Consider the following 115,343-nt stretch of genomic DNA (forward strand, 5'->3'; position numbering starts at 1 on the left):
GATCTACGGGATCCTGCCTGACGACATCAAGAAGCAGTTCGACATGCGCGAGATCATAGCGCGCATCGTCGACGGCAGCCGATTCCACGAATATCAGCCCAACTACGGCACCACGCTGGTCTGCGGCTTCGCCAATATCTGGGGCTTCAAGGTGGGCATACTCGCCAACAACGGCGTGCTGTTCAACGACTCCTCGCTCAAGGGCGCCCATTTCATCGAGCTGTGCAACCAGAACTCCACGCCGCTTGTGTTCCTGCAAAACATCACCGGCTACATGATCGGCCGCGAATATGAGCGGCGCGGCATCACCAAGGACGGCGCCAAGATGATCATGGCGCAAAGCTGCAGCCGCGTTCCGAAATTCACCGTGATGTGCAACGGCTCCTTCGGCGCCGGCAATTACGGCATGTGCGGGCGCGCCTTCGACGGCCGCCTGCTGTTCACCTGGCCCAACCACCAGATCGGGGTCATGGGCGGCGACCAGGCCGCCAATACGCTGGCCGAGGTCAAGGTCAACCAGATGAAGCGCAACGGCGGAGCGGTCGACCAGGTCGAGGTCGACCGGCTCTGGGAAGAAACCCGGAAGGCCTATCAGGAACAGTTGTCGGCCTACTACTCGACCTCGGAACTCTGGGACGACGGCATCATCGACCCGGTCGGTACACGCAACGCGCTCGGCGTCGCCATCTCGGCATCGCTCAACGCGCCGCTCGGCGAACAGGGTTACGGCGTGTTCAGGTTCTGACGATGGAGCCGATCCGCATCTATTTCGATTTCGCCTCGCCCTACGCCTACTTCGCGCTCCCGAGCCTGGAGAAGCTCGCCGGAGAACACGGCCGGGAGTTCGAATGGCGGCCCATCATCCTGTGGGCGGTCATGAAGGCCCATGGCATCGCTCCGCCCATGGACGTGCGGGTCAAGCGTGACTATTTCGTCACCGATATGAAACGGTCCGCCGCTTTCCACGGCCTCCCCTATCGCCATCCCGATCGCTTGCCGGTCTCATCGCATCTACCTGCACGCGTCTATTGGTGCCTTGCCGACACCGATCCTTCGGCGGCTAAGGAATTTGGCCGTAGCGTTTTCCGGGCGTTCTTCACCCAAGGCGAGGACATCACGAGCGAGGCTGCGATTACTCGTCTCGCGATCCGATCTGGCCTGGACGAAGCCGGAGCGCGCGATGCAGTAAGCGGGCCTGTCGGCCGCGCGAAGCTGGCGGCTGCCGTCGATCTGGCCATCGCCGATGGCGTTTGCGGCTCGCCCTTCGTGATCATCGATGGAGAGCCGTTCTTCGGCGCCGACAGGGTACCGCAGATCGCCTGGCGTCTCGGTCAGTCCACCATCGGCAGGTGACGGCGTGATGGAAAGCATGGCACTATCGGCAACGCTCAGAAAGGCCGGAGGAAGAATCATGAGCAGCTACAACGACATCTCGTTCCGGCACGAGGGCGGCATCGCCCATATCACCATCGAGCGCCCTGCCCGGCTCAATGCCTATCGCAACCAGACCGCGGACGAACTTCTGGACGCATTCCGCCGCGCCGAGGACGATACGACGATCCGCGCGGTGATCTTCACGGGCGCCGGCCGGGCCTTCGGCGCCGGCTACGACCTCTCGACGGTGAAGCCGGGCGAAGTGCCCGAACTGGATCAGGTGCTCGAGCAGCATTTCAATCCCCTTGTGCGGCACATGCGTCGTTCACGCCTGCCGATCGTGTCGCAGGTGAACGGTCCGTGCGCGGGAGCGGCGGTGGGCGTCGCGCTCGCTGGCGATATCGTGATCGCCGCGCGTTCGGCCTATTTCTACGAGCCCTTTGTCGGCATCGCGCTTGTTCCCGACGCCGGCAATACGCTGTTCCTGCCGCGCGCCGCCGGCCGCATCCGTGCCATGCCGGCCATGCTGCTCGGCGATCGCATCAGCGCCGAGGAAGCCCTCTCCTGGGGCTTGGTCTGGCGTGTCTTCGACGATGCCGAGCTCGTCGCCGAGGCAGCACGGATCGCCGACGCGCTCGCTGCCCGCACGCCGTCGGCGATCGCCGCGACCAAGCGGCTGGTCACGTCGGCGACCGATTTTGCCATGGACGAGCAGCTCGACCTCGAGCGCGACCTGCAAGGACTTGCGGGCCGCACGCCCGAGATGAAGGACGCCATCGCCGCCTTTTTCGCGAAGCGGCAGGCAAGCTAATCCCCGTCAGGCTGCCGTTTCGCCGGTCGAGCGATAGTCCAGCCCGATGTCGAGGATCGGCGCGCTGTGCGTCAGCCAGCCGATCGAGATGAGGTCGACGCCCGATGCGGCGACGTCAGGGGCCGTGGCCGGCGTGACACGACCCGAGGCTTCCGTGATCGCGCGGCCGTCGACCATTTCGACCGCCTGGCGCAATTCTTCCGGCGTCATGTTGTCGAGCAGAACCGCATCGACACCGACGGCCATCGCTTGATCGAGCTGCGCGAGCGTGTCGACTTCGACCTCGATCTTGACCAAATGGCCGACCGATGCCTTCGCCCTTTCGATCGCGGTCCGGACGCCACCGGCAACCGCGATGTGGTTATCCTTGATCAGAACCGCGTCGTCCAGCCCGAAGCGATGATTGGAGCCGCCGCCGGCACGCACGGCATATTTCTCTACGGCCCTGAGGCCCGGCGTGGTCTTGCGCGTGCAGACGATCTTCGCCTTGTATGCCCGGACGGCCGCAACGACCGAGGCTGTCGCGGAGGCGATGCCGCTGAGACGGCACAGGAAGTTCAGTGCCGTACGCTCGGCGGCCAGCAGCCCGAGCGCCGGGCCAGCCGCTGTCGCGATCGTCTCGCCCTGCGCGACGGCGGCGCCGTCCGGCCGCATTATCCGCAGTGATATCCCGGGGTCGACAAGACGGAAGGCGAGTATCGCCAGGTCCAGCCCAGCGACGACACCGGGTTGCCGCGCGACGATCGCCATGGTCGCGTTCAGGCCTTCGGGCACGATCGCCGCACTTGTTATGTCTCCCATACGGCCGAGGTCCTCCAGCAACGCCGCGCGCACCAGCGGTTCGAGAATGATTTCGGGAAGCGGCGTCATGCTTCATGCGCTCCTTGCAAGTATTGCCGTTTTGTCGTGCGACAGCGCGCGTGCCGCCTTGACGGCCGTGTCGAAGTCGAGACGGGTTCGGCGCGGCACCTCGTCGGTCTGCGGGAAGTCGTCACGCCAATGCGCGCCACGGCTTTCCTCGCGCCTCAGCGCGGCGACGGCGATCATCAGCCCGACCGCCGCCGGATCGCCCGCCGTGCCTCCGGCCTGGACGAGCCGAAACAAGGCGGCCACTGCATTTTCCAGCCCGCGGCCGTCACGCATCACCCCGAGCGCACTGGACAGGATGGGCCGCACCGCCCCCGGATCGGGTGACGGCGAGACCGCGGGGACAGCGGCTGGGCGGCCGACGCGATCGGCTGTCCCCGCCACGTCTTCCGCAACGCGCCGCGCCATGACTGCCGCCTCGGACAGCGAGTTGCTGGCAAGCCGGTTGGCCCCGTGAAGGCCGGTGCAGGCGACCTCGCCGCAGGCCCACAAGCCAGGGACCGAGCTTCGGCCCGAGAGGTCGGTGGCGACGCCCCCCATGTGATAGTGAACGGCCGGGCGGACTGGAACGGGCTGACGAGCCGGATCGAGCCCGGCGTCCTTGCAGAATGCATCGATGGCGGGGAAGCGGAGGGCAAACTCGCCGCCCGATAGCCGACGAGCATCGAGGAAGACGCTGTGCCCTGCAGCGAGATGCCCCCAGACGCTGCGCGCCACGCGGTCGCGGGGCGCCAGCTCGGCCCCGGGCAGATGTTCGAGAAAACGCCGGCCCAGTTCGTCGATCAGCACGGCGCCCTCACCGCGCACCGCTTCGCTGACCAGCCGCATTGGGCGCGCCGCTCCCGCCAGGGCCGTGGGATGGAACTGGATGAATTCGAGGTCGACGAACTCGGCGCCGGCGCGCGCCGCCAGAGCGAGGCCCTGCCCCCAGTTGCCGAGCGGATTGGTGGTGTCGAGAAAAAGGCCGCCGGTACCACCCGTCGCCAGCACGACGCGACGGGTCGCGAACGCCGAGAGGCCATCTCGACGGGCGACGAGCAGGCCCGCGACGGTACCTTCGTCGACGATCAGACGGCGCGCCTCGACAGCCTCCAGCACCGTGATCGACGGCGTTTGGCGCACGGCGGCGCAGAGAGCGCGCATCACTTCGCGGCCGGTCCCGTCGCCTCCAGCATGGACGATCCGGCGGCGGCCATGCGCTGCCTCGAGCCCCAGTTGCAGCGCTCCTTCCCCGGCGCGGTCGAAACGCACGCCGAAGCGTGTCAGCGACGCGATCGCGGCCGGGGCTTCATCGACGATCCCGCGGGCGGCTTCCACGTCGCAGAGCCCGTCGCCTGCGGCCAGCGTGTCGGCCAGATGCTGCGCGGGATCGTCGTCCTCGCCGAGGCTGGCGGCAAGGCCGCCCTGCGCCAGCGTACTGGAAGTTCCGTCGCCGAGCGGCAACCTCGACAGGAGCACGACCGGCTCCGGAGCAAGATGCAGCGCCGTCATCAGCCCGGCGATACCGCCGCCGACGATGATCGGGCGCCCGTCGAAATCGTGCCGGACGGCGCTCATACCGCCAGCATCCGTTCGACGGCGAGGCGCGCGCGGGCGGCGACATCGGGATCGATGGTCACGACATGCCGATTGTGCTCCAGCGCCGAACGGATGTTGGAGAGCGTGATGCGCTTCATGTGGGGGCAGAGATTGCACGGCCGGACGAAGTCGACATCAGGGTGGGCAACAGCGACGTTGTCGCTCATCGAGCATTCCGTCATCAGCACCACGCGGCCCGGCCGGTGCCGCCCGACATAGTCGGACATGGCGGCTGTGGAGCCCGCGAAGTCGGCCTCGGCGACCACTTCGGGCGGGCATTCCGGATGGGCCAGGACGACGACGCCGGGATGCGCTTCGCGCAACTCCCTGATATCGGCCGGGGTGAAGCGCTCATGCACCTCGCAGTGACCTTTCCAGGCGACAATCTCGACCGCGGTCTGGGCAGCAACGTTCCTGGCCAGATACTCGTCGGGGATCATGATGACACGCGGCACGCCGAGTGATTCCACCACCGCCAGCGCATTGCCCGACGTGCAGCAGATGTCCGACTCGGCTTTTACCGCGGCCGAGGTGTTGACATAGGTGATCACAGGCAAGCCCGGATAGCGGTTGCGCATGAGGCGCACGTCCTCGGCCGTGATCGAATCGGCGAGCGAACAGCCCGCTCCCAGATCCGGGATCAGCACGATCTTGTCCGGGTTGAGCAGCTTTGCGGTCTCGGCCATGAAGTGCACCCCCGCCAGGACGATGACATCGGCGTCGACCGTCATGGCCTTGCGGGCCAGCGCGAGGCTGTCGCCGACGATGTCGGCCACACAGTGGAAAATCTCCGGCGTCTGGTAATTGTGCGCCAGGATCACGGCGTTGCGCTCACGCTTCAGCGCAAGGATGGCCTCGATGTCGTCCTCGAAGACCGGCCATTCGACCGGCGGAATGACACGGCGCACGCGTTCATACAGCGCGGCGGCGCTGGAATGTGAGACGGACATGGCAACTCCCTATTATGCTCGGCACGAGTATAATAGGGGCATATGCTTACTATGAGCATAAGGCTTGTCAAGAAGCATTTGTCAGGAACGTCACTTTGTCAGGGGCGCGACTGGGGCAGCTTGGTCCCGGCCATGGAGCGTTCAGCCAGCACAGCATGGCGAAAACGGAACAGTTTCGCGGGTCGTCCGCCGGTGTCGGTCGCGGTCTCGCCGGTCTCCTCGACGAGTTCCTGCTGTTCGATCAGGCGGCGGAAGTTCTGCTTGTGCACCAGCCGTCCGGCCAGCGCTTCGACGGCGCGCTGCAACTGAAGCAGCGTGAAGACGGGGGGCATCAGCTCGAACACCACCGGACGGTATTTGATCTTGGTGCGCAGACGCGCGATCCCGGTCGCAAGGATGCGGCGATGGTCGGCGACCATTGCCCGGCCGGGCAGGTTTTCTTCGGTCTCTCGGCCGCGCGTGCCCTCCTCCACCAGGCCGGCCTCATAGAGCAGTTCGTAACGTTGCAGCGTCAGTTCCTCGTTCCAGCCGCGCTCGTCGAAGCCGAAGGCGATCGCAGCCCGCTGCCAGCGGTCGTGGCGCATCTCGGCATCGCCGCCCTGCTCGGCCCAGGCGCGCAATCGGGGCGCCAGAATGTCGGCGAGCACCGCCGGCACGCCACCGCGGTGATCTTCCCATGGAAAATATTCGTACCAGCTCCGCCACCTCCGCCGCGCCGAGCCCTCGGTGCCTTCCTCACGCGTCAGACCGAGATAGCTGATCGAGATCACGCGCTGCGCATCGCCGGCTCGGTCACGGTCGGCGAATGTATAGAGCTGCTCGATGTAGCCCAGCGGATGGCCCGTCTGGCGCTCGACCCACGCCCGCAAGCCCGATTGCAGGGAGCGATGGCCGAGTTCAAAGGGACCGGACGGCAAGGCATGCGCCTTGTCGATGGTGAGGGCGCACGGCTCGCCGTCGGTGACGGCGACAAGCACGGCGATCAGGTCCACCTTCACGTCGTGAGACTGGTCGGAACCGCGGTTCCGCTCGGTCGGGCTGGAGGTGTCGTGCTGCATTGCGTTGCGAAGTCTCATCAGTGGTTGCGCCGAACCGTGGACTTCCGCCGGGCTATCGTCAACGCCTCGGGGCCACCCCGAACAATTTGCTCTTCGCAACTGCACAAAATTGTGCCAAACGCCCCGCGGGGGATGACGCATGGGAAGGAGGCGCCATGAGCGCGAGCAATGAAGCGAGAGCTGTCACCCCACCCGAAGTCTTGGCCCGCAAAGGCAAACAGCCGCTGGTCTGCCTGACCGCCTATACGACGCCGATGGCGCGTCTTGTGGACCCTCATTGCGACATCGTGCTCGTCGGCGACAGTGTCGGCATGGTGTTGCACGGTCTGCCCTCCACGCTCGGCGTCACGCTCGACATGATGATCCTGCACGGCAAGGCTGTGCGCCGCGGCGTCGATCAGGCATTGATGGTCGTCGACATGCCTTTCGGCGCCTATGAGGAGAGTCCTGAACAGGCCTTTCGCAACGCAGCACGATTGATGGCCGAGACCGACTGCGCCGCGGTCAAGATCGAAGGCGGCGAGACCATGGCCGGGACGATTCGGTTCCTCACGCGGCGGGGCATCCCGGTCATGGCCCATATCGGACTGACGCCGCAGGCGGTCAATGCTTTCGGCGGCTACAAGGTGCAGGGGCGTGGCGGCGACGCCGACCGGATCACGCGCGATGCCATGGCCGTCGCCGATGCGGGCGCATTCTCGGTCGTTCTGGAGAAGGTGCCCGAGGCTCTCGCCCGCGCGCTCACCGCGAGAATTGCTATTCCCACCATAGGGATCGGCGCCTCTCCGGCCTGCGATGGCCAGATCCTCGTCATCGATGACATGCTTGGCATGTTCACCGCTTTCCGTCCGAAATTCGTCAGGCGCTATGCCGAACTCGGCCGGCAAGCCGAGACCGCGATCGCCACCTATGCCGACGATGTGCGCCAGCGCCGCTTTCCGGCGGCCGAGCACGTCTTCGGCGATACGCCTGAGAGCCGCAAGCAGGGAGAAAGCGCATGAGCGTAGCCATCGTCAGGACCGTCGCCGAACTGCGTGAAAGGGTCGCCGAATGGCGACGCGGCGGCGCCCGTGTCGCGGTGGTGCCCACCATGGGGGCCTTGCATGAAGGGCATCTGAGCCTGGTCCGCGCTGCTCTCGCCCGCGCCGAGCGGGTGGTGGTCACGCTGTTCGTGAACCCGAAGCAGTTCAACAGCGCCGCCGACCTCGCCGCCTATCCGCGCACGGAAAATGAAGATGCGGCCAAGCTCGCGGCGGTCGGCGCTCACCTGCTCTATGCTCCCGACGGCAGCGAGATGTATCCTGAGGGGTTCGCCACGACCGTTTCGGTGACCGGCGTCAGCCAAGGGCTGTGCGGTGCGTTCCGGCCCGGCCATTTCGACGGCGTGGCGACCGTGGTGGCCAAGCTCTTTCTGCAGAGCGGCGCCGACATCGCACTGTTCGGAGAGAAGGATTTTCAGCAGCTTCACGTTGTCCGCCGTATGGCGCGCGACCTGGATATCCCCATCTCGATCATCGGCTGTCCGACCGTTCGCGAAGCCGACGGGCTCGCTCTCTCTTCGCGCAATGTCCGGCTCTCGCCGGCAGAGCGGCGGGTGGCGCCGCGGCTGGCGGCGATCCTGTTCGAGGCGGCCGAGCGCATGGCCGCCGGCGCGCCCGTCGACAGTGTGCTGTCCGAGGCGCAGGACGCGATCATGACAGCCGGTTACGAGAAGGTCGAATATCTCGAACTGCGCGGGGAAGAGGATCTGAAGCCCATGCGACGCCTCGACCGGCCCGCGCGGCTGATCGTGGCGGCCTGGCTCGGCCAGACGCGGCTGATCGACAATGTCGTGGTCACGCCCGCGCGCATTGGGCGAGGATTGAGCGTTCAGGCGGCGATGGGCGCGGACGCCACGGCCTCGGCCACGTCATAGTCGGCAGCGAACCGCATTTCGCGCAAGGGACGCACACGCCTGATGGATTCGGCGTAGACCTCGTGAGCCTTGTAGGCGGCCAGCGCCTCGGGGCTTTCGAACTCGCCATAGACCACGACGTCGATCTCCTTGCTGATGGGATCGCTCTTGCGGTTGAATGACACTTCCAGCCGAAGCGCATGCGGGATGGTGGTCAGGATTGCGAGCCCGTCCCTGATGCTCGCGGCGTCGCATTCGTCCTTGGCGCTGAACAGCACGATATGGCGGATCATGGGATACCCCGATGTGAAGCCGATGCCGGGACGCATATCAGGTCGGCAGACTCATGCAATGCGGCAAGCTGGCTTATCGTGATGGCCTCAATCGCCAGCGCGGTCGCGCGCTCCGATGTCGTTCTCGGTAGTCGCCTTCACGCCGGCATGAACAATGCGCGATTGCGCTCGACCTGCTCGCCGATGAAGGTCGCGGCGGCGCGGATGCGCGCCGTGTCCTTGAGATCGGCATGCATGATCAGCCAGAAAGTCCGGGTGATCGTGATGCGGTCGGCGAGCACCGGCGCCAGTTCCGGCTCGGTGGCGGCCATGAAATCGGGAATGACGCAGACGCCGGTTCCCGCGAGCGCCGCCCGCATCTGGGCGATCAGGTTCGAGCTGGTCAGCCGCACCTTCAGGTCGGCCGGAACCTGCGGCAGATAGTCGAGCTCGGGCGTGAAGATGAGATCGGGTATGTAGCCGATCATCAGATGGTCGGCGAGATCGTCCGGCGTTTCGATCGGACTGTGCTCGGCCAGATAGGCGCGCGATGCATAAAGATGCAGGTGATAATCGGTGAGCTTGCGCGCCACCAGCCGGCCCTCCGTCGGCCGGGTCAGGCCGATGGCGATGTCGGCCTCACGCTTCGAGAGGCTGAAGATCCGCGGCATGGCGATGAGCTGCACGTCGAGTTCCGGATAACGCCGGCAAAGCTCGCCGATCCTCGGCGCGAGGAAAAACGAGCCGAAACCATCAGGTGCACCGATGCGGACCGCGCCGCTCAGCGCCAGGTCGGAGCCGGCGATGTCGTTCTGGATCCTGGCAGCGACATTCTCCATCTGCTCGACATGGGCGAGCAGGCTTTCGCCTGCCGGCGTCAGCACGGAGCCCCTCGGCGAGCGCTCGAAAAGCCTGGCCGACAGCGCCTGCTCTAGCGCGGCGATGCGGCGGCTGACCGTCGCGTGGTCGGTCGCGAGTTGGGCGGCAGCCGCGGTCAGCCGCCCCGTTCGGGCGACCGCCAGGAAGAAACGAAGGTGGGACCAGTCGAAACTCATGAAGCCCGCGTTTTCCTGCACGATGGAGCGGCCAGATGGCCCCTCAATTGTGCAGGAATACGCGCCGCCGCGCGCCGACGCAACTGCGCGCCGCCAGTCGGCTGCGAGCGGCTTCGGGCGCCCGGAGGCTACAGGAGAAAGTCGGTGGCCGTCAGGGTCGAAACCGAGTGAACCTGGATCTGGAAATCGGCCACGCGATCTCCGTCGACGTCACCGGAAACGACTCCCCCGGCAAAGCGCAGTTGGCCGGCGGCGCCCGTAAAGCCGTGCCTGCCGATGAAGGCAAAGGCCTGATCGCCGGCGAGATTGACATTGGCATCGATGTCCAGGAGGTCGATCCGATCGCCCTGCCATCTGCTGAAACCGTAGATGGCATCGCGGCCCGCTCCGACCGCGCTGTCCGCCACCAAGTCGAAGTCGAAACGGTCTGCGCCCGCCCCTCCATTCAACAGGTCGCGGCCTGCCCCGCCCCGCAGCAGGTCGTTGCCGGCCCCGCCGAACAGAACGTCGTTTCCGCCCAGGCCGAGAAGAACGTTCGCGCCGCAATTTCCGACAATGGTGTTGTTGGCCGCATTGCCGCTGCCATTGAAGTTACCGGATCGGGTGAGCAGGAGGTTCTCGAAATTGTCGGCGAGGGTGAGGCTCGCGCCGGCTATCACGGTGTCGTTTCCCTCGCCGGCTGCTTCGATGAGGGTATCGCCGAGATCGTAGTAGTAGACATCGTTGCCCGCGCCACCGGAAATCGTGTCCGCGCCGGCCCCGCCGGAGAGCCAGTCGTTGCGGGCGCCACCGAAAAGGCTCTCGGCACCGCTGCTGCCGATCAGCACGTCGGCCTTCGCCGAGCCGATCACGGTGTCGAAGCCGGCGACGCCTCCCGTGCCGGTCGCGGTACCGGCTGCGAGGTTCACCTTCACACTGCGGCCAAAAGCCGAATAGTCGAGGGTATCGTTGCCGGCCCCGCCGTCGGTCAGACCGGTGATGACCGACCCTTGCCTGAGCTTCAGGGTGTTGTTGCCGCTGCCGAACTGGATTGCCGTTCCGCCGCCCCCCGAGATCGTGCCGCCATTGTCGATCGTGTCGTCGAGATCGCTGACGATGCGGATACCGAAGCTGCCGGCACCGGAGATGGTGCCGTCGTTGACAATGGTCGTCACGAACGGCGCGTTGCCCTGCGAGCTGTCGTCGACGAGGATACCGATCCCGACACCGCTGATCGTAGCCTTTGCGTGATTGGTGATGGTGCCGCCGCCGGCCGCGATGCCTTCGCTGGTGTTGGCCAGCCCGTCCGAGCCATGGCCGCCCGCGCCGGTGCCCTGAATGATACCGTAATTGACGATGGTCGCCTCGAAGTCGATGTCGACCCCGTCGCCGTCGCCGTCGTTGACGCCATCGGGAACGCCGCCCCTTCCGGGGCCGTTGATGTCGGAGCCGATGCTGTCGCTGAAGGCGCCGGTGATGACGCCGTAGTTGATGACGGTCGCGGTACCGTCCGAACCGACGCCTGATCCGTTCCTTCCGGTGATGCTGGCGCCGGGGCCGTTGATGACGGTGATATCAGTGGATTCGCCGACATTGATGCCGTGACGGTCGCCCGAAATCGCGCCGGTGCCCTTGTTCTCCACAGTCCCAGTCGCGTCGTCCTCGAACTGGATACCGTCGAGACTGCCGCCATATGCGGCAGCCGTGCCAGCATTTATGGTGCCGGAATTGACGATGTGACCGATCGCGCCGATACGGACCGCGTCGTTGTTGACGGAGCTGATGGTACCGGAATTATCGAGTTCGGTGACGAACGTCCCGGTCGCGCCCGCGAAATCGACCGCCTGGCCGTCGATGGAAGTGATCTCGCCGGAATTGATGATGTGCACCGTACCGCCGGTCACGGCACCCGACTGTATCTGGATCGCGTCATTGGCAGAGCGGATAGTTCCGGTGGCGTTGTTGATGATCGTGGCGTTGAGCATCGCGCCGACCGTGCTCTCGAAGCGGATCGCCCGCGGCTCGGCCTGCGCTCCCACAGCCTCGATTATGCCGTCATTGACGATGGTGGCTCCGCTGGTCGGCGCATTGAAGCGTACGGCCTGGGCGTTTGCAGAAACCGAAAGCGCGCCGGCGATCTCGACCGTCAGCGTGTCGGCCCCTCCCTTCGAAACGCGGTCCGTGCGGATGGTACCGGCGAGAACGACAGTGTCGTCCCTGGAACAGACTCCCTCTTGCGCGACCACGGTTGACGGCGGGCTGCGGCGTCACCATCCGGTCGATCCCCGTCCGTGCTTCTAGCGCTTGGCTTGTGACCGACGTGTGACGTTGATGGCGGTGCCGTCGTGCGGCACCGCTCCTCGGCGCGACCGTTTCATATGACGCATTGTTCCGGCTCGAGCTGCGCATGGCCTGACAGCCGCCCGACCCGTCTCGCCGTGCCAAAGCATGTCTCCCGAAAGTGGACACCGGTTTGGGGAAAGACATGCGCCAAATCAAGAACCTACAGCGTGTCGCGTGAATTCTCTTTCACACGACACGCTGTAGGAGCCGCTTGGGGTTTCGTCCCAGCGGCCCCCTGCGGGAGCCGGTCCGCTGCTGGCCTACAGCACGAAATCCCCTGCGGTGAGGGCAATGTGGCCCTTGAACTCGACGTGGAAGTCGGCACTCAGGCCGGCATCGACATTGCCCCACAGGATGGTCTTGGCGGTGGCGCCGCTGCCCTCCTGCACGTAGCGCAACTGGCCCGCCCCGGTGAAGGCCGCCGTGCCGAGGAAGGCGAAGGCCTGGTTGCCGGAAAACAGGCTGTTGGCGTCGATCGTCGACAGGTCGACCCTGTCCTGCCCCCTGGTGAAGTCGCCGATCACGTCGCGATTGCCCGCCCCGACCCGGCTGTCGGCGATGGCGTTGAAGTCGAACACGTCGTTACCCGCTCCGCCGAACAGCGTATCGGCGCCGAGCCCGCCGGCCAGCACGTCGTTGCCGGCGAAGCCATAGAGCCGGTTGGCGCCGCTGTTGCCGGTGAGCAAATTGTTGAGCCCGTTGCCGGCGCCGTTGAGATTGCCCGCTCCCGTCAGCACCAGCCGCTCGACATTGGCGGCGAGCGTGTGGCCGACCGAGGCGTAGACCAGATCGATGCCGCCGCCGGCGGCCTCCACCACCGTGTCGCCCGCATTGACCGCATAGGTGTCGTTGCCGCCGAGCCCGCGCAGGACGTTGCCGCTGCCCTTGCTGACCAGCATGTCGGCACCGGCCGTGCCGGTCCCGGTCAGGCCGGTGCCGACGAGTTCCAGCCGCTCGACATTGGCCGCGTTGGCCAGCGAATAGGAAACGCCGTTGGCCCGCACCATGTCGGTGCCGCCCCCCGCCGTCTCCACGATGCGCGTGCTGGCGGCGTTGACCACATAGCTGTCGTTGCCGCCGAGCCCGATCAGCGTGTTGGCCGCGCCGTTGGCGTAGAAAACGTCGTTGCCGGCACTGCCGCGCCCGGTCAGTCCGGAGCCGACGAGCGCCAGCGACTCGACATTGGCCGGCAGCGCATAGCTGACGCCGGTTGCGATGATGCGGTCGAAGCCCTGGCCGGCAAGCTCGATCACCCGGTCGCCGGTATGGTCGACATAATAGAGGTCGTCGCCGGTGCCCCCGGTCATGGTGTCGGCGCCGACGCCGCCGAACAGCGTGTCGTTGCCCGCCCCGCCGATCAGCGTGTCGTTGCCGCCGTAGCCGACCAGCTTGTCGTTGCCGCTGCCGCCCGTGAGCCTGTCCGCTCCCGGACTGCCCAGCGCCGTCTCGGGATTCACGTCGGTAAGGTTGATGGTGAACGTCTCCTGGCGCAGCCCGCCGAGGCCGTCGCGGACCTGGACCGTGACCTGATGGCTCCGCGCCTGCTCGTAGTCGAGCAAAAGGCCATTGGCGACGGTCACCTGCCCCGTCGTCGAATTGATCGAGAAACGGCCGCCCGCATTGTCGAGCAGGGTGAAGGCGTTGGGCGACGGCCCGTCGGCATCCACGACACCGATCGTACCGACCACCGTGCCGTTGGCCGCCAGTTCCGCGACCGACAGCGGACCGCCGGTCAGGTCGGAAGGCGCGTCGTTCTGGGCGGTCACCCCGACGGTGATCGTCGCCGGCGCGCTGTCCTCGATGCCGTCATTCAGCACCAGGCTCAACACCCGGCTCGCCGTCGGCGTGTCGGAACCGTTGGCATAGGTGAGGTTGGCGATCAGCGCCTCCAGCGCGGCCTGCGAAACGGCCGTGTCGAAGCCGATGACGAAGCTGCCGGAAGCCATAGCCGCCGTGCCGAAACGCACCCCGCCGTAACTCACCGCGCCGGTCGCCGCATTGTAACCGATCTGGCCGGCACCGCTGCCCTGGTTGCGGATCGAAAGGACGTCCTCGGCCAGCATGCCCGATATTGCCAGCCTGCCGCCCGCGTCAAAACCCTCCGCATCGCTGACGGCGACGCCTGACGGCACCAGCAGCTGCGGCGTGGCATTGACCGTGTTCTCCAGGAAGGTCGCGTTTGCCGGCAGCGTCAGCACCGGCGCGTCGTTCTGAGCAGCCACAGTGATGGTGACGGTGTCAGTATCCGTCTGGTTGCCGCCGCTGCCGGAAAGGCCGAGATCGTCGGTGACGATCTGCAGCGAGGCCGGCCCGGAATAACCCGGCGTCGGGCTGAAGACGAGGCCGTCCAGCGCGGCGTTGATGGCCGCGATCGTGCCATCGAAGGTCATGGTGCCGTCGCCGATGCCGTCGCCGACACTGAAGACAAGCCCCGTGTCGTCGCCGAGGCTCAATAGCCCGTTCGATGCCGTCAGCGTGACCCGCACCGTGCCGCCGCCGGCATCGACGTCCGAAATCGAGATGCGGTTCGAATTGCCCGCCGAGAACACAAGCGCGGTGTCCTCGTCCGTCGTCTGAGCGGCCGGCACGCCGTTGACCGGCGCGTCGTTCACGGCGGTGAGGTCGAGCGTTACCGTGGTGGTGTCGGTCAGGGCGCCGCCGACGCCGGTGTTGCCGCCGTCATTGATCCCGACCGTCAGGGTCACGTCGGCCGTGGCGTCGAGCGATGGCGTGAAGGAGACGCCCGAAGCGGCGACGAAGGCGTTGATGTCGGCAATCGAGCCGGTCAGGGTCAGCGTGCCGCTGCCCGAGCCGGCCACCAGGACGCCGCCGCCCGCCGTGGCAGCAAGCGTTCCCGACGGCACCGAGAACTCGACCGATACGGAGCCTGCGCCGGCATCGATGTCGGCGAAGGAGATGCCGGTCAACGCCGCCGCCACATCCTCGGTGACCGCGATCGAAGCCGGCGCGGTGATCACAGGCGCGTCGTTGACCGCCGTGACATCAATCGTCACCGTGCCACTGTCAGTCTCGGCAGGGCCGCCGCTGTTGCCGCCGTCGTTGATCCCAACCGTCAGCATCACGTCGCCGGTCGCATTTGCGGCCGTGGTGAAAGTCACATTCGAGCCGGCGATGAAGGTGTTGATGTTGGCGATCGAGCCGGTCAGCGTCAATGCGCTCGCGGTACCGCCCACCGTCACGCCGCCGCCGCTCGATGCCGCCAGCGTGCCGGAAGGAACCGACAACGTCACCGTCACGCTGCCGCTGCCTGCATCGGCGTCGGAGAAGCTGATCCCCGTCAGGGCGGTGGCGATGTCCTCGCTGGCCACGATGGTCGGCGGCAATGTCGCGACAGGCGCGTCGTTCACCGCCGTGACGCTTACCGTCCTGGTGCCGGCAAGGCTGTCGGACGTGCCGTCGTTGACGACGAAGCTGATCGTGCGGTCGCCCGTGTTCGGAGTGTCTGAGCTGTTGACGTAGGTGACGGCGCGGAGCGCCGCTTGCCACTGCGCCACGGTGGCGTTGCCACCGGGCGAGTCCAACGTCAGCACGCCGGTTGCGTCATCGTAGCTTACGAGCACGATGTCGCCCATCGTCCCGGGGTTCGCGACGAAGGCGAGCACATCCTGCCCTGATACGAAGCCACCCGATATCGACACCGTTGCGCTGCTCAATGCGGCGTCGTCGACGTCGCTCAGCGTCAGGCCCGCGTCGACGACGACAGGCGTGGAGGCCACATTCTGGCCCTCGGTGAAAGCCGCCGTCCCGCCCGACGTCGTGACGACAGGGAGGTCGTTGGTGCCTGTGATCGTGACGGTCACGACCTGGCTGTCAGCCAGCGGAGTCCCGGCATTGTCGGTGACGGCGATCTGATACTGAAGCGTCAACGTTTCGCCGGCCGCCAGGTAATCGAACGCCTGCCCGCCCGAGTTGAAGGTCCAGGTCAAGGTCTGCGTTGCGCTGGTCGAGGGGATGTTGATGATTGGCGACGGCCCCGCCGTGAAGAAGCCTTCGAGCGTCGCGAGGCTCAGGCCGCCTTGGTCTCCGGTAACGCCGACAATGCTTGCACTCACGGTGACCGATGTCGAATCCGGGTCGGCCACGGTCAGAGTGCCGCTGCCCGACAGGCCGGCATTGGTCTCGCTTCGCGCCAGGCTGGCGCTATTGCCGCCACCCACAGTGATGTCGGGCGCATCATTGACCCCGACGACTGTGATGGTCGTGGTCCTGAGATTGGTGTCCGAGCCGTTCGGCGTACCGCTCGGGTCGCCGGCGGCGCCGTCATTGACCTGCCAGCTGATCGTGCGGGTGGTGTTGCCGCCATAGTTGGTGGGGTTGTCTCCGCCCGCCACGAAACGGACGTCTCCGAGCACCTGCTGGTAGTTGGCGAGCGTGTCGTAGCCGCTCAGCCTGAGCGTCTGGTTGCCGCTGCCGTCCGTGGTGATCGATATCGTGATGTTGGTGCCGGCGACGAGGCCGCTGGTCTGGCCCGCGACCGAAAGCTGATCGCCGCTGCCAGCAAAGCTGCCGCCTATGGCGACCGTCGCGCTCGCGAGATGATCGCCCTCGAGATCGGAGATCGTGGGGTCGGCGGTGAGCAGCGTGAGATCGGTGACCTGCTCGACCGCCGGATTCGACGTTCCGTTGACGCCGTCGATCTCGGCGAGCACATTGAAGGTCATGCCGCCGATATTTGCCGCGGTGCCGTTAAGGCCGACCGTGATGGTATCGATCAGCGTCGCCGAGAGGCCATCGGCGCTGAGCTGGAATGCATAAATGACGTCATCGTCGGCGCCGATGCCATCGTCGGTTTCCTCGGACTCGACATAGAGGATGTGTCTCGCTTCATCGATCACGAAGTCGCCGGGATAGAAATTGAGCGGGGCGCTCAGCCCGCTGAGCGTGACCTTCGTCGCCGGCGTGCTCCCCGTTGCGGAGCCGTTGATCACCCAGATCGCGCTCTCGCCGGGACTGCCGCCGCCGGGCTCTTCTTCCTGTGTGGTGAAATAGACCAGGCCGCGGCTCGAATCGACCTCGACATCGTAGATGAAGCCGTTCAGCGTCGTGAAATCAACGCCGTCGCCATCAAGCGGAAACTGCGACTGCTGGAGCAGCGGCACCGCGGGTGCGGTCGGATTGTCGAGATCGATCTTCCAGATGAGATTGGACTCGAAGCCGTCGCCGAGGGTCAGTTGCGCGAAGTAGAGCGTGTTGGTCGAGTAGTCGATGTCGAAATCGCGAACGTCGAACAGGTCGAGCCCGCCAGGGACACTGGACTGGACATTGGCCGTCGTCTGGGTCGCGATGAAGCCGTTGTCCGTGACCGCGCCTGTCAGCGGATTGTAGCTGAACTGGAGGATGCCCTGCTGGTTCGGGTCGAGATCGAGGTCGGTGTAGCCGACATACAGGCGTTCGTTGATCGGATCGATATGGATCGCGTTGACGATGTCGTCCGCCGCGAAAGTATGGACCACGGTCGGAGCCGCCGGACTGCCGACCTGCCCCATGAGCAGCATGGCGCCGTCGCCCGACGGGCCGCCATTGACCAGCACGTAGTAGATGCCTGCCGCCCAGTCGACGACGACCTCCTGAGGGAACCCCGTGACGAGATCCGTGGTCGGACTGTTGTCGACGTGAACGGTCTGGTTCGTCCCGTCGTCATTGACGTAGACGAGACGGGCATCCGTATTCCCACCCTGCGTCAGATACCAAAGCTGGCCGGTGACCGCCATGGCGCCACTCCTCTTGCGAAAAGGCATTTCAGGCACGGCCCCGGCCACTGCTGCCCTGCAGTGCCGACTCAACCTGCGGATGAGAGCCCCGCGCTCCTGATCGGCGTCAAATTATCGCTCTTGGCAGAGCGGCACAAGTAAAAGATGTATACTTGACCTCCGGCGACACTCATACGTTAGGCGGAGGTATCCCTGACGTTTTCCCTCAATCGCCGCCGAAGTGTTCGGAAAATATATCGCGCACCAAGCAGGAGCAGCGGGCGACGAATGCTTGTCTTCATGCGGGCAGCGAAGGTCGATCCACAAATATCGGGATCGACGCGATTGGCGGCGGTCGCGTCAGGCGGAGGGCCATGTCGTCGGGGCGATGGTCGAAAGCTCCTTGGCCGACGAAATATACAGCCCTCAACATCCGATCGGACGCCGCCCTCATCAATTCGCACGAATAAATTTACCTTATTCTCCGGTCCCTAGATTGAACGGGAAAAGCGAGTGACGTAAGGTGATCTCATCCAGCCAGGCTTCAGCAAATCCGAAGCATATGTTCGACCCGAGGGAAGTGCGATGAGCGATCCTTATATCGGAGAAATTCGTCTCTTTGCCGGCAATTTCGCACCCGCCGGATGGGCACTCTGTCAGGGTCAGCTCATGCCCATTGCGGAGAACGACGCGCTGTTCACGCTGATCGGGACCACATATGGCGGCGACGGGCAGCAAACCTTCGCATTGCCCGATCTGCAGGGACGCGTCCCCCTGCATCAGGGCACGCTTGCCGGCAACACCTATGTAATCGGCGAGAGAAGCGGGACCGAGAGTGTCACACTGACCACCACCCAATTGCCGATCCACAATCACCGCGTCGGCTCGACCGGCCAGCCCGGGACCACCGGCACGCCGTCGTCCTCGACGATCGTTGCCGACGAGGGCCCGGCCAACATCGCGTCCGTGTTTGCCTATCAACCCTTCGACGGCACGAATCAGGTGCAGATCAGCGCCGCATCCGTCAGCCAGGTCGGAGGCAACCAGCCGCATGACAACATGCAGCCCTATCTGACGCTCAACTACATTATCTCGCTTTTCGGTATTTTTCCGAGCCAGAGCTGAGGCCCGACATGTCATCTCCCTTCGTCGCGGAAATCCGTATCTTCCCCTACAATTTCGCCCCGACCGGCTGGGCGCTCTGCAACGGGCAATTGATGCCGATATCGCAGAACACGGCGCTGTTCTCCCTGCTCGGCACGAACTATGGCGGCGACGGCAAGTCCACGTTCGGACTACCGAATCTCGCAGGCTCCGTCGCCATCGGCCAGGGCCAGGGGCCCGGGCTCTCGAATTACGACCTCGGCCAGGTCGGCGGCGAGCCGAACGTGACGCTGCTTACCCAGGAAATGCCCTCCCACAACCACAGCCTGAACTGCACGAGCACGGTCGCCACCGTCACCGCCTCAGACGGGGCCCAGCTTGCCAAGGGGCAGAAGGGCAATTTTCAGAGCGGTATCACGCAGGTCCAGCTCTACAGCGCCAATCAGGCGACGACGACGCTCAACCCGGCTTCCGCGGTCAGCACCGCGGGATCGACGATGCCGCACAACAACATGATGCCTTACCTCACGTTGAACTACTGCATCGCATTGCAGGGGGTCTTCCCGCCCCGCCCCTGATCGCGGGCGGGAACTCTGCTGCCGGTCTATTCCAGGGAGTCATGAACGATGGGCACGCCGTATCTGGGCGAAATAAAGATGATACCGTGGAACTTCCCTCCGAAGGGATGGGCCTTCTGCAACGGGCAGCTGTTGCCCATCAACCAGAACCAGGCGCTTTTCTCGCTGCTCGGCACGAATTTCGGCGGCAACGGTCAGACGACCTTTGGCCTGCCTGACCTGCGCGGCAGGGTCGCGGTCCATGCCAGCGGCGGCAACCCGGGCACCGTCGCGGGAGAGCCGAGCCACACGTTGACGATGGGGGAAATGCCGACCCACAACCATTTCATCAATGTCGACGCGGCTACGGCAGCCACTTCCAACACCAATACCCCGGCTTCCGGAACCGTTCTTGGCCAGTCCACCGGCAAACCGCCGCAGGGCGCGAGTTTTCCTGTGCAGATGTATGGCGAGGGCGCGCCTGTCGCGAATCTCGCTGCCGCGACCATCGGCAACTCGGGCGGGAGCCAGCCGCACAGCAATATGCAGCCCTATCTGGCCATCAATTTCGTCATTGCGCTCCAGGGCGTCTTCCCGTCGCGCAACTAAAGCATGTCTCCCGAAAGTGTGCCGCGGTTTCGGGATAAAGACATGCGCAAAATCAAGTGGCTGCAGCGTGTCGCGTGAAGCCTTTCGCGCGACACGCTGTAGCCGGCCTCGATCCAAGGATCGGACGACCATTCGCGCGCCGGTCGGCTTCAGTTGAAAGCGGCCTGATAGTTCTGCCGGTCGCTCTGCACCGTATGGACCGGCATCAGATAAAGATCGAACGACGATCTATCCTCGATCTGGAGCGTGTACAGCCCCTCGCGCATCACCTCGCCCGGCGGCCCGCGAAAGATCAGGTTGAACGGCTGGCGCGCCGTTCGATCCTTCTCCCAACCCTCCAGTTGACGCACATCCACCTGCTCCAGGATGAAAGGATGCGGCCAGCCATGCACGCGAAAAGGCTTGCTCACATGGGGAAAAAAATGCTCGGGCGTAAGCTGCTCGGTCACGGGGCCAGGCTCCAGCGGAAAGTGCCGGCCACTATGACGCGCGGCCTCCCGGCTTGCAAATGGTGGCAGCTTTCAGTCATCGGTAGCAACACCTGTCGCCAGGGATTCGTCTCGTGAGCGGCACCTTCCTTGTCCGGTCGCCGGAAGGATTGCTTCGGCTGCGGCCCGAGCGGGACGAAGACGAAGCATTCCGCTACCGTCTCTTCTGCGAGTCGCGAACGAAAGAGTGGGACCCGGTGCGGTCCAACGCCGTCTTGTTCGAACAGCTCATGCAGCATCAGTTCAGGGCCCAGACTGTCGGCTACCGCAGTCAGTTTCCCAAGGCGCGGTTCGACATCGTCGAACTCGATGGCCGGCCGATCGGGCGGGTCGTGGTCGACCGGCCGGGCACGATGATCCATGTCGTCGATCTCGCGATCGTGCCCTCGCTGCGCAATCGCGGAATCGGGACGGCAATGATGCAAAGCGTCATCGACGAGGCCCAGCACTCGGGTGTTCCAATCCAGCTCTATGTGTCGTCGGAAAACGACCCGTCATTGCGGCTCTATCTTCGCCTGGGTTTTGCGCCGATCGTATCCCACCCCTCCTACATCTTGCTTGAACGACAGCCCGGCGGGGACCGATAGCATCCGTTTCCCCGCAGTGCGGTCCTGCGCCCAGCAAGCCGGTTCCCTTCCTTCCCGCCGCAGTCGCCAGCGGCCCGGCGAAGCCCGGTCGCTTCCCGTGCGGCCTGGCTGTGCATCCCACTTGAAGTTCTCCCTCATGGCTGGAAATATGGTTGTGGGGATCCGTGGGGAACACCGGAATCGTGATCTGAGGGACACATATCCAGGTGCCCTTGGCCGTCGCGACGGTTCGGCGGTCATGGAGCCCGGCCGGCATCGGCGGACCAGGAGGCGTAGGGCGCCGAGGCGCCTATCGGGATGACGACATGGTGAAGAATCCGAACAAGGCGTTCGTTCTGGCCGATGCAGTGCGGCTCGACGCAAGCAATTTCGCGCAGGCCGCGAAGGGCCTGCCCGCGAGGGCACGCATGGTTCTTTCAGCCGCGCAAGGGCTCGCCCGCGGCTCGCTGCGCATAAGGACGCCCGACGGCCGCGCCTTCCTGGTCGGCGGCAACGCTCCGGGCCCCGATGCGGAAGTGATCCTGCACAATTGGAACCTGCCGACCAAGGCCTTCGCCGGCGGGACGATCGGCGTCGCGGAATCCTATATGGACGGCGACTGGGACAGCCCCGACGTGACGACGTTCCTCGAGCTTTTCGTCGTCAATGTCGAAGCCGGCGAGCAGGTGGCCGGCGGCGCCAACTGGTTCCTCACCGCCGTTCAGAGGCTGCGCCACTGGCTGAACGAGAACACGCGCTCGGGCTCGAAGCGCAACATCTCGGCCCACTACGACCTCGGCAATGCCTTTTACAGGCAGTGGCTCGATCCGAGCATGACCTATTCGTCGGCGCTCTACATCACGGGAGCCAACGACCTGGAAAGCGCGCAGGCCGCCAAGTACCGGGCCCTCGCCCGGGACACCGGCATCAGCCACGGCGACCACGTCCTGGAGATCGGCTGCGGCTGGGGCGGCTTCGCCGAGTTCGCGGCGCGCGAGATCGGGTGCAAGGTGACGGGCCTGACCATCTCGAAGGAACAGCACGACTTCGCACGCAAGCGCATCGCCGAGGCCGGGCTCTCCGACAAGGTCGAGATCAAACTGCAGGACTACCGCGACGAGACCGGCAAATATGACCGGATCGCCTCGATCGAGATGTTCGAGGCCGTCGGAGAGAAATACTGGCCGGTGTTCTTCGGCAAGGTCCGGGACTGCCTGAAGGCCGGCGGCACGGCGGGCATGCAGATCATCACCATCAACGAGGCAGCCTTCAAGCTCTACCGGAAGCGGCCGGATTTCATCCAGCGCTACGTCTTCCCGGGCGGCATGCTGCCCACGCCTGCCCTGCTCAGATCGCTCGGCGCCGATCACGGCCTGTCGCATCTGCGCGAGCGGGTCTTCGCCCAGGACTACGCCCGTACGCTCGCCGAGTGGCGCAGCCGCTTCTGGTCGTCCTGGGAGAAAATCGTGCCGCTGGGCTTCGACGACCGCTTCAAGAAGCTGTGGGAGTTCTATCTCCACTACTGCGAAGCCGGCTTCCGCGCCGAGTACATCGACGTGAGACAGGTCGTCTACAAGGCCTGATTCGCCGCCTCCCTGCCATCGAATGGCCATTCATTCATCCTAATCGCTATCGGCGAAACGATGGCGACGTGTGCGGCCGCCACGATGGGCGGGTGACTACGGGGCCACGCGGTGATGAGCAGATCCTGGAACTTCTTGCTGGCGCTGGCCGCCTGCGGCAGCTTGGTTGCGCCCACGGGCTGCACCCGCACGTCGGACGGCTCGGTCGTCATGTCGACGCCGGCGATGCCCAGTCTGTTCGGCCGCAGCGCCAGCCGGGAGACGATCGCCCCGGACCAACGCAGCATGGCGCTCGCCGAATTGCCTCCCGCCACAACTCCCGCGCCACAGCCCCCGAGCCGTGCAACTGTTTCGTCGCAATTGGGAAGCTGGAAGGTTCAGACCGTCAAGCCCCCCTTCGAGAGAACCGATCCGGACAAGCCGCTCAACTGCCGCTACCAGACGTCCGCCCAGGGCCGGGTCGGGATGACCTGCCTCTGACCTGTTGCCGCGCTCCATCCCATGGGCAAGCGCCAGGGGCAGTGAGTCGACGGCGGCCGCCGGGAAAGGCCGCCGTCGTTTCGGATGCTCAGAGCGCAATCCGATACTTTGCGAAGCCGTCTGCGCCCTCACCCGCAGGCTCGATCTTCACGGCCTTGACGTCGGCGATGAAGTCCTTCGCCTTGGGGCCGGTCTCGAACAGCACCGTCGTGCCCGGCATCGGCACGAAGGACCAGTTAGCGTCGGCCGACGGGTTGATGGTGCCCTGATCGACGATGTAGCGCACGATCACGTCGCGATTGGTATCGGGCGCCTCGAAGATCACCTTGGACGCGTTGATCTCCGGGAAGTTGCCGCCACCGCCGGCGCGATAGTTGTTGGTGGCGACCACGAACCTGGCGGCCGGGTCGATCGGCTTGCCGTCGAAGGCAAGGTCGACGATGCGGTTCGAACTCGCGTTCAGAACCGCGCCCTTCGGGTCGTATTTGGGCGGCTGCGATAGGTCGATCCTGTAGGTCACGCCGTCGATCACGTCGAAGTTGAAGGCCGGGAAGTCGGCATTGATCAGCGCCTGGTCGGACTTGCCGGGCTCGATGTGCTTGAAGATGCCCGCCGACATCTCCAGCCATTCCTTGACCTGGGCGCCAGATATCTCCACCGCCCGCACGGTGTTCGGATAGAGGTAGAGATCGGCGACGTTCTTGATCGCCACGTCGCCGGCCGGCACATCCGTGTAATATTCCGGACCGCCGCGCCCACCCGACTTGAAGGGCGCCGCTGCCGACAGCACCGGCAGGTCCTTCCATTGGGACTCCTTGAGCAGATCCTTGACGTACCAGGTCTGCGCCTGGGACACGATCTGGACCGAAGGATCGTCCGCGACGAGCGCGAAATAGGAATAGAGCGGCGCCGAGGTCTTGCCGACCGGCCGGCGTACATAAGCGAGCGTGGCCTCGTGATCCTCCTTCAACGCGTCGAGCAGCCTCTGGTCGTCGCCGACCACCGCCTTGTTCTTGTTGTCGACGCGTTCGAAGATCGGCCGCGCCTCCGACGTGGCGGAAACGATCTTCCAGCTGTTGCCGTCTCGCTCGAGCAGGAAGTCGATGAGGCCCATATGCGAACCCCAGAAGCCGCCCATGACGGCGGGCTTGCCCTGCAGCGTACCCTTCGCCGCATCGACGCCCTCCAGATCCTGGAAGTCCTTCTTGCCGGGGAAGACCAGATGCTGATGGCCGGTGAAGACGGCGTCGATGCCCTCCACGCCGGCGACGAAGAAGGAGGCATTCTCCATCATGTCGCCCTGCTTGTTGTCGATGCCGGAATGCGAGAGCGCGATGACGATGTCGGCGCCCTCCTCCTTCATCTGCGGCACCCAGGCCTTGGCGGCCTCGACGATGTCGCGGGTGATCACATTGCCGGCGAGGTTCTTGGAATCCCAGATCATGATCTGCGGCGGCACGAAACCGATGACGCCGATCTTGATCGGATGTTCGGCGCCGGCACCGTCCTTGATCTTCTTTTCGACGAGCAGATAGGGCTTCAAATAAAGCTTGTCGTCGCGCGGATTGGAGGCGAGCGTCGTGCCGCGCACGAGATTTGCGCAGACGAAGGGGAAGTTCGCGCCGGCAAGCACCTTGTCCATGAAGGAGAGGCCGTAGTTGAACTCGTGGTTGCCCAGCGTCGAAACCTCGTAGCCGAGCATGTTCATGCCCTTCATGACAGGGTGGACGTCACCCTCCTTCATGCCCTTCTCATAGGCGATGTAGTCGCCCATCGGGTTGCCCTGCAGCAGGTCGCCATTGTCGACCAGCATGGAATTGGTCGCTTCCTTCCGCACCGAATCGATGAGCGAGGCGGTGCGCGACAGTCCCATCGTGTCGTTGGGCTTGTCGGCATAATAATCGTAGGGCAGCACGTTCACATGGATGTCGGTGGTCTCCATGATCCTCAGATGCGCCTGGTTGGCCTGGGCGCGCGCCGAGAAGGGATGCAGCATCACGAAGGCCGTCGCGGCGGACCCCGCAAGGAAGGTTCGGCGCGACAAGGATGCAAGCGGCAACGACATGGTCTTTTTCTCCCATTGATGACGGCGACCAGAATTTCCGGCCGAAATCAGAAGTTTCGCGCCGATCCTTCTGCAAGTCCAGCAGGAAGCCATGACAGGCGAATGAATATTCGCCGGCGCACGATCTCCGAAGATGAAAACCTGGCGCTTGGTGCCAGAGCCGTAGGCGCGCAGCAAGTGAAAGGTGTGACAATTGGTCCGTTGAAGTCCATGAAAATGCTCCTTCATTCGCGCTCCTACGGTACCGCGCCACGGTTGCGCGCCCGGACGCACTTTGGAGGCATGATGTGGATGGCGCGTGCCGGGGCGCAATAGCGTCGTCTGCCTGGAGGGTACGGCAAATGCACAGCGGCTTTCGCCGCTACCGCCCGCTCGGCTTCGTGCTGACGCCTGACCAAACGCACGACACGCAGGGCGGTGCGCTCCTGATCGCTGACCGCATCGAGGCGACGCTCGCAGACAAGGGCTATGGCGCAGGTGCGACCCGCGAGGAAATTGCCAAGGCCGAGGTGGAAGCCGTCATCCCGGCAACCGCCGCAACCCGCCCCAGCATGGCCAAAGCAAATACAGATGGCGCAACCAGATCGACCGCCTTTCAACAAGCTCAAGAATTGGCGCCTGATCGCCACTCGATGTGACAAAACCAATAAGTCATACCTCGGTGTCGTCGTCGCCGCTATCAAACTATGGATGGCCTTTGTCCACCAGACCCAGGGAGACGTTGACACGAGGTGCGAAAAAGCAACGCCAATAAAGCTGATTAGTTATGACGTATGTATTCTCGCAGATGTGGTATTGGTCATCCGGGGACTCCTGTACACGATCCCGTGGGATGGTGAAATTATGCGGCAAGTAAGTGTATCCGCCATCGGTCCTGTACCGCACCGAAGACCGAGGTATGGCGCGGCAGTCAGAACTACCGCAACACTTGAATTTCGTCTGCGGGTCAATCTTGTCTTCGTACCAATCATGGGCGTTAGCGGCTGTTGCGGCGGCGATACACATTGCCGTGAAGAACGACCTTCGCATGGCATTCCTCCAGTATTTGGCAGGCGCTGCCCGTTCGAGCGTCTATGTATATTAGCGCTCCATCAAGAATACCATTGACTCCAACGGACTAACGCCACTTCAGCAAGCGACACTCGCAACTGAAAGACCGCATTGGGTCATGAGTGCGGGTCTGGCAGTATCAGACGAACAGCCAATCGGGGTCGGACCAGGTCTTCCACCAGGTACCAACCGCCAGATTTCCGCCACCAGGGGCGGCTTCAGCCTTTGTCCGCGTCGCCCTGCGTGATCAGGCGCGCACTGCGCTGCCCGGTCACATAGATCCACAGCCAGCTCAACGAGACTGCGAGGCGGTTGCGCAAGCCGATCAGGAAATAGATGTGAGCAAGGCCCCAGACCCACCAGGCAATCCGGCCGGTGAGCCGAATCCACCCGAAATCGATCACGGCGGCCCGCTTGCCGATCGTGGCGAGATCGCCGTCGTGTCGGTAGCGGAACGGCTGCGGTGTCCTATCGCCGCCAAGACGCCTGCGGATGGTCAGGGCCACATGCCTGCCTTGCTGCTTGGCAGCCGGCGCGACGCCGGGCACCGGCTTGCCGTCCGGGCGCTCGACATGAGCGGTATCGCCGATGGCGAAGATATCGGCATGGCCGGGCAACGTCAGATCGGGCTGGACGATCACACGCCCGGCGCGGTCGGACGTGACACCCAGCCATTCGGCGGCCGGCGATGCGGCAACGCCGGCGGCCCAGATGATGGTGCGCGCATGCAGGCGCCGGCCGCCGAAGACCACACCGTCGCTGTCGCATTCGGTGACGGGCCGGCCGAGTTCTACAGTAACGCCCAGCCGCTCCAATGCAGCCTTCGCATAGGCCGACAAGTTCGGCCGGAAATTCGACAATATGCGATCGCCCGCCTCGATAAGCACCACGCGCGTCTCGCGTGTGTCGATGTTGCGGAACTCGCCGCGCAGCGTCTCATGGGCGAGTTCCGCGATGGTGCCGGCAAGCTCCACCCCCGTCGGCCCGCCGCCGATGATGGCAAGGGTCAGCAATGCCCGACGTTTTTCCGGATCAGCCTCCCATTCCGCCTGTTCGAAGGCGTTCAGGATAGCGCGCCGGATCGTGGTCGCATCCTCGATGGTCTTCAGGCCGGGCGCCAAGGGCTCCCATTCGTCATGGCCGAAATAGGCATGGCGTGCACCGGTCGCCAGCACCAGCGTGTCGTAGGCTACGGAGCGGTCGTCGCCGAGCAGAACGCGCTTGTCCGCGGCGTCAACGCCTGCGACCTGGCCGAGCAGCGTCGTCACGTCCCTTCGCCTGCGCAGGAGATGGCGCACCGGCCAGGCGATCTCCGACGTCGCGAGCGAAGTGGTGGCGACCTGATAGAGCAGAGGCTGGAACAGGTGATGATTGCGCTGGTCGATTACCGTCACGCGGACCGGCGCACCGTCGAGCGCGCGCGTGCATTCCAGCCCGCCGAATCCCGCTCCCACGATGACGACGTGATGCGTTCCGGACCCTGCAGCCATGACGATGCTCCCGATATCCGGGCCGCATCTAGATCACGCTCACCAGCAGCTCGTCAAATCCGGGCGATCACCGATCGTCATGCCATTTCCGGCTTGAGGCCGAGCGCGGTGCGGTCGATCACTTCGCGCAGGGCGAAGGACGAATTGATCTTGGTCACATGCGGCATGGCCGACAGCCATTCCTTGTGGATCCGCTCGTAGTCGGCCAGGTCACGTGCCGCGACCCGCAATATGTAGTCGTATTCGCCCGACATAAGGTGACAGGACAGGATGTTCGGGCAACGCTTCACCGCCCCTTCGAAGTCGGACAGCGTCTTCTCGAACTGGCCGGACAGGGATATGTGCACGATCGCCGTCATCTGATGGCCGAGTGCCGCGTTGGAGAGCCGGGCGTGGTAGCCACGCACAACGCCGGTCTTCTCCAGGTTGTCGAGTCGGCGCGAGCATGCCGATTGCGACAGGCCTACCCGCTCGGCCAGCGCCGCGTTGGAGATGCGTCCGTCCTTCTGCAACGTGTCGAGAATGGCGATATCGATCCTGTCGAGCGACATTCTTCGTAGATCCTTCGAATTTCTGACAATATGATGCAAGGAATAGCGAAGAATTGCCGTTTCAGCAACCGCAATCGCAAACACATGCGATGCGATCCGTGTTTAATTGTGGCATCAGGGAACGGGCCCCAACAGGCCGGATGAGGAGAACACGATATGCGCGTCGGATGCCCGAAGGAAATCAAGAACCACGAATATCGGGTCGGGATGACGCCGGGTTCCGTCCGGGAATATGTCAGCCACGGCCATGAGGTGCTGATCGAAAGCGGCGCCGGTGCCGGCATCGGCGCCGACGACAATGCCTATCACGCAGCAGGCGCCAGGATCGTCAAGACCGCCGAGGAAGTCTTCGCCAAGTCCGATATGATCGTGAAGGTGAAGGAGCCGCAGCCCAACGAATGGGTGCAATTGCGCGAGGACCAGATCCTCTACACCTATCTGCACCTCGCGCCCGATCCTGACCAGACCAAGGGGCTGCTCGCCTCCGGCGTGACCGCGATCGCCTATGAGACCGTCACCGACGACCGCGGCGGCCTGCCGCTGCTCGCGCCGATGTCGGAAGTGGCCGGCCGACTGGCGATCCAGGCCGGCGCCACCGCGCTTCAGAAGGCCAATGGCGGACGCGGCGTGCTGCTCGGCGGCGTGCCCGGCGTGCTACCCGGGAAGGTCGCCGTGATCGGCGGCGGCGTGGTCGGCCTGCACGCCGCCAAGATGGCAGTCGGTCTCGGCGCCGACGTCACCATCATCGACCGTTCCATCCCGCGCCTGCGCCAGCTCGACGACATCTTCAACGGCCGTGTCCACACCCGCTACTCGACCGTCGAGGCGCTCGAAGACGAGTGCTTCTCCGCCGACGTCGTGGTCGGCGCCGTGCTCATCCCGGGCGCCGCCGCGCCGAAGCTCGTCACCCGCGAGATGCTGTCGGGCATGAAGAAGGGCGCCGTGCTCGTCGACGTCGCAATCGACCAGGGCGGCTGCTTCGAGACCTCGCACGCCACCACTCACGCCCAGCCCACCTACGAGGTCGACGGCATCATCCATTACTGCGTCGCCAACATGCCGGGCGCGGTTCCCGTCACCTCGGCCCATGCGCTCAACAATGCCACGCTGCACTACGGACTGCAGCTTGCCGACAAGGGCCTGAAGGCGCTGGTCGACGATCCGCATCTGAGGAACGGTCTCAACGTCCACAAGGGCAAGATCACCAATCGCGCGGTCGCAGAATCGCTGGGCTACGAGATGGCCGAGCCGAAGGCCGTGCTGGCCGCCTGACTGCCCGCAAGAACTCCTCCCGCTGCCCGCCGGTCATCGCCGGCGGGCTTTTTCGTGCGTGACGAAGGTTCCCAGCGGCCCTCAAGACGAGCACGACAATGTGTCGAGGATCAACTGTCTGACGCCCAGGGCATCGACCGAAACCGCGACGTCCTGATCCGGCGCCGCGTCCCAGGCGCCAGGCGGGTAAGGGGTCATGCGGTCCATCTGGACCGTCTGGCCGGCGGCCACGCCCTGCGTGGCGACGCGTATCGGCCCTCGCCTGGTCTGGAAAAGCGATCGGTCCACGACGAAGGCGGCGGCCGAGGAATCGTGAACATAGAAGCCGTCTACACCAAAGCGCATATGATAGTGCCGATAGCCGCGCGTGGATTCGACGATGAAACGAGCCGCCTCCCCGCCAACGGCCAACCGATCGAGAGAGGCCGGTCCCATCACCACCTGGCGGGTCACATCCAGTCCGACCGCTGTCACCGGCCATTCGGTGCCGAAAACGATGTCGGCGGCGTGTGGATCGCCAATGATGTTGGCCTCGGCGACCGGTGTGACGTTGCCGTTGGGACCCGCGAGGCCGAATGCCCCGCCCATGACCACCACCTCCTTGACGAGGCCGGCGATATCGGGCGCCTCGGCAAGCGCCATCGCAAGATTGGTCAGCCTGCCAACCGCAACGATGGAGATCTGCCCCTCCTGCTGCCGGACCAGATCGATGATGAAGCGATGCGCCGGCCTCGGATCCGGCCCGGGCAGGTCTTCGATTTCCAGCAGCATGTCTCCCAGGCCGTTGCGCCCGTGGACGTGAACGGGAGGCGGAGACGGCTCCGCCTCGAGCGCGCGGCCGGCGCCCCTGGCGACCGGGGCGTCGATGCCGAATCGCCGCTTGAGATAGAGCGCGTTGCGGGTCACCGTGTCGATGTCGGCATTGCCGAAGACGGTGGTGATCCCGACGAGATCGACCGTCCGGCAGGCGTTGAGAAAAAGGAGCGCGGCGGCATCGTCGACACCGGGATCCGTATCGAATATGACTTTGGTCGGCATCGCCCCGCGTCCGTTCCCGGCGGTGTCAGGCCGCAAGAGAGGGGAAGAAATGCGGCTTGCCCGCTGCCTTCTTCCTGGCGTCCCAACCGGCGAGGATGACCACGGCACGGCTGGCGACGGCACAGCAGCGCTTGATCGATTCCGCGGAATCGGCGCGCTGGCGGGTGACGCGGTTGGCCCCGACCGAGCAGATCATGCCGCCTCTGAAGCCGAAGAGTTGAGCAAGCGTGAAGATCGTCGCGGCCTCCATCTCGAAATTCGCGACCTTGGCGCGCGTCAGGTCCTCGATGACGTGGTTCATCCGCGACTGCCAGAAGCCGCCGGGCATCGGATTGACCTCGCCGGCATAGAAGCTGTCCACGCTGGCCGCGAGCCCGAGATGGTAGCGCTCACCCATTTCCTCGGCCGCTTCGATCAGGGCCATCAGCACCTCGTGGTTGGCAACCGCCGGATAGGACTTGTCGACATAAGCATCGACGGTGCCGGTCAGGCGAAGGGCGCCGGTGGAAATGACCAGGTCACCCGGCTCGATCTCCGGCTGCAGGGCCGCGCAGGAACCGACGCGGATGAATGTGTCGGCGCCGCAGTTCGACAGCTCCACGACAGCGATGTCTGTGGACGGGCCGCCGACGCCGTGCGAGCAAGCGGTGATGTCGACACCGTCGAGCTTGCCGCGCGCCGTCCTGTATTCGCGGAAGTGCGCGACCTCTTCATAGCTGTCCCAGCTGCTGCCGACGACCGGCACCCGGCCGGGGTCGCCCGGGGTCAGCACGTAGCGCGAGATGTCGCCCGGCTTGATCTTCAGATGCATCTGGACGCCGCCGGGATGGATGGGGGTATGCTGTACATTCATGGTCTCTTGCTTCCTCGAAAAGGCTTGTTCCAACGGCCTGGATGCCGACGCATCCAGGCGGCGCGGCCCGTCCGGGCCGCTTGGCTTTCCGCGCCAACGGGCGTGGGCCACGCCGTCGCGCGTTCCAACGGTCGATCTCATTGACCGTTGGTATTACCGGGCGGCGATGAACTCGGTCGAATAGAGCTTGTCGACGTCGAGATCGCCCTTCAGGCCACCGAATTCGCGCAACGTCTCGACGGTCTCCTTCACGACAGCGGGATCGAAGGAGCAGGTGCCGTTCTTCCTGGAGTAGTCGGTGTAGACATAGCTCTCCTGCAGCGCGAGCTGGGCCGTCTGCTGCACGGGATCGAGCTGATTGTTCAAGGCGACGACGGTCGCGACGGTCTCGTCCTTGTGCTGGTAGGCGTAGTCGTAGCCCTTCTTCGTCGCGGCGACGAAACGCTTCACGAGATCGGGGTTCTCCTCCACCGTCTTGCGCGTCGTGAAGACGACTTCGAGGTAGGCGCTCACGCCGTAGTCCGAAGGCAGGATGACGGAAGTCTTCTTGCCCTTCAGCTCGATCGCGACGGCCTCGTTGATGGCGAAGCCGGTCTTGGCGTCCACCGAGCCGTTCATCAGCAGTTCCGAACTGGGTGAGACCACGAGGCTGATCTGATCGAGGGGAACGCCGGCTTTCGCCAGCATGGCCTTGGTCAGCACCCAGGGCCCGCCTTCATTGTAGGCGAGCTTCTTGCCGGCAAGATCGGCCGGCTCTTTGATATCGGACGAAGCCAGCGCGATGACGCCGCCCGCGTGGCGCTGGAAGCATGCTGCGACCATCACGAGGTCCATGCCGTTGGCCGCACCCAGCGCGATCTGACCGACGTCGTTGGTGCCGAACGTGTTGGCGCCCGAAGCCACCAGCGCGGTCGAATTGAGGTTCGGGCCGCCGGGCATGATCTCGACATTGAGGCCGGCCTCGTCGTAGAAGCCCTTGTTCTTGGCCATGATATAGCCGGCCGACTGGACGTTGAGCAGCCACGGCAGGCGCAGCGAGATGTCGTCGGCCGCGGATGTCGCATGGCCGGATGCGGCGATGCAGGCGCTGGAAAGAAGGGCTGAAGCAAACAATCTGCGAAGGCTCTTCATCACGATAAGTCTCCCATTCTTGATTTGTGTGGTTTGCTCAGGCGTCCATGCTCGCTTCGGGCCAGAACAGGCAGAGCCGTTCGGCGGCGATGACAAGGTAGAACATCAGGATGGTCGCGATCGACGAGATGACGATGGCCGAGAACAGCATGGCGGCATCCTGCTGGTAGCCGGCCGTGACGATGACCGTGCCGATGCCGAGATTGGCGCCGGTGAACTCGGCCACGATGGCGCCGATGACCGCGGTGCTGGAACTGATCTTGGCGGCGGCGAATATGTAGGGCAGCGCGGCATAGATGCGCGCATGACGGAAGGTCTGCCCCCGCGTAGCGCCCACCACCGCCAGGAATTCCAGCGACTGGCGATCGACAGTGCGGAAGCCTTTGACCGCATTGACCAGCGTCGGGAAGAAGCAGGCGATCGCGGCGATCGCGACCTTGGGCGCGAGGCCGAAGCCGAGCCAGATCGTGAGCAATGGCGCGATCGCCAGGATCGGGATGGCCTTGAGAGTGATGGCCCAGGGAAACAGCGCGCGTTCAGCGGTCCGGGAGTATAGGAACAGCACCGCGAGCAGCACGGCCACTGTCGTGCCGATGACGAAGCCAAGGACGGCCGCGGTCATGGTCGAGACGAGGTTCTCGAACAGCATCGCACGCGCCTCGTACATCTTGACGGCGATGGCGCTCGGAGCGGGCAGCAGATAGGCCGGGATCGAAAAGAGCCTGACGGCCAGTTCCCAGGCTACGCCGACGGCGAGGAAGATCGCCAGCGCCGGCCCCAATTCGAGCACCTTCGACATGAAGGCGAAGCCGCGGTTCCCAATGACGTCATTGCGCATGGATCAACGCCTCGAGTTCTTCGGTCTGGCGGATGTATTCGGCGCTGGCGCGCAGAGCCGGATCGGCCTCGCGCGGATGCAGCACCGGCACGACGGCCTTCACGCGGCCAGGCCGCGGCGCCATGACCACGATCTGGTCCGACAGGTAGAGCGCCTCGGAAAGCGAGTGCGTGACGAAAACCACCGTGAGGCTGCGCGACCTCCAGATGCGAATGAGTTCGTCATGCATCTCCCGACGCGTGAACTCGTCGAGCGCGCCAAAGGGCTCATCCATCAGCATGATGTCCGGCTCGTAGGACAGGGCCCTGGCGATCGACACGCGCTGTCGCATCCCGCCTGAAAGCTGCGCCGGGTAATGATCCGCGAAGCCCTCGAGGCTAACCAGGGACAGCAGCTCGAGCGCCCGCGCGCGGCGCGAGCCGGCCGAACCTATGCCCAGTACCTCCAGCGGCAGTTCGATGTTCTGGCGAGCCGTCTTCCAGGCGAACAGGCTGGCATCCTGGAACACGAAGCCGAATTTGCGCTTGCGTTGATAGTCCTCGCTCGGCAGGCCGTTGATCCGCACCGCTCCGCTCGTGGCCGGTATCAGGTTGCTGATGACCCGCAGCAAGGTGGACTTGCCGCACCCGCTGCGACCGACGATCGAAACGAACTGGTTGCACGCGATGTCGAGGCTGACGCCGGTCAGTGCGTCGACCGCTCCGCTGCGTCCGGGGAAGGAGACCGACACATCGTCGATCTCGAGGGCGGCAGTCCGCACCACGGGCATGTCTGAAGAAATGGCCCTCGAGGCCTGTTCCGGTATGACGGTTGCGTGCACTCGCTTCCCCCATTCACCTCGTCACGGGTGACGGAACAGGCCGCGACTTCCGCGCGGCGCTTGCCGGAACTCGACCTGTCCCTTGCCGACCGGAGCGATAGTAGCCGCATGAAAAATGATTGCACTAGCATCAAATTTTGCGCTTACTGATCGAAATATTCGAGCACTGGCAAGGACCGGTTCCGATGGCATTGATGCGCACCGCTCTGGTCTATTTCGATTGCGCGGCGCGTTTCGGATCGATCCGCAAGGCCGCCGATGTGCTGCATGTCGCCTCGTCCGCCGTAAACCGCCAATTGCTTCTGCTCGAGGAGGAGATGGGCGTGCCGCTGTTCGAGCGGCTGCCGCGCGGAATAAAGCCGACAGCGGCCGGCGAGATCCTGCTCGCCATCGTCAGGCGCTGGAATCGCGAGGCCATGCTGTTGAAGCAGGAGATCGGCAGCCTGCGCGACGGCGTGCGCGGTACGATCCGGATCGCAGCGGCGGAAACCTTCACCGAGGACGTTCTGCCCCGGGCCATGACCAAGCTGCAGTCGCATTTTCCGCATGTCGACTACACGCTGATCTCAGGCGACAACCATCGCATAACGAGCGAGTTGCTGGCCAAGGAGGCCGACGTCGTCCTTGCCTACGACGTCAGCGAGAAGATCAAGGCGGAGGTCGTCCATACCGTGGTCGAGCCGATCGGCATCATCGCCACACCGGACCATCCGCTCTCGGGCCGGACAGTGCTGACGCTGGCCGAATGCGCTCGCTATCCGTTGATCGCACCGGGACGCGACTGGTTGACCAACAGCGGTCTCAACGTCCTCTTCCAGGGCGATCACGCGCTCGGCCGCATCGTTGCCTATGCCGAGCGCCCCGGCATTCTGAAGGCCCTAGTGCGCGCCGGGCTGGGAATTGCGTTCCTGTCATCGCTCGGCGTCGAGAAGGAGGTGAGCGAAGGCAAGCTGGTCTGGATCCCCCTCGAGAAGAGCGTGATCGAGCCGGCGCGCATCACCATGCTGGTGCCGAAGGGCCGCGTGCTTCCCGGCTACCTTTCCGCCTTCGTCGACGTCCTCAAGGACGAGTTCATGGACTATGTCAGGGTCAATACCCGCTCGCTCTCGGCGCAGGTCGCAAGGCCGAAGCGATCCACGTCGTAATACCATCGGAACCGGATGCCCACGCACCCACTTTCCCTCAATCGCCGACGCGGCACTCCGGCCACTTGGCTTCGCGCCAAGGGGCGTGGGCCACACAGTCCGCGCGTTCAGTGATCGATCCACCGACCTTGGCAGAACAGCCGGATCGGCCGTCGTCAGCCGGCCTCCCTGTCGATCCGGCACTGGAAGCAATTGTTCTTCGCCGAGCGCATATGGAGATAGGCAATGTCCGGCCGTTGCAGGAGCTCGTGCGCGCGGTTGCAGATCCTGTGCGTCGGGGTCACGGCTCCCGTCCCGTAGACGATCCGGTCGTCATGGCCGTAGCCGCGCAGGATGTAGTCCGGCGTCGCCTTGAACAGATCCGGAATGACGTCGCTCTCCGGCGCCCTCTCGCAAGGCTCGGCGTGGAGGAAAATCGGGCCCGTTTCCGCGTAGGGCTGCAGCGCGGGGAACGGTCGGTAGGCCAGGACGAGATAGGCCCCGCCCGCCTTGACGTTGCGCAGGCAATGGCGGCACGGAACCCCGTCGCCATCCGAAATGCGCCGCTCGGGCGGCATGCCGTAGTCGTCTGGTGCGCCTCCCTGGAGGGCGCGAACGCGGTCGGTGCGCATGGCAACGTAGCGGATGAGCATGGCGGTTCTCCACATGGAACGCCATGCAGATACGCTCGTGGCCCGAGCCCGGCCACCCGTTTCCGGCGCGGCCGTCTCGCCGAGAGAGGCCAGCATTTCGGCAAGTCCAACTGCTACCGCATCACGCTTTCGGCCCTTTCCGAAGGCGTCAAGGGAAAGACAGTCTCCTGCTTCTGGCCGACCGGCACGAAACCAAGCTTCTGGTAGAGCGGCAAGGCGGCTGGATGATCGAGCGTGCATGTCTGGACCGTCACCGCCTGCGGATCGGTCGCCCAGGCGGCCTCGATCGCGGCGCCGAGAAACCAGCGGCCGATGCCCTGCCCCATTGCCTGGTCCATCATGCCGAAATAGGCCAGCTCGGTATGGTCGGGAAGTTGCGGCTTCAGATCGAAGAAGCCGGCCGGCGCGCCGTCGAGATAGAGCACCCGGACATCGCGCCCCGGCGCATGAAGTGACGATGCCAGTTCCTCGTCGCTCAGACGGAGCGCATTGACCCAGTGCCACTTGCGGCCGACGCGATCGAGCAGATAGCGATAGAAGTGCAGCGGGATTTTCCTGGCCCTGAGCAACGCTATCTGCCGTCCCACAGGCAGCGGCGCATAGCGCGCCGGCGGCTTCGTCATCTCGAGGAAGGTGACGGTCACCTCGATCGGGTCCGGTCGCTCCATCATCGTCATGCCTTGCCGGTGGCAACCGGCGTGTCGGGGAGCCCGCCCCATTCGGTCCAGGAACCGTCATAGAGACGGTTGTCGCCATGGCCGATCGAATAGAGCGCCAGCGTGATGACGGCGGCAGTGACGCCGGAACCGCAGGAGGTGACGATCGGCTTCGACAGGTCGAGGCCGGCGCCCTCCAGCACCTCCTTCAGGCGGTCCACCGGCAGCAGTTCGCCGTTCTCAGACAGCGTTGTGGACGGCACGCTCCTGGCGCCGGGCATATGGCCAGAGCGCAGCCCAGGCCTCGGTTCCGGCTCCGTACCGGCGAACCGGCCGGCTGAACGCGCGTCGGCGATCTGGGCGCTGCCGCTGGCGACGATGTCGCGCATCTCGGCGAGCGACACCACGCGTTCGGCGTCGAAATCGGTCGAGAAGACGTTGGCCGCGATTCGGGTCGATGCGGCGGTAACCGGCCGACCGGCCGCCTTCCAGCGGTCGAAACCGCCGTCCAGAATGAACACTTCGGCCACGCCCATGATGCGGAACATCCACCATACGCGGGGAGCCGAAAGGAAGCCCGGCCCGTCATAGACGACGATCGTGTCGTCGGCCGAGATGCCCATCGAGCCGACCGATTGCGCAAAGGCAGCCGGCCGCGGCAGCGTATGCGGAAGACTGGCGCCCTCCTCCACCACACTGTCGAGGTCGAAGAACACGGCGCCCGGAATATGCGCTGTCTCATATTCGGCGCGTGCGTCGCGACGATGTGCCGGCAGGTACCAGGAGGCATCGACGATCGACAGGCCCGGCGATCCAAGCCGCGACTGCAGCCAGTCTGCATCGACGACGAACGGGCTCTTCTCACCCATGGTGTTCCTCAATTCCCTGGCAACGGGCCGAAACGGATACGGAAACGACGGTTTTCGCGCCCCTTTTTCTCGATCTTGCCGATATGGATGGCGCCGACCTCGCCCGTCGCCGCGACATGGGTACCGCCGCAGGGCTGGCTGTCGACGACAGCGTCATCACCGATGCACACAAGCCTGATGCGGCCCGTTCCCGAGGGCGGGCGCACATTCTTCGACTTGACCAGGCCGGGATTGGCCGCCAGTTCGTCGTCGGTGATCCAGCGGGTGAACACCGGATGGTTCGCCGCCACCAGTTCCATGAGCCGCTCCGTGACGTCCTCCTTGGCGTAGCTGGAATCCGGAATGTCGAAATCGATACGGGAATCGTCCTCCGCGACCGACGCTCCCGTGATCGGATACGGGCACACGACGGTCAGGAGGTGGCAGGCCGTGTGCATCCGCATCAGCCGCAGCCGCCGCTCCCAGTCGATGGCCAGCGACAGCGTCTCGCCCGGCTCGGGCATCGGCTGCTCCGGCGCGGGCACATGGATGATTTCGTCCTTCGTCTCGCCCGAAATCGTGGCAGCGACCGCGATGCGGCTCCCGTCCGAACGGATCAGAAACCCTGTATCCCCCGGCTGCCCGCCCGACGTGGCGTAGAAGATCGTGCGGTCGAGGATGATGCCGCCGCGCTCGTTGACCGCCGCGACCTGGCCTTCGCCAAGCTTCAGATAGGCGTCTTCGCGAAAGAGGGCATTGGTGACGAAAGCCATCAGGCGCCCCCCTCGAAGGGCACCGAAATGTCCGGGGTCGTTTCCAGCCATTCCGGTGCGGGCAGGTTCTTGCCGCGCAGGAAGGTCGGGTTGAAGAGCTTCGACTGGTAGCGCGTGCCGAAGTCGGCGAGGATGGTCACGATCGTGTGGCCTGGGCCAAGTTCCCTGGCCAGGCGGATCGCGCCGGCAATATTGATGCCGGTCGAACCGCCCACGCACATGCCTTCTTCCTGAATCAGGTCGAAGATGATCGGCAGCGCCTCCTCGTCGGGAACCTGCCAGGAGAAGTCCGGCGTGAAGCCTTCGAGATTGGCGGTGATGCGACCCTGCCCGATGCCCTCTGTGATGGAACTGCCTTCGGCCTTGAGCAGCCCTTCGGTGTAGAAGCTGTGCAGGGCAGCGCCGAGCGGGTCGGCCAGCGCGATCTTCACCCCATTGCTCTTCTCCTTCAGACCGATGGAGACGCCGGCCAGCGTGCCGCCGGTCCCGACGGCCGAGACGAAGCCGTCGACCTTTCCGCCAGTCTGGTCCCAGATCTCCTGCGCCGTCGTCCTGACATGACCGTCACGATTGGCGACGTTGTCGAACTGGTTGGCCCAGATCGCCCCATTGGGATCGGTGCGAGCCAATTGCTCCGCAAGCCGGCCCGATATCTTCACATAGTTGTCGGGGTTCTTGTAGGGCACGGCCGGCACCTCGATGAGTTCCGCGCCGAGCAGCCGCAACGCGTCCTTCTTTTCCTGGCTCTGGGTGTCGGGGATGACGATGACGGTGCGGTAGCCAAGCGCCTTGGCGACGACCGTGAGGCCGATGCCGGTGTTGCCGGCCGTGCCCTCGACGATCACCCCGCCGGGCCTGAGCAGCCCGCGCTCTTCCGCGTCCCGGATGATGAAGAGGCCGGCGCGGTCTTTCACCGACTGACCCGGATTCATGAATTCGGCCTTGCCCAATATCTCGCAGCCGGTCTCCTCCGAAGCCCGCCTCAGGCGGATCAGCGGCGTATTGCCGATGGCGTCGATCACGGACCGGTACATGGGGATTCCTTTGCTCGTCTCGCGGAGCGACCCTAGAAACCGGCGACGCCGCTTTCAAGGTGAGAATTTGCGCCAAGCAAGCGGAAATCGAATGCCAATTTCACGGCGCACCGAAAAAGAGGCCGCCGGGAGTTGCTTTGCAGGGGCCAGCCTGTCTAATTCCGCCGCTCCCGCGTCGCCGCTTCGACCGGCGAGGGAAGAGATTTGCGGCACCGGCGCAGCCGTTGTAGCTTCGCCCGAAAAGACAACTGGATGGGGAAATGGCGCTCTATCGGGCGAAACCCAAGGACGGCATTGCCTGGGTTACCGGCGCCAGCACCGGCATAGGACGTGCGCTGGCCCTCGACCTGGCGCGGGAGGGTTATCAGGTCGCAGTGACCGCCCGGACCGAAGAGAAGCTCGTATCGCTGTCCGAGGAGGCGGAAGGCCTGCCGGGCAGGATCATCCCGTTTCCGGGCGACGTGGCCGACGAGAAGGCCATGGCCGGGATCGTCGATGCGATCGAGACCAGTGCCGGGCCGATCGTCCTGGCCGTCTTCAACGCGGGAAAATACTTCCAGACACGCGGCGAACGGCTCAATGCCGAGAATTTCGTCAGGACCTACGAGATCAACCTGTTCGGCGTGATCAACGGCATCGTGCCGACGGTGGAGCGGATGCGCGAGCGCGGTCACGGGCACGTTGCGATCGTCGCCTCCGTTTCAGGCTATTTCGGCTGGCCTTCGACGGCCGCGTACGGCGCCTCGAAGGCAGCGCTCAACAACATGGCCGAATCCCTGAAATATGATCTCGACAAGATGAACATCCGCATCCAGGTCATCAATCCCGGCTTCATCGACACCCCGCTGACCGAAAAGAACGCCTTTCCGATGCCTGCCCTCATGAAGGTCGACGACGCTGCCAGGCGTATGCTGAAGGGGCTCAAATCCGGCGGCTTCGAAGTCACGTTTCCTCACCGATTCACCTGGTTTCTCAAGCTATTGCGCGTCTGTCCTCAACCTTTGCGTTTCTGGTTCGTCAACAAGGCGACGGGGTGGGGCAGACGGCCGGTTCCGGCGGGCAGGAAGCCGAGAAACTGATCGTCCGCCCCGGCCGAGTGATGGCTTGCACCGATGTTTTCGAGGTCTTTGATGGGGCGACGCATCTTGGGTTGGCTCTTTGTCGTCATTGCCGCGCTGACAGTCGCCTTCCTCCTCGGGCCGCGGGTGGCGCTCGACACGACTGTCAGGTTCGACCCGGCCGCGATCGGCGACGATCCGCAAGCCTATCTCGACGGGAAGGAAGACGCGGTACCCGCCATCCGCCCCGGGCTCGAGAAAGAAATCGTCTGGGCGAATCCGCTGATCCGCGCCAGGACCCCGATTTCGATCGTCTACATCCACGGCTTCTCGGCGTCGAAGGGCGAACTCCGCCCCCTGCCCGACGAAGTCGCCGACGCGCTCGACGCCAATCTTTTCCTTGCGCGTCTGACCGGTCACGGCCAGGACGGCCCGGCGATGACGAGCGGCACGGTCAATGCCTGGATCAACGACTATGCAGAGGCGATCGCAATCGGCCGTGCGATAGGCGACAAGGTCGTCGTCATCGCCACTTCGACCGGCGCATCGCTCGCCACCTGGGCCGCGACCCGGCCGGAGCTTTCGCGCGATGTCGCCACCATGGTCCTCGTCTCTCCCAATTTCGGGGTCCGCGCTACGGGATCGCAGATGCTGACCTGGCCCTGGGGCAAGCAGATCGCCGAAGCCCTCATCGGCAAGGAGCGCTCGTTCGCGCCGCTCAATCCATTGCATGAGAAACTCTGGACCACGCGCTATCCGACCATGGCGCTGCTGCCCATGGCCGCGCTGGTGGACCTCGCGCGCAATGCACCCGTCGAGACGATCGGAATTCCCGCGCTTTTCATATTCAGCGACGACGACAAGGTCGTGAGGCAGGACCTGACGCGCGAGATCGCGGCGCGCTGGGGTGCGCGCCACGAACTGGTCCCGGTGGAGCGCAGCGGCGACCCGGCGAACCATGTGATCGCCGGCGACGCCCTGTCCCCGGCGACGACCCAGGCGCTCGCCGACAGGGCTTCCGCCTGGATCGACGCGGTCGTGCGCTGACGCGGAAATCGGTCAGGGAACCGGGATCGCGCGGCGCGACACGGCGCCATCTACGGGATGCGATGCGGGGGCGCGTCCTTGGCGAAGAGATAGATCAGGAGCGATATGCCGAGCGTCGCAGCGTAGAAGCCGAACAGCGCGGCGTAGGCGGCGGCCGGCTCTCCGGGCACGACGCTTGCCGTGACCACGCCGCCGGTCGCGAACTGCATGATGCCGACGCCGCCGATGGCGAAGAAGTTCATCAGCGTGACGCCACGACCGATGAGATGGGCGGGCACGAAGGCGCGGGCATGCGCCATCAGCAGGCCGTAGGCGCTGCCGAAGAGGCCGATCACGACGAACGCCGCCGTGGCCACGGGGATGCCGATGACGGGCTGCAGCGCGAGCGACACGAGGGCGGCCAGGCCCACGGCGTTGCCGACGGCCGCCACCCATTTGCGGGTCTTGAAGATCGTGTCGAGCGGACCGTAGAGGAACGAGCCGGCCACCATCGCGAAGGCCATGAACAGCGTGACATTGCCGATGGTCAGGGCATCAGCGCCATGGACGTCGGTCAGATAGGGGCCGGCCCAAAGCCCTCTTATGCCGCTCGGCGGCGCGTAGTTGATCGCCGTCAGCGGGATGATCGGCCACAGTGCCCTGATGCGAAGAAGGTCGAGATAGCCCCCGAAGCCGAAGCCGGCGGGCTTTTCCGCCGCCCGTTCGGGGTCACGCACCACGAGCGCGATGGCCGCTGCTGCCGACAGCGTGAGCAGGCCGAGCGCGGTCATCACCGGGCGCCAGCCGAAGGCCTCAGCCGCATTGGCGAGCGGCGCAGCGCCGATCACGTTGCCGGCCGTGCCGAAAGCGACCATCCAGGAGGAGAGCACGGCGAAACGAGCCGCCGAAAAGGTCTTGGCGAAGATGAACAGCGACGCCATCAGAACAGGCGCGCAGCCGACGCCGATCAGCGCCATGGCGACGATCACCATCCAGGGCGACGAGGCGGCCGCGAACAGGAACGCCCCGCCGCCTGCACCGAGCGCGACGAACAGCCCCGTGGTCCGTTTCGGGCCGAAGCGGTCGAGACAGACGCCGACCCCGAACTGCGCCAGGGCGAAAGCGATGAACCAGGCCCCCGACGCGAAGGACAGTTGCGCCTTGGTCATGCCCAGGTCGGCGCCGAGCGCCGGCGTCAGCACGGCCAGGAACGAACGGTAGAATTGCGACAGCACGTAGCCGACGGCAAGAGCGACGATGCCTGCCATATCCCCTCCCGTCATGCAGAGCGATCGAACGGTATCTTCCCTCCGGACGCTCCTGCTTCACCCCTATCGCCACGCAGGCCGCAGGCGCAATCGTCCGGGTCCTGCCATTCCCCAGAAATCGGCCTGGACGTTCGCCCTGGACAGGGGAAGCGCGCCGCGACCGTTTGCGCCGCTGCATAGGCAGCGGTTTCCGCTGGCGTTCGAACAAAAAGCCGGCCCCGCAACTGCAGGGCCGGCGGAAGTCGCAGGCTGCGTCAGGCCGCCTTGGCCGCGGGGCGTTTGCCGCCGAAACGGCGGCGCTTCGCGCGGAAGGGTTTGCGCTCGCCGGCCTTGTGCTCGCCCGGCTTGCCGGGGAACGGCTTGCCCTGGCCCGGCTTGCCGCCGTCGCGGCGACGCTGGTCCGGGCGCTGAGCGCGGCCCTCGCCACGGCCGCCCTGATCGTTGTCGGGCTTCAGGGCCGCCATGTCGCGGACACGCGGCTCGGGCCGCGGATCGGGCTCGCCCGTATGGTCGCGCGCGACCGGCAGCCGCATGCGGATGATCCGCTCGACGGCACGCAGCTTGCTCGCCTCGGCCGGATCGCACAGCGTGATGGCGACGCCGTCGGCGCCGTTACGGCCGGTGCGGCCGATGCGGTGCACATAGCTTTCGGCCTCATCGGGCAGGTCGAAATTGACGACGTGGCTGATGCCGGGAACGTCGATGCCGCGGGCGGCGATATCGGTCGCCACCAGGATGCGGACGGAGCCGTCGCGGAAGCCGTTCAGCGCCTTCTGCCTGGCGTTCTGCGACTTGTTGCCGTGGATCACCGCGGCCTCGAAACCGTCGCGCTCGAGGTCGCGCGTCACCCTGTCGGCGCCGTGCTTGGTGCGGGCGAAGACGATCACCGAACGCATCCCGGGATCTGCCAGCATGGTCGAGAGAACCTGCCGCTTCTGCCGGGTGCGCGCCATCACCACGCTCTGGTGGATTTCGGCGGCCGTCGTGCCTTGCGGCGCAACTTCGACCCGCGCCGGATTGCGCAGCAGCCCCTGCGCGAGCTGCTCGATCTCGGGCGGCATCGTCGCGGAGAAGAGAGCCGTCTGCCGGGCCGGATGCGTGGCCTTGGCGAGGCGTCTGACATCGTTGATGAAGCCCATGTCGAGCATGCGGTCGGCTTCGTCGAGCACCAGCCAGGTTGTCTCCGACAGGATCACGTCGCCTTCGCGGACGAGGTCCGTGAGCCGGCCGGGCGTGGCGATCAGCACGTCGACGCCAGGCGCGAGCTTCTTGACCTGGCTGAAGCGGGAGACCCCTCCAAGGACCAGCGCGGTCGAGATATGCGCCCCCTTGGAGAGCAGCCGGAAGGTCTCCTCGATCTGCACGGCCAGTTCGCGTGTGGGCACCAGGATCAGGGCGCGCGCCGTCTTCGGGCGCCGCCTGGTGCCGAGCGCGATGATCTTCGACAGGATCGGCAGCGCGAAAGCCGCGGTCTTGCCGGAGCCGGTCTGGGCGACACCCAATATGTCCCGGCCCTCAAGCTGCGCCGGGATCGACTGCGCCTGGATCGGCTTGGGATCGGTGAAGCCGGCATTGGTGGCGGCCTTCAACAGCGCGCCGGAAATTCCAAGTCGTGCGAAGCCTTCGAGCTCCGCCGGATTTTCGTTGTTCAATTTCTTCTTCTTTCGGGCGGCCAACAAGGGCCGCACTGCATATCGCGGCAGGGCGCAACCTGCCGGCGGTGTATTTTACGGGAACGACAAGGCGGCGGGGAAAACCCGCTCGGCTGCGCTGTCGCGTCCACGGGCATCATGCCCGCGGCACACCCTTCACTTTCCGGGAATGGAAAGGGGAAGGAAGACGCAACCAGTCCCGACGGTCGGGAAAGCCGGATATCCGGCCCAAGCGCCTATGGCGGCCATATGGGCGAGTTCGATCGAAAAGGCAAATGAATTCGCCGCGGCACGGCAGGCGGCATCCGGCCGCAGGGGCCACCCAACCATGCACGCATATGTTGCGCGCCGCGCCGGCGGTCCTGTAAAGTACAGGAAATTAGCAGGACGGGCCTGTAATTTCGGCATGCCGTCGAAGGCGGGTGACGGGGCAGCCTTTGCGCCGCCTCCGCCAGCCCGCCGACATCCCGCGAAGGATCGGAGTGGACCGCCTGCCGGGACGGCTCGCCCCTTTGTGCGGATATGTGCATCCACCGGCGGCACGCCCCGGAGCCGGCGGACGCAGTTCGTCACGTTGAAAGCAGGCGTCAAAAATTCACGGTGGCGGCGCTGATGTCAACGGTGGTCATCAAGGATTGATCGGCGCTGCCTGCCGGCGAGAGCCTGGTGGAGCCAGGAAGCCGGGCCTGCCCTCACGCGGCCTTCCCGGCCATCTCCAGCAAGGTCAGGACGGTGCGCCAGTTGCGAGCTGTCAAAGGCACGTCGAGCACCCTGTCCATCGCTGCCGCCAGCTTCGATGTGCCGATGCCATCGGGCGCAAAGAGATAGAGAACGCCCTCCCCGACGACGAAGCGCTCGCTCGGCGTCGCCAGTTCACGCAGACGCTCGACCGCCCCGGCTGCGGGCGCTTCATCGAGCAGGACAGCATGCAGACGCTTCGGATCGTCGGCGCCTTGCGGGAACGGATTGTCCGCAACGATCCGGCCCCAGGCGTCCGCGCTGCGGATGGTCACGCGCGATGAAAAGCCGAAGGTCTCGGCGAACACCTTCTCGATGATCGCCGCGACTTCCGCGGCCGGCCTGACCGACGTCAGCACCACATTGCCGCTCTGGATGTAGGTCGCGACCTTGCCGAAGCCAGCCTCGCCAAGCACTTTCCGCAAGGTCTCCATCCTGGCGACCTTGTTGCCGCCGACATTGACGCCGCGGAACAGTACGATGAAGGCGGTGTCGCTCATATCACCAGTCCCGCGATCGTCTCGTTGTCGGTAATATCCTGATAAGCCCAGCCGGATTCGTGGAAGCGCCTGGCGAGAATGTCGAAGTTTTTCCGATCCCTGGTCTCGATGCCGATCAGGACCGAGCCGAAATTGCGGGCCGACTTCTTCAGATATTCGAAGCGGGTGATGTCGTCGTCGGGACCGAGCAGGCCGAGGAAGTCGCGCAGGGCGCCCGGCCGTTGCGGGAAGCGGAAGACGAAGTATTTCTTCAGCCCCTCGAAGCGCAGCGCCCGCTCCTTGACGTCGGGCAGCCGCTCGAAGTCGAAATTGCCGCCCGACACGACCAGCACTATCGACTTGCCCTTGATCTCCTTGCGCGGAAAATCCTTGAGCGCGTCGATCGCCAGCGCGCCCGCGGGCTCCAGCACGACGCCCTCGACATTCAGCATCTCGATCATCGTGGCGCAGAGCCGGTTTTCCGGGATGAGCCGGACGGCATCGGCCGGATAGTCCTTGAGATGGCGGAACGGCTCGCGGCCGATCTCGGCCACCGCCGCGCCGTCGACGAAATTGTCGACCTTGGCGAGTTTCACGCGCTTGCCGCCGGCGAGACTCTCCTTGAGGCTGGGTGATCCCGCCGGCTCGGCGAAGACGAAGCGCGGCCGCCGGCCGAGCTCGCCGAAGCAGCGCGTCACGCCGGCGGCCAGCCCGCCGCCGCCGACGGGCAGCACCATGATGTCGGGGGCCTTGCCGTCGGGCATCTGGGCGGCGACCTCCCAGCCGACGGTCGCCTGGCCTTCTATGATGTGCCTGTGGTCGAATGGGGGCACCATGTGGCCGCCGCCCTCCTCCGCGAAGGCGAGCGCGGCATGGTAGCAATCGTCGAAATAGTCTCCGATCAGCCTGATCTCGACGAATTCGCCGCCGAACAGCCGCGTCTTGTCGATCTTCTGCTGCGGTGTCGTCACCGGCATGAAGACCACGCCCTTCTTGCCGAAATGACGGCAAACATAGGCGAAACCCTGGGCGTGGTTGCCGGCCGACGCACAGACGAAGAGATCGGATTTTGCGCCGGCGCCGAGCGCCTTGCGGAAGAAATTGAAGGCGCCGCGGATCTTGTAGGAACGGACCGGCGAAAGATCCTCGCGCTTCAGGAGGATGCGCGCCCCTGTCTTGCGCGACAGATAGTCGTTTTCCTGTAGCGGCGTTTCCGGGAACAGGGCGCGCAGCGCCTCGGCCGCCTGTGCCACCTGCTCGTTGAAACCAGTCATGCCGTTCCATCCTGCCGGGGATAACCACCCCGTACCGCTGCCCTTGCTTTGCGCTATGGCATATTCGCCTGTATGAAGCCATCACCTGCCGCGAAAGCGCAGCGCCTCCCCGGGGCCTGATATCGAGATATCGCGAATTTCGGAATCGGGACGCCAGACGGGATTGCGTGGCTTCGCCCACGCTTCACCTGCCTGGTTTCTTCTTCTTGCCGCAGGTTTTTCCGGAAGACCGTCGGGCACTTTTCCGAAACCTGCCCTGGGGGATTCGTGAACAGAAATGCCGTCCGTGCGGCGATCCATATCGCAGCCGTATTCGCCATCTATCTCTCGGCCGCGATGCTCATCCCCGCTGCGGTCGATCTCTATTTCGGCCATCGGGACTGGCAGGTCTTCGCCTTCTCGGCACTGTCCATGGGCGGCCTTGCCCTTGCCGTCGCCGTGGCGACCCAGGGCCGCCCGCCGCAGGTGACGACGCGCTTCGGTTTCCTTCTCGTCAACCTCCTGTGGTTCACGCTTGCCGTCGCCGGCGCCGTGCCCTTTATGCTGTCGTCACTGGACCTCAGCGTCACCGACGCCTTCTTCGAATCGGTCTCGGGCATCACCACCACCGGCTCGACCGTGATCAACGGCCTCGACCATCTGCCTCCCGGCCTCCTGCTCTGGCGCTCCCTGCTTTCCTTCATGGGCGGCCTCGGGGTCATCGCGCTGGGGCTCTTCCTGCTGCCCTTCCTCAACATCGGCGGCGTCTCCTATTTCAGAATAGAATCCTCCGACATAGAGGATCGCCCTTTCGAGCGTTTCCAGACCTTCGCCATCAGCCTGATCGGCATCTATACGGCGCTCGTCTTCATCTGCGCGGTCTGCTACGCGATCGCCGGGATGAGAGGCTTCGACGCCGTGAACCATGCCATGTCCACGATCGCGACAGGCGGCATGTCGACCCATGACACTTCCTTCATCCGCTACGCCAACACGCCAGCCATCCTGTGGATCGGCTCGATCTTCATGTTCATCGGGGCCTTGCCCTTCTCGATCACGATCCTCTTCGCCGTGCGCGGGCGGCTCGATGCGATGCGCGACCCGCAGATCAGGGCTTTCGCCGGCTATTGCGTCATGTTCGCGTTGGCGGTGGCGGTCTATCTGCGCGTCAGCATGGACATGCCCTTCTTCGAGGCGCTCAGCCATTCGACCTTCAACATGATATCGATCATCACGACGACGGGCTTCTCCAGCGACGACTACACGCAATGGGGTCCCTTCGCCGTAGCCTGCATCTTCGTCGCCACATTCCTGGGCGGCTGCTCGGGCTCGACGACCGGCGCCATCAAGTCCTATCGCTTCCTGATCCTGTTCGAACTGATCGTGAACGGCCTGCGCCGCCTCATCTATCCGAGCATGGTGCAGCCGGTGCGCTACGGCGACCGCACGGTCGACGAGGACATGCAGCGCGCGGTTGTCCTGTTCATCGCCTCCTTCTTCGTGCTGTGGGCGATCGCGACCATCCTCCTCGCCGCCACAGGCCTCGACCTGACGACGGCCATGACCGGCGCCCTCACCTCGCTCACCAATGTCGGGCCGGGCCTCGGCCCCGTCATCGGGCCGGTCGGCAACTTCTCCTCGCTGCCGGATGCCGCGAAATGGATCTGCTCGGCTGCGATGCTGCTCGGTCGCCTCGAAATCCTCGCCGTCTTCGTCATCTTCACCCCGACCTTCTGGGGACGCTGAGACCGGGAGCAGTCAAAGAGCAGCGGCACGGTCATGAAGGAGATCGGTGGACCGGCGAGGGCTTTGCCTGTATCAACCCGCGGGAAATCCGAGTAAACCGGTCCATTCCCATCGTGTTTCCATCAGTTGCAACCCGCTACCCGATCGCCGCACTGCTGGTGGCCATCGTGCTCTCCGGCTGCGCGGGGCCCCAGTCGCACGCCCTGCTGGCGAAGACCGCCGTTCCGGTCGAAGCCTCGAAGATCGCCGGCAAGCACGAGATCTTCGTGGTCACGACCCGCGCCAAGGCCCCCGATCCTCGTGTGGTCTTCTCCGGGGACCGCTCCGACGCCTCTTCCTTCGCCCGCGTCGACATGACAGTCCCTCAAGTGCACAAGACCGGCGGCATCGAGGTGCCGAAGAGCGATCAAGGCGACCCCTCCAAATATTTCACAGCCACCAGGCTCGCCGCCTATCGCGACGAAGCCGCCTTCTCCAGCGCGTTGCGGGCCGACATGGCCCGCCGCAACGGCCGCGTGATGGTCTTCATCCATGGCTACAACACGGCCTTCGACGGCGCGGTCTACCGAGCCACGCAGATCGTGCATGATTCCGGCTACAGCGGCACGCCTGTTCTCTTCACCTGGGCGTCGGCGGGCCGCACGGGCGATTACGTCTACGACAACAACAGCGCGACGGCTGCGCGCGACCGGCTGGAGGATCTGCTTCGGCTGGTCCAGCGCTCGGGCGCCAAGCGCATCGACATCGTCGCGCATTCAATGGGCAACTGGGTCACGGTCGAAGCTTTGCGGCAACTCGCCATGACCGGCGACCGCGACCTCGGCGGCAAGATGGGCGACGTCGTGCTCGCCTCGCCCGACATCGACGTCGACGTCTTCAAGACCCAGATGCGGCGCTATGGCGTGCCGAAGAAGCCCTTTATCGTGCTGACGTCGAGCAACGACCGCGCCCTCAGCATATCGGGCCTGATCGCCGGTCAGCGACCGCGCCTCGGCGACTATGCGGACTCCAAGGATATCGTCAGCTATGGCGTTGTCGTCGCCGATATCAGTTCCCTGTCGGCGGGCGACAGGCTCAACCACACCAAGTTCGCAGACAATCCGTTGATGGTGAAGCTGCTCGGGGATCGGCTGCAAAGCGACCAGTTGGAGGCGAGCGGCAGTCAGATCACCGATCGGGTCAACACCCTGACCAGGGGCCTGGGCCAGACGCTGGTGTCGGCGGCCGAGATCGTCATCACCACGCCGTTCGAGGTGATGAAGGTCGCCGTGGGGCAGTAAAGCATGTCTCCCGAAAGCGGGTACCGGTTTCGGGAGACATGCGTGAAATCAAGACCTACAGCGCGTTGCGGTAAGTAGGGCACAGCACACGACAGAATGGTCGCGGGTGATCAGCGGCAACATATCCGCTTCGTCATCCACGGCGAGCGCACGCAGCGAAGCGCGCGATGACCCGTGGATCCATGCCGTGACCGACCCGAAGGCCGGAGACGGTCGAGGAAGAGGATGGCTCGCCTATCCACCTGCCCAAGCCGGCACATATTCTGCACCGAAGCAGTCGTCCGCGATTTCACGGCATGGATTCTCGGGTTACCTCGCCCACGCTTCGCGTAGGCGCGGGCCCGAGAATGACGAGGATAGGGCGGCGCTGTTTGTGGGACGCAAAAGTTGTGTTCGTCAAGTTCAGCAAAACGGGCCATGGTGGGAGCGGGCATCCCTTGGTTCGACCGCGGCGACCATCCCTTCGTCCCGACTACTGTCGTGTACCGTGTGTTGCGTGGATCCGTTTCGCGCAATGCGCTATAGGAAGCCAGCAGGGCGCCCTTCTACAAGAACAGGTCAACCTTCTCGAAGGTCGTCACGTCGACCAGGCCGACATCGGAAATTCGCAGTTCCGGGATCACCACCAGCGCCAGCAGCGAATGCTGCATATAGGCGTTGTTCAGGCTGCAGCCCATCTGGCGCATGGCCTCCGTCAGCTTCGCGGCCTTGGCCGCCACGATCTCGGCACGCTCGTCCGACATCAGCCCGGCGATCGGCATCTCCACCAGCGCGATCTCCCTGCCCTTCGAGAACAGCACGACGCCGCCCCCGACCTGGCCGAGGCGGTTGGCGGCCAGAGCCATGTCTTCCTTGTTGGTGCCGACGACGATCATATGGTGGGAATCATGCGCCACGGTCGAGGCCAGCGCGCAGTCCTCCACGTAGCCGAAGCCCGAGACGAAGCCGTTCACGACCCCGCCCGTACCGCGGTGCCTCTCGACCAGGGCGATCTGGCAGATGTCGTTCCTGCGGTCCATCGCTACCAGCCCGTCCTCGACCGGCAGATCCGCCTCAAGCGCCCGGGTCGGCGCCTGGTTCTCGATCACCCCTATCACCCGCGCCCGCACCTCGTTGGCGCCGGCCGGTGCAACGATGTCGAAATCCCTTGCCGCCAGCTTCTTGCCCAGCTTCACGGTCTTCTTCGCCGTCGCGGGATAGTCGTATGGCCGGATGTCCGCCTCCAGCCTGCCTGCCCTGGCGAGCCGGACGCCGCGGCTATAGACCTCGTCGATCGCGAGAGCGGCAAGATCGGAGACGATGAGGAAATCGGCGAGCCGGCCCGGCGCGATCGACCCGATCTCGCGTTCGAGACGGAAATGCTGCGCGGTGTTGATGGTCGCCATCTGGATCGCGGTCACCGGCTTCAGCCCCTGGGCGATGGCATGGCGCACGACCCGGTCCATGTGCCCGTCGTCGACCAGCGTTCCCGAATGGCTGTCGTCGGTGCACAGGATGAAGTTGCGCGGATCGACGCCCTGCTCCGTCACGGCCTTGATCTGGGCCGCAACGTCGTACCAGGCCGAACCGAGGCGCAGCATCGCCTTCATGCCCTGGCGGACGCGGGCGATCGCATCCTCGGCGCGGGTGCCTTCGTGGTCGTCCTCCGCCCCCCCGGCGACATAGCCGTGGAACGGCAGGCCGAGATCGCGCGACGCATAATGCCCCCCGACCGTCTTGCCGGCCCTGACCGTTGCCGCGATCTCGCCGGCCATGACGGGGTCGTTCGCCGCGACGCCGGGGAAATTCATGACTTCGCCGAGGCCGATGATGTTCTCCCAGCCCATCGCCTCGACGACGTCGGCGACGGTAAGTGCGGCGCCCGCATTCTCCAGTCCCGGCGCCGAGGGCACGCAGGACGGCATCTGGACATGCACGTTGATCGGCATGGCCATCGCCTCGTCATGCATGAGCCTGACGCCGCCGAGGCCCAGAACATTGGCGATTTCGTGCGGGTCGATGAACATCGAGGTGGTGCCGTGCGGGATCACCGCCCGGCAGAACTCGGTCACCGTGACCATGCCGCTTTCGACATGCATGTGGGCGTCGCAGAGGCCCGGCACGAGATACCGTCCGCCGGCGTCGACCACCTTGGTTCCCTGGCCGATGGCGTGGCTCGCATCGGAGCCGCAATAGGCGAAGCGGCCGGCGACGATGGCGAGATCCGTTCCGGCGATCACCTCGCCGGAATGGACGTTCACCCAGCGGCCGTTGCGCACGACGAGGTCGGCAGGCTTGCGCCCCATGGCCACGTCGACGAGCAGCGTCGCCACCTCCGCCCAGGGTTTCGGCCTGGAAAAACTCGCGCTCGTCTTCTTCGCCATCGGTTCGCTCCTGATTCCCGCGAATGTGCCAAGACCCGCGCGCTTTGACCAGTTGCCCGCGCCCCCTTTTTCGGCGAGGTGCCGGGCCGCTATAGAGAGCAAAAAGGAGAACGAACCCCGCCGATGGACGGACTGCAGTTCATGCATCGAAGCCTTGCCCCGGGCCGCAGGCTGTGGGCAGTGCTGGTGCTGGTCGCCGTGGCCGCCGTGGTGGCGGTCCTGGTCGGCCGCCTCGCGACGCGCGCCTATCTCGACGAGGCGGCGGCGCGCGGCCAGACCACGCTCCGGCTGGCGGTCGCTGCCTTGCGCGGCCATATGAACCGTTTCGAACCGCTGCCCGCCCTGATCGCCGATCACGACGACATCAAGGAACTGGTGGCCGACCCCGGCAACGCCGGTCTGCGGGCCCGCGCCAACGACTATCTCGAGGAGATCAACGCGCTGCTCCAGTCTTCAGACATCTATGTGATGGTGCCCGACGGGGAGACGATAGCGGCCAGCAACCACCAGGGCCCGGCCAGTTTCGTCGGCGGAAATTTCTCCTACCGTCCCTACTTCCAGGACGCCATGACCGGCGAGCAGGGCCGCTTCTTCGCGCTGGGCACGACATCGCAGAAGCGGGGCTACTACTTCTCCTCGCCGGTGCGCATCGGCGGCGCTATCCGGGGCGTGGTCGTGTTCAAGGTCGACCTCGACGCGATCGAAGCCTCCTGGATGGGCGGCGAGCATGCGATCTTCGTCTCCGATCCCGAAGGCATCATCTTCATGAGCGGCCGGCCCGAATGGCTCTATTCCGGCCTGCTGCCGCTGACCGCGGACCGGCTGGCGCGCACGCAAGTGTCGAGGCGCTATTCCGACGCGGAGCTTCGCGAGCTTCCCATAACCGGACGAACCGTCTCGGACGGCCGCGAACTGATCAGCGTGGAGACCGGCGACAACGTGCGCGAGTATCTCGCTTTGGCCGAACCAATGCCCGAAGCCGGCTGGACGGTGAACATCCTGACCGACACCGCTTCCGCCCGGGCCCAGGCGATCACAGCGGTCGCCGCCGCCCTGCTGCTGCTCGGCCTCGCCGCCCTCGCCGCGGCGATCGTCATGCAAAGACGCGCGCGACTGGCCGATCGGATGGAGTTGCAGAGGACGGCCAGGGCAGAGCTGGAGCGGCGCGTGGAGGAACGCACGGCCGATCTCGCTCTGGTCAACCGGCAGCTCGAAACCGAGGTGGCGGAGCGCCGCGCCACCGAGCGGCAGCTCCGGCAGACACAGGCCGATCTGATCCAGGCCGGCAAGCTCGCCGCGCTCGGCCAGATGTCGGCCGCCCTGTCGCACGAATTCAACCAGCCGCTTGCAGCGGTGAAGACCTATGCCGACAATGCGGCGATCCTGATCGACCGGAAGCGAATGGCGGAGGCCCGCGACAACCTCACGCGCATCTCGGGCCTTGCCGACCGCATGGCCTCGCTCGGCCGGCATCTGCGCAACTTCGCGCGCAAGCCCAACGAGAAGCTCGGCGCGGTGCCGCTCGCCGACACGATCAGGGACACGCTGGAGATCGTCGCCGCGCGCCTGAAGGCCGCCGATGCCCGCGCGAACGTCGACCTCGGCACGACGCCGCTGGCCGTCCGCGCCGGCTCGGTGCGGCTCCAGCAGGTCCTCGTCAACATCATCTCCAACGCTGCCGACGCCATCGAAGGTCGCGAAGCCAGGACGATCGACATCGTGGCGCGGCGCAAGTCGGGCAAGGTGACGATCACCGTGCGCGACCGCGGCCCCGGCGTTCCGGCTGCGATCGCCGAGCGCATCTTCGATCCGTTCTTCACCACCAAGGGAATAGGCAAGGGTCTCGGCCTCGGCCTCTCCATCTCCTACAATATCGTCAAGGATTTCGGCGGCAGCCTTTCGGTCGGCAACCATGAGGAAGGCGGCGCGGTCTTCACAATCGAGCTCGAAGCCGCGCGGCTGCCGGTGACGGAGGCTGCGGAATGAAGCCGACGATACTGCTGGTCGACGACGAGGAGGAACTGCGCCGTTCGTCGAGCCAGGCCCTCGATCTCGCCGGCTTCGATGTCAGAAGCTTCGCCGCCGGCGAACCCGTGCTCGACATCGTCGGCTACGGCTTCAAGGGCATCGTGGTCACCGACATCCGCATGCCCGACATGGACGGCATGACCCTGATGGGCAAGATCCGCGAGATCGATCCGGACATCCCCGTCATCCTCATCACCGGCCATGCCGACGTCCAGCTCGCAGTGAAGGCAATGCGCGAGGGCGCCTATGATTTCCTGGAAAAACCTTTCAACGCACAGGAACTCGCCGACATCGCGGCGCGCGCGCTCGACCGGCGCAGCCTTGTGATCGAGAACCGGCGCCTGCGCGCCGAGGCCGGCAAGCGCGACGACATCGAGGCGCGCCTGCCCGGCCGCACACAACTCATGGTCGACCTGCGCTACCGCCTGCGCGCGGTCGCGGCCACCGATGCCGATGTGCTCGTCATCGGCGACACCGGGACGGGCAAGGAGGTCGCGGCACGCGCGCTCCACGACATCAGCGCGCGGGCGGAAAGGCCGTTCGTGGCCATCGATTGCGCGGCGCTGCCGGCCAATCTGATCGAAAGCGAACTGTTCGGCCACGAGGCCGGCGCCTTTCCCGGCGCGATCCGTGCCCGCTACGGCAAGTTCGAGCATGCACGCGGCGGCACGATCCTGCTCGACGAGATCGGCTCCATGCCGCTCGACCTCCAGGCCAAGCTGCTGCGGGTGATCGACGAGCGCCGCATCACGCGGCTCGGCTCCAACGAGGCCGTGCCGCTCGACGTGCGCTTCATCGCCGCAAGCAATACCGATCTCGACGCGGAGGCCGCAGCCGGCCGCTTCCGCGCCGACCTGCTCTATCGGCTCAACATGGTGACGCTGCGCATGCCGGCGCTCGGCGCCCGGCGCGAGGACGTGCCCCTGCTCTTCCTCCAGCTCGTCAACGAAGCGGCCGTTCGTTACCGTCGCGGGCCGATCGACGTGCCGCCCGCGATCATCGCCGACGTCGCGCGGCGGGACTGGCCGGGCAATGTGCGCGAGCTGCGCAACGCCGCCGATCGTTTCGTGCTGGGCCTCGGACCGGCCGAGCCGCTCGGAACCGGCCCTGCCCATGCCGGCCTCGCAGACCGGGTCGCCGATTTCGAGCGGAGCATCATCGCGGGAGCCCTCGCCGCCCACGGCGGAAGCCTCAAGCCCGTCTACGAATCGCTGCGCATCTCGCGCAAGACCCTCTACGAGAAGATGCAGAAATACGGCCTCGGACGGCACGACCTCGACAGTGTGTGAGCAGCGCGAGCTGCTTCATTCGCCCCGTCAGGCAGCCGGTCGCCCGTCGATGGGTGGAAATCCACACACCACCATCGCCCTATGTCACGTTTTCCACCCACGGCGCGAGGCCGATGGTGTAAAAATGGCGGGCGGCACGGTCGCGGCATTTGCACATATTGCGGCCGGATGTCTTGATGGCCCGATCCCCAGCCGGCACGCCGGGGAGCTTGCGTGCGGGCCGGGCGGATAAATGCAGACCGGGAGGACACCCATGAAGAATATGATTGCCGCCATCGGCGCGGCCGTGACGCTTTCGCTGTCGTCGTTCGCGGCCTCGGCGCAGACCTATCCCGACCGTACGGTGACCATCGTCGTGCCCTTCTCCGCGGGCGGACCGACCGACACGGTGACGCGTCTCGTCGCCGAAGCCATGTCCAAGGACCTCGGCCAGCAGATCATCGTCGAGAATGTGGGCGGTGCCGGCGGCACGCTGGGGGCTGGGCGCGTGGCGAAAGCCGATCCGGACGGCTACACGCTGCTCCTCTATCACATCGGCATGGCCACCAGTGCCACGCTCTATCGGAAACTCGCCTACGATACGCTGAACGCTTTCGAATATGTCGGCCTCGTCACCGAGGTTCCGATGACCATCGTGGCGCGCAAGGATCTCGAGCCGACCGACCTGAAGAGCCTGGTCGAATATGCCAAGGCGAACAAGGACACGGTCACGGTCGCCAATGCCGGCTTAGGTGCCGCATCGCATCTATGCGGGATGCTGTTCATGAACGCCATCGAGACGCCACTCGTCACCGTTCCCTACAAGGGGACCGGCCCCGCCATGACCGATCTGCTCGGCGGACAGGTCGACATCATGTGCGACCAGACCACCAACACGACCAAGCAGATCACCGGCGGGACGATCAAGGCCTATGCCGTCACCTCGCCGGAACGCCTCGACGTGCTGCCCGACGTGCCCACAACGACAGAAGCGGGCCTTCCCGCCGTGCAGGTCGGCATCTGGCATGGGCTCTATGCGCCGAAGGGAACGCCCGCCGAAGTGACGGAGCGCCTGTCGAAGTCGCTCCAGGTGGCGCTCAAGGACCCGAACGTCGTCGCCCGCTTCGCCGAGCTCGGCACGACGCCTTCCTCCGACGCCGACGCCACACCTGCCGCCCTCAAGGCCAAGCTTGAAAGCGAGATCGCTCGCTGGAAGCCGATCATCGAGGCTGCCGGCCAATACGCCGACTGATCTCCCGACCAGCGGCCTGTGTTATCGGGAAGGCGCGCCGTGGAGGCGCGCCCCCTGCAGCATCGGACCCGAAAGCGGGTACCGGTATCGGGATGAATCCGATGCTATAATAGAGGGATCGAGCGGCAGCACCGATATCATCGATCCCATCGGTGCATCCGCCGCTCTTCAGGCAGGAGTTCGGGCCGCCGGGCGAGTTCCCGGCATTTGCCAGCCCTCGGCCGCAGGCCGTCGGGCTTCTTCGGAGAAACGGTCCGGTCGACGCTGGCAGCCTTCACGAACAGGAGCGTCGGAACCCGACGCCGCTCAAAGCAACAAGGGATAGGAACGTCATGAAATCCCTGCGTATCGATCCGACGAACGGCCTCTGCGGAGCGCTTTTCCTGGTCGTCGGGCTGTTCTTTCTCGTCCAGTCGGTCGGGCTGGAGATCGGCACTGCCTTCAGGATGGGACCGGGCTATTTTCCGCTCGTCCTTTCCGGAGTTCTGATCGTGCTCGGCCTCGTCATCCTGGTGCAGGCTACCAAGGTGGAAAGCGAACCGATCGGGCCGATCGCCTGGCGCGGCATGCTTCTCATCCTGCCCGCGCCGATCCTGTTCGGCCTCACGGTGCGCGGGTTCGGCTTCGTCCCGGCCGTGTTCATCAGCGCTCTCGTCGCCTCTTTCGCCAGCACGCGCATGACGCCGCTCATGGCATTGGTGCTGGCTGCGGCGCTGACCGCCTTTTCGGTCGTCGTCTTCAGCTACGGGCTCGGCCTGCCGTACCAACGGTTCGGCCCCTGGCTGCGTTTCTGAGGAGGGCAGGATGGAACTCTTGTCCAATCTCGGCCTCGGTTTCGCGACCGCCTCGACGCTCGCCAATCTCGGCTTCTGCCTGATAGGCGTCCTGCTCGGCACGCTGATCGGCGTGCTGCCGGGCATCGGCGCCACGGCAACCATCGCGATGCTGCTGCCGATCACCTTCCAGATCGGCGATCCCGTCTCCTCGCTCATCATGCTGGCCGGCATCTATTACGGCGCCCAATATGGCGGCTCGACCACGGCGATCCTGATCAACATGCCGGGCGAATCCTCGTCCGCCGTCACGGCCATCGACGGCTACCAGATGGCCCGCAACGGCCGGGCGGGCGCGGCTCTCGCCATCGCCGCGATCGGCTCCTTCTTCGCCGGCACGGTCTCGACCTTCCTCGTGGCGCTTTTCGCACCGCCACTGACGGCCATCGCGCTGGAATTCGGGGCGGCGGAATATTTCTCGCTGATGGTGGTCGGCCTCGTCTCGTCGATCGCGCTCGCGCACGGTTCGATCGTGAAGGCGCTGGCCATGGTCGTGCTCGGCCTGCTGCTCGGCCTCGTCGGAACCGACATCTATTCCGGCACTCCGCGCTTCACACTGGGGATCACCGAATATGCCGATGGGCTGAATTTCGTCGCGGTGGCGGTCGGCGTCTTCGGCATCGCCGAGATCCTGCGCAACCTGGAGAACGAGCATGAGCGCTCGGTGCTGATCCGCAAGGTCAGCGGCCTGCTGCCGACGCGCGAGGATTTCAGGCGCATGACGGCGCCGATCCTGCGCGGCACGGCGATCGGCTCGGCGCTCGGCATCCTGCCTGGCGGCGGCGCCATCCTCGCCGCCTTCGCCTCCTACACGGTCGAGAAGCGGCTTTCCGACCGCCCCGAGGAGTTCGGCAAGGGAGCCATCGCCGGCGTCGCCGGTCCCGAATCGGCCAACAATGCCGGCGCGCAGACCTCCTTCATCCCGATGCTGACGCTGGGTATTCCCGCCAACCCGGTCATGGCGCTGATGATCGGCGCCATGATCATCCAGGGCATCGTGCCGGGCCCCAATGTCGCGACCGAGCAGCCGGCCCTGTTCTGGGGCATCATCGCGTCCATGTGGATCGGCAACCTGATGCTCGTCATCCTCAACCTGCCGCTGATCGGCCTGTGGGTGAAGCTGCTGACGGTGCCCTACTACGTGCTGTTCCCGATCATCATGGCCTTCTGCTCGATCGGGGTCTACAGCGTCAACGCCAACATCTACGACCTCTTCGCGGTCGCCTTCTTCGGGTTCATCGGCTACGTGCTCGTCAAGCTGCGCTGCGAACCGGCGCCGCTGCTGCTCGGATTCGTGCTCGGCCCGCTGCTCGAGGAGAATCTGAGGCGCGCCATGATCCTGTCGCGCGGCGATCCATCCGTCTTCGTCACGCGGCCGATCAGCGCCACGCTGCTCGCCATCGCCGCGGCCGTGCTCATCGTCGTGTTCCTGCCGAGCGTGAAGAAGAAGCGCGAGGAAGTGTTCGTCGAGGAGAATTGAGGGCGGGCAACCCTGCCCTCCCGGGGGGGGGGGGGCGAGGGAGCGGCTACGCCCTATGCCCGCGCGGCACCGGCGAAAGGGCTGAGGCCCAGCCATTGCTGCATGGCGCGCGCGATCGCGGGATCGCCGCGAGAGCACCGGCCTCGACCTCGGCCCTCACCTTCGCCAGGCCCATCCAGATCGCGGTCATGCTCCTCAATGAAGAGCGGACCATGAGGTCGATATCGAAACCAGGGTCGAAATTGCACAGATCGACCTCGCCGCCGTCGACGACCAGCCACCAGTTCTTCTGCTTGGCCGACAGTTCGGGGTACTGAAACTGAATCGTGCAGCGGCGCGGGGGCAAAGGCTCTGGATTGAGATTGCGGCGCATGTCCCACATCAGAAGCGACGGGTCGAGATTGCGCAGCGAAAGCTGCGATTCCACCCAGCGCGTTCCCCAGAAGCCGAGCCCCATGATGATGCCGCGGAGATCCTCGCCCGCCGCCGTCAGACGATATTCGGCCGCACCGCCGTTCTTCTTCTCGATGACGCCGGCTTTCTCCAGTTCTTTCAAGCGTTTGGACAAAAGCGCGGGCGACATCCGGGGTACGCCGCGCCTCAGGTCGTTGAACCGCGTCGTTCCCGACAGCAACTCACGGATGACCAGCGTCGTCCAGCGGGAACACAGGATTTCCGACGCCATGGAAACGGGACAGAACTGTCCATATCCGCCAAGCATGCAATCCACCGTGGTTGACCGCAATCAGGATAACATCTCGGACCCGCACCGCAAAGCAACCTGCCGTTTCGCCTGGCTTGCGCAAGAGCACACTTCCGGCAGGCATCGTTCATACGCTTTTCTCCATATATGGCGCATATTTCTATCCATCTATTCTTGTCCGCCTCTTCGAAAAGCTGACCAGCCAGCGAGCGGTACAGTTCGTGAACTGGACCCGCGCCTTTCATGGCGCGATCCTGCCACTGGGAAAATCCCACGGAGGATCATCAGATGACATTGGCGGCACCCGAAACATCGAGACTGAAGAACTTTGGTCCGGCCCCGGCGGGACGCGTGGTCGACATCGTCCGGGAACTGCTTCCCGGATTTGCAAAGAGGGCGGATGCCCATGACGCAGGCGACCGTTTCGTCGCCGAGAACTACGCGGCATTGAAAGACGCGGGGCTCGTCGAAACCGGCGTGCCCGTGGAACTGGGCGGCGGCGGCGCCGAGATCGCGGAACTCTGCGAAATGCTGCGGACGATGGCGCATGGCTGCGCCTCGACGGCGCTCGCCTTTTCCATGCACACCCACCAGGTCGCAATCCCGGCCTGGCGCTGGCGGCATCAGAAGGTGGCCGCGGTCGAGCCGCTGCTGCGCCGCGTCGCGACGGATCGCATCATTCTCCTGTCGAGCGGCGGTTCCGACTGGATCGGCGGGTCGGGCAAGGCCGAAAGGGTCGAAGGCGGCTACCGCGTCACGGCGCGCAAGGTCTTCACGTCGGGCGCCGAGGCGGGCGACCTTTTGATGACGGGCGCGATCACCGAGCAGGACGGCACGCGCATGGTCATCCATTTCGGCCTGCCGATGAAAGCCGAGACGGTCAAGATCGTCGACACATGGCGCACCCTCGGCATGCGCGGCACAGGTTCGAACGATGTGGTCGTCGACGGGCACTTCATACCCGACGCCGCGGTCGCCTTGTCCCGCAAGGCGGGCGAGTGGCATCCGCTGTTCCAGGTGATCGCCACGACCGCGTTCCCGCTGATCTATGCTGTCTATCTGGGAGTAGCTCAAAGCGCACGCGACATCGCCATCGGGCTCGCGGCCGGGAAGCAGCCGAACCACCACCTGACGGAACTTGCGGGCCGCATGGAGACGACGCTTCGCGCTGCGCAGATCGCGCACCGCCACATGGTGGAGGTGGTCGAACGGAACAATCCCTCGGCGGAGTCCGTCAACGAGGTGATGATCGGCCGCACGCTGGTGGCACAGAATGCCATCCAGGCCGTCGAATTCGCCATGGAACTGGCCGGCGGCGCCGGCTTCTATCGCGCCAATGGCCTCGAACGGTGTTTCCGCGACATCCAGGGTGCGCGCTACCACCCCCTGCAGGCCGGCCCGCAGGCGCGCTATTCCGGGTCGATCGCGCTGGGGCTGCCTGTAGCGGAAGTGTTCTGAGCGATGGTGTGACTCGAGGAATCCAAACGAGGGTTCTGGAGGGACTGTAGCCGGCCGGCCGGTCTGCAGCGTGTCGCATGAAGAAGGATACTCGCGACACGCTGCAGGTACTTGATTTGACGTATGTCCTTTTTCCCGAAACCGAGTAACACTTGGGAGACGTGCTTCTGCCCGCCACAGCCGGGACGACGAGTCCTTCAGCCATGTCGCAACCAGTTTCTAGACAAACTCGATCCGCACCTTGCGTCCGACCATTTCGGCCGCGCGCTGCAAGGTAGTCAGCGTGACGTTGCCGTCCTTGGGGTCGAGCAGGCGGTCCACCTGACTGCGGCTCGTTCCCATCTGCGCGGCCATCTGGCGCTTCGAGAGCTTCTTTTCCCTCATGGCGTTCTCAAGCTGCCAGGCGAGCACTTCCTTGATGGCGATCGCCTCGAACTCCTCGCGCTTGCCTTCTTCGGTCAGGAACTCATCGAGGGTGACAAGCCCTTCGGTCGAACGTCCCTTGTTGCCTTCTTCCATCATAGCTGCCTCCTACGGCATGAACTCTTTCATTCGCTTGCGGGCCAGCGTCAGTTCCTCGTCCGGGGTCTTCTGGGTTTTCTTGATGAACCCGGAGAGCACCAGGATTGCGTCTGCCCGCACACAAAACAGCATGCGGGCGATCCGCCCGCCGGAAAGCGATGTGCGCACTTCCCACAATCCGCCGCTGAGTGGTCTGCACAAAGGCATGCCCACCGGCCAGCGATATTGAACGCGCATCAAATCAAGCCCGATGGCTTGCCGATCGTTTTCATCGAGGCCACGCAGCCAGTCCCGAACGACCTCGTTGCCGCCAGCCGTACGGTAGAACACGACCGGGATTCTGCGCGGCGCCTCAGTAGTCATATGGCATCATATAATGTCCATGTACCATAAAAAGTGCATAGCCGCAAACGAGGATTTCGGGGACTGGTTCTTTCCCAGCAGCCGGAACGAACGACGCAACTGACGCGCGATCAACACTCCGCAGAAAGAACGACTCGTGCGCCAGCAACGTCCTGGACGTGCGACAATGTCTAGCCGTCACGAAAATCAACCGCAAGTAGCGCGTCGGTCGGTGGCGCGGCCTCATCCAAGTCGTGAGCGAAACCAAACGGACGCGAGGTCGGGAAGATGGTGCGGACGGCGGGGATCGAACCCGCAAGCCGGTGAAGGCGAGAGATTTTAAGTCTCTTGTGTCTACCAGTTCCACCACGTCCGCCCGGTGGCTCTTTTCAAACGGCTTGGCGCGAAGGTCAAGCCGTTCCGGATGCGGAGCCGCAGCAGCCGGCGGGCAAGATCGACTTCACTCGCTTCAGGCGGCGAAAGCCCGCTCCGCGATGCGGCGGATGAAGGCCACCGTCTGCGCGGCGGCGGAGAATTGCGGCATATGGCCGACGCCGTCAGCCAGTTCCAGGTCGAGGCCGGGGATCCTGCCGACCATGTCGACGCCGTGTTTCTGGTAGTCGAGCACGCGGTCGGCCGTGCCGAACAGGATGCCGACCGGCACCTTGATCTCGCCGAAGCGCTTCTGGATCGCGGGATAGTCGACGCCCGCCGCGACGATATCGGTCGAGGTCGCGTAAAAATGGCTCGGTCTCAGCCCCAGCCAGCCGCCGCCCTCGGTCATGTAGTCGGCCGGCGGCGGCTGCGGGCCGAAGACGAAGCCGAGCGTCTGGTCGGCATATTTCAGCGCGGCCGGCACGGCCACCGTCTCGGCGACCAGGCGACGCTTCAGCGGCGAGGGAATGTAGAGGGCGGCGAATTCCGGCGCCACCTCGCCCGTGTGATGCGTGTGCGGCGACAGGAGAGCGAGGCCCGACACCACGTCCGGATGCTCGATCGCCAGCGCCAGCGACACGGCTCCGCCCAGCGAATGGCCGACGACCAGCGGCTTGTTCAGTTCCAGCGCCTCGATGAAATGGCGGATGACGAGGGCCTGCTCGGGCAGGCGGCCCGTCGCGTCGCGCGCCCGGACGGAATAGCCGGAGCCCGGCCTGTCGATGGCGATCAGCCGGTAGCCCGAGCCGAAGCGGTCGAAGAGCGGCGAGCGGAACTGGTGGAGTTGCGCGCCGAGCCCGTGGATGAAGAGGATGGGCCGGCCCCTGCCCTTCTCGACGTAATGGATCCGGTTGCCGTGGACGGTGACGAACTTGCCAGTAGGCGGCACCATCTTCTCGGCCTTCGCCGCGATCCTGCGTGTCCTGAACACGGCGAGGGCGAGCGCCGCCAGCACCGCGGCCAGCAGCAACGCAATGACCGACAGCACGATCGACACAAAGGTCATGATTCCCCCGAGGCCGGTGACGACGCCGACAATCTAAGCAGGTTTCGGAAAAGTGTCCCGCGGTTTCCGGTAAAAACCTGCGGCAAATATAAGAAGCTGAGCGGGTGAAGCGTGGGCGAAGCCACGCGAGCCTGCTTAGGCAGTGTCTAAAATTAGCCGAATCGCTTCGACTAGGATCTGGCGAAGGAGGTGCGGTGCGGCCGCCACTGCGTTGCCCCTCACTGTCCTGCCGGATGACCGGCCGGACAGTGAGGGGCGGCGCAAAGCGAAGCGATTATTTCCCGATGTCTCCTTAGCTCATAGGGCCCGAAAATCGACACCGGTTTCAACAAGGATCCGGTGCGAAAACGAAAGAACGGCTCGGCACAGGCACCGAAACTGCAGGACAGCGCGATGCGCAAGGGAGCCCTCATGCCGGCAAAGGACAGTGCGGCCGGGAATGCCGGCCGCGGTGTCCTTTCTACGGAGAATTTCGATCAGCCGTGCAGCTTGATCGTGATCTCGGCGAGCCGCTTGCCCTGGAAGCGCGCGCCCTCCAGCTCCTGCTGGGACGGCTGGCGCGAGCCGTCGGAATCGGAGGTTGTCGTCATGCCGTAGGGCGAGCCGCCGCGCACCACGTCGTTGCCCATCTGGCCCTGGTAAGCGTAGGACAAGGGGACGATGATCATGCCGTGATGCTGCAGCGAGGCCTGGGCGGTCAGGATCGAGATCTCGGCTCCGCCGTGCTGCGTGGAGGTCGACGACATCACCGTGGCCACCTTGTTGACCAGGGCGCCCTTGACCCAGAGCGGCCCGGTCTGGTCGAGGAAGTTCTTCATCTGGGCAGCCATCGCGCCGTAGCGCGTCGAGAAGGCGAGGATGAGGCCGTCATAGTTCTCGAGTTCCAGCGGCTCGGCGAAAGGCGCCTCCTGGTCGAGCTTGTAATAGGCCGCCTTGGCGACCTCTTCCGGCACCAGTTCGCGCACCCGCTTGACGGTGACGTCGGCGCCGGTCTCGCGCGCGCCCTCGGCCGCGGACCTCGCCATCGCCTCGCTATGTCCCCAGCTCGAATAATAAAGCACCAGCACCTTGGCCATGGTTTGTCTCCTGTGAAAGCCGTTCAGGCGGACGCCGCCCGCGCCGCCCGATACAACGGACCTTATCGCCCCGACGCCGACGCCGAAACGCCGACGCCGTCGACAGTTCGTTCACAGTTCGGCGACCATTGCCGGCTCGCCGGATGGGCGCTATGTGACGCTGACCGTTTGCCGGGGATGCGCCATGACCGATATCGTTACCGCCGCCATGATCGTCATCGGCGACGAGATCCTGTCCGGCCGCACCAAGGATCGCAATATCGGCCACCTCGCGGACATCATGACCGCGATCGGCATCGACCTGAAGGAAGTCCGTATCGTCGCCGACGACGAGGACGCGATCGTCGAGGCGGTGAACGGGCTGCGCGTCCGCTACACCTACGTCTTCACCAGCGGCGGCATCGGCCCCACCCATGACGACATCACCGCCGACTCGATCGCCAAGGCCTTCGGCGTCCTTTGCGAATACGACGCCAGGGCCTATGCGATGCTCGAGGCCAACTACGCCGCGCGCGGCATGGAATATACCGATGCCCGCAAGCGCATGGCGCGCATGCCGCGCGGCGCGGAGCATATCGACAATCCCGTCTCGACGGCTCCGGGCTTCCGTGTCGAGAACGTCCATGTGATGGCCGGCGTCCCGGCCGTGTTCCAGGCCATGCTCGACAATGTCGTGCCCACGCTCACGACAGGCACCAGGCTGCTCTCCACGGCGATCCGGAGCCCGTTCGGCGAGGGCGCCATCGGCACGCCGCTCGGCGAGATCCAGAAAGCCCATCCCGACACGATCATCGGCTCCTATCCGAAATATCAGGATGGCCGCTTCTGGACCGAACTGGTGGTGCGCGCCCGTTCCCCCGAAGCGCTGGAGGCCGGCCGGGCGGCCGTGCAGGCGATGCTCGACGGGCTGAAGGCCCAAAGCTGACCGGCGCACTGTTCCGGAACCGGAAGGCAGGCTCCCGCGTTCTGGTTGCGTGGCGATCCGCCCCTCAGAAACGGAGCATGCGCCGTGCCCTACAAGACATTGCTCGCCGTCATCCAGAACACACACGATATCGACCGCGTGCTGGACCATGTCCTGCCGCTCGCAGCACGGCTGCGCAGCCATGTCGTCGGCATTCACGCCGAGCCGATGGCGATCCCCTACACCACCGCGATCGGCTTTCCCGACGCGGAGTATATGCAGGTCACCGCTGACGCCAGCAAGGAACGCGCCGCGGAACTCGGCAGGAAATTCGGCACCCGCGCAACGGCGGCAGCCGTGCCTCACGAATGGCGCACCATGGAGAGCCTTTCCGGCGACAGCGCGCTCTGCGCGCTGGCCAGCGCCCGCGCCGCCGACCTGGTGATCGCGGCGCAGAGAGATCCCGCCGACAGCGGAGCGGCCAGTACCAATGTCGACCATCTGCTGTTCGAAACGGGCCGCCCGACGCTGTTCCTGCCTTATGCAGGGCCGGTCACCACGACCTTCTCCAAGATCCTCGTTGCCTGGAACGGCACGCGCGAGGCATCGCGCGCGGTGTTCGACGCGCTCCCCTTCATCATGGAGGCCGACCAGACCGAGATCCTGACCGTCGACGCCCCCGAAGCCGAGGACGAGCCTGCCAAGGTCGCCGGCGCCGACATCGCGGCCGCCCTCATGCGCCACGGCGCGCATGTGACGGTCGCGGAGGAAAGCTCGGCCGGTATCGGCGTGGGCGCCACGATCGAAAATCATTGCGTGGAGAACAATACGGATCTGCTGGTGATGGGCGCCTACGGCCATTCGCGGCTGCGCGAGTTCCTGTTCGGCGGCGTGACACGCGATGTGTTGCGGTCGATGCCGGTCGCCACTTTCATGTCCCGCTGACACGCCGCCCGGGAAGGTGTGACACACGCGGCGCCCGGGGCTTGCCAACGCCCCGGCATTCCGGCTAATTCCGCCTGCATTCCTCGATCTTCAGCGCGCCGAGGCGCGCGACCGGAGTGCGCCCGCCATGTCCCTTCCCGAAAAAGCGTTTCCCGTTTCCTGGGATCAGTTCCATCGCGACGCCCGTGCGCTGGCCTGGCGTCTGGCCGGCGCAGGCAACTGGAGGGCGATCGTCTGCATCACGCGCGGCGGGCTGGTGCCGGCGGCGATCATATCGCGCGAGCTCGGCGTGCGGATCATCGAGACGGTCAGCGTCGCCTCCTATCACGACTATGCCGAGCAGGGGCAGTTGAAGGTGCTGAAGGAGATCTCGGCCCCGCTGCTCGAGAACGGGGGCGAAGGCATACTGATCGTCGACGACCTGACCGATACCGGCAAGACCGCCTCCGTGGTGAAAGCCATGATGCCCAAGGCGCATTTCGCGACCGTCTATGCCAAGCCCAAAGGACGGCCGCTGGTCGACACCTTCGTCACCGAGGTGTCGCAGGACACCTGGATCTACTTCCCCTGGGACATGGGCTTCACCTATCAGAAGCCGATCGCCGAAGGGCACGCCGGGTAACCGGTTCCTCCAAGGCGAAGATTCGGGCAACAGCCGATTGCCACACGCCGGTCTTGTGGAAATTTCAACCTGCTATTCTGGCGTTTGCAGCAATTTGCTCTTCAATCTGCTATGATCCGCCACAACATTGAGGGGTGAAATGTGATTCTCGGCCGATCTCCGGCATGAGGTGACTGCGATGGACCAAGGGGTGGGCGACAATCTTTCACGACCGGCGCGGGCCGCAGCGGGGCCGAGCGCGCTTCAGGTGGCTGCGCTGCCCTGGCGGCGCAACCGCGGCGGCATCGAGGTCATGCTGATCACCAGCCGCGACACGGGACGTTGGGTGCTGCCCAAGGGTTGGCCCGAAGGCCCCGAGGAATTCCGCGACGCCGCGGCACGCGAGGCCAAGGAAGAAGCCGGGATCAGCGGCGCCGTCTCGCGCATCGAAGTCGGCCACTACTCCTACCTGAAATGCGGCGCCAGCCGGGACCTTTCCTGCGACGTTCTGGTCTACTCGCTGGAGGTCGGCGTGGTCGCCGACAAGTGGAAGGAAAAGGGCCAGCGCAGGCGCAGATGGGTCAAGCCCGAGAAAGCCGCGCGCATGGTGAACGAGCCCGATCTCGCCGTGCTGATCGAGACCTTCGCCAGCAGTTCTGTCCGCATCGCCGCGGAATAGGCTTTCCCCTCGCCGATATCCGAACATTGCCGTCGCCGGCGCCTCCTCTGTCCGCCATGGCAGGCAGCGAAACGCCCCTTTCGCCAACCCTGGCGACTCGGGCCAGCACCCTCCCCATCCCCGATATCCACACGCCACACGCACAACATATAGCGGTCACAAAACTTCCAAGAAACGAATCCTTGACGGCCTCCGGCGAGTCGCTTTTTATGGGTCATGCGCTCTTGTTGAGGGTGCGGCCGGGCAGTGTGTAGTCCCGGTCTTTTTTCCGGACTCAGGTGCGTTTTCATCGCGGTTCCGCCCGTTTCACGAGGCCGGGCGGGGAGTTTGGTGTGCGGGTTTTCGAGGGCGAAGGGGACAATTGGCGGGCTGGTGGAAATCTTCTGTTAACACTATATTTAGTGTTTGCAGCCATGCTCGGCACTAGATAGCGTGAATTTCCCTCCCTGAGGGAATCGAAATCAACGAGTTGTGTCGGACCCGTGGAGGGTCTGTCGAAGGCCGGGCGGCGCGCTCCCCTAGAGGAGGGTCTATGGCGTTTGGACGGATCACGGCGGATGGAGATCCGGATACCCCAAAGGGTTTCCGGCGGCGGCGGACCGCGTCTTTTCGGATTGGCCGTGAAGGCCTGTGGAAAAGGCGCTATATATAGACAAAGGGACTAAGGCTATGCGCATCGAGCGGCGTTTCACCAAGGCTGGACAGAGCGCTTATGCGGAGATCGAATTCCGCAAGGCGCTTTCCGAGATCAGGAACCCGGACGGGTCGGTCGTCTTCCGCCTCGACGACATCGACGTGCCCGCTCAGTTCTCCCAGGTCGCCGCCGACATCCTGGCCCAGAAATATTTCCGCAAGGCGGGGGTCCCTGCCCGCCTGAAGAAGATCGAGGAGAACGGCGTTCCCTCCTTCCTCTGGCGCTCCGTGCCCGACGAGGCGGAACTCGCCAAGCTGCCCGAGAACGAGCGCTACGGCTCCGAGACCGACGCCCGCCAGGTCTTCGACCGTCTCGCCGGCACCTGGACCTACTGGGGCTGGAAAGGCGGCTATTTCAAGGGCGAGGACGACGCGCGCGCCTTCCGCGACGAGCTCGCCTATATGCTGGCCACCCAGCGCGTGGCGCCCAATTCGCCGCAATGGTTCAACACCGGCCTGCACTGGGCCTATGGCATCGACGGTCCCGGCCAGGGCCATTTCTACGTCGACCCCTTCACCGGCAAGCTGACCAGGTCCAAGTCGGCCTATGAGCATCCGCAGCCGCATGCCTGCTTCATCCAGTCGGTCGCCGACGACCTCGTCAACGAGGGCGGCATCATGGATCTGTGGGTACGCGAGGCGCGCCTGTTCAAATACGGCTCCGGCACCGGCTCGAACTTCTCGCATCTGCGCGGCGAAGGCGAGAAGCTGTCGGGCGGCGGCCGCTCGTCCGGCCTGATGAGCTTCCTCAAGATCGGCGACCGCGCCGCCGGCGCCATCAAGTCGGGCGGCACGACGCGCCGCGCCGCCAAGATGGTCGTGGTCGATGTCGACCACCCCGACATCGAGGCCTATATCGACTGGAAGGTGAACGAGGAGCAGAAGGTCGCGGCCCTCGTGACCGGCTCCAAGATCGTCCGCCAGCACCTCACCGCCATCATGAAGGCCTGCGTCAACTGCGAAGGCCATGACGACGACTGCTTCGACCCCGCCATCAACACCGCGCTTAAGCGCGAGATCAAGGCGGCCAAGAAGAATGCCGTGCCGGAGAACTATATCAAGCGCGTCATCCAGTTCGCCAGGCAGGGCTACACCCAGATCGAGTTCAAGACCTACGACACCGACTGGGATTCGGAAGCCTATCTCACCGTCTCCGGCCAGAACTCCAACAATTCGGTCTCGCTGAAGGACGATTTCCTGCGCGCCGTCGAGAAGGACGAGGACTGGAACCTGATCCGCCGCATCGACGGCAAGGTCGGCAAGACGCTGAAGGCGCGCGACCTGTGGGAGAAGATCGGCTACGCCGCCTGGGCGTCGGCCGATCCGGGCCTGCATTTCAACACGACCATGAACGACTGGCACACCTCGCCGGCGGCCGGCCCGATCCGCGCGTCCAATCCGTGCTCGGAATACATGTTCCTGGACGACACGGCCTGCAACCTCGCCTCGATCAACCTTCTGACCTATCGCAATGCCGACGGCTCGATCGACATCGAGCGCTACGAGCATACGGTGCGGCTGTGGACCATCGTGCTCGAGATCTCGGTGATGATGGCGCAGTTCCCGTCGAAGGAAATCGCCAAGCTCTCCTACGAATACCGCACGCTGGGCCTCGGCTACGCCAATATCGGCGGCCTGCTGATGACCTCGGGCATCCCTTACGACTCCCGCGAAGGCCGCGCCATCTGCGGCGCGCTCACCGCAATCATGACCGGCGTGGCCTATGCCACCTCGGCCGAGATGGCTTCCGAGCTCGGCGCCTTCCCCGACTATGACCGCAACGCCGTCAACATGCTGCGCGTCATGCGCAACCACCGCCGCGCCGCCTATGGCGAGAAGGACGGCTACGAGAAGCTGTCGGTCAATCCGGTGCCGCTCGTCGCCGAGGACTGCCCGCAGCCGGAACTGATGGCCCATGCCCGCGCCGCCTGGGACCGCGCCATCGAGCTCGGAGAGGAGCACGGCTACCGCAATGCCCAAGCCACGGTGATCGCGCCGACCGGCACGATCGGCCTGGTCATGGATTGCGACACCACCGGCATCGAGCCCGACTTCGCGCTGGTGAAGTTCAAGAAGCTCGCCGGCGGCGGCTATTTCAAGATCATCAACCGCGCCGTGCCGGAAGCGCTGCGCACGCTGGGCTATTCCGAAAGCCAGATCGCCGAGATCGAGGCCTATGCGGTTGGCCACGGCAATTTGAACCAGGCGCCCGCCATCAACCCGGCCTCGCTCAGGGCCAAGGGCTTCACCGATGAGAAGATCGAAGCGCTGAACGCCGCGCTGAAGCAGGCCTTCGACATCAAGTTCGTCTTCAATAAATGGACGCTGGGCGAGGATTTCTGCAAGGAGGTCCTCGGCCTCACCGACGAGCAGCTCAACGACTTCTCCTTCGAGATGCTGCCGGCGCTGGGCTTCTCCCGCAAGGACATCGAGGCGGCCAACATCCATGTCTGCGGCGCGATGACGCTGGAAGGCGCGCCCTTCCTGAAGGCCGAGCACCTGCCCGTCTTCGACTGCGCCAATCCCTGCGGCAAGATCGGCAAGCGCTATCTTTCGGTGGAATCGCATATCCGCATGATGGCCGCGGCCCAGCCCTTCATCTCCGGCGCCATCTCCAAGACCATCAACATGCCGAACGAGGCGACGGTCGAGGACTGCAAGGAAGCCTATATGCTCTCCTGGAAGCTGGCGCTGAAAGCCAACGCGCTCTACCGCGACGGCTCCAAGCTCAGCCAGCCGCTCAACGCCTCGCTGATCGCCGACGACGAGGACGAGGACGACCTGATCGAGGAGCTGGTCTCGGCGCCGACGGCCGCCAAGGCGGTGACGGTGACGGAGAAGATCGTCGAGCGTATCGTCGAGCGTGTCGTGCGCGACCGGGAGAAGCTGCCCAACCGCCGCAAGGGTTATACGCAAAAGGCGGTGGTCGGCGGACACAAGGTCTATCTGCGCACCGGCGAGTTCGACGACGGCCGGCTGGGCGAGATCTTCATCGACATGCACAAGGAAGGTGCGGCCTTCCGTGCGATGATGAACAATTTCGCCATCGCCATCTCGCTCGGCCTGCAATATGGCGTGCCGCTGGAGGAATATGTGGAGGCCTTCACCTTCACCAAATTCGAGCCGGCCGGCATGGTGCAGGGCAACGACGCGATCAAGAACGCGACGTCGATCCTCGACTATGTGTTCCGCGAGCTCGCGATCTCCTATCTCGGCCGCAACGACCTCGCCCATGTCGACACTTCGGATTTCTCCAACACCGCGCTCGGCCGCGGCATCAACGAGGGTCGCGCCACGCCTTTCTCGAAAGGCCTGACCCGCGGCGCCTCGCCGCTGAAGGTGGTGAGCGGTATCTCCGGCTCGGATCCGAAGGGCATGGCGGGAGGATCGAATCCCGCTGCCGCGCCCGCCCGCCCCGCGACGACGGCCTTCGCCGGCTCCAATGTCAGGGCGATCTCGTCGGGCGCGACGGTGACGGCGCTGAAGCCCGCTTTTGCGGAACTGCGCGAGGAATCGACCGCCTTCAAGCGCGACTACGAGGAGCGCGCCAAAGAGCTGGCCGAAGACATCGCCGGAGACGCGGAAGAAGCATCCGCCGACGCCCTCTTCACCGACGCCGCTGCCAAGGAAGCCTCCGACGCCAAGGCGCTCGCCGCCGAACGCCGCAGCCGCGCGATCATGCAGGGCTACACCGGCAACATGTGTTCGGAGTGCCAGAACTTCACCATGGTGCGTAATGGCACTTGCGAGAAGTGCGACACTTGCGGCGCGACGAGTGGGTGTTCGTGAGAGGCGAGATGAGCGGCGGCGGAGCGAGCCACAACTTTCCTGCTTTCTCTGCCAATCACCGTGCCGAGAGTGAAAACCCCAACTGGATATTCCAATTCCCGGGCGGCTCCGCTCGGGAATTGGACTTCGAAATTCTCTCTGGATCCATCGATTCTTGATCGTCAGTGCGAGATCAGGTGGAATTGGAACTCGGATTACCCGTGCAAAGTTGTTCTCGTTCCCATTCTCCTCGATTGAACAGGGTCACATCGACCCGTGGCGGCCGATTGCTGTTCCAGTTCCATTGAATCGAAAAGCGGTAGGCGATTGCGATTGACGCAAAGTTTGCGACGCGCGTCTTGAATCGGCCAGCGTTGTCCCACTCGCCCCCGGTTTGAACCAGTTGCAACGGGTCATCACGTAGGGCGATAGCATCGTCAACCTTCGCCACAACAAGTCGCTATGCCCCTTTTGGCTCCTACGACATTCCGTCCTTCAACCTATGCCCGGCGAAGGGATCGCGCCTTCTCGGCAAATAGCAGGTCGTTTGGGGCCGGAGAACGAACCCGCTGCGCGGGAGGGCGCCCGCGGTTGAGGTAGAGGGCACAGGCCGGGAGCTGCGCCCGCATTGAGCGTGGTTTGGCTGAGGCAGAGCATGACGGGCTTCTTCAACAAGGAGCCTGACCATGCCCCATCCCGTTCTCGATGCACCGATCAGCCCGCTGCGCCAGCGGCTGATCGACGACATGGCCCTGCGGCGTTTCTCGCGGGAGACGCAGCGCAACTATCTCCGCGACATCAGCCGAAAATCGAAATCCCCATAGTCATTGACAGTGGCCCGCGGGTTCCTTCCTCGGGGACTTTCGTACGCCTGCCGGCGCCCGAAACTCTTCACGGAAACGGACAGGCTGCTTTTCGACTGCTGCTAGCGATAAGCTGTCGTTCAGCATCCGGTCTGGAGGCATCGTGACGAGATTTAGGTTTCTGCCCCAAGACAAAGCCGAGGCTTATGCACAACTTTATTGACCAGCAGGCTTGGTTGTCCCTTGGAACTTGAACCAATCTTAGACTCAGTGTCTTCTCAGGGCAATTTTTGGGAGTAGACATGCAATCTGGCTCGTTTCAACACCGCGTGTGGCAATGGATTGTCGCGTGCTTTCCGACGTCGGCGCAACTCAATGTACAGGAGCGTAATCATCGCTTCCTCGAAGAGGCGCTCGAACTCGCTCAGGCCAACTCCTGCACAAAGGAGGAGGCACTCGAACTGGTGGAATACGTGTTCGGTAGGGCGAAAGGTGACGTACGCCAAGAAGTTGGTGGCGTCCTCGTAACGCTCGCAGCCCTCTGCAACGCGACCAGTGTCGACATGGATGAGGCCGCCGAGCAGGAACTGCACAGGAACTGGTCCCGCATTGATAGAATCCGCGCCAAGCAAGCGGCCAGACCTCAGGGATCGGCTCTTCCTCAATGAACGTCTTAGCCGATCAGCGTGGCGCAAGCCTCGCCACCGAGTATTGCGCAAGCGGACGCTGACTCGCGGATGCAGATTTCGTATGGGACGGCCGACTTAAAGCATTGTTGCCTCAACCGTGACGTAGCGGAACAACGGTTTGGAAGAACATATGCAGACCGCTTGGTCACCGAGCTAGCGGATGCGGAAGCTTGCGAGAATGTCCAGGAGTGGCAGGAGATCCTGGGGGGGAACTTGACCATCAATGACGATGAGAGCTTTGAAGTCGCTATCGGTTCGAGCTACACGGCGACCTTCGTGAGCGTGGATCAGAACGCCGCACTAACGAAAGCCGGACGGATTGACTGGGCCAGCGTTGAATTTGTGAAGCTGACAGCCATATCGGAAGTATGATGATCGACGAGCACGACACAGCCAACTGGTTTTCGAAACCCGGCGACTCGATCCGCGCAATCATGCAACGACGCAACATTTCTGCGCATGACCTTGCTAAGCGCTTGGAGGATGGGCTTGATACCGTCCGCAGCCTCATAGACGGGTCGCGGCAGATCGACGAATCGACCGCTTCGACACTGTCGGCGGTGCTGGGAGCTACGGCGAAATTCTGGCTGAAGCGGCAGGAGAACTTCGACACAGCGCTCGATCGTGCAGTGGTTCAAGCCCGAGAGAGTGGACATGAGGATCTGCTGTTACATCTCCCCGCTCCGGGCCAGAAAGCACGTGGCAAGCTATCCCTAGAGCGCCGTGCGGCCGAGATCCGCAAGAGATTGGTGTTCTACAACGTTCCGAACGCAGAATCGTGGACGGGTCGATATGGGCGCCTGGTGGGCGAAACGGACTATCGTACCTCCAAGGCATTCGCGTCAAAGGAAGATGCCACTCTTCTATGGCTCCGGCGCGGCGAACTTGAGGCCGACATGATCCAGACACGCGCCTGGAATTCCGGAAATCTGATGGATCGGCTGAAGGAAATCCGAAAACTTTCTATGATCCGTCATCCTCAACTCTTTCTACCTAAGCTGAGGAGGCTCTGCGCGGAAGCGGGTGTTGCGCTTGTAGTCGTCAAGGCTCCGGCCGGCTGCCGCGCCAGCGGCGCGATACGAATGGTCGATCCCGATAAAGCAATGCTCCTGCTGAGCTTCCGCTACAAGCGGGATGATCAGTTCTGGTTCACGGTTTTCCATGAGATCGGACATCTGGTGCTTCACAAGGCGGACACCTTCGTTGACGATGATGCTCTGCAGGGGGACATAGATCGGGAAAACGAGGCCAACGAGTTCGCGGCGGAATGCATCATTCCTCCCCTGCGGGAGTCCGAATTCGAACGCGTCGGGCCGAAACGAGACGACATCGTTCGCTTCAGCGTGTCGATTGGCGTGGCTCCGGGCCTAACCGTCGGACAGATGCAGCACCGTGGAATGTTGGAGCCCGACAAGTTGAACTATCTTAAACGTACGTGGGACTGGAGTCAGATCGATCCTGCCACCGTCTAGGATCGCTATCCTTTGAAGTGGATGAATGCGGTCGGGCTCTTTTGCCAGTTGCATAAGGCATCCTCCATCACGGCCATCCCCACGTGAAGGTGTGCGTCCAACTGATCCACCCAGCTCTGAAGCTGTGCTTCCGTTGCTGCGCCGGTGTGTGAACCCGTGAACAGGAGGCGCGCGCCGGAAGCGGGGCCCGTGGCGCCCTTGAAGTAGGCGGATCCTGGCTCGATCGGAGCAATACCGTACCGACCGATCAACGCAAGATAATCAAACTTCGCAAGGCGCCCAAAGGTCTTCACATTCATGCTCCGATAAAGAGCATCGAAGATCGTTGCGGGATTGTTACCTGCTTGCTGGATCTTTACAGCAAAGAACGCTTGATGTCCCGCAGGCCCTATCCAACCGACATAGCTGAGCAGGACGTTGCCGAAGCTCCTGTTGGAATTCGGCCGCAGACTCTCGTACTTCCGGTGATTGCCGAATTTTCCTCCGATGTTCATCCAATTCGCAGCGAGCCATGAAATCATTACCTGTGGGTTGTTCGAAACAGTCTGCCAGTTCCACACCCCAGCCCCGAGGCGGCCGTATACCTGCTGCAGTCGAAGCCATCCTGAAGACACAGGTCGAGCGAAATGCGTCATCAGGAACACAAGCCATGCGGCTTCTTCTACGTTGCCGTTCTGCATATGAAATGCAACCGCTCGCTCGGCATCGAACGCGCCCGAATTGGGATCTGCTTTCCTTGCCGTGACGGGCTTTTCCTGTACGCGCCTGTAGTAATCTTCGCGTCTCAGGCTTGCCACGAACTGCATTGCGAGTGTGTCGCGCGCTAGATTCCCCGCAGCACCTGGAAGATTACGGACGTTGGCCGAATAGGTCTGAAGAGCGCTCGAGATCTGCGCATGTTGTTGCTGCCTAGTCGGCCACATTCAGGCTGCCTCCATTAATTTTGGCATCTCGCAGGAGTCGGGTCCTCAGCCTTCGCTTGAGATACGTTCGATAAACCTCGTCATAAAACTCGGCCTTCAACTCGTCGAGGTCTTCGAACCCTGGTGCATCCTGACGTTTAGTCGCCCAGAACACCTGAAGAAGGCGAATGATGTCGGCCCAGTAGGGTTCGCTCGTGAAGTCTGCTGCCCGAATTTTCTTTCCTGCCCGGATCTCCCCCTCAGCCTGCAACAAAGCGGCAGTAATCGAGAATGCGTCTCCGGAAGGCATCGGAGGCATTTGCACGGTCTTCTGATGTCCTTCATTCACGTAGTGCCTCATCGCTTCGACCGAGCTGTCGTAAACGTGCATGCTGGTGGCGAAGTGAATGTAATCACCCGGATCGAGGTCAAGGCGAGTTGCCATCATCTCCTGGAGCATTGTGAAGCAGAACACGTCATGCGGCAGGCCCTTGTACGCGTCGTTCGACCGCATCGTGGTGGACATGTGAAGGCGGCCGTCCCGCGCCAAGAATTGCAAGGCAGTCGTGCACGGAATCTCCTCGTGATGGACCGCTATGTCCGCAGCATCGTAAAGTTGGATCACAGCGCGCTTGGAGGTGGATTTCTCTTTCAGAAGCCTGGTGACATTCTCAAGCTGGTTGATGCTTCCGCGCATTGCATGAATTCGCGGGCCGTAGGCGCCAGCGAGGATGCCATCTTCGGCATCATTGGCGTAATCCGGGGAGCGCTTTTCAAAAGTCCCAACTCTATGATTCAATAGAGAAAAGTTAGGATTGATTCGGCTATGTCTCGTCGTAACTTGGCGCAACCTTCACTCGCCGATGCATTGGTGCGTGACGTGAGCAGGGGTAACAAGTTTCTGGAAGAAGTGCAGAAGTTGATCGATTGGTCGGCTTTCGAGGTGCTGTTCCGGGAAATCCATAACGATGCTCTGGGGGCGCCCGGCTACCCGCCGATAGCAATGTTCAAGATTGCGCTCTTGCAGCAATGGTACGGCCTGTCCGATCCGGCGGCGGAAGAAGCGGTGGCCGACCGGCTGTCGTTCCGCCGCTTCTGTGGGTTTCCGCTCGATCAAAAGACACCGGACCACATGTCGATCTGGCGCTTCCGCCAGAGGCTGGTCGAACTGGCGCTTCAAGATAAGCTGCTTGCCGAATTGAACCGGCAGTTGGAAGGGCGCGGTCTTCTGGTAAGGCGCGGCACGCTGGTTGACGCCACCATCATCTCGGCGGCGGTGGCCAGGCCCGACTACGAGAAGGGCCAGGTGTCGGCGCGCGATCCGGATGCAGGCTTCACGCACAAGCACGGCAAGACCTATTTCGGCTACAAGGCCCATCTCGCCGGCGACGCGGAGAGCGGGCTGATACGCCAGGCGGAGATGAGCTCGGCCGATCTGCATGACAGCCAGATGGGCGCTGTGCTCATTCAAGGTGACGAAGAGGCCTATTACGCCGACAAGGCCTATGACAGTCAGGCGCTGCGCGACGAACTGGCGGATCGAGGCATCAAGGACCGGATTGCCTACAAGGCCAAGCGGGGCAAGCAGCAGCCGAATTGGCAGAAGTGGATGAACAAGGTCGCCGCCAGCGTGCGGGCCGGCATCGAGCGGACCAACGCGACGATGAAGAACTGGTACGGCATGGCCCGGGTTCGCTATCTCGGCCTGGCGCGCAACCACTGCCATCTGCAGCTTGTCGCCTGCGCGATAAATGCCAAACGGGCGCTCGTTCTCGTCAAGGCCGGCACGGCCTGAGGGGAAGGCTGCGTCCAAAATCAGGAAATCGAGGGCAAAATCGGGAGCAAGTGAGCAGAAACTGAGCCGATAGGCTGGAGAAAGTTGCGCGGATCGGCGGCGACGGGCCGCTGATGCCCGCCACATACGGGCGAAGAACGTCTAAGGGCGGGACGCCCCAACTTTAGAAAAGCACTCCCGGGATATATTCCTTGATGAATTCCAGAGTATTGAGGCCTCCGAGATACCAGAGCAATTCCCCCAAAGCGCTGAAAGGCTTGCCACGGTCCTGTGATCGACTGATCCGGGCTCTGGGGTTGGTCATGCGGAAGGACACCCCAATCTTTTCTCGCATTTTACCCCGGGTGCCAACGTTCGCGCCCCCCTCTGCCAGAAGGATCGGGTACAGTTCGATCAGTATCTCATCAATGCCTTCACCGCACAGGTACATGCCGCCCCCGAATCTATCCCTACTGCACATCTTATGATTGGACTGTGGCAGGGTAAAATACTACTGGAATACGCTTCAGACTTTTCTTGCACCTCAGGCAAGCGGCTCAGGAACCGAAACAGATGATCCCCTGTCGTAACGGCGCAGCAGTTCGGCCTCGATATATATTATCCCATAAGGCGGGCGAGAAGAACTCTACTTACCATTTGGGGTTGCGCCATCATGAGAGGCATCACATGAATGACCGTTTCGGAGATCGACGGACGCATTGTGATGGCTGAAATGATGGGGCGCAAAGTGCAGGTCGTCGAGCTACGTCTCCGGCACGGTGTGAAGCAGTAGCTGAAGAGTCGACGGGTCGTGACGTATGCCACTCGAGTGGAGGGCTAGGCTAGGGCGCGGGGTCGGTGAGGAAGGGCATGATGTCCACGCCGTTTCCTGGAAAGACAGAGAAATGTGGGTGATTTTCGAAGATGCGGGCAGCGGCCTCTATGGTCTCGGCCTCAACGACGACATAGCCGCAGAAGGGATTCACGGCGCCGGCGATGCCGTCCCTGGTCACGCGTCGTCTTGCCGACCATGCCGCCACGATCGGGGAACGATGCGGCGTTTCTCTCCTCCCAGTCCGCCCATTGCTTCAATCCGATGGCGTCGATTGCGTCCTGCTCAGACTTAGGCAGGCTGCGAAAGCGGGCGAGGTCTTCAGGCTTCATGGTGTAAACGGCGAGAAAGCGGGCATGCGGCGCGCTCTTCGTGCTGGCAGAAAGGCATTCGAGCCTAGACTCCCTACTGGCAGAAGTCACTCCGCATTCACGCCCTGCAAGTGCCCACCGCCTATCTGCATCGGATCAGGAAGTCCACTTCTTCGCGCAAAGCGGCCTCACGCGAGGGAATAAACGAGGCCGCTCGCAGGATGCGGACGTAGTCAGCGCAATGACCGAAATTGGGCGCGGAGCGGCCATTCTGATTTAGGTCGCGCCTTGTCCGGATGTTGCTTACAAGCGACGACGACGAGCCGTCTTCGGACGGGACTCAGCCGGCTTCAGTCGTCCGCAGGCGGCACCGGGCGTAGGCCTTGCCGGCGAACGATCTTCAACCCGCGGCGCGGCTTGAAGCACTTATCGCATCATGTTTCGCCACCAAATGTGCAGCGCCCCACTCCGGGTACCCGAAGTGGGGCGACGTCCAGTTCGTCGAGACGTCAGGCGGCAGTCGGATAGTCGGTGTAGCCCCTCGCCCCGCCGCCGTAGAAGGTCGCCTTGTCGGGCGCGCTCAGCGCGACGTTGTCCTTCAGCCGGCGCACGAGATCGGGGTTGGCGATGAAGAGCTTGCCGAAGGCGACGAGGTCGGCGCGTCCCTCGGCCACGGCTTTTTCGGCGAGGTCCTTGTCGTAGCCGTTGTTGACCAGCCAGGCGCCGCGCCCCCTGGCATTGCGATAGGCGGCCTTGAACGCCGCGTAGTCGAACGGCTTGTCGCCCTGCTGGAAGTCCCGCCCGCCGCCGGTCGCTCCTTCGATGACATGGATATAGGCCAGGCCGCGGCTGCCGAGGCCCGACGCGACATGCTCGAAGAGCGGCTGGGGCTCCGGATCGGAAGCGTCGTTGGCCGGGGTCACCGGCGAAAGCCGGATGCCTGTGCGGCCGCTGCCGGCAGCGCCCGCGACGGCATCGACGACCTCGAACAGGAAACGCGTCCTGTTCTCGATCGAGCCGCCATAGTCGTCGGTCCGGTTATTGCTGCCCGAGCGCAGGAACTGGTCGATCAGGTAGCCATTGGCGGCGTGGATCTCCACGCCGTCGAAACCCGCCACCTCGACGGCTGCCCTGGCGGCGCGACGAAAGTCGTCGACGATGCCAGGGATTTCGTCCGCGTCGAGGGCCCGCGGCTCCGACGTCTCGGCAAACTCCCCGCTTCCGTCGGGCCTGACCAGGTAGGTCTTGGATTTCGCCCGGATGGCCGAGGGCGCCACCGGCTTTCCGCCGCCGGGCTGAAGCGAATTGTGCGAGATGCGGCCGACATGCCAGAGCTGGACCACGATCTTGCCTCCGGCCTCGTGGACCGCGTCGGTGACGCGCTTCCAGCCGGCGAGCTGCCCCGGTCCGTAAAGACCGGGGACGTCGGCATAGCCCTGCCCCTGGTGGCTGATGGCGGTGGCCTCGGTCACGATGAGACCGGCCGAGGCGCGCTGCCGGTAGTATGTCACCGACAGGTCCCCCGGTACCGCGTCCGGAGAACGATTGCGCGTCAGCGGCGCCATGACGATGCGGTTCGAAAGCGCCAGGTCGCCGGCCTGCAAGGGATCGAAGAGAGTGGCCATGAGAATGCCTTTCATGCATTGGGAGGAAGGAAGGAGGAAACGTCAGAGATCGGACAGCGCCACCCGGAAGGCCCCGATGGTGTCTTCGTTGCGCTTGTAGAACACCCATTGACCGACACGCCGCGTCGTCACGAGATCGGCGGCGGCGAGCGTGGCAAGATGCGCCGAGACGGTGGATTGCGACAGGCCGCATCGCTCGAACTGGCCGGCGCAGACGCCCATCTCGAGCGGATGCTCCTGGCCGGAGAAATGCCGCTCGGGCTCCTTCAGCCAAGCCAGGATCTTGCGTCGTACCGGATGCGCCAGCGCTTTCAGCACTGCGTCGCTATCCACGTTCTTCGGCTGCATCGACATGTGACGATATATAGATCGTAAATTTCCGATATGCGAAGCCGTTCATTCCATTTTCGTGGCCGGCCGGAGAACGGATTTGTTCCGCGCAGCGGAGAAGCCGGGTCTTTTCGGCGCGTTCCTGCGCAATTCGTTGTCGTCCGGATCGCAGGCCACGCAAGCCGGTCGCTGCTCCATGGCATATACACATCTGCCGAGCCCAACCGTTGCCTGGTCTCGTCCTTTGTCCGTTTTGTTCGACCGCCGCGCTCCCTGGAGCACCCCTCATCCGACCCAGCCTGTATTTCGGCGTCACCCTTGAGCCCAGCACGATCGTAGCGGCCGAAATACAGTCTGGGCCACCTTCTCCCACAAGGGGAGAAGGGAGAGCTTGGCTTCGACGGTTCTGCAAGTCGCCGACGTTGAAGGTTGGCGGCAACGCCTCTGCAATCCTGCCTTCTCCCCTTGTGGGAGAAGGTGGCCCAGACAGTATTTCGGCTCCGGCGGTGATCACGGGCTCGACAGTCGAGCCGAAATACTGGCTGGGTCGGATGAGGGGTGCTCCAAGGAGCGCGGTGGTCGACGAGGCGTTGCAGCAGGCCGTGTCCCTTGCAGAAGAGATGTGTATATGCCCTAGCCCGCTTGCGGGGTGAGCAGCCGGTTCGCGGAGCGAATTCATCCTGCCAGTGGCACGATGAAAGGCCAGCGAACGCCGGGAGCTGCGAAGCAGCGGGGACCCGGCCGGTCGTCCGGCAGGATAGTGAGGGGCGGCGCAAAGCGAAGCGACTATTTTCCGATGTCTCCCAAGCCGATACCGGAGGGCAAGCCGGGTCACGCGCGAGCGCCTGAGCTCCCGCGGCGCGACCGCGCACTGTGGAGTGTCAACAAAGCGTCATGCATCGGTTGTCCCGCTGTCACCAAACTTCCCTAGGTAGCCCCTCGCCGCTCCCGAGCACCACCGTTTTCCCAGCCGAGGAATGCCGATGAAGAAAATGCTGCTTCCGTTCACCGTCGCACTCGCCGCGTCCGTCAGCCCGGCCGCAGCGCAGGTGACGATCACCTGCCTGACCAATGCCGGCCATCTGACCCGCCAGCATGAACCGCTGATGAAGAAGTTCAACGAGATGCAGGACGAGATCGTCGTGGAGTATGCCGCGCCGGCCAAGGATTACGCGGACACGCATCTGCGCCTGTTCCGCGAATCGGCCACCAACACCCTGCCGGACTGCGCGTTCCAGGCCTACAACCAGCTGCCCTCGCTGGTGCGGGCCCTGAACCAGCGCAACCAGATCGTCGATCTCGGCACGCTGCTCGAGAAGGAGGGCGCCGAATGGGTGAAGGCCAACTATACCGACCGCATGCTGGAACTCGGCCAGGTCGACGGCGTCCAGGTCGGCATGCCGTTCAACGCCTCGGTCGTCCAGTGGTACTACAATGCGGACCTCTTGAAGAAAGCGGGGCATGACCCGGACAAGTTCCCGACCGACTGGAACGGCATCCTGGAACTCGCCGCCAGGATCGACGCGCTGAGCGACGACGTCCACGGCATGTCCTATGCGGTCGAGCAGTGGGGCGACGACTGGCCCTGGCAGATCCTGATCACGCAGCAGGGCGGCACCCTGCTCGACGAGGGCCAGACCAAGGTCACCTTCGACCAGAACGGCTACGCGACGAAGGCCATGGAACTGGTCAGGCGTCTGGTCACCGAGGGCAAGTACGACCCGGCAGTGACCATAAACGACCAGCTCAAGTCGTTCACAAACGGCACCATGGGCATCTATGCCAATTCGCCGGCGTCGGCGCGCAATATCGAAGAACTGGTTGGCGACAAGTTCGACCTGCGTTCGGTCAAGTTCACCATCGTCGACGACGCCAACGGCACCCTGCCGACCGGCGGCAACGCGGTCCTGATCACGACCACCGATCCCGAGAAGATCGCCGCGGCCTGGGAATATGCGAAGTTCATGTCCGGGCCCGAGGCCCAGGCGATCACCGCCCGCAACACCGGCTACCTGCCGACCAATGTCGGCGCGCTCGGCGAGAACTACCTGGCGCCCTATTACCGGGAGTTCCCCTACTACGCCACGCCGTCCACCGGCTACGACCGCGCCGGCAGGTGGCAGGGCTACCCGGGCACCCAGAGCGAGAAGATCTGGCGCGAGCAGAAGAACATCCTGCGCTCCGTCATGCTCGGCGAGACTACGCCTGCCGATGGCGCCGCGAAGATGAAGCAAGTCGCCGAAGAGCTGATGCAGCGCTAGGCAAGGTTACGTGACACGCTTCACCTGCCTGGTTTTCTCTTCCGCAGGTTCCTGACGGAAACCGCGGGACATTTTCCGGAACCTGCACAGGCGCATCCGCCGGTGGGCCAAAAAGACAGGGAGACCGACCCATGCCGATGCTCTCGATGCGTGACATACGCAAGGCATACGGGACGAACCAGATCCTTGCCGGCCTGTCTCTCGATGTCGACGAGGGGGAGTTCGTCTCCCTCGTCGGACCGTCGGGCTGCGGCAAGTCGACCCTCCTGCGGATCATCGCCGGCCTCGAAGCCCAGGACCACGGTAGCATCAGCATCGACGGCAAGCCGGTCGACGCGCTGCCGCCGAAGCATCGCGAAATCGCCATGGTGTTCCAGGACTACGCTCTTTATCCGCATATGTCCGTCGCGCAGAACATGGCGATGCCGCTGATCATGGCCTCCCTGCCATGGCATGCGCGGCTGCCGCTGATCGAACGCATCCATCCGCTCGCCCGTCGCGGCCGCCCGGCGGTCGAGGCCCAGATCAACCAGACCGCGCGGCATCTCGGCATCGAGCATCTGCTCGACAGGCGGCCGGCGCAGCTTTCCGGCGGCCAGCGGCAACGCGTGGCCCTCGGCCGGGCCCTGGTGCGCTCTCCGAAACTCTTCCTCATGGACGAGCCGCTGTCCAACCTCGATGCCAAGCTGCGCACACAGGTGCGCAAGGAGATCGCCGAGCTCCACGCCAGCTCGAAGCTCACCTTCATCTATGTCACGCACGACCAGATCGAGGCGATGACGCTGTCCGACCGTGTCGCGATCATGCGGGCCGGCAGCTTCGTCCAGGTGGCCCCGCCGGTGACGCTCTACGAGGATCCCGACAATGTCGAAGTCGCCCGCTTCATCGGCTCGCCGGAGATCAACCTGCTTCCGACTGAGGTGGAGAATGGCAGGCTGCGCATCGGCGACCGGCTGCTCGATGCCGTGATCCCGAAGGGCGCGAGCGGCGACCTGCTGGTGGCGTTCCGGCCCGAAGCCGCACAGTTCGACGGCATTGCAGGCCTGTCGCACGATCGCAGCAGGTCGACCTCCGAGGCCCTCGACTTCGACGTCAGAAGCATCGAGGATCATGGCGCCGATCTCGTCGTGCATGGCGCACTGGCGACCGAGCCCAGCATCGAACTGAGGGTACGGGCCCAAAAGCTGCCCGGCACGCAGATGTCGAACGCCCGCATCGCCGGCCGGAAGGCACTGCGTCTCGACCGCGAGGGCCTGCTGTTCTTCGATGCGGACGGCCAGCGGGTGCGCGACCGCAGCGTCTCCTCCGTGGCGGCAGCCGCGTCACCCCGGGGAGCGCTGGTGCCGTGAGACGGGCCGCCGAAACGCTGGCCCACGCCCAGCAGAGGCTCGCCTATGCGCTCGCGGCGCCGGCGGCCCTCCTCATCCTCGTCATCTATCTCGCGCCCATCCTTCTCGTCATCCTCATCTCGTTCACCGATTTCACCCTGGTGCGCGACGGCATGAGCTTTGTCGGGCTCGACAATTATCGGCAGATGGCAACCGACGAGAATTTCGGCAACGCGCTTGCCAACACCTTCATCTATGCCGCCCTGTTCCTGCCGGCAGCGTTCATCATCCCCCTCCTGCTCGCGATCCTCCTCCAGGACCGCTACCGCTTCCGGTCGATCCTGGAGGTTCTCTACTTCCTTCCCGTGACGTCGACGCTGGCCGCCATGTCGCTCGTCTGGGCGGCGCTCATGGACAGCAAGCAGGGTGTCCTCAACGGGATGATCACGTCGTTGGGCTTCTCTCCCGTCAACTTCCTCGGCGACCCCGACATCGTGCTGTTTTCGCTCGCCATCATCTCCGTCTGGAGCATCATCGGCTTCAACATGGTGCTGTTCCTGGCCGGGCTCACCGCCATACCGCCGACGCTCTATGCCGCCGCCGCCGTGGACGGTGCCGACGGTCCGCTCGACCGCTTCTTTCGCGTCACCTGGCCGATGCTCGGACCGACGTCGACCTTCGTCGCCGTCACAAGCTCCATCACCGCCTTCAAGCTGTTCGATACGGTCGCGCTGCTCACCCAGGGCGGCCCGGACCGGGCGAGCGAGGTCTATCTCTTCCTCGCCTTCAGCGAGGGCTTCGAATATTTCAACATGGGATACGCGGCCGCACTGTCCTTCGCTTTCCTCCTCATCGTGTTCCTGTTCGCGCTATTCCAGGCACAGTTCGCCGACCGCCGGGTGCGCAATTGAGATTCGTCATGGCAAGCTCAGCTTCTCAGCCGGCCGCACCGGCGGTCACGCGCCCCCTTTCCCTGCGCCGCATCGGGCATCACGCGGTCACGGTCCTGCTCTTCCTCGGCGGCCTGGCGATGGTCTTCCCCTTCATCTGGATGGTGTCTTCCAGCCTCAAGCCGAAGAGCGAGATTTTCGCTCCCCAGTTCTCGTTGCTGCCGCGCGAGTTCCACGGCCTGGTCAATTTCGGCAAGGTGCTGTTCGACCAGCCCTACCTGCTCTACATCCTCAACTCGCTGATCGTCTGCATCGGCATCCTGGCCGTCCAACTGGTGACGGCAGTACCGGCGGCCTATGCGCTGGCGAAGCTGCGCTTTGCCGGTTCGAGCATCCTGTTCGGCGCCGTGATCGCCGGAATAACCATCCCGGTGAACGTCATCGCCATTCCGCTCTATATCGGCATCGTCAAGGTCGGGCTCATCAACACCTACCTGGCGATGATGTTTCCCTTTCTCGTCTCCGTGTTCGCGATCTTCCTGTTCCGGCAATTCTTCCGCACCTTTCCCGACAGCATCATCCAGGCCGCACGGATCGACGGGTTCTCCGAGATCGAGATCATCTTGCGCCTGATCCTGCCCAGCGCCGTGCCGGCCATCGCGGCATTCTCGGTGTTCTCCTTCGTCTCGCACTGGAACGACCTCTACTGGCCTCTCATCGTCGTGCAGAGCCAGGACAAGGTCACCGCGACGCTGTCGATGATGCAGTACAAGGGCGATCTCGGCATCGACTACGGCGTGACTTTCGCCGCCGCGACCATCGTCACCGCACCGCTTGTCGCCGCCTTCCTGTTTGCCCGGCGGCTCTTCATCCAGGGGATCACCATGACCGGGGTAAAGGGATGAGCGGGCCTGTCGTCGGGGCGATCTTCGACATGGACGGGCTGCTGATCGATACCGAACGCCTGCAGCAGGTGGGTCTGCTGCCGGAACCCGAACTCGTCCCTTCCCTCTGACAGGAGTCCCAGACCGTGCCCAAGATCATCGTGATGGCGGATCTGCACATCGTACCCGAAAACGAACTGTCGCATTCGCTCGATACGAGCGAGCGCACCCGCCAGGCTATCGACTTCATCAACCGCAATCATGCCGATGCCGACCTTCTGGTGATTGCGGGAGACCTTGCCGACCGTGGCGACGCGGCGTCCTATCGCCGGCTCAGGCACCTGCTGGCGGAGATCGACCTGCCCTACGTCCTCACCCTCGGCAACCACGACCACAGGCCGACCTTCCTCGCCGAGTTCGGCGATGTCGCCGAACCGGAAACAGGCAAGATGGACCGGTCGCTCGTGCTCGACGGCTGCGCCGTGGTGGTGCTCGACAGCAGCGAACCGGGCGTGCCCGGCGGCCGTCTCAGCGCGGCGCAACTGGAATGGCTCGGCCGGCGGCTCGCCGAACATGCCGACAGGCCGGTCGTCATTGCGCTGCATCACAACATCTGCCCGCTGCACAATCAGAACGACGTGATCATTCTCGAGGAGCGGGATTTATTCGTCGACGTGCTGAAGAGCCATCGTGACGTGCGGGCCGTGGTGTCAGGCCATGTTCACATGACGTCGAGCGGCACCTATAGCGGCATCCCGTTCAGCACCTTCGCCGGAAATCACTATACGATCGAGCCCACCTTGCAGAGCCTTTCGGGCGCGCTTCCGGCACCGGTGCCGCGTCGCGAGGGGCCCGGACAGATCGCAGTCGTCATCGTCGACGAAAGGTCGGCCGTCGTGCTCAAGGAAAACTTCCTCGACCGCCACCTCGTATTGGCACAGGAGCTGTTCCCGATGAGGCGGCGCGACACCGAAGGCCAGATCGCGAGCGCCGAAACGAGTGACGCCACCGTCCTCTCCTGAGGGGCGTTGGCGCGTTGCGCTCCAGCCGGAAAGCCCATGGCTGGACTGCCGGCGCGCCATCGCATGGCCGGGTCTTGCTGGCGTTCTTAATCTTCTTGTCCATCCTCCGGCCCGAGTATATCCTTCCTGCTTTCCCTCGCGCGGGGTTGCGACCCGTAAGATAGAGGCGAAAAGTTGGATCGGTCTGCGGGTAACAGAGTCCAGAACCGTCCCAGGGGCGTGGCGGACAGCGCGCTCCGCCACCACGTTCACCTGCTTGTTCGCCTGTTCATCTGGTGCCTTGTTCTGGCGGCCGGCGCCATTGCTTCAGGACTGACGCCGATCGAAGCCCTGGCCGAGCGCGCCGAGGGCCGGCGCGCCGCATTGGTCATCGGCAATTCGGCCTATCAGGATCTCGTTCCCTTGCCCAATGCGGCCAAGGACGCACGCCACATCGGAGAGGTCCTGAGCAGGGCGAATTTCGAAGTGACGATCGGCGACGACCTCGACAAGGCTTCGCTGGAAAGGACCATCCGGGATTTTCTCAGATCGCTCAATGACGGCGACGTCGCGCTGTTCTACTACAGCGGGCATGCGGTCCAGGTCGCCGGCGAAAACTACATCCTGCCGGTCGACGCCAATCTGACCTCGTCATACGATCTCGAGGTCGAATCCTACAATATCTCCAACCTTCTCGACTATATGCGGGAGACCTCGTCCCTGCAGATCCTCATCCTGGACTCCTGCCGGGACAATCCTTTCAAGAACGAGTATTATTTCGCGGGCAACAAGAAGGTCGCCGTCAAAGGCAACAAGGGGCTCGCCTCCCTCACGCCGCGCCAGGGCTCCCTGATCGTCTATTCGACGGCACCGAACCAGATCGCCTATGACGGGGCCGGAGAACTGAGTCCGTTCACCGACGCTCTCGCCGGCCACATCCTGACGCCGAACACCGAGGTGCGGCAGGTGCTCACCGACATCCGCGCCGACGTGATCGCCCGCACCAGCGGCCGCCAGGTTCCCTGGGACGTTTCGAGCCTCACCTCGCAATTCTTCTTCGTGACGCGGGAAAGCGTGCTGGTGATGGGCGAGAGCCTGACGGAAGTGAGGGTCTCGCCGCAAGCCAGGCGCGTCGAACTCGACATCCCGCCGCCGATCGCCAGCGAGGAAATGGCGCTCACCGCACATTTCGACCAGCCGCTCAAATCGGGCAGGCTCATGTTGGGATCCGAACAGATCGAACCCGGCGCGCCGATCCCGACGAACCGCCTCCCCGATGTGGTCTACCTGCCCGAACCGGGCGAGACGTCCGTCCAGCTCATTCCCTACTCCGTCGTTTCCTCCGAAGGGCACAAGGTCAGCGGAGCCGTGGCGATCGTCTTCGATCCTGCAATGAAGCCACCTGTCGACGAGCAGGAAATTCCCGTCGCCTCGAAGGAGGGAGGAACTACCCGACCGGCCGGAGCCTCTTCGAAAGCCGAGTTGCGGCAGCTCGCGCTCGCGGCCGATGTGGGCACGGGTTTCCAGTCGCTATCGGACGCCATCCCGCAGCCGCAGCAACTCGGCGACGGGTGGTATCGCATCGACGAGCGTTCCCCTGCCGCTCAGATAGCGCTCAATACCCGAATGCTGTCCGAAGGCGACCTGGTGAAGTCCGAGGACATAGCCCGTCTCGGTATCCGTCCGTCCCTCAGGATCATCGAAACCGATGCGAAGATCGTCCTCAAACCCATCGGCCAGGCGGCTGGCGAACCTCCCATCGTCATCGACGTGAAGGCCTCCGTCAATCGCTGCGACGAGCTTGCCGGCGATCGGCTGGACATACAGGGCGTAAGCGAGGGCGTCTATCCCAACGACATCAGGATCGACGAGGCGCTGGCCGCCTGCCGGGAGGCAGTCGCGTCGGCGCCCGACGTCGCCCGGTTTCGCCATGAACTGGGACGTGTGTTGTATGCCAGGGGAGAATTCGAGCCGGCGCTCGCCGAGTTCAAGGCAGCGCTCGCGGCGGGTCATGTCCGCTCCGGCGAATTGCTCGGGCGCTTCTACCAGTACGGGGCCGGCGTGAAGAAGGATCCGGCCGCAGCCGTCCCGCTTTTCGAGGCTGGGGCAGCGCGCGGCGACGCCTATTCGCAGTACTCGCTCGGCAAGGCGCTGATGGAGGGCAACGGCACAAAGGCCGATTACGGCCGCGGCGTGGAACTACTGACCCGCGCGGCCGAATCCGGCCACACCTTTGCGATGAACCAGTTGGGCGCGGAATATCTTTATGGCAACCGGGTCCCCAAGGACGTCGAACGGGCGCACCGCTACTTCCGGGAATCCTACGAGCGGAAGGATATATGGGGCGCCATGAACCTGTCGCTGCTCTATCGCGACGGGATAGCCGTCGAACAGGACAAGGCTCGCAGCAAGAAACTGCTGATGGAGGCGCATCGAGGCCTGCATCCCTATGCCGGCCGCCTGCTCGCCCTTACGCTGATCGAGGAACAGGACCGCGACCAGCAGCAGATCTTCCGGCTGTTCCGCGAAAGCGCCGAGCGCGGCGACGCGTGGGGCGCCTACTACGCGGCCGAGATGATGCGGCTGGACCGCAAGCTCATCGCCGAGGAGGGAGACGACATCCGGCTGCTCGCGCATGCGCTCGGACGCGGGGAAGGAAAGCCGGCCGAGCGCGCGAGAGAGGCGCTCGCGGAAATCCCTGAGAAGCTTGTGAACATCGAGGTCCAGAAGGCCCTGGTGCGGCTCGGGGCCAAGGGTATCGAGGCGGACGGGGTCCTGGGATCGCGAACCAGGCAGGCGGCCGATGCGATGCTCGGCCACCCCGCGCCGCGATCCTCATATGAGCTTCTAGCCGAACTGGTGGCGCGGGAATGGCTGTTGTCCAAACCGCGCCTCGACATGCTCTGACAGCCGGACCGGAGGTTGGCCATGCGCAGATGCTCGATACCACTCGTTCTCGGCGCAGCCGCCCTGGCGCTTGCAGGCTGCGAGACGGTGGCTCCCTTGCCGCTCATTCCCGCGTTTCAACCGGCACAAACCGTGGCCCAGCCCGTGCCGAACAATCCTCGCCCCAAGGCCCGCACGGCAGCGGCGGCGAAGCCTCGATCCGGAGGCGGAACAACGACTGCCAGGAAAGCGACGCCAAGCGGCAGCAGTACCGCGCGCAACGTCGCCACCACGGGCACCGCAGCCAGCCCGCCGGCACCCGATCCGTACCTGATACGCGCACTGGACGAAAGCCGCGGCGGCGGTGCTGGTGGCTGGTAGTTGCGAGAGCACACTGCTCAACGCTCGGCGCTGCCGCAAGGCTGACCGCTATTCGAACGAATAGGTAAAGCCGTCCTCGGATGCACCCACGATCACACGCGTCATGGGCTGGCCGTCGATCGTGCGGCTCAAGACCCCCCGGCTCAATGCCGGAAGAAGCGTGTTGGTCAGGATCGCGTCGATCATCCGCCCGCCCGACTCTATCTCCGTGCATCGCGCCTTGATCATTTCCATGACGCCGTCGCCGATCACCAGTTCCGCATCGTGGCTCGCGCGCAGCCGCCGCGCGATCTTCGAGAACTGGTGCCGGGTGATCGCCTCGATCATGGACGCCGACAGCGGATAGTAGGGAATGACCACGACCCGCCCCAGGAATGCCGCGGGAAAGACCTTGAGCAGCGGTGCCCGGAGCGCCTTCTCGAGGCCGTCGATCTCCGCGCGCTGCTGACCGCCGCCCGTCTTGTGCATGATCACGTCCGAGCCGACATTGGAGGTCAACAGGATCAGCGTGTTCCTGAAGTCGATCCGCCGCCCCTCGCTGTCGTCCATCATGCCCTTGTCGAACACCTGGAAAAAGATCTCGTGCACGTCCGGATGCGCCTTCTCGACCTCGTCGAGCAGGATCACGGAATAGGGCCGGCGGCGGACGGCCTCGGTCAGGATGCCTCCCTTGCCGTAGCCGACATATCCGGGCGGCGCTCCCTTCAGCGTCGAGACCGTATGCGCCTCCTGGAATTCGGACATGTTGATGGAGATCAGGTTCTGCTCGCCGCCGTACAGCGTCTCGGCCAGGGCCAGCGCCGTCTCCGTCTTGCCGACCCCAGAAGGCCCGCAAAGCAGGAACACGCCCACGGGTTTTTCCGGCGCACCGAGACCCGCGCGGCTCGTCTGCACGCGCCTGGCGATCATCTCCATCGCATGATCCTGGCCGACGACGCGCTCGGCCAGGAGGTCGGCAAGCCTGAGCGCCTTCTCGGTCTGGCTGGTGAGCATCCGGCCGGTCGGAATCCCAGTCCAGTCCTGCACCACCGCGGCCACGGCACTGCGGTCGACCGACAGGAGGATGAGCGGCGTCTCGCCCTGCATCGATCCCAGCTCGGCCATGAGCTCCCTCAGGCGTGCCAGGTCGGCCGAAAGGTCGGGCGCCGCCGCGTCGGCTGGGGCGGCATCGGACGGAGCGGCATCGGACGGCGCGGCATCGGCCGCGTCGACGTCCTCACCCTGCGATGTTTCCTGCTCCGGCGTGATCGCGTCGAGCGGCACGCCCTCGCCGCGAAGCCTCGCGCGCAGAGAAAGGACTTCGGCCACCATGGCCTTTTCCCGATCCCAACGCTCCTGTGCGGCCGCGAACGCGGTTTCGGTCTCGGCCAGTCCCGCGTCGACCCGCGCAAGTCGTTCGGCGACCTCGATGCCGATCGCCCCCTCGCGCCCGATGATGCCCTTTTCGATCTCGAGAGCCTGCCGCCGGCGCATCAGGTCCTCGACCTCGGCGGGCGTCGCGTGCTGCGAGATGGCGACGCGCGCGCAGGCCGTGTCGAGCAGGCTGACCGCCTTGTCGGGCAATTGCCGCGCCGGAATGTACCTGTGCGAGAGCTGCACGGCGGTCTCTATCGCCTCGTCGAGCACCTGAACCTGGTGATGCTTCTCCAGCGCCCCTGCGACGCCGCGCAGCATCAGCACCGCCGTCGCCTCGTCGGGTTCCTCCACCTTCACCACCTGGAAGCGCCGTGTGAGAGCAGGATCCTTCTCGATATGCTGCTTGTACTCGGCCCAGGTCGTTGCCGCGATCGTCCGCAGTTCGCCCCGCGCCAGCGCAGGCTTCAGCAGATTGGCGGCATCGCCGGTCCCGGCGGCGCCGCCCGCTCCGATCAGAGTATGCGCCTCGTCGATGAACAGGATCACCGGCGTCGCGGACGACTGCACCTCGTCTATGACCGCCTTCAGCCGTTTCTCGAATTCGCCCTTCACGCTCGCGCCGGCCTGCATCAGCCCGACATCGAGCATGTGCACGCTCACGCCCTGCAGCATGGGCGGAACATCGCCCTCGGCTATGCGCCTGGCGAAGCCTTCGACCACGGCGGTCTTCCCTACGCCCGCCTCTCCGGTCAGGATCGGATTGTTCTGCCGGCGGCGCATCAGGATGTCGACGATCTGGCGTATCTCCGGGTCGCGCCCGACCACCGCGTCTATCTTGCCGTCACGAGCGCGCTGCGTGAGATCGGTAGCGTATTTCGCCAGGGCGGATTCGCCGCCGGGCGCGCCCCGCACTTGAGCTTTCGGCGCGGCCTCCGGCGGCGCGCCTTCGGTCGAACCCGCCACCACGTCGTTGAAACGGGCAATGACGGCATCTGCATCGATCCGCTCGAATTCTGGGCTGATCCTGGCAAGCAGACCGTCGAGCACCGGCACCTTGCGGCAGGCAAGCAGCACATGGGCCCCGCGCACCTCGTCGGCGCCGAATTCGAGCCCGGCCAGGCTCCAGGCCTCCTGGATGGCGTGGAAGATATGGTCGGAAAACTCTTCGATGGAGGTCGCGCCGTAGGGAAGCTTGTCGACCGCGCGGGTCAAATCGGCGGCGAGCCTGCTCATGTCCACGCCGGCATCCGCCGCGATAAGCTGGACGTCCGAGCGGTCCGACAGGGCGAGCTGCTCGATCCAGTGGACGAGCTCGACATACGGGTTGCCGCGCAGCTTCGCCGCATCGGCCGCGGCCTTGAAGGCGCGCAGACAAGCGGGGTTGAGCTTGCCGACCAGTTCCTTGCGCTTGAAGCTCTGTGACGACCTTCGCTGTTGCATGCCGCCTGGCTCCATCGGAGTTGCTCCTGCGACCGGACCCTCCATAGCCTGCCACACAAGCGAGGCTTTACAAAGTGGCAAGATGCAATCGAAGGGTCCTGCCAGGCTCCGGCCCCGCCGATCGACGGCTTTTCACGGAGGTTTCACGGCGCCTTGTCATAAGTGGTCTCGCGGGGAAGCACCGGCGAAACGGAGCTTGCTTCGCGTCTGTAACCATGTCGCGGCATTTCGACGGACGGCGATTCGCGAAAATATGGACACCGGCGCTGAAACGCGTATCGTGTTGCAATTGCTGGCGTCGTCCGGATTGCGACGGACGAGAATGGTCGACGGGATTGTTGGCAACGGTCCCTTGGCTGGCGGCGGGAGGCTGATATGATCGATATCCCTCTCTGGCTGAACCCTCTCGACGGTGAAAACCCGTCGGGGGAAAGTCTGCGCAACGATCCCCGCTTTCATGAATTGGAGCGCCTCGCCGAGCCGCAGCTCACCGTCGTCCGCGACGACCGCAACAACCCGACTTCGCAAGTCACCGTCCCTGCCGACTGGTCCGCCGTCCTGAGCAAGGCCGAGGAACTGCGCGTGCAAGGCCGCGATCTGCGCCTGCTGGTCCTGGTCACGCGTGCGCTCGCCAACATGGACGGGCTCTCCGGTCTGGCCGACGGCCTCACCCTGATCGCGCGGACCTTCGACGAGCATTGGGAAACCATGCATCCCGAGTTGCGATCGGGCGTCCCTCCGCAGGATGCAGCTCTGCGCCGCATCAACGCATTGCTCGAACTGCAGAATGATCAGGCCGGACTTCTGTGCGATCTGAAGCAGACGGCGTTCTTCGCGCCGCGAGGCATCGGCCCGATCAGCGGGCACGATCTCCAGCAGGGGCTGCTCGACGACCAGACCGTGCTGAACGAGGCCGCCTCCGGATTGAACGGCACGGAGAAGGCGGCGCTGCTGAGCGCCCACGAGCAACTGGTGAAGCGCGTGCGCGCGGGCTGCGCTGCCCATGCCGATCAGGCCGAGGCGGAGATGGCGGATCTCATCGCCGGAGGGCGCAGAGCAATCGCCGCGCTCGATGCGGTCGACGCCGCCCTCGGCGCGAAGCTCGGCAACGGCAAGGCCGCGGTACCCGGTCTGCGACGGTTCCTGGAGCGCATGCTGTCGACGCTGGAGCGAGGCATCGCCAATCGTGCGCCGCCTCCCGCAGACGCCGTCCCCGCGGCGTCCTCTCCGGGCAACGGCCAGGGAGACGCCTGGCACGTGCCACCGGGCGGAACAGTTGCCCTGTCGAGCCGGCTCTCCTCGCGCGAGGACGTGATCAGATGTCTCGACCTCGTCATCGCGTTCTACGACCGCACCGAGCCATCGAGCCCCATTCCGCATCTCGTTCGGCGCATCCGCCGCATGGTCCCGATGGACTTCATCGAATTGATGGAAGATCTCGCGCCGTCCGGCCTCAAGGAGTTCCGTGTCCTCGCCGGTGTGCCGGACAGCAAGAAGTTGGCTCAGAAGGATGAAAGGTAATTCGAGATGAGCGAAAGCAAGGCCAAGGTGATCGAGCGGAACCGGGCGCCGCGCGTGCAGATCGCCTACGACGTGGAGCATTACGGCAGCCCGACGACCATCGAGCTGCCTTTCGTGATGGGCGTGATGGCCGATCTCTCCGGCGCCTCGCAAACCCGCGAGGCCCAGAAGTCCGTTCTGGACCGCGCCTTTGTCGAGACCGATGCGGGCCGCTTCCCGCGCTTCATGGAGGCGCTCGGCCCCCGCGTGAAGGCCCGGGTCAAGAACACCCTGCCCCAGCCCGAGGGACAGGAGCGGGACGAAGAGCTGGCGATCGATCTCAGCTTCTCCAACATGGGCGACTTCGCCCCGGACCGCGTGGCCGAGCAGGTCCCGCAACTGGCCGAGCTCCTCAAGATGCGCCGCCAGCTCGAGGAACTCCTCGGCTTCATGGACGGAAGGGTGGACGCCGAAAAGCGCATTGCGCAACTGCTGAACAACGAGCCGCTTCTCGGCCAGATTGCCACGCAGGCACTGGCGGAGGGTGACAAGGTTGAGGAATGAGCCATGGCTGAACAGCAAAAAGTAGCAACCGTCGCCGAGGCCGAAGCCATCGACCTCGGGGAGTTCGGCGAGCTCCTGGAAAAGGACTTCAGGGTCAAGAAGGACGACAGCGAGAAGCTGCAGGCACTGGTCCGCAACCTCGCCCTCGCGGCCCGCTCCCGCGCCGAGACCACCACCATCTCCTCCAACGCGATCAAGTCGATCAAGTCCTTGATCGCCGGCATCGACAAGATGCTGTCGGCACAGCTCAACGAGATCCTGCATGCGCCCGAAGTGCGGGAGATGGAGGGGACATGGCGGGGTCTGTGGTATCTCGTCAACAATACCGAGACGGATCAGAAGCTGAAGATCCGCGTGATGAACATCTCCAAGGAGCAGCTGGCCGACACGCTCGAAGACTATGAGGGGCAGATGTGGGACCAGAGCCCCATCTTCAAGAAGGTCTATACCGACGAATACTCGATGTTCGGCGGCGAGCCCTTCGGCTGCCTGATCGGCGCCTACGAATTCTCCAACCATCCGAAGGACGTCGGGCTGCTGCGCAACATATCAGGCATCTGCGCCTCCGCCCACACCCCGTTCATCGCGGCGGCCGCGCCGCGGCTGTTCCGCATGGACAGCTGGCAGGAACTGCCGAACCCGCAGGACCTGCAGCAGATCGTGTCGTCGCCCGCCTACGCCTCCTGGCAGTCGCTGCGCGAAAGCGAGGACTCCCGCTACATCGGGCTGACCATGCCGCGCGTGCTGGCACGGCTTCCCTATGGAGCGGAAACGGTACCGGTCAAGAGCTTCGCCTTCGAGGAGGAGGTGCAGGGCGACCATCACAGATACGTCTGGATGAACGCCGCCTTCCCGATGGGGGTCAACATCAATCGCAGCCACAAGCTGTTCGGTTGGGGCACCCAGATCCGCGGGGTCGAGAACGGCGGAACCGTGATCAACCTGCCGGTCCATACCTTCCCGACCGACGACGGCACGGTGGCGATGAAATGCCCGACCGAAGTCGCCATCGACGACCGGCGCGAGGCCGAATTGGCCAAGCTCGGCCTGATGCCGATCCTGCACCGCAAGAACACCGATCTGGCAGCCTTCATCGGCGCGCACTCGCTTCAGGACGACGAGAAGCGCGCAGGCCGGCTGGTGGACCCTGACGCGCAGGCCAATGAAAGGCTTTCGGCCAACCTGCCCTATCTTTTCCCGGTTTCGCGCTTCGCCCATTATCTCAAGGCGATCGCACGCGACAAGATCGGCTCGTTCAAGGAACGGTCAGACATGCAGGTATGGCTGACCGAGTGGATCAACCGCTACGTCCTGGCCAACCCGGCATTCGCCGACGACAAGGCGCGCGCAAAGCGCCCGCTCGCAGCGGCAGAGGTCCAGGTGGACAGCGTCGAAGGGCGGCCGGGCTACTACAACGCGCGCTTCTACCTGCGTCCGCACTACCAACTCGAGGGCATCAATGCCTCGCTCCGGCTCGTGTCGGAGCTTCCCTCCGTTAAGACTTGATCACTTGAGCATGATGGAGAGCAGAAATGAAAATCGATGGTTTTCTGAAGGTCCCAGACATCACAGGGCCGAGCGAACGCGACGGCCATGAGGAGGAAATCGAAGTCCACGGGGTCGAATTCGACATGGTCGCCCCGCACGATCCCAACTCGCTGTCGCGCCGAGGTCGCGTGGCCTTGGGCACGATCAAATTCATCAAGTACTACGACAAATCCTCACCCTATCTGAAGCAGGCACTGTTCCAGAACAAGAAGCTGGACGAAGTGGTGTTTTCGGCCCGTAGGACCATCGAGGAAGCCAGCAGCGACTATCTGGTGGTGACTCTCACGGACGCCTCGGTCGTCGGCTACGAAATGAAGCCGAGCGTGGACGAACCGGACCTGCTCGAAGAACGGATCGCCTTCGCCTACAAGACGATCAAGTTCACCTATGACGAAAGCGACGAGGTGGAAATGGATGTCCATGTCGGTGTGTGACGCCGGCCGGGGCCTCCCGGTATCGCGATGATCAAAACCAGCATGAGTCCACGCGCGACACGCGAGGCGGTCCAACCCTCCCTGTGGGACCGCCTCGTGAACGACCTGCCGGGACTGACTTCCGAGATCGACGTGCTGCTGAAGGCGTTGAGCGACGAACTGGACGAACAGCGGCTCGACCGATTGCTGGCCGGCGGCGCGAAGACCATCGATGCGGACCCCGAACTCACATCCGATCAGAAGCGGCGCCTGCATCGGCTCCTGATGCAGAACCGGCGCCGTGTCGAACTCGAGAGCCGCGGCGTAGTGGTCTCGCCGACAGTGCTGCGCGAGGCGGTGCGACGCGACATCGAAGCGTTGTTCAACACCGAACGCTTCCAATCGGTGCCGCTTCTATCTCCCGTCGAGGCCGAACTGGCGACCGACACCCTGCTCGCGCTGGACGATTTTCCCGAAGCCCGCCGCAGCGTCGTCAATTTCGGCGTGCCGTCCTTTTCGGGCCGGTCGGCACGCGACTTCGATCGCGAAGAGCTGGCGCGCGAAATCCGCGCCGTCCTGGGCATATTCGAGCCGCGGCTGAAGGATGGAGAGACCAAGGTCACGGTGACCCTGGGCGACAAGAGCATGGGCCTGAAGATCGAGATCGACGCAGTCCTCGTCATGACGCCGACGCCGGAAAGGCTGAAGCTGCGCACGACCATCGATCTCGACAACGGTTCGGCCCGGACCGAATTGAGGGATACCTGAATGGACCGGGCGTTCCTGGAATATTACGAGGAAGAGCTCGCCCATGTCCGCGCACTCGCGACGGAGTTTGCCGAGATGCATCCCGCGGTCGCGCGCAACCTGTCGCTCGATACGGTGCCCTGTCCGGATCCCTATGTCGAAAGACTTCTCGACGGCGTCGCCTATCTGGCCGCACGGACCCGGCTCAAGGTCGACGCCGAGGGCTCGCGCTTCGCGCGGGGCGTGCTCAATCTTCTCTATCCCGATCTTGTCACGCCGACGCCGGCCACCGCGATGGCGGTGCTGAAGCCCGGCAAGCAGGTCCAGACCATGCTCGCCGGCCATGTCGTAGGTCGCAACACGCGGCTGGTTTCAAGCCTTCGGCCTGGCCTCACCACGCGCTGCACCTTCACCACCGCCCAGGAGGTTACGCTGTGGCCGATCGAGATTGCATCGGTGGGCTACATCCAGGACAGAAGCGGGCTCGCCGCCGCCGGGATCACGCCGATCGACGGCGTCGGCTGCGAGGCGGCGCTGCGCCTGAGCCTGGCGCGGACCGGCAAGGGCAAGCTCAGCGAGCTGGCGCTCGACAGGCTCGATCTGCATTTCGCCGGCCGTACGAAGGCGCCCCATCTCTTCGATGCGATCTTCGGGCTCTGCGCGGCGGTGGGGGCACGCGCCGATGGCCGAACCAACCGGCTGGCGCCTCTGCCCGCGCCGCAAATGATCGGCATCAGCGACAGCGAAGCCCTCATGCCCCGCAGCCGGCCGACATTTGAAGGTTACCGGCTGCTGCGCGAATATTTCGTGATGCCGGAGCGCTTCCACTTCGTTCGCGTGCAGGGGCTTCAGCAGGTGGTGCGCAAGTCCGACGCCGGCCTCGAGATCGTGTTCCTGTTGCGGCGGCCGGCCCCCGAACTCGCCGATCTATCGACGTCGGACTTCGAACTCTTCGCCACGCCGATCGTCAATTTGTTCGAGCGCGAATGCAACGCCATCGAGCTCGATTCCCGCAGGACGCGGCAGGTACTGCATGCCGACCGGACCCGGCCGCTGGATTTCGAGATCTACAGGCCGATCCGGGTCGAGGATGCCGATCTCGAAGGGCCCGACGCGGAGATTCCGGAGCTTTTCAGCCTGGGGCAGAACAAAGGCAGGGGCTGGGTCCACTTCATCGAGCGCCGTCCCCGCCGCCCGACGGAAGACGAAAGACGGCAGGGACTTACGCGAACCTCCTATGTTGGAGACGATGTCTTCCTGGCGATTTCGCGCCCGGCCGCGTCGAAGGTCCCCAGGCCGCCTCGGCACATCGACGTGGTGGCGCTCTGCACGAACCGCGATCTGACCATTCTTGACGACGCACCGACCCTGACGCTTGAAAGTGGAGATCCGGTCGAGACGGTGAGGCTTCTCGGCGCGCTGCGGCCGCCGCAGCCGGCCATCCCGGCGACGCTTCCGACCAGCGCCGAGGGAGAGTCCCGTTCCGACGAATTGGCCTGGCGTCTGGTGGCGCAACTCTCCCTCAACTTTCTCAGCCTGGCCGAAGAGGGCCGCGGGGCCGATCCGCTCCACGCCCTGCTCGACCTCTATGCCGACCGGGGCGACCCGGGCCTGGCGCGTCACGTGCGGTCCATCGTCCGTGTCGAAAGCCGGCCTGTGGTCGAAAGGCTGGCCATAGCCGGACCGATGTGTTTCGGGCGGGGCACCGAGGTGACGCTGTCCGTCGACCAATCCGTGCTGGCGGGCCAAAGCACGCTGCTGCTTTCAGCGCTGCTCGCCCGGCTCTTCGCACGCTATGCCGGCATTAACGGATTTGTGCGCACGCGCACCCGGTTGCTCCAGAAGCAGGAGGATGTGCCATGGCCGATGACGCCCGGCAATCGCTACCTGATCTAGACCGCCGTTCCGAAGTGCCGTCGGAGGCCTTCGACTTCTTCGAGCTTCTGCGCCGGCTTGAACACGACGGTGGGCTGTTCGGCCATGCGGGCCGCCCGGACCGCGAGCCGGCGCGGCTCGGTCAGCATGTACGTCTCGGCTTCGCCACACAGGACATCGCGGAGTTCCATCCAGCGGTGGACGGCAAGCCGGCAAAAGTCACCGTGGCGAATTTCGGCCTGCTGGGGCCGGAAGGCCCGATGCCGCTCCATTTGACCCGCTGGGTGCTCGACCGTCTGTCGCAGCGCTGGTTCGCCGGCGAGAACGCCCGCGCGACCAGCGACACGACTTTCCTCGACTTCGCCAACGTACTTCAGCATCGCATGATCGCGCTGTTCTATCGCGCTTGGGCCGACGCGCATCCGGAGGTGCAGGTCGAGCGGCCGGTCGGCGGCCGCGTCCGCTCGATGCTCGGAGCGCTGGCCGGCATGGGCCTTCCGGGCACCTGCGGTTTCGAGGAACCGGGGATCGAGGTGGTCAAGCTGCGCCAGGCGGCCGCCCTGGCCCACCAGGTGGATGGGCCCGAACGTCTCACGCTTTTCCTGGCCGAGGCATTCCAGGTTCCGGTCCAGCTCAAGGAATTTGTAGGCGGCTGGATCAGCATTCCCGCGGCACTGCAGACGCGGGTGGGCCTCAACAGTGCCGCGCTCAACCGCGGCGCGACGATCGGCCCGCGCAGCTTCGATCGTCAGAGCCGGATAGAGCTGCGCATCGGCCCGCTGGACTTGACCAGATTCAAGACATTCCTGCCGGGCACCGAGGGACTTGCCATGCTGAGGACAGCGGTGCGCGATCTGGTCGGCGGCATGCTCGATGTCGATCTGCGCATCGTGCTGGCGCGCGACGAGGTTCCGCCGGCCCGCATCGGATCCGCGCAGCTCTCGCGCACTGCGTGGCTCGCACCGCGCGAAGACCGCCCCGATGCCGAGGACATGCGCTTGCGCACTCTCGTCGGATGGCGTCCGCGGGCTGCTGGAGTTGCGGCATGAGCCTTGTCCTTACTCTCGAACAGGGACCGCGACCGCAGGCCGTGCAGCAGACCAAGCTGGACGAGGGCGAGTTGGTGATCGGACGCGGTTCGTCCGCAGACTGGCAGATCGACGACCCCGACATGTTCGTCTCACGCGCCCACTGCACGATTTCCGCGGGACGCGACGGCTATTTCGTGACGGATACCTCGAGCAGCGGCCTGTTCATCGACGACGGGCGCGAACCTCTTGGCGCCGGCAATTCGACCCCGCTGCGCAACGGCATGCGATTGAGACTGGGCGAATATGTGCTTTGGGTCGATCTCGAAGCATCGGCGGAGGAGCCTGCCCCGCCACCGACATCGGCGTCGCGGCCGCCGGCCGGTATCAACGAGGACGACTTCTTTTCGATGAAGTCCGCGGAGGTGCCCAAGCCGGCCCGCCCCTCCGATCTTCCCAGCCCGTTCGAACATCCCGAGCCGGGTGCCTACAGCGCCGCCGAAACCACCGATGCCGGCCGGCATAAATCTCCCGCGTTCGATGACCCGTTCAGTCTCGATCCGGTATCGACGCCCCGTGCGGATGAGCAGGAAAGCGACGTCGCCGGCCGGTCAAGGCCGGCCTCGCCGGCTTCGTGGCCCGGTCCCGAACTCCAGGCACCGCGTCCGGCACAGGGGCGTCAGGCGGTTCGATCGACGCCCGACGCCACCGCCACGGACATGGCGCTGCGCGACGCCTTCCTGCGCGGAATGGGCCTCGACCCGCGAGAGTTCCCGAACAGCGATCCGACTGCCGAAATGGAGAAGTTCGGCCGCGAATACCGCATGATGATGGAAGGGCTGATGCAGCTTCTGCGCAAGCGTGCGGAAGAGAAAGGCAATGCCCGCGTCGCGCAGACCGTGGTCGGCGCATCGGAGGTCAATCCGCTGAAGTTCCTGCCGACCGTGGACGATGCGCTCGCAACGATCCTTGCCGATCGCAGCCCCGGCTTTCTGGGGAGCGAGCCGGCCATCGTCGACGCCATCCGGGACCTCGCCCAGCATCATGTCCGCGCCTGGCGGGGCGTGCAGGGCGCGCTGCGCCGCATGATCGATCGCTTCGATCCGGCCGCGATCGAAAACGAGCTGAAGTCCAGCTCGGCCATGGAAACCCTCCTCGCGGGTGGACGCAGCGCCCAGCTTTGGGAGCTTTACCGCAAGCGCCACCGTGAGATCGCCTTGAGCGCGGAGTCCCGCTTCCTGGGCGAAATCGGCGCCGATTTCAGAAATGCATATGAAGAGGAGTGAGGAATGATCCATCGGCGCGACTTCGTTTTCGCCCTCGGGGCGACCGGCATCCTTGCCGCCTGTCAGAGCGGGCCGCCCAAGCCGTCGACGGTTGTCATCAACGTTGCCGGCCAGGCCGGGATGAATCCCGGACCGGGCGGCGGCGACAGGCCTGTGACGATCCTCGTGATGAGGTTGCGCAGCACGGGGAAGTTCAATTCGGCGGACTATTTCGCACTGCAGGGGGATGCCGGGGGAGTGCTCGGAGGCGACCTCATCGGATCGGACCAGATCGCCGTCGGACCGGGCCAGACCGCATCGAAAACCATCACCGTCGAACCGGAAGCAACCGCTCTCGGCCTCGTGGCGCTTGTCCGGGAGCCCGGCGGCCGAAGCTGGCGCACCACCAAGTCGGTGTCGCCCGGATCTCAAATGACCGTCAATGTGAGGCTCGGCAGCGGCGGCATTTCCGCATAACGCCGGGTGCCAAAGCAGAAAGTGGCAGCATGAGCGACGCAAACAGGGTGCTGTGGTCCGAAGGGCTCTTCCTCAGGACGCAACATTTCCAGCAGCAGGACCGCTTCATGGAAGCCACCGTACGCGGCGTGCTGCAGGCGGGGCAATTGCATACGTTCGGGTTCCGGTCGCTGTCTCTCGACCCGGCCCTGCTGGAAGCAGGGCAGATCGCGGTGCTGTCGGCACGCGGCATCTTGCCCGACGGAACTCCGTTTGCCATTCCGGAGACGATGGATGCGCCCCAGCCGCTGGCCGTCACGGCCGACACGGCGGCGGGCCCGGTGCAGATGGCGCTGCCGCTGGAGCCTCCGGGCGGCATCAGCTTCGACCCGGCCCATGCCGAGCCGTCCGGAGCACGTTACCGCGGACGCATCGAGTGGATCCGCGACGCCGTGCAGGGAGGGGCCGAAGCGGAGGAGATCGAGATCGCCAGGCCACAGGCCATGCTGATCGCCGCCGGCAAGCCGGTCGGAGGCTTCACCGCGCTCCCGGTCGCGGAGATAAAGGGGCTTCGCGCCGATGGCGCCGTGGCGCTCGATGACACCTTCCTTCCGCCCACGCTCGTGACCGGCGCGGTACCTTGGTACGGGCAGTTGCTGCAGGAGGTGATTACCGGCCTCGACCGCATCGCCGAGGCGCACGGCAAGATGGTGCTCGGCGGGCCCGGCCGCAGCGTCGAGAACCTGCTCATACTGAACCTCGCCAATGCGGCACGCCCTCGCCTCGCCCACATGCTGGCCCAGGATATCTTCCACCCGGCCGAGCTCTATCTCGAGATGGCAAGCCTGGCCGGATCGATGGCGACCTATGGCTCGAGTTCCCGGCGCCTGGTGGAGCTCCCCGCCTATGACCACATGGCGCCTGGCCTCGCTTTCTCGACGCTCGCCGATACGCTGCGCTCGCTGATATTGAGCCTGCGCTATGTCGAGCCGAAGTCGCGCGCCCTGCCGGTCATGCGGCATTCGACCAATGTCTGGAAGGTCCGCATCGACAACCCGAAGCTTCTGCAGCAGAGCCGCATCGTCATTCGCGTGGGCTCGGAGCTCTCGGAGGAAGCGCTTCGCAAGATATTCGTGAACCAGGCGACGGTGGGTGCAGCCGGCGAGTTCGAGGGGCTGTGGAAGTCGCGCTTGCCCGGAATCCCCTTGAAGCCGCTGCACTCACAGCCGCGCGAGATTCCCTACGACGGCGATCGCCTGTGCCTCGAGCTCGACCAGAAGAGCGAGCACTGGGCCTCGCTGCTCGATGCGCCCGGTTTCGTCATCGGCGTTTCCGGCGTGCTTCCGAACGAGCCGGAGGTTGACTGCTACTCGGTGAACAGGTGACGCGATGAGCAAGGACGATCCTTTCGGCCTGTCCGAGGATCGAGAACGGACCCGTATCCGGCTGGTCGGCGCGCCGATGCGACGGCCGGCGGCTCCACCGCCGTCCGGCGCTCCGCTGCGCCGGTCGCGTTCGCATCCCAATCCGCTCGTCAGCGCCTTTGCGGCGCTCCTCGAATTCGCGCCCGAGTTGGAGAGCGCGCTCGCGCCCGACAATCCGGAAGCCTTGCGCACACGCCTTCTCGACGAACTCGTGAAGGCACGCGATGCCGTTGTCGCCGGCGGTTCCCCGCTCGCCAGGGCCGATGCTGCGGCCTGGGCGGTGGCGGCACTTCTCGACGACCTCGCGCTCAACACGCCATGGGGAGGCGCCAGCGCCTGGCCGCGCCAGCCGCTGGTCGTGATGCTGCGGGGCGACGTGGACGCTGGCGAACAGTTCTTCGCCCGCCTGGAGCAGCTCGAGCGGCATCCGAACCGCGATCGCGACCTCCTTGAGCTGCAATATCAATGCCTCGCGCTCGGCTTCCGCGGCAAATACCGCGTCCCCGGGCGGGCGGGCGACCGGTCGCTCGCCGCCGTGCGTGCCGCGGCGGCGCGATTCCTGCGCGATCCCGACGGGGAGGAAGCACCTCTCTCCCCCCACTGGCAGGGCGTGCTCGCCGCCGACGAGCCGTCGCGCTTCGCGATACCGATCTGGGTGATGGCTGCGGCGGCCGCGGTTCTGGCCGTCGCCATCCATGTCTTCCTGTCGATGCAGCTCAGCGGCCAGGCGACCGAACTCGCCACGCTCGTCCGTGCCCTGCCGCCGCCGGACCGGGCCGAGATCGACCGCGCGGCGCCTCGCGAGCCGCCATCCGAGGCACCGGCGATCGAGCCGGTCGAGATCGAGCTCGTGCCGGAGTTCCAGGCGGCCGCCCCCGCCGAGCTGTCGAAGGCGCTCAAGGGGCGGGAAAGCGTTTCGCTGGCGACGCTCGTCATCCAGAATTCCAGTCCCGAGGTCTTCCAGTCCTCGCGCGCCCAACTCACCGACGGCTTCGAGCCGCTCATTGCCGCGATCGCCAGGGTGATCCTCGAGAACGAGGAGATCATCGGCAATATCACGGTGGTCGGCCACACCGACAGCATACCGCTGCAGCGGAGCAACCCGCTGTCGACCAATCAGCGCCTCTCGGAAGCCCGCGCCGCGACCGTTGCCGACATACTGGTCCAGAACGGCGTGCCCCGGGAACGGCTTCGGACCGAAGGCCGAGCCGCCACCGACCCCGTGGCGGACGATGCCACGCGCGAGGGCCGAGCATTGAACCGCCGGGTCGAAGTGCTGGTCGAGAAGAGGCTCTGAGATGTTCATCCTGCGCTTCCTCTGGGCGGTACTGACGTCGCGCTGGCTCTGGACGCTGATCGGACTGGCGCTGCTTTCCCTAATCATCTGGATCTTCGGCCCGATCGTCAGCGTCGGCGGTTACGCCCCATTCGCGTCCGAGACGGTTCGCATCGCCATCATCGCCGTGCTGGTGATCCTGTGGCTGGTCCGTCTGATCATCGTCCAGCGCAGGGCGATCCGCGCCAACCGCATGTTCGTCGCCGAGATCGCTGCCCCTCCGGAAGAGCCGCAACTGAGCCCGGGCGAGGAGAGCGTCGCGGCAGTGGGCGCGAAATTCCAGGACGTCATGAACGAACTGAAGCGCCGGAAGCTGGGCGGTCGCAAGTTCCTGCGCGACATGCCGTGGTACCTGATCGTGGGCCCTCCGGCGACCGGCAAGACAACTGCGCTGCGCCAATCGGGGCTGAACTTCCCGATCGATCTCACCGACGACCTTCAGGGCGTGGGCGGCACGCGGAACTGCGACTGGTTCTTCACCGAACATGCGGTGCTGATCGACACGGCGGGCCGCTACGTCCAGCAGGAGAGCCAGCCCGATGTCGACGCGGCCGAATGGCTGGGATTTCTCGATCTCCTGAAGAAGCACCGCGGCCGGCGCGCTCTGAACGGGGTCATCGTCGCGCTGTCGATCGACACGCTGTCGGAAGGCGACGAGGCCGTCCGCGCGCATGGCCGCAAGATCCGCAAGCGTCTGATCGAGTTGCGGGAACGGCTGGAGATCCGCCTGCCCGTCTATCTGATGCTGACCAAGGCCGACCTTGTCAAAGGTTTCGAGGCATTCTTCGGCGGCCTGTCGACCTCGGCGCGCGAACAGGTCTGGGGCGCCACCTTCGCGCCGGACGCCCGCATCGACGGCGGCGTGGTTGTCGGCGAGCTTTCCACCTTGGCAAGGGAACTCGAAAAGCGGCTGGTGCCGCGCCTCGAATATGAGGATTCGCTTGCGGTTCGCGCGGACATCTTCCGCTTCCCGGCCCAGCTCGAAAGCCTGTCGCAGCCCATCCAGACCCTGGTCGAGACGATCTTCGGCGAGAGCCGCTACGAGGAGAGCCCCTGGCTGCGCGGGTTCTATCTCACCTCGGCGACCCAGGAGGGCGCTCCCATAGACCGCTTGACGGCAGCACTCACCGCCTCCTTCGGCCTGCCGCCGCAGCGCGCGGCGCCGGTGCGGCGGGTGGACAAACGCAGCTTCTTCATCAAGAACCTCCTGACCGAAGTCGTCTTCAAGGAAGCCGGCCTCGGCACGCTCGACCCCCTCGCCGAGCGCCGGCGCCTGTGGATCTGGCGCGGCTCGGCCGCTGCCGCGGCTGCGGCTGTGGTCCTCGCAGGGCTGCTGTTCACCTTGTCCTATCTCGACAACCGCTCGGCGATTGCGGCCCAGGCCGGCCTGTTCGACGGGCTTCGCCAGGCTCTGAACCCGATCGCGGTGAGCAAGGCGCCGGTGGAGGAGCCCGATCTCTACGCCGGGCTTGAAGCCGTCTCCGAGGTGGCCAACGGCCGGGTCGAGCCGCCTTCGGGCGCGCGGGACCTGATCGGCCCGTCGGCTTCCGCCGAACTCATCCGCGCGCAGACCGACGCCTATGACCATGCATTGCGCAACATCCTCGAGCCCCGGATGGTTTCGTTGCTCGAGGCCACCATGTGGCGCCAGATCCGTGATCCGGATTTCCTGTTCGGCGCGCTCAAGACCTATCGCATGATGACGGGCCTTTCGCAGATGGATCCCGAATACGTCCAGGACTGGTGGCTGAACAAACTGCCCGAATTCGCGCCGGTGCAACCTTTCCCGACCCAGGAGGCCGCGGACCACCAGGTTGCAGCGATCGCCCGCATGGCGGTGGAGGAAAGCTACGTCGCCCCCGACAAGGGCCTGGTTGGTCAGGCGCTGAAGACGGTGTGCTCGATCCCTCTGCCGGTACGCGCCTACAAGACGCTGCTGGCCGACCCCGCGGTGGCCGGACTGGCCGAATGGGTCCCGGCGAACTTTGCCGGCCCGAACGGCGGCAAGGTGCTGGCCCGGCGCTCGGGCAAGACGCTGCGTGAAGGCATCTCCGGCGCCTTCACCTATGGCGGCTTCCACGAGGCCGTGCTCGTCCGGCTCGAAGACGTCGCCGCGCAGGCGGCGCTCGACCGCGCAGTCTTCGCCGGTGGATGCTCCGAGAATGCGGAGACCTCCATCCCCGCGCTGTCCGGGGATATCCTCAAGCTCTACTACGAAGACTTTATCGCCCAATGGGACAGCTTCCTTCGCGACGTCAAGCTCGCGCCGCTGACCGATCTGGCAACCGCCAGCGACAATCTGAAGGATCTCTCCAGCGCCGATTCCGCCCTGAAGCGGCTGGTCAATGCGACGGTACGCGAGACCGAACTGACACGCTCGGATGAGGAGGAGCAAGGCGACGACAAGGCGAAATCGAAGGGCGCGTCCAAGCTGCTCGGCAAATTCGGCAAGATCGGCAAATATGCGAAGAAGGGCATAAAGCTGCTGCCGCGGACGGGGGCGACGGCGGAGACCGACATCTCGGGCACGCAGGTGGCCGAGCACTTCAAGCCGATCAAGGGCGCCGTCGCGGAGGTCGATGGCCTGCCCCCTTCCCTCGATGCGACGGTCGCGGCGCTGACGGCGCTGTCCAACATGCTGCAGACGCTTTCGGCGAGCCCCGACCCCCAGGACGCCATCAAGCGGCAGGGCGGCCTCGGCGAACTGACCGGCGCGGTTGCCACGCAAGCCAGGACGCTGCCTGATCCGCTCGACGATTGGCTCGCCGGCATTGCCGGCGATACGACCGGCCTGACGGAAAAGGCGGTCACCTCGCAGCTCAACGCGATCTGGCGTGCCGACGTGTTGCCCTTCTGCCAGGCTGCGCTGGCCAACCGCTATCCTTTCGACTCCGGCAGCGCGATCGACGTCAACATTCGCGACTTCTCGCGCCTCTTCGGCCCGGGCGGAATGATCGACAACTTCATCAACGACCATCTGATCGGCTATGTCGACACGGCCAGCTCACCCTGGAAATGGCGCGCCGATTTCGGGCTCGATCCTTCCGTGCTCGCCGCGTTCGAACAGGCGCGCAGGATCAGGGACGAGCTATTTGCCGCCGGCAGCGGACCGACCATGAGCTTCACGCTCGAGCCCAAGGACCTCGCGCCAAGCGTGGCGCGGGTGACGCTCAATGTCGACGGCCAGATGCTCACCTATTTCAACAACGCCACCCGCCCGCAGCCGATGACGTGGCCGGGCAAGGACGGCACCGGCGTCATCACGCTTTCCTTCGAGCCGCTCGACGGCTCGCCCGCTGTCGTCGTCAGCGAGACTGGAAGCTGGGCCTGGCTCAGGATGCTGCGCGGTGGCCGGTTCGCCGGCACCGACCTCCCCGAAGTCTACAAGCTCAGGCTCGCCGCCCGCGCCTACTACGCCGATTTCGAACTGCGCGCCTCGAGCGTGGAGAATCCCTACAATCTGAAGATGTTCGCGAGGTTCACATGCCCGGAGAGAATCTGATCCCGGGCTTCTACGGGAAGATTCCGGCGGCGGGGGATTTTGTGGGTCGGGGATTGCCCCACGATTTCGTGCGCGCCTGGGATCGGTGGTTGGCACAGCATATCGCTCCGCTGGTCGGCATGCCTTTTTGGCCGAAGGAACTGGCGTTGCGTTTCCTATCCGGTCCGGCCAGCTTCGGACCTGCCGCAGGCCTCATCGTTGCCAGCGCGGACCGCGCCGGGAGGCGCTTTCCCTTCAGCATGGTGACGCTCCTGCCGGACGCTTGTTTCGGACTTGTCTCGTCGGGCGAGTCCTGGTTCCTCGGGCTCGAAGAATTGGGTATCCAAGCCCAACTCGGCCATCTCACGCCCGACGAGCTCGAAGCCGCACTGGCTACGCTTCCGTCCCCGCCCCCCGCCGCAGGCGGAGAGATCCTCGACGGAATGGTTCTCTGGACCCGGCAGTCCGACGTTTTCGACGTGGATCCGGACGCGCCACGGGCTGTGCTGGAACAGTTGTTCATCGCGAGTTGGGAGACCAGTTCATGACCGCAAGCCATGCGGCGACCTATCGATGAACGCCATTTCGACAGCCCTTGAGAGGGTACAGCATTAATGTTGCCGTTGGAGAACCACACCCCGTTCGCCGCGGAAGGCCTGTGGACGCGCGACGAACACGGCTGCGAAGTGTGGCTGGTGGCGATCAAGGCATCGTTCGAGATCGATCCGGACGGCAAGCAAACACCGCTGAAATCCCAGGTACCCGTAAATATGGCGCCCGTCTTCGGCGCCGATCCCGACGAATTGCTCGACGACGACGATTTCTGCATCGAAAAGAGGCACACCGACATCCTGATCGACGGGCACGTCTACGCTCCCGGGGGGCACCCCGGTATCGAGACGATGGCGCGGCTCAAGGTCGGCGACCTGGACAAGACGGTCAAGGTGATCGGAGACCGTGTGTTCATGCCGGGGCCAGTGTCCGTGCGGACGAGCCAGCCGGAGCCGTTCGTCAAGATACCGATCAGTTGGCGCCGCACCTATGGCGGAACCGATACGACCGCGTCGAAGCCGGATTGGGATCAGCGAAACCCGATAGGCACGGGATTTGCGGTGGATCCGCAAAGACTGGTCGGCAAGATCGCCCCAAATCTCGAATACCCCGACGCACCCTATCGCGATCATCGTGCCGGCGCGCCGGCGGGCTTCGGTCCCGTCGCACCGCATTGGCAGCCGCGCATCAAGTACGCAGGCACCTACGGTGACGAATGGAGAAAGACGCGCGATCCCCTGCTGCCCACCAATTTCAGTCGCCTTTACTATCAATGCGCACCGGCGGACCAGCAAACGAAGGCACCGCTGATGGGTTACGAGGATGTAAGGTTGGGCAATTTCACGCGAGACGGTTTCCTGCAGTTCCTGTTGCCGCGCATCACCTTCGACGTCACCACACACTTTTATGACTTGCCCAACCGCCAGCACGGCCAAGCTACGATCCACACACTCCGGCTGAGACCCGACGAACGCCAGTTTAGCATTACCTGGATGTCGAGCCTGCCAGTGCCCTACGACGAGGAGAAGCTCAGAACCACGACGATACGCCTGCGTCGGCGGACCGGTGTTTCGCCTGCCGTCAGCCGCACCGGTGTCTGGACAGGTCCCGAATAATGGCCAGCGGCAGCACCGTCGTGGTGATCGGCGTAGGCGCACGCACGCCGCTCGGATTCTCTGTCGCCGCCAGCGCGGCAGCCGTGCGCGCCGGAATATCGGCGATTCAGGATCATCCCTACATGGTCGACCGTTTTGGCGCACTGATGAGGATCGCACCCGATCCAGGTATCGACGGCAGTGTTCTTGGGCCTGAACGCGCCGTGCAAATTGCCGTTGCACCGGCCCTCGACGCGCTTGCGCCGATGCTGGGAGTTGGACCGACTGCGCCGGTGTCGCTGATCGTCTCCACGGGCGAACCGAGGCCAGGACAGGAGGGCGAGTTCTCAGCCAGCGTCTACGCGCAATTGCGTACTCGACTGTCGAACGACCTGGTCCTCGAAGGAGGGGGTGTAAACGCCGGCGGTCACGCCGGCGGGCTGCTCGCCATCCATCATGCCTGCAAGCTTCTCAAAGAGGGCAAAGCCAAGTTCTGCCTGGCGGGCGGCATCGATACCTATCTCGAGCCCGAAACCCTGGAGTGGCTCGACGAGAATGGCCAGTTGCATTCCGAAGGGAACGTCTACGGCTTCTGTCCGGGAGAGGCCGCCGGATTTTGTCTCATGACGCGACTGGAGACAGCCCGAAACCTTGGAATCACACCGCTGCTGCAGGTCGTGGGCACTTCGCTGGCGAAGGAGGAGCATCGGATCAAGACCCGGACGGTCTGCCTCGGCGAAGGACTGAGCGCTGCTTTCCAGCTTCTTTTCGAGAACGCGCCACCCGATTCAGTCGACCGTATCATTTGCGACATGAATGGCGAACGCTACCGTGGCAACGAGTACGGATTTGCAGTGTTGCGCAATCCCGGCCGTTTCAAGGACGCAGCCGATTTCGAGACGCCCGCCGATTGCTGGGGTGATGTTGGCGCGGCATCCGGGCCCCTTTATGTGGGCCTCGTAACGGAAGCGGAAGCTCGCGGCTACCGAAAGGGGCCACTCACGCTTATCTGGGCGAGTTCGGAGAACGGCGCCCGCGCCGCTGCCTTGCTCGGTGGGTTCACGGAGAGACGCTGATGCCCACCCACATCACCGTCAACGGCCTCGGCCTGACGCATAAATCATCAACGGGGTTCTCGAAGGCGACCATTCCGGACGTGTGCAAAACGCCCACGCCGGGCGGGCCGGTGCCGATGCCCTATCCCAATTTTGCCCTCAGCGGAACGTTGACGAACGGCACGACGACAGTCTTCGCCAAGGGCGGCAAGATGATCGCCATCAAGGGTTCCCAGTACTCCACCTCGACGGGCGACGAGCCGGGGACCGTGGGCGGTGTCAAATCGAACACCTTCAAGCAGGCGACCGACTGGATCACCTATTCCTTCGACGTCAAGATGGATGGCAAGAATGCCTGTCGAGACACCGACAAGAAATTCCACAACAACAAGAATACTGTCGATCTCATGGGGAACGTCAACCCAAATAGTCCAGGACGGCCAAATATCCTCACGATACCTTGCGACAACGCGCCAGAAAAACCTTCGCCTGGTCGCCACAAATTTACGGACTGCGAGAAAGAGGAGATTTGTGCAAAGATCGCAGATATCAACAAGGAAATGAAAGGTACCTTACGCAGCGCGATAACCAGCTACGACAGCTTGAGAGAACAAGGAAATGCAAGGGCGGCCCAATTGAGAGGCATGGCCATGCGGGAAAGCAACAATCCCGAACTGCAGGCGCTGAACCAGAAAGGGTTCAAGCATCTCTCCAAGAAGTGCCAAAAGGAGTTGCAGGACAAGGCCAGCAACAGCAAGCCTCCTTACAAAGGATTCAGCGTAGATCATGTCAAAGAGATTCAATTCTGCGGCCATCCGACCGATCTGAACAATCTCAGGTGGATGTCGCGCCGACCGAACCGATGGATCGGTGGCCAACTCAACCAGCTCGTGACGAGCGGCCCCAAGAAGCACACCGGTGTCAAGGGCGACTGCTGTTGATCCTGGAGGACCACAAATATGAAAGAATCGCTGCCACTCCCGCGACTTGTCGAACAGTTGGCGCAGGCGCTGCGCACCTACGACAAACTCGCTTTCGACGAAGAATATGACCATGAACTCGGCGAGCCCGCTTCGCGGCAGCAACTCGCCCGGCTCGAACGAAAGCTGAGCAAGCCGCTGCCGCCGAGCTATCGGGCCTTTCTCGAACTCCACAATGGCTGGGTGAACTTCGCAGGCGACGCCAAGTTGCTCGCGGTCGAAGACCACGACGATGAATGGGTCGAGGACGTCCTCGCCGACCTGCAGGAAGTATTTTCCGATCTGGACCAGGAGAACCCTTTTGAGAACGGCGCCCTCCCTGTGATGCTCGGCGAGGACTCCAGGCAGGCAGTATATCTGGATCCACAAACCCTGCGCGCGGATGGTGAAATGGATGTCGTCGTGCTTGACATCAACAAGGAAGAACGGCGGCTTCCGGACTTCACGTCGTTCCTGATGTACAAGCTTGGCCTGCTCCGTGAGATGATCGACAATCAGACGAGGGGCATCGACGACAGGGAGTCGGACTAGATGCGCGTTCCGCCCCTGCCGCCGGCACTCGCCCAACCCGTAGTCATCGATGGGCAGGTCGTCTTGAAGGTCATGCTGGACCTGACGATCTATCTCCAGGGTCCGACCGAGGAGGAATTCGAGTTTCTGCTCGATCTTTATGAGGCGGCGTGCCCTACCGACAGGTTGATCAAATTCAAGATAGCGGAACTCCCGATATGGTCGTACATCGCCGCTCCAAGGCTGACGATGCAGGGGCGGAGCGCCGCGACAGCGAGAATCCGCCGGCCCTACTTCGAGCCGTCCCGCGAGCGCATTCGGCAAGGGCGGGCTTTCGAAGCTCAATATTGGGATGGTCTGGAAATCGATGAGCCCTCCGGAAGCTGGAGCCTCAACTGTCAGCGCGCGCACTGGCGGTCCGAAGGCCTGTTCGCCTTCGCACGCGTGCTTGTACCGCTGGAAACCGACCCGGATCTGCTGGTGAGGATGGCTCTTGCCGTTGCCGACAATGTTGCCCTGCATTCGGGCCATGGCGGCCTCGTCTTTGTTTATGAACCCAACTTCCTGGAGGACGCCTTTGACGCGATCTATGCGCGAGCGCGGCGCTTCTGGGGCGTGGATATTGAGCACATGAACGGCACGCTGCGCCTGATAAGGAAGGGCATCAAGGCGGTGAACTGGATCACCATAGTGGGCCGCGAGTTTCGATCGGCCCCCGGAGTCCGGGAGATACTGGTCCGCCTGGCCGACACGCCGGCCGTGACAGTCGCCCACCGAACCCATGCTTCGGTGTTCATTGCCGGCCCTCGACCGGTACCTGGTGACCAGCACCGGCCGGACTCCAGTCTCGACCCGTATTATGCGATCGCAAACGCCCTTGGGCCCCTCTTTCTTGACCACCATCCGGACTTCCCGGGAGATCGGTTCCTGACCAACGGGAATACGGTCGGTTGGATTCGCAGGTTCATCGACCCAACGGCCTGGCGATGAGCGGAGCACCCCACGACCAGATCGCCTCGCCGCCTTGTCGATTTTCTGACTTGGCCACCGGCGAGGTCAAATGCCAAGTCAGAGCAATCCTCGCGTCTTTGCCCATTCCTTTACCAGATCGGCGACCGGCAAGTAGGGAGGGTCATCGTCGAAGTGATCCGCAAATGGCTGGCCAAGCAGCGACGTCTCGACCGAGAAAAGTTGGCTATCTTCACGGGCTTGGGGAAACAGTTCGAGAAATGCAGTTCCTGCCGCTTCCGCCAATGCTGGATTGCGCATCTGGTGGATTAGCCAGTGCAGGATTGTCCTGTCAGCCAGCATCCCTGCTCCCCGCACAGCGAGCGGGGCCGTTTCGGGCGACTTCAAAAGCTCGCCTAGCCAGACGCGCACATCCTTTTCAGGGCCGCCCTCAACGATCGAACGGAGCGCCGAGATCGACTCCGGCCTGCCGCTGACCGCAACCTTCTTCAGCGCTGCGGTAGCAGCAGGATCGGCGCCGAGTTGAGCCAGAGCCATTGCCGCTCGGGCTCGCGCCATCTCGTCCTGATCATGCAGTCCCAGCCGCAGGGCATCGACAAGGTCGCGGCGCTTCAGCACGCCGGCTAGCCGATACGCCGAAGATCGCACCCTCGCGTCCGTGTCGCGCACGAGGCGGGCGAGATGCGTATTCGGATCGACCTGATGCGACGCGCAGGCTGAGACGGCCAGGAAGCGTTCAAGGGCGTCGGCCGAGGTGATCCATTCGCGAACCAGTTGCCCGATGGCCTTCGCCGGGAGCCAGGAAAGTGCGCCGGTCAGTCCCGTGGCGTCCTGCGACTGGCGAGCAAGGCGGAGCGCCTGCGCAATGCGCGTCGCATCCCGCCGTTCGATCGCGAAAAAGGAGAAAACGAAAAGCTCGCCCTTCTCCGGATAGTCCTCGTACTGTTCCTGAATGAAGGGCCAAGCCGCCTCGCCGGCAATGCGCAGGCCATCGAGGTTAGCCTCGAGGCGTCTGTCGATCCCGGCAATTACGTTCGAATCCGCTGAGCC

Annotated in this window: 95 protein-coding genes, 1 tRNA gene and 2 pseudogenes (2 of these 98 running past the window's edge); 57 read left to right on the plus strand and 41 right to left on the minus strand. The window is 64.4% G+C overall.

All coding sequences use genetic code 11. From position 1 onward, the window contains the following. The 3 genes in view from JN302_RS25390 to JN302_RS25400 are tightly spaced (at most 58 nt apart) and all read left to right on the plus strand, a layout consistent with a single transcriptional unit that may run on beyond the window. Nucleotides 1–745 carry the 3' portion of an acyl-CoA carboxylase subunit beta gene (locus JN302_RS25390; RefSeq protein ID WP_202329562.1) on the plus strand. It extends 863 nt beyond the left edge of the window, so 745 of the gene's 1,608 nt are visible here — the last part of the coding sequence; its start codon lies off the left edge, out of view; the stop codon is at nt 743–745. Between the two features lie 2 nt (nt 746–747). Further along, nucleotides 748–1,353 carry a 2-hydroxychromene-2-carboxylate isomerase gene (locus tag JN302_RS25395; RefSeq protein WP_202329563.1) on the plus strand — a complete coding sequence of 202 codons (606 nt, stop codon included), beginning with the start codon at nt 748–750 and terminating at the stop codon, nt 1,351–1,353. Between the two features lie 58 nt (nt 1,354–1,411). Next, nucleotides 1,412–2,185, plus strand: coding sequence for an enoyl-CoA hydratase-related protein (locus JN302_RS25400; RefSeq protein WP_202329564.1), 774 nt, complete (start codon nt 1,412–1,414; stop codon nt 2,183–2,185). A 6-nt stretch (nt 2,186–2,191) separates the two neighbouring features. Here JN302_RS25400 and nadC read toward each other — a convergent pair whose 3' ends face one another. The 4 genes from nadC to JN302_RS25420 all read right to left on the minus strand — a co-directional run bounded on the left by nadC (nt 2,192) and on the right by JN302_RS25420 (nt 6,638). Beyond that, nucleotides 2,192–3,055, minus strand: coding sequence for a carboxylating nicotinate-nucleotide diphosphorylase (gene nadC, locus JN302_RS25405; protein WP_202329565.1), 864 nt, complete (start codon nt 3,053–3,055; stop codon nt 2,192–2,194). A gap of 3 nt (nt 3,056–3,058) precedes the next feature. Beyond that, nucleotides 3,059–4,609 (minus strand): L-aspartate oxidase, encoded by a 1,551-nt coding sequence (locus JN302_RS25410; RefSeq protein WP_202329566.1) that lies wholly within the window; start codon nt 4,607–4,609, stop codon nt 3,059–3,061. After that, entirely contained in the window at nt 4,606–5,580 is a 975-nt protein-coding gene (nadA, locus tag JN302_RS25415; RefSeq protein WP_202329567.1) for a quinolinate synthase NadA, read from the minus strand. The genes JN302_RS25410 and nadA overlap by 4 nt, the downstream gene beginning before the upstream one ends. A 98-nt stretch (nt 5,581–5,678) precedes the next feature. Beyond that, nucleotides 5,679–6,638, minus strand: coding sequence for an NUDIX hydrolase (locus tag JN302_RS25420; protein WP_202315050.1), 960 nt, complete (start codon nt 6,636–6,638; stop codon nt 5,679–5,681). A gap of 155 nt (nt 6,639–6,793) precedes the next feature. Here JN302_RS25420 and panB point away from each other — a divergent pair, with 155 nt between their 5' ends. Beyond that, complete coding sequence (gene panB / locus JN302_RS25425; protein ID WP_202329568.1) at nt 6,794–7,639, plus strand: 3-methyl-2-oxobutanoate hydroxymethyltransferase; 846 nt, start codon at nt 6,794–6,796, stop codon at nt 7,637–7,639. Beyond that, nucleotides 7,636–8,553: a pantoate--beta-alanine ligase gene (gene panC, locus JN302_RS25430; RefSeq protein WP_202329569.1), complete on the plus strand. Its 918-nt coding sequence runs from the start codon at nt 7,636–7,638 to the stop codon at nt 8,551–8,553. The genes panB and panC overlap by 4 nt, the downstream gene beginning before the upstream one ends. On the opposite strand, the gene JN302_RS25435 is transcribed toward panC, so the two are convergent. The 4 genes from JN302_RS25435 to JN302_RS25450 all read right to left on the minus strand — a co-directional run bounded on the left by JN302_RS25435 (nt 8,508) and on the right by JN302_RS25450 (nt 17,913). Beyond that, the gene (locus tag JN302_RS25435) at nt 8,508–8,825 is read right to left on the minus strand and encodes a Dabb family protein (protein WP_202329570.1); all 318 of its coding nucleotides are present in this window, start codon (nt 8,823–8,825) and stop codon (nt 8,508–8,510) included. The genes panC and JN302_RS25435 overlap by 46 nt on opposite strands. A gap of 137 nt (nt 8,826–8,962) precedes the next feature. Then, on the minus strand, nt 8,963–9,859 hold the full coding sequence (locus tag JN302_RS25440; protein WP_202329571.1) for a LysR family transcriptional regulator: 897 nt from the start codon (nt 9,857–9,859) through the stop codon (nt 8,963–8,965). Between the two features lie 128 nt (nt 9,860–9,987). Next, a complete protein-coding gene (locus JN302_RS25445) occupies nt 9,988–12,084 on the minus strand; it encodes a beta strand repeat-containing protein (protein WP_202329572.1) in 2,097 nt (698 codons plus the stop codon). Between the two features lie 357 nt (nt 12,085–12,441). Beyond that, the gene (locus tag JN302_RS25450) at nt 12,442–17,913 is read right to left on the minus strand and encodes a beta strand repeat-containing protein (protein WP_202329573.1); all 5,472 of its coding nucleotides are present in this window, start codon (nt 17,911–17,913) and stop codon (nt 12,442–12,444) included. Nucleotides 17,914–18,477: 564 nt separating this feature from the next. On the opposite strand from JN302_RS25450, the gene JN302_RS25455 reads away from it, so the two are divergent. From JN302_RS25455 to JN302_RS25465, 3 genes are read left to right on the plus strand one after another with little or no spacing between them, the layout of a single operon-like run. Beyond that, nucleotides 18,478–19,017 carry a phage tail protein gene (locus JN302_RS25455; protein ID WP_202306725.1) on the plus strand — a complete coding sequence of 180 codons (540 nt, stop codon included), beginning with the start codon at nt 18,478–18,480 and terminating at the stop codon, nt 19,015–19,017. An 8-nt stretch (nt 19,018–19,025) separates the two neighbouring features. Continuing rightward, entirely contained in the window at nt 19,026–19,574 is a 549-nt protein-coding gene (locus JN302_RS25460) for a phage tail protein (protein ID WP_202306727.1), read from the plus strand. 48 nt (nt 19,575–19,622) lie between these two features. Beyond that, entirely contained in the window at nt 19,623–20,162 is a 540-nt protein-coding gene (locus JN302_RS25465; RefSeq protein WP_202306729.1) for a phage tail protein, read from the plus strand. 149 nt (nt 20,163–20,311) lie between these two features. Here JN302_RS25465 and JN302_RS25470 read toward each other — a convergent pair whose 3' ends face one another. Then, nucleotides 20,312–20,611, minus strand: a complete 300-nt coding sequence (locus tag JN302_RS25470; protein ID WP_202329574.1) for a DUF6916 family protein — start codon at nt 20,609–20,611, stop codon at nt 20,312–20,314. Between the two features lie 113 nt (nt 20,612–20,724). Here JN302_RS25470 and JN302_RS25475 point away from each other — a divergent pair, with 113 nt between their 5' ends. Together JN302_RS25475 and JN302_RS25480 are read left to right on the plus strand one after the other, a co-directional pair. After that, complete coding sequence (locus tag JN302_RS25475; RefSeq protein WP_202306733.1) at nt 20,725–21,237, plus strand: GNAT family N-acetyltransferase; 513 nt, start codon at nt 20,725–20,727, stop codon at nt 21,235–21,237. A gap of 305 nt (nt 21,238–21,542) precedes the next feature. Continuing rightward, nucleotides 21,543–22,799 (plus strand): SAM-dependent methyltransferase, encoded by a 1,257-nt coding sequence (locus JN302_RS25480; RefSeq protein WP_202329575.1) that lies wholly within the window; start codon nt 21,543–21,545, stop codon nt 22,797–22,799. On the opposite strand, the gene JN302_RS25485 is transcribed toward JN302_RS25480, so the two are convergent. Then, nucleotides 22,787–23,086 (minus strand): hypothetical protein, encoded by a 300-nt coding sequence (locus tag JN302_RS25485; RefSeq protein ID WP_202306737.1) that lies wholly within the window; start codon nt 23,084–23,086, stop codon nt 22,787–22,789. The two genes, JN302_RS25480 and JN302_RS25485, sit on opposite strands and share 13 nt — an antisense overlap. A 281-nt stretch (nt 23,087–23,367) precedes the next feature. Further along, nucleotides 23,368–25,344 carry a bifunctional 2',3'-cyclic-nucleotide 2'-phosphodiesterase/3'-nucleotidase gene (locus tag JN302_RS25490; RefSeq protein ID WP_202306738.1) on the minus strand — a complete coding sequence of 659 codons (1,977 nt, stop codon included), beginning with the start codon at nt 25,342–25,344 and terminating at the stop codon, nt 23,368–23,370. A 341-nt stretch (nt 25,345–25,685) separates the two neighbouring features. On the opposite strand from JN302_RS25490, the gene JN302_RS25495 reads away from it, so the two are divergent. Beyond that, nucleotides 25,686–25,982 (plus strand): transposase, encoded by a 297-nt coding sequence (locus tag JN302_RS25495; RefSeq protein WP_202329576.1) that lies wholly within the window; start codon nt 25,686–25,688, stop codon nt 25,980–25,982. A 630-nt stretch (nt 25,983–26,612) separates the two neighbouring features. On the opposite strand, the gene JN302_RS25500 is transcribed toward JN302_RS25495, so the two are convergent. Beyond that, nucleotides 26,613–27,884 carry an NAD(P)/FAD-dependent oxidoreductase gene (locus JN302_RS25500; protein WP_202329577.1) on the minus strand — a complete coding sequence of 424 codons (1,272 nt, stop codon included), beginning with the start codon at nt 27,882–27,884 and terminating at the stop codon, nt 26,613–26,615. Nucleotides 27,885–27,961: 77 nt separating this feature from the next. Beyond that, the gene (locus JN302_RS25505; protein WP_202306744.1) at nt 27,962–28,435 is read right to left on the minus strand and encodes an Lrp/AsnC family transcriptional regulator; all 474 of its coding nucleotides are present in this window, start codon (nt 28,433–28,435) and stop codon (nt 27,962–27,964) included. A 156-nt stretch (nt 28,436–28,591) separates the two neighbouring features. Between JN302_RS25505 and ald the strand changes: the two genes are divergently transcribed. Then, a complete protein-coding gene (gene ald / locus JN302_RS25510) occupies nt 28,592–29,707 on the plus strand; it encodes an alanine dehydrogenase (protein WP_202329578.1) in 1,116 nt (371 codons plus the stop codon). Between the two features lie 81 nt (nt 29,708–29,788). On the opposite strand, the gene JN302_RS25515 is transcribed toward ald, so the two are convergent. From JN302_RS25515 to JN302_RS25535, 5 genes are all read right to left on the minus strand, one after another. Further along, a complete protein-coding gene (locus tag JN302_RS25515; RefSeq protein WP_202306746.1) occupies nt 29,789–30,745 on the minus strand; it encodes a nucleoside hydrolase in 957 nt (318 codons plus the stop codon). Between the two features lie 25 nt (nt 30,746–30,770). Further along, on the minus strand, nt 30,771–31,598 hold the full coding sequence (locus tag JN302_RS25520; RefSeq protein WP_202306747.1) for a nucleoside phosphorylase: 828 nt from the start codon (nt 31,596–31,598) through the stop codon (nt 30,771–30,773). Nucleotides 31,599–31,751: 153 nt separating this feature from the next. After that, nucleotides 31,752–32,729 (minus strand): ABC transporter substrate-binding protein, encoded by a 978-nt coding sequence (locus JN302_RS25525; protein ID WP_244743608.1) that lies wholly within the window; start codon nt 32,727–32,729, stop codon nt 31,752–31,754. 37 nt (nt 32,730–32,766) lie between these two features. Further along, nucleotides 32,767–33,567: an ABC transporter permease gene (locus tag JN302_RS25530; RefSeq protein WP_202329579.1), complete on the minus strand. Its 801-nt coding sequence runs from the start codon at nt 33,565–33,567 to the stop codon at nt 32,767–32,769. Continuing rightward, entirely contained in the window at nt 33,557–34,387 is an 831-nt protein-coding gene (locus JN302_RS25535; RefSeq protein WP_244845896.1) for an ABC transporter ATP-binding protein, read from the minus strand. The genes JN302_RS25530 and JN302_RS25535 overlap by 11 nt, the downstream gene beginning before the upstream one ends. Before the next feature lie 185 nt (nt 34,388–34,572). Between JN302_RS25535 and JN302_RS25540 the strand changes: the two genes are divergently transcribed. Further along, the gene (locus JN302_RS25540; RefSeq protein WP_202329580.1) at nt 34,573–35,532 is read left to right on the plus strand and encodes a LysR family transcriptional regulator; all 960 of its coding nucleotides are present in this window, start codon (nt 34,573–34,575) and stop codon (nt 35,530–35,532) included. 155 nt (nt 35,533–35,687) lie between these two features. Here the strand turns inward: JN302_RS25540 and JN302_RS25545 are convergent, their stop codons facing one another. The 5 genes from JN302_RS25545 to JN302_RS25565 all read right to left on the minus strand — a co-directional run bounded on the left by JN302_RS25545 (nt 35,688) and on the right by JN302_RS25565 (nt 39,475). Next, nucleotides 35,688–36,164 carry a DUF1203 domain-containing protein gene (locus JN302_RS25545; RefSeq protein WP_202329581.1) on the minus strand — a complete coding sequence of 159 codons (477 nt, stop codon included), beginning with the start codon at nt 36,162–36,164 and terminating at the stop codon, nt 35,688–35,690. Between the two features lie 113 nt (nt 36,165–36,277). Beyond that, nucleotides 36,278–36,835 carry a GNAT family N-acetyltransferase gene (locus JN302_RS25550; RefSeq protein ID WP_202329582.1) on the minus strand — a complete coding sequence of 186 codons (558 nt, stop codon included), beginning with the start codon at nt 36,833–36,835 and terminating at the stop codon, nt 36,278–36,280. Nucleotides 36,836–36,837: 2 nt separating this feature from the next. Further along, nucleotides 36,838–37,689, minus strand: a complete 852-nt coding sequence (sseA, locus tag JN302_RS25555) for a 3-mercaptopyruvate sulfurtransferase (RefSeq protein ID WP_202329583.1) — start codon at nt 37,687–37,689, stop codon at nt 36,838–36,840. A gap of 8 nt (nt 37,690–37,697) precedes the next feature. Next, on the minus strand, nt 37,698–38,441 hold the full coding sequence (locus JN302_RS25560; protein ID WP_202329584.1) for an alanyl-tRNA editing protein: 744 nt from the start codon (nt 38,439–38,441) through the stop codon (nt 37,698–37,700). Continuing rightward, on the minus strand, nt 38,441–39,475 hold the full coding sequence (locus tag JN302_RS25565; RefSeq protein WP_202306758.1) for a cysteine synthase A: 1,035 nt from the start codon (nt 39,473–39,475) through the stop codon (nt 38,441–38,443). Before JN302_RS25565 ends, JN302_RS25560 begins: the two co-directional genes overlap by 1 nt. A 260-nt stretch (nt 39,476–39,735) precedes the next feature. Between JN302_RS25565 and JN302_RS25570 the strand changes: the two genes are divergently transcribed. After that, nucleotides 39,736–40,554: an SDR family NAD(P)-dependent oxidoreductase gene (locus tag JN302_RS25570; RefSeq protein ID WP_202306760.1), complete on the plus strand. Its 819-nt coding sequence runs from the start codon at nt 39,736–39,738 to the stop codon at nt 40,552–40,554. A 51-nt stretch (nt 40,555–40,605) separates the two neighbouring features. Beyond that, on the plus strand, nt 40,606–41,580 hold the full coding sequence (locus JN302_RS25575; protein ID WP_202329585.1) for an alpha/beta hydrolase: 975 nt from the start codon (nt 40,606–40,608) through the stop codon (nt 41,578–41,580). Nucleotides 41,581–41,630: 50 nt separating this feature from the next. Here the strand turns inward: JN302_RS25575 and JN302_RS25580 are convergent, their stop codons facing one another. From JN302_RS25580 to ilvA, 4 genes are all read right to left on the minus strand, one after another. Further along, nucleotides 41,631–42,827 (minus strand): MFS transporter, encoded by a 1,197-nt coding sequence (locus JN302_RS25580; protein WP_202329586.1) that lies wholly within the window; start codon nt 42,825–42,827, stop codon nt 41,631–41,633. Between the two features lie 254 nt (nt 42,828–43,081). After that, nucleotides 43,082–44,479: a DEAD/DEAH box helicase gene (locus JN302_RS25585; protein ID WP_202329587.1), complete on the minus strand. Its 1,398-nt coding sequence runs from the start codon at nt 44,477–44,479 to the stop codon at nt 43,082–43,084. A 692-nt stretch (nt 44,480–45,171) separates the two neighbouring features. Beyond that, nucleotides 45,172–45,717 (minus strand): DUF1697 domain-containing protein, encoded by a 546-nt coding sequence (locus tag JN302_RS25590; protein WP_202329588.1) that lies wholly within the window; start codon nt 45,715–45,717, stop codon nt 45,172–45,174. Then, complete coding sequence (ilvA, locus tag JN302_RS25595) at nt 45,714–46,970, minus strand: threonine ammonia-lyase IlvA (RefSeq protein WP_202329589.1); 1,257 nt, start codon at nt 46,968–46,970, stop codon at nt 45,714–45,716. Before ilvA ends, JN302_RS25590 begins: the two co-directional genes overlap by 4 nt. Nucleotides 46,971–47,237: 267 nt before the next feature. Here ilvA and JN302_RS25600 point away from each other — a divergent pair, with 267 nt between their 5' ends. Next, entirely contained in the window at nt 47,238–48,695 is a 1,458-nt protein-coding gene (locus tag JN302_RS25600; RefSeq protein WP_202329590.1) for a TrkH family potassium uptake protein, read from the plus strand. 113 nt (nt 48,696–48,808) lie between these two features. Further along, complete coding sequence (locus tag JN302_RS25605; RefSeq protein WP_244845898.1) at nt 48,809–49,975, plus strand: alpha/beta hydrolase; 1,167 nt, start codon at nt 48,809–48,811, stop codon at nt 49,973–49,975. Between the two features lie 545 nt (nt 49,976–50,520). On the opposite strand, the gene ade is transcribed toward JN302_RS25605, so the two are convergent. Then, complete coding sequence (gene ade, locus JN302_RS25610) at nt 50,521–52,338, minus strand: adenine deaminase (protein ID WP_202329592.1); 1,818 nt, start codon at nt 52,336–52,338, stop codon at nt 50,521–50,523. Nucleotides 52,339–52,461: 123 nt separating this feature from the next. On the opposite strand from ade, the gene JN302_RS25615 reads away from it, so the two are divergent. The 5 genes from JN302_RS25615 to JN302_RS25635 all read left to right on the plus strand — a co-directional run bounded on the left by JN302_RS25615 (nt 52,462) and on the right by JN302_RS25635 (nt 59,199). Then, complete coding sequence (locus JN302_RS25615) at nt 52,462–54,324, plus strand: sensor histidine kinase (RefSeq protein WP_202329593.1); 1,863 nt, start codon at nt 52,462–52,464, stop codon at nt 54,322–54,324. Continuing rightward, nucleotides 54,321–55,655 (plus strand): sigma-54-dependent transcriptional regulator, encoded by a 1,335-nt coding sequence (locus tag JN302_RS25620; protein WP_202329594.1) that lies wholly within the window; start codon nt 54,321–54,323, stop codon nt 55,653–55,655. The genes JN302_RS25615 and JN302_RS25620 overlap by 4 nt, the downstream gene beginning before the upstream one ends. Nucleotides 55,656–55,908: 253 nt before the next feature. Beyond that, nucleotides 55,909–56,886 (plus strand): tripartite tricarboxylate transporter substrate-binding protein, encoded by a 978-nt coding sequence (locus tag JN302_RS25625; protein WP_202306781.1) that lies wholly within the window; start codon nt 55,909–55,911, stop codon nt 56,884–56,886. Nucleotides 56,887–57,218: 332 nt separating this feature from the next. After that, nucleotides 57,219–57,680 carry a tripartite tricarboxylate transporter TctB family protein gene (locus JN302_RS25630; RefSeq protein ID WP_202306783.1) on the plus strand — a complete coding sequence of 154 codons (462 nt, stop codon included), beginning with the start codon at nt 57,219–57,221 and terminating at the stop codon, nt 57,678–57,680. A gap of 10 nt (nt 57,681–57,690) precedes the next feature. Then, complete coding sequence (locus JN302_RS25635) at nt 57,691–59,199, plus strand: tripartite tricarboxylate transporter permease (RefSeq protein WP_202306785.1); 1,509 nt, start codon at nt 57,691–57,693, stop codon at nt 59,197–59,199. A gap of 53 nt (nt 59,200–59,252) precedes the next feature. Here the strand turns inward: JN302_RS25635 and JN302_RS25640 are convergent. After that, nucleotides 59,253–59,920 (minus strand): annotated as a pseudogene (locus JN302_RS25640) (winged helix-turn-helix transcriptional regulator). A 270-nt stretch (nt 59,921–60,190) separates the two neighbouring features. Between JN302_RS25640 and JN302_RS25645 the strand changes: the two are divergent. Continuing rightward, a complete protein-coding gene (locus JN302_RS25645) occupies nt 60,191–61,360 on the plus strand; it encodes an acyl-CoA dehydrogenase family protein (protein ID WP_202329595.1) in 1,170 nt (389 codons plus the stop codon). A 219-nt stretch (nt 61,361–61,579) separates the two neighbouring features. Here JN302_RS25645 and JN302_RS25650 read toward each other — a convergent pair whose 3' ends face one another. The 5 genes from JN302_RS25650 to wrbA form a co-directional block, all read right to left on the minus strand. Continuing rightward, nucleotides 61,580–61,882 (minus strand): XRE family transcriptional regulator, encoded by a 303-nt coding sequence (locus JN302_RS25650; protein WP_342215871.1) that lies wholly within the window; start codon nt 61,880–61,882, stop codon nt 61,580–61,582. Nucleotides 61,883–61,891: 9 nt separating this feature from the next. Continuing rightward, entirely contained in the window at nt 61,892–62,212 is a 321-nt protein-coding gene (locus tag JN302_RS25655) for a type II toxin-antitoxin system RelE/ParE family toxin (protein WP_244845900.1), read from the minus strand. Between the two features lie 301 nt (nt 62,213–62,513). Continuing rightward, nucleotides 62,514–62,600, minus strand: a tRNA-Leu gene (locus tag JN302_RS25660). 93 nt (nt 62,601–62,693) lie between these two features. Next, nucleotides 62,694–63,665 (minus strand): alpha/beta fold hydrolase, encoded by a 972-nt coding sequence (locus tag JN302_RS25665; RefSeq protein ID WP_202329597.1) that lies wholly within the window; start codon nt 63,663–63,665, stop codon nt 62,694–62,696. Between the two features lie 476 nt (nt 63,666–64,141). After that, entirely contained in the window at nt 64,142–64,741 is a 600-nt protein-coding gene (wrbA, locus tag JN302_RS25670) for an NAD(P)H:quinone oxidoreductase (protein ID WP_202329598.1), read from the minus strand. A 184-nt stretch (nt 64,742–64,925) separates the two neighbouring features. Between wrbA and JN302_RS25675 the strand changes: the two genes are divergently transcribed. The 9 genes from JN302_RS25675 (at nt 64,926) to JN302_RS25715 (ending at nt 75,295) form a co-directional block, all read left to right on the plus strand. After that, nucleotides 64,926–65,666, plus strand: coding sequence for a competence/damage-inducible protein A (locus tag JN302_RS25675; RefSeq protein WP_202329599.1), 741 nt, complete (start codon nt 64,926–64,928; stop codon nt 65,664–65,666). 84 nt (nt 65,667–65,750) lie between these two features. Beyond that, a complete protein-coding gene (locus tag JN302_RS25680; protein WP_202329600.1) occupies nt 65,751–66,590 on the plus strand; it encodes a universal stress protein in 840 nt (279 codons plus the stop codon). 127 nt (nt 66,591–66,717) lie between these two features. Beyond that, nucleotides 66,718–67,212, plus strand: coding sequence for a xanthine phosphoribosyltransferase (gene gpt, locus JN302_RS25685; protein ID WP_202306798.1), 495 nt, complete (start codon nt 66,718–66,720; stop codon nt 67,210–67,212). A gap of 178 nt (nt 67,213–67,390) precedes the next feature. Beyond that, nucleotides 67,391–67,870, plus strand: coding sequence for an NUDIX hydrolase (locus JN302_RS25690; RefSeq protein ID WP_202329601.1), 480 nt, complete (start codon nt 67,391–67,393; stop codon nt 67,868–67,870). Between the two features lie 669 nt (nt 67,871–68,539). Continuing rightward, the gene (locus JN302_RS25695; protein ID WP_202329602.1) at nt 68,540–72,352 is read left to right on the plus strand and encodes a vitamin B12-dependent ribonucleotide reductase; all 3,813 of its coding nucleotides are present in this window, start codon (nt 68,540–68,542) and stop codon (nt 72,350–72,352) included. A gap of 665 nt (nt 72,353–73,017) precedes the next feature. Next, a complete protein-coding gene (locus tag JN302_RS25700) occupies nt 73,018–73,155 on the plus strand; it encodes a hypothetical protein (RefSeq protein ID WP_244845909.1) in 138 nt (45 codons plus the stop codon). 281 nt (nt 73,156–73,436) lie between these two features. Next, nucleotides 73,437–73,802 (plus strand): MazG nucleotide pyrophosphohydrolase domain-containing protein, encoded by a 366-nt coding sequence (locus JN302_RS25705; RefSeq protein ID WP_202329603.1) that lies wholly within the window; start codon nt 73,437–73,439, stop codon nt 73,800–73,802. Nucleotides 73,803–74,036: 234 nt separating this feature from the next. Then, on the plus strand, nt 74,037–74,195 hold the full coding sequence (locus tag JN302_RS25710) for a hypothetical protein (RefSeq protein ID WP_202329604.1): 159 nt from the start codon (nt 74,037–74,039) through the stop codon (nt 74,193–74,195). Then, complete coding sequence (locus JN302_RS25715) at nt 74,195–75,295, plus strand: ImmA/IrrE family metallo-endopeptidase (protein WP_202334452.1); 1,101 nt, start codon at nt 74,195–74,197, stop codon at nt 75,293–75,295. The genes JN302_RS25710 and JN302_RS25715 overlap by 1 nt, the downstream gene beginning before the upstream one ends. A gap of 5 nt (nt 75,296–75,300) precedes the next feature. Here JN302_RS25715 and JN302_RS25720 read toward each other — a convergent pair whose 3' ends face one another. Both JN302_RS25720 and JN302_RS25725 read right to left on the minus strand, forming a co-directional pair. Further along, on the minus strand, nt 75,301–76,218 hold the full coding sequence (locus JN302_RS25720; RefSeq protein WP_202329605.1) for an alpha-glutamyl/putrescinyl thymine pyrophosphorylase clade 3 protein: 918 nt from the start codon (nt 76,216–76,218) through the stop codon (nt 75,301–75,303). Then, nucleotides 76,205–77,047, minus strand: a complete 843-nt coding sequence (locus JN302_RS25725) for a thymidylate synthase (protein ID WP_202329606.1) — start codon at nt 77,045–77,047, stop codon at nt 76,205–76,207. The genes JN302_RS25720 and JN302_RS25725 overlap by 14 nt, the downstream gene beginning before the upstream one ends. Between JN302_RS25725 and JN302_RS25730 the strand changes: the two genes are divergently transcribed. Then, nucleotides 77,024–77,992: an IS5 family transposase gene (locus JN302_RS25730; protein WP_202328731.1), complete on the plus strand. Its 969-nt coding sequence runs from the start codon at nt 77,024–77,026 to the stop codon at nt 77,990–77,992. The genes JN302_RS25725 and JN302_RS25730 overlap by 24 nt on opposite strands. An 821-nt stretch (nt 77,993–78,813) precedes the next feature. On the opposite strand, the pseudogene JN302_RS25735 reads toward JN302_RS25730, so the two are convergent. The 3 genes and pseudogenes from JN302_RS25735 to JN302_RS25745 form a co-directional block, all read right to left on the minus strand. Then, nucleotides 78,814–79,135 (minus strand): annotated as a pseudogene (locus JN302_RS25735) (hypothetical protein). A gap of 488 nt (nt 79,136–79,623) precedes the next feature. Next, nucleotides 79,624–80,739, minus strand: coding sequence for an alkene reductase (locus tag JN302_RS25740; protein ID WP_202329607.1), 1,116 nt, complete (start codon nt 80,737–80,739; stop codon nt 79,624–79,626). 42 nt (nt 80,740–80,781) lie between these two features. Then, nucleotides 80,782–81,072, minus strand: a complete 291-nt coding sequence (locus JN302_RS25745; protein ID WP_244742116.1) for an ArsR/SmtB family transcription factor — start codon at nt 81,070–81,072, stop codon at nt 80,782–80,784. A gap of 980 nt (nt 81,073–82,052) precedes the next feature. On the opposite strand from JN302_RS25745, the gene JN302_RS25750 reads away from it, so the two are divergent. The 6 genes from JN302_RS25750 to JN302_RS25775 all read left to right on the plus strand — a co-directional run bounded on the left by JN302_RS25750 (nt 82,053) and on the right by JN302_RS25775 (nt 90,340). Further along, a complete protein-coding gene (locus tag JN302_RS25750) occupies nt 82,053–83,330 on the plus strand; it encodes an extracellular solute-binding protein (protein WP_202329608.1) in 1,278 nt (425 codons plus the stop codon). Nucleotides 83,331–83,461: 131 nt separating this feature from the next. Next, nucleotides 83,462–84,679, plus strand: a complete 1,218-nt coding sequence (locus tag JN302_RS25755) for an ABC transporter ATP-binding protein (protein ID WP_202329609.1) — start codon at nt 83,462–83,464, stop codon at nt 84,677–84,679. Further along, nucleotides 84,676–85,569, plus strand: coding sequence for a carbohydrate ABC transporter permease (locus tag JN302_RS25760; RefSeq protein WP_202329610.1), 894 nt, complete (start codon nt 84,676–84,678; stop codon nt 85,567–85,569). Before JN302_RS25755 ends, JN302_RS25760 begins: the two co-directional genes overlap by 4 nt. Before the next feature lie 8 nt (nt 85,570–85,577). Then, a complete protein-coding gene (locus JN302_RS25765) occupies nt 85,578–86,453 on the plus strand; it encodes a carbohydrate ABC transporter permease (RefSeq protein WP_244845925.1) in 876 nt (291 codons plus the stop codon). A 125-nt stretch (nt 86,454–86,578) separates the two neighbouring features. Next, nucleotides 86,579–87,454 (plus strand): metallophosphoesterase, encoded by an 876-nt coding sequence (locus JN302_RS25770; RefSeq protein ID WP_202329611.1) that lies wholly within the window; start codon nt 86,579–86,581, stop codon nt 87,452–87,454. Between the two features lie 219 nt (nt 87,455–87,673). Then, nucleotides 87,674–90,340: a caspase family protein gene (locus JN302_RS25775; protein ID WP_202329612.1), complete on the plus strand. Its 2,667-nt coding sequence runs from the start codon at nt 87,674–87,676 to the stop codon at nt 90,338–90,340. Between the two features lie 408 nt (nt 90,341–90,748). Here the strand turns inward: JN302_RS25775 and tssH are convergent, their stop codons facing one another. Further along, entirely contained in the window at nt 90,749–93,496 is a 2,748-nt protein-coding gene (tssH, locus tag JN302_RS25780; protein ID WP_202329613.1) for a type VI secretion system ATPase TssH, read from the minus strand. Between the two features lie 375 nt (nt 93,497–93,871). Here tssH and tssA point away from each other — a divergent pair, with 375 nt between their 5' ends. From tssA to JN302_RS25870, 18 genes are all read left to right on the plus strand, one after another. Next, nucleotides 93,872–95,017 carry a type VI secretion system protein TssA gene (tssA, locus tag JN302_RS25785; RefSeq protein ID WP_202329614.1) on the plus strand — a complete coding sequence of 382 codons (1,146 nt, stop codon included), beginning with the start codon at nt 93,872–93,874 and terminating at the stop codon, nt 95,015–95,017. A gap of 6 nt (nt 95,018–95,023) precedes the next feature. Continuing rightward, nucleotides 95,024–95,560: a type VI secretion system contractile sheath small subunit gene (gene tssB, locus JN302_RS25790; RefSeq protein WP_202306834.1), complete on the plus strand. Its 537-nt coding sequence runs from the start codon at nt 95,024–95,026 to the stop codon at nt 95,558–95,560. Between the two features lie 3 nt (nt 95,561–95,563). Then, the gene (gene tssC, locus JN302_RS25795; protein ID WP_202306835.1) at nt 95,564–97,066 is read left to right on the plus strand and encodes a type VI secretion system contractile sheath large subunit; all 1,503 of its coding nucleotides are present in this window, start codon (nt 95,564–95,566) and stop codon (nt 97,064–97,066) included. Nucleotides 97,067–97,092: 26 nt separating this feature from the next. Continuing rightward, nucleotides 97,093–97,542 (plus strand): Hcp family type VI secretion system effector, encoded by a 450-nt coding sequence (locus JN302_RS25800; RefSeq protein ID WP_202306836.1) that lies wholly within the window; start codon nt 97,093–97,095, stop codon nt 97,540–97,542. 42 nt (nt 97,543–97,584) lie between these two features. After that, nucleotides 97,585–98,289, plus strand: a complete 705-nt coding sequence (tssE, locus tag JN302_RS25805; protein WP_244845934.1) for a type VI secretion system baseplate subunit TssE — start codon at nt 97,585–97,587, stop codon at nt 98,287–98,289. After that, the gene (tssF, locus tag JN302_RS25810; RefSeq protein WP_202329616.1) at nt 98,290–100,164 is read left to right on the plus strand and encodes a type VI secretion system baseplate subunit TssF; all 1,875 of its coding nucleotides are present in this window, start codon (nt 98,290–98,292) and stop codon (nt 100,162–100,164) included. Beyond that, nucleotides 100,128–101,192: a type VI secretion system baseplate subunit TssG gene (tssG, locus tag JN302_RS25815; RefSeq protein WP_202329617.1), complete on the plus strand. Its 1,065-nt coding sequence runs from the start codon at nt 100,128–100,130 to the stop codon at nt 101,190–101,192. Before tssF ends, tssG begins: the two co-directional genes overlap by 37 nt. Beyond that, entirely contained in the window at nt 101,189–102,457 is a 1,269-nt protein-coding gene (tagH, locus tag JN302_RS25820; RefSeq protein ID WP_202329618.1) for a type VI secretion system-associated FHA domain protein TagH, read from the plus strand. The genes tssG and tagH overlap by 4 nt, the downstream gene beginning before the upstream one ends. Nucleotides 102,458–102,460: 3 nt before the next feature. Beyond that, nucleotides 102,461–102,913, plus strand: a complete 453-nt coding sequence (tssJ, locus tag JN302_RS25825; RefSeq protein ID WP_202329619.1) for a type VI secretion system lipoprotein TssJ — start codon at nt 102,461–102,463, stop codon at nt 102,911–102,913. A gap of 29 nt (nt 102,914–102,942) precedes the next feature. After that, complete coding sequence (tssK, locus tag JN302_RS25830; RefSeq protein ID WP_202306845.1) at nt 102,943–104,277, plus strand: type VI secretion system baseplate subunit TssK; 1,335 nt, start codon at nt 102,943–102,945, stop codon at nt 104,275–104,277. Nucleotides 104,278–104,281: 4 nt separating this feature from the next. Then, entirely contained in the window at nt 104,282–105,613 is a 1,332-nt protein-coding gene (gene icmH, locus JN302_RS25835; RefSeq protein WP_202329620.1) for a type IVB secretion system protein IcmH/DotU, read from the plus strand. 1 nt (nt 105,614) lies between these two features. Beyond that, on the plus strand, nt 105,615–109,154 hold the full coding sequence (gene tssM, locus JN302_RS25840; RefSeq protein ID WP_202329621.1) for a type VI secretion system membrane subunit TssM: 3,540 nt from the start codon (nt 105,615–105,617) through the stop codon (nt 109,152–109,154). Then, nucleotides 109,136–109,681 carry a type VI secretion system-associated protein TagF gene (tagF, locus tag JN302_RS25845; RefSeq protein ID WP_202329622.1) on the plus strand — a complete coding sequence of 182 codons (546 nt, stop codon included), beginning with the start codon at nt 109,136–109,138 and terminating at the stop codon, nt 109,679–109,681. The genes tssM and tagF overlap by 19 nt, the downstream gene beginning before the upstream one ends. A 66-nt stretch (nt 109,682–109,747) precedes the next feature. Further along, entirely contained in the window at nt 109,748–110,800 is a 1,053-nt protein-coding gene (locus JN302_RS25850) for a DUF2169 family type VI secretion system accessory protein (RefSeq protein WP_202329623.1), read from the plus strand. Beyond that, entirely contained in the window at nt 110,800–111,855 is a 1,056-nt protein-coding gene (locus JN302_RS25855; RefSeq protein ID WP_202329624.1) for a beta-ketoacyl synthase N-terminal-like domain-containing protein, read from the plus strand. Before JN302_RS25850 ends, JN302_RS25855 begins: the two co-directional genes overlap by 1 nt. Then, a complete protein-coding gene (locus JN302_RS39260) occupies nt 111,855–112,775 on the plus strand; it encodes a DUF4150 domain-containing protein (protein ID WP_244845937.1) in 921 nt (306 codons plus the stop codon). Before JN302_RS25855 ends, JN302_RS39260 begins: the two co-directional genes overlap by 1 nt. Nucleotides 112,776–112,793: 18 nt before the next feature. Further along, complete coding sequence (locus JN302_RS25865; RefSeq protein ID WP_202329625.1) at nt 112,794–113,345, plus strand: SMI1/KNR4 family protein; 552 nt, start codon at nt 112,794–112,796, stop codon at nt 113,343–113,345. Between the two features lie 72 nt (nt 113,346–113,417). Further along, nucleotides 113,418–114,314 (plus strand): type VI immunity family protein, encoded by an 897-nt coding sequence (locus JN302_RS25870; RefSeq protein ID WP_244846699.1) that lies wholly within the window; start codon nt 113,418–113,420, stop codon nt 114,312–114,314. 78 nt (nt 114,315–114,392) lie between these two features. Here JN302_RS25870 and JN302_RS25875 read toward each other — a convergent pair whose 3' ends face one another. After that, nucleotides 114,393–115,343: the 3' portion of a HEAT repeat domain-containing protein gene (locus tag JN302_RS25875; protein WP_202329627.1), read on the minus strand. The gene runs 129 nt beyond the window's last position; the window shows 951 of its 1,080 coding nt (coding positions 130–1,080); its start codon lies off the right edge, out of view; the stop codon is at nt 114,393–114,395.

It is taken from the genome of Mesorhizobium sp. L-8-3 (genome assembly GCF_016756615.1).
Taxonomy (GTDB): Bacteria; Pseudomonadota; Alphaproteobacteria; order Rhizobiales; family Rhizobiaceae.

Bases quoted from the DNA above. Each gene is read 5' to 3' on its own strand.
- JN302_RS25395 (WP_202329563.1), top strand. From the start codon at position 748: ATGGAGCCGATCCGCATCTATTTCGATTTCGCCTCGCCCTACGCCTAC.
- JN302_RS25400 (WP_202329564.1), top strand. From the start codon at position 1,412: ATGAGCAGCTACAACGACATCTCGTTCCGGCACGAGGGCGGCATCGCC.
- nadC (WP_202329565.1), bottom strand. From the start codon at position 3,055: ATGACGCCGCTTCCCGAAATCATTCTCGAACCGCTGGTGCGCGCGGCG.
- JN302_RS25410 (WP_202329566.1), bottom strand. From the start codon at position 4,609: ATGAGCGCCGTCCGGCACGATTTCGACGGGCGCCCGATCATCGTCGGC.
- nadA (WP_202329567.1), bottom strand. From the start codon at position 5,580: ATGTCCGTCTCACATTCCAGCGCCGCCGCGCTGTATGAACGCGTGCGC.
- JN302_RS25420 (WP_202315050.1), bottom strand. From the start codon at position 6,638: ATGCAGCACGACACCTCCAGCCCGACCGAGCGGAACCGCGGTTCCGAC.
- panB (WP_202329568.1), top strand. From the start codon at position 6,794: ATGAGCGCGAGCAATGAAGCGAGAGCTGTCACCCCACCCGAAGTCTTG.
- panC (WP_202329569.1), top strand. From the start codon at position 7,636: ATGAGCGTAGCCATCGTCAGGACCGTCGCCGAACTGCGTGAAAGGGTC.
- JN302_RS25435 (WP_202329570.1), bottom strand. From the start codon at position 8,825: ATGATCCGCCATATCGTGCTGTTCAGCGCCAAGGACGAATGCGACGCC.
- JN302_RS25440 (WP_202329571.1), bottom strand. From the start codon at position 9,859: ATGAGTTTCGACTGGTCCCACCTTCGTTTCTTCCTGGCGGTCGCCCGA.
- JN302_RS25450 (WP_202329573.1), bottom strand. From the start codon at position 17,913: ATGGCGGTCACCGGCCAGCTTTGGTATCTGACGCAGGGTGGGAATACG.
- JN302_RS25455 (WP_202306725.1), top strand. From the start codon at position 18,478: ATGAGCGATCCTTATATCGGAGAAATTCGTCTCTTTGCCGGCAATTTC.
- JN302_RS25460 (WP_202306727.1), top strand. From the start codon at position 19,026: ATGTCATCTCCCTTCGTCGCGGAAATCCGTATCTTCCCCTACAATTTC.
- JN302_RS25465 (WP_202306729.1), top strand. From the start codon at position 19,623: ATGGGCACGCCGTATCTGGGCGAAATAAAGATGATACCGTGGAACTTC.
- JN302_RS25480 (WP_202329575.1), top strand. From the start codon at position 21,543: ATGGTGAAGAATCCGAACAAGGCGTTCGTTCTGGCCGATGCAGTGCGG.
- JN302_RS25485 (WP_202306737.1), bottom strand. From the start codon at position 23,086: ATGCTGCGTTGGTCCGGGGCGATCGTCTCCCGGCTGGCGCTGCGGCCG.
- JN302_RS25490 (WP_202306738.1), bottom strand. From the start codon at position 25,344: ATGTCGTTGCCGCTTGCATCCTTGTCGCGCCGAACCTTCCTTGCGGGG.
- JN302_RS25495 (WP_202329576.1), top strand. From the start codon at position 25,686: ATGCACAGCGGCTTTCGCCGCTACCGCCCGCTCGGCTTCGTGCTGACG.
- JN302_RS25500 (WP_202329577.1), bottom strand. From the start codon at position 27,884: ATGGCTGCAGGGTCCGGAACGCATCACGTCGTCATCGTGGGAGCGGGA.
- JN302_RS25505 (WP_202306744.1), bottom strand. From the start codon at position 28,435: ATGTCGCTCGACAGGATCGATATCGCCATTCTCGACACGTTGCAGAAG.
- ald (WP_202329578.1), top strand. From the start codon at position 28,592: ATGCGCGTCGGATGCCCGAAGGAAATCAAGAACCACGAATATCGGGTC.
- JN302_RS25515 (WP_202306746.1), bottom strand. From the start codon at position 30,745: ATGCCGACCAAAGTCATATTCGATACGGATCCCGGTGTCGACGATGCC.
- JN302_RS25520 (WP_202306747.1), bottom strand. From the start codon at position 31,598: ATGAATGTACAGCATACCCCCATCCATCCCGGCGGCGTCCAGATGCAT.
- JN302_RS25525 (WP_244743608.1), bottom strand. From the start codon at position 32,729: ATGAAGAGCCTTCGCAGATTGTTTGCTTCAGCCCTTCTTTCCAGCGCC.
- JN302_RS25530 (WP_202329579.1), bottom strand. From the start codon at position 33,567: ATGCGCAATGACGTCATTGGGAACCGCGGCTTCGCCTTCATGTCGAAG.
- JN302_RS25540 (WP_202329580.1), top strand. From the start codon at position 34,573: ATGGCATTGATGCGCACCGCTCTGGTCTATTTCGATTGCGCGGCGCGT.
- JN302_RS25545 (WP_202329581.1), bottom strand. From the start codon at position 36,164: ATGCTCATCCGCTACGTTGCCATGCGCACCGACCGCGTTCGCGCCCTC.
- JN302_RS25550 (WP_202329582.1), bottom strand. From the start codon at position 36,835: ATGATGGAGCGACCGGACCCGATCGAGGTGACCGTCACCTTCCTCGAG.
- sseA (WP_202329583.1), bottom strand. From the start codon at position 37,689: ATGGGTGAGAAGAGCCCGTTCGTCGTCGATGCAGACTGGCTGCAGTCG.
- JN302_RS25560 (WP_202329584.1), bottom strand. From the start codon at position 38,441: ATGGCTTTCGTCACCAATGCCCTCTTTCGCGAAGACGCCTATCTGAAG.
- JN302_RS25565 (WP_202306758.1), bottom strand. From the start codon at position 39,475: ATGTACCGGTCCGTGATCGACGCCATCGGCAATACGCCGCTGATCCGC.
- JN302_RS25570 (WP_202306760.1), top strand. From the start codon at position 39,736: ATGGCGCTCTATCGGGCGAAACCCAAGGACGGCATTGCCTGGGTTACC.
- JN302_RS25575 (WP_202329585.1), top strand. From the start codon at position 40,606: ATGGGGCGACGCATCTTGGGTTGGCTCTTTGTCGTCATTGCCGCGCTG.
- JN302_RS25580 (WP_202329586.1), bottom strand. From the start codon at position 42,827: ATGGCAGGCATCGTCGCTCTTGCCGTCGGCTACGTGCTGTCGCAATTC.
- JN302_RS25590 (WP_202329588.1), bottom strand. From the start codon at position 45,717: ATGAGCGACACCGCCTTCATCGTACTGTTCCGCGGCGTCAATGTCGGC.
- ilvA (WP_202329589.1), bottom strand. From the start codon at position 46,970: ATGACTGGTTTCAACGAGCAGGTGGCACAGGCGGCCGAGGCGCTGCGC.
- ade (WP_202329592.1), bottom strand. From the start codon at position 52,338: ATGGCGAAGAAGACGAGCGCGAGTTTTTCCAGGCCGAAACCCTGGGCG.
- JN302_RS25615 (WP_202329593.1), top strand. From the start codon at position 52,462: ATGGACGGACTGCAGTTCATGCATCGAAGCCTTGCCCCGGGCCGCAGG.
- JN302_RS25620 (WP_202329594.1), top strand. From the start codon at position 54,321: ATGAAGCCGACGATACTGCTGGTCGACGACGAGGAGGAACTGCGCCGT.
- JN302_RS25625 (WP_202306781.1), top strand. From the start codon at position 55,909: ATGAAGAATATGATTGCCGCCATCGGCGCGGCCGTGACGCTTTCGCTG.
- JN302_RS25630 (WP_202306783.1), top strand. From the start codon at position 57,219: ATGAAATCCCTGCGTATCGATCCGACGAACGGCCTCTGCGGAGCGCTT.
- JN302_RS25635 (WP_202306785.1), top strand. From the start codon at position 57,691: ATGGAACTCTTGTCCAATCTCGGCCTCGGTTTCGCGACCGCCTCGACG.
- JN302_RS25645 (WP_202329595.1), top strand. From the start codon at position 60,191: ATGACATTGGCGGCACCCGAAACATCGAGACTGAAGAACTTTGGTCCG.
- JN302_RS25650 (WP_342215871.1), bottom strand. From the start codon at position 61,882: ATGATGGAAGAAGGCAACAAGGGACGTTCGACCGAAGGGCTTGTCACC.
- JN302_RS25665 (WP_202329597.1), bottom strand. From the start codon at position 63,665: ATGACCTTTGTGTCGATCGTGCTGTCGGTCATTGCGTTGCTGCTGGCC.
- wrbA (WP_202329598.1), bottom strand. From the start codon at position 64,741: ATGGCCAAGGTGCTGGTGCTTTATTATTCGAGCTGGGGACATAGCGAG.
- JN302_RS25675 (WP_202329599.1), top strand. From the start codon at position 64,926: ATGACCGATATCGTTACCGCCGCCATGATCGTCATCGGCGACGAGATC.
- gpt (WP_202306798.1), top strand. From the start codon at position 66,718: ATGTCCCTTCCCGAAAAAGCGTTTCCCGTTTCCTGGGATCAGTTCCAT.
- JN302_RS25690 (WP_202329601.1), top strand. From the start codon at position 67,391: ATGGACCAAGGGGTGGGCGACAATCTTTCACGACCGGCGCGGGCCGCA.
- JN302_RS25695 (WP_202329602.1), top strand. From the start codon at position 68,540: ATGCGCATCGAGCGGCGTTTCACCAAGGCTGGACAGAGCGCTTATGCG.
- JN302_RS25700 (WP_244845909.1), top strand. From the start codon at position 73,018: ATGCCCCATCCCGTTCTCGATGCACCGATCAGCCCGCTGCGCCAGCGG.
- JN302_RS25705 (WP_202329603.1), top strand. From the start codon at position 73,437: ATGCAATCTGGCTCGTTTCAACACCGCGTGTGGCAATGGATTGTCGCG.
- JN302_RS25715 (WP_202334452.1), top strand. From the start codon at position 74,195: ATGATCGACGAGCACGACACAGCCAACTGGTTTTCGAAACCCGGCGAC.
- JN302_RS25720 (WP_202329605.1), bottom strand. From the start codon at position 76,218: ATGTGGCCGACTAGGCAGCAACAACATGCGCAGATCTCGAGCGCTCTT.
- JN302_RS25730 (WP_202328731.1), top strand. From the start codon at position 77,024: ATGTCTCGTCGTAACTTGGCGCAACCTTCACTCGCCGATGCATTGGTG.
- JN302_RS25740 (WP_202329607.1), bottom strand. From the start codon at position 80,739: ATGGCCACTCTCTTCGATCCCTTGCAGGCCGGCGACCTGGCGCTTTCG.
- JN302_RS25750 (WP_202329608.1), top strand. From the start codon at position 82,053: ATGAAGAAAATGCTGCTTCCGTTCACCGTCGCACTCGCCGCGTCCGTC.
- JN302_RS25755 (WP_202329609.1), top strand. From the start codon at position 83,462: ATGCCGATGCTCTCGATGCGTGACATACGCAAGGCATACGGGACGAAC.
- JN302_RS25765 (WP_244845925.1), top strand. From the start codon at position 85,578: ATGGCAAGCTCAGCTTCTCAGCCGGCCGCACCGGCGGTCACGCGCCCC.
- tssH (WP_202329613.1), bottom strand. From the start codon at position 93,496: ATGCAACAGCGAAGGTCGTCACAGAGCTTCAAGCGCAAGGAACTGGTC.
- tssA (WP_202329614.1), top strand. From the start codon at position 93,872: ATGATCGATATCCCTCTCTGGCTGAACCCTCTCGACGGTGAAAACCCG.
- tssB (WP_202306834.1), top strand. From the start codon at position 95,024: ATGAGCGAAAGCAAGGCCAAGGTGATCGAGCGGAACCGGGCGCCGCGC.
- tssC (WP_202306835.1), top strand. From the start codon at position 95,564: ATGGCTGAACAGCAAAAAGTAGCAACCGTCGCCGAGGCCGAAGCCATC.
- JN302_RS25800 (WP_202306836.1), top strand. From the start codon at position 97,093: ATGAAAATCGATGGTTTTCTGAAGGTCCCAGACATCACAGGGCCGAGC.
- tssE (WP_244845934.1), top strand. From the start codon at position 97,585: ATGAGTCCACGCGCGACACGCGAGGCGGTCCAACCCTCCCTGTGGGAC.
- tssF (WP_202329616.1), top strand. From the start codon at position 98,290: ATGGACCGGGCGTTCCTGGAATATTACGAGGAAGAGCTCGCCCATGTC.
- tssG (WP_202329617.1), top strand. From the start codon at position 100,128: ATGGCCGATGACGCCCGGCAATCGCTACCTGATCTAGACCGCCGTTCC.
- tagH (WP_202329618.1), top strand. From the start codon at position 101,189: ATGAGCCTTGTCCTTACTCTCGAACAGGGACCGCGACCGCAGGCCGTG.
- tssJ (WP_202329619.1), top strand. From the start codon at position 102,461: ATGATCCATCGGCGCGACTTCGTTTTCGCCCTCGGGGCGACCGGCATC.
- tssK (WP_202306845.1), top strand. From the start codon at position 102,943: ATGAGCGACGCAAACAGGGTGCTGTGGTCCGAAGGGCTCTTCCTCAGG.
- icmH (WP_202329620.1), top strand. From the start codon at position 104,282: ATGAGCAAGGACGATCCTTTCGGCCTGTCCGAGGATCGAGAACGGACC.
- tssM (WP_202329621.1), top strand. From the start codon at position 105,615: ATGTTCATCCTGCGCTTCCTCTGGGCGGTACTGACGTCGCGCTGGCTC.
- tagF (WP_202329622.1), top strand. From the start codon at position 109,136: ATGCCCGGAGAGAATCTGATCCCGGGCTTCTACGGGAAGATTCCGGCG.
- JN302_RS25850 (WP_202329623.1), top strand. From the start codon at position 109,748: ATGTTGCCGTTGGAGAACCACACCCCGTTCGCCGCGGAAGGCCTGTGG.
- JN302_RS25855 (WP_202329624.1), top strand. From the start codon at position 110,800: ATGGCCAGCGGCAGCACCGTCGTGGTGATCGGCGTAGGCGCACGCACG.
- JN302_RS39260 (WP_244845937.1), top strand. From the start codon at position 111,855: ATGCCCACCCACATCACCGTCAACGGCCTCGGCCTGACGCATAAATCA.
- JN302_RS25865 (WP_202329625.1), top strand. From the start codon at position 112,794: ATGAAAGAATCGCTGCCACTCCCGCGACTTGTCGAACAGTTGGCGCAG.
- JN302_RS25870 (WP_244846699.1), top strand. From the start codon at position 113,418: ATGCTGGACCTGACGATCTATCTCCAGGGTCCGACCGAGGAGGAATTC.